The 115,343-nt window shown below is 54.6% G+C and carries 109 protein-coding genes and 1 tRNA gene (2 of these 110 only partly in view); 60 read left to right on the top strand and 50 right to left on the bottom strand.

The annotated features are described in order from the left end of the window. Nucleotides 1-220 carry the 3' portion of an arsenate reductase/protein-tyrosine-phosphatase family protein gene (locus TH25_RS08410; RefSeq protein WP_114087975.1) on the top strand. It extends 227 nt beyond the left edge of the window, so the window shows 220 of its 447 coding nt (coding positions 228-447); its start codon lies beyond the left edge, outside the window; the stop codon is at nt 218-220. A 6-nt stretch (nt 221-226) separates the two neighbouring features. On the opposite strand, the gene TH25_RS08405 is transcribed toward TH25_RS08410, so the two are convergent. Next, nucleotides 227-748, bottom strand: coding sequence for a GNAT family N-acetyltransferase (locus TH25_RS08405; RefSeq protein WP_114087974.1), 522 nt, complete (start codon nt 746-748; stop codon nt 227-229). Between the two features lie 194 nt (nt 749-942). Between TH25_RS08405 and infA the strand changes: the two genes are divergently transcribed. The 7 genes from infA (at nt 943) to TH25_RS25695 (ending at nt 6,758) form a co-directional block, all read left to right on the top strand. Beyond that, nucleotides 943-1,161: a translation initiation factor IF-1 gene (gene infA / locus TH25_RS08400; RefSeq protein WP_073955974.1), complete on the top strand. Its 219-nt coding sequence runs from the start codon at nt 943-945 to the stop codon at nt 1,159-1,161. A gap of 257 nt (nt 1,162-1,418) precedes the next feature. Continuing rightward, entirely contained in the window at nt 1,419-2,015 is a 597-nt protein-coding gene (locus TH25_RS08395; RefSeq protein WP_258549082.1) for a Maf family protein, read from the top strand. 2 nt (nt 2,016-2,017) lie between these two features. Beyond that, nucleotides 2,018-3,442 (top strand): ribonuclease E/G, encoded by a 1,425-nt coding sequence (locus tag TH25_RS08390; RefSeq protein WP_258549081.1) that lies wholly within the window; start codon nt 2,018-2,020, stop codon nt 3,440-3,442. Between the two features lie 3 nt (nt 3,443-3,445). Beyond that, on the top strand, nt 3,446-3,664 hold the full coding sequence (locus TH25_RS08385) for a DNA gyrase inhibitor YacG (RefSeq protein WP_114087972.1): 219 nt from the start codon (nt 3,446-3,448) through the stop codon (nt 3,662-3,664). A gap of 104 nt (nt 3,665-3,768) precedes the next feature. After that, a tRNA-Phe gene (locus tag TH25_RS08380) sits at nt 3,769-3,844 on the top strand. Between the two features lie 474 nt (nt 3,845-4,318). Next, on the top strand, nt 4,319-5,875 hold the full coding sequence (locus TH25_RS08375) for a CYTH and CHAD domain-containing protein (protein WP_114087971.1): 1,557 nt from the start codon (nt 4,319-4,321) through the stop codon (nt 5,873-5,875). A 547-nt stretch (nt 5,876-6,422) separates the two neighbouring features. Next, the gene (locus TH25_RS25695) at nt 6,423-6,758 is read left to right on the top strand and encodes a hypothetical protein (protein WP_404969419.1); all 336 of its coding nucleotides are present in this window, start codon (nt 6,423-6,425) and stop codon (nt 6,756-6,758) included. Between the two features lie 7 nt (nt 6,759-6,765). On the opposite strand, the gene TH25_RS08370 is transcribed toward TH25_RS25695, so the two are convergent. Together TH25_RS08370 and pdxR are read right to left on the bottom strand one after the other, a co-directional pair. Beyond that, on the bottom strand, nt 6,766-8,268 hold the full coding sequence (locus TH25_RS08370; protein ID WP_114087970.1) for a cryptochrome/photolyase family protein: 1,503 nt from the start codon (nt 8,266-8,268) through the stop codon (nt 6,766-6,768). Between the two features lie 116 nt (nt 8,269-8,384). Then, nucleotides 8,385-9,953 (bottom strand): MocR-like pyridoxine biosynthesis transcription factor PdxR, encoded by a 1,569-nt coding sequence (gene pdxR / locus TH25_RS08365; protein WP_114087969.1) that lies wholly within the window; start codon nt 9,951-9,953, stop codon nt 8,385-8,387. 114 nt (nt 9,954-10,067) lie between these two features. Here pdxR and TH25_RS08360 point away from each other — a divergent pair, with 114 nt between their 5' ends. After that, entirely contained in the window at nt 10,068-10,712 is a 645-nt protein-coding gene (locus TH25_RS08360; protein WP_114087968.1) for a pyridoxamine 5'-phosphate oxidase family protein, read from the top strand. Between the two features lie 135 nt (nt 10,713-10,847). Here TH25_RS08360 and TH25_RS08355 read toward each other — a convergent pair whose 3' ends face one another. Beyond that, nucleotides 10,848-11,756, bottom strand: a complete 909-nt coding sequence (locus TH25_RS08355) for a pseudouridine-5'-phosphate glycosidase (RefSeq protein WP_114087967.1) — start codon at nt 11,754-11,756, stop codon at nt 10,848-10,850. Between the two features lie 285 nt (nt 11,757-12,041). Here TH25_RS08355 and TH25_RS08350 point away from each other — a divergent pair, with 285 nt between their 5' ends. Continuing rightward, entirely contained in the window at nt 12,042-12,455 is a 414-nt protein-coding gene (locus tag TH25_RS08350) for an ASCH domain-containing protein (RefSeq protein ID WP_114087966.1), read from the top strand. 85 nt (nt 12,456-12,540) lie between these two features. Here TH25_RS08350 and ilvC read toward each other — a convergent pair whose 3' ends face one another. The 6 genes from ilvC to TH25_RS08320 form a co-directional block, all read right to left on the bottom strand. Next, a complete protein-coding gene (gene ilvC, locus TH25_RS08345) occupies nt 12,541-13,560 on the bottom strand; it encodes a ketol-acid reductoisomerase (RefSeq protein WP_114087965.1) in 1,020 nt (339 codons plus the stop codon). Nucleotides 13,561-13,675: 115 nt separating this feature from the next. Continuing rightward, the gene (gene ilvN / locus TH25_RS08340; protein WP_114087964.1) at nt 13,676-14,185 is read right to left on the bottom strand and encodes an acetolactate synthase small subunit; all 510 of its coding nucleotides are present in this window, start codon (nt 14,183-14,185) and stop codon (nt 13,676-13,678) included. A 114-nt stretch (nt 14,186-14,299) separates the two neighbouring features. After that, nucleotides 14,300-16,063 (bottom strand): acetolactate synthase 3 large subunit, encoded by a 1,764-nt coding sequence (locus tag TH25_RS08335; RefSeq protein WP_114087963.1) that lies wholly within the window; start codon nt 16,061-16,063, stop codon nt 14,300-14,302. Nucleotides 16,064-16,215: 152 nt separating this feature from the next. Next, on the bottom strand, nt 16,216-17,226 hold the full coding sequence (gene miaA, locus TH25_RS08330; protein ID WP_114087962.1) for a tRNA (adenosine(37)-N6)-dimethylallyltransferase MiaA: 1,011 nt from the start codon (nt 17,224-17,226) through the stop codon (nt 16,216-16,218). Nucleotides 17,227-17,433: 207 nt separating this feature from the next. Further along, a complete protein-coding gene (locus TH25_RS08325) occupies nt 17,434-17,883 on the bottom strand; it encodes a type II toxin-antitoxin system VapC family toxin (protein ID WP_114087961.1) in 450 nt (149 codons plus the stop codon). Then, entirely contained in the window at nt 17,883-18,137 is a 255-nt protein-coding gene (locus TH25_RS08320; RefSeq protein WP_114087960.1) for a type II toxin-antitoxin system Phd/YefM family antitoxin, read from the bottom strand. Before TH25_RS08320 ends, TH25_RS08325 begins: the two co-directional genes overlap by 1 nt. A gap of 189 nt (nt 18,138-18,326) precedes the next feature. Here TH25_RS08320 and serB point away from each other — a divergent pair, with 189 nt between their 5' ends. Next, nucleotides 18,327-19,223, top strand: coding sequence for a phosphoserine phosphatase SerB (serB, locus tag TH25_RS08315; RefSeq protein ID WP_114087959.1), 897 nt, complete (start codon nt 18,327-18,329; stop codon nt 19,221-19,223). Nucleotides 19,224-19,321: 98 nt separating this feature from the next. Here the strand turns inward: serB and TH25_RS08310 are convergent, their stop codons facing one another. The 4 genes from TH25_RS08310 to hflK all read right to left on the bottom strand — a co-directional run bounded on the left by TH25_RS08310 (nt 19,322) and on the right by hflK (nt 23,313). Continuing rightward, complete coding sequence (locus TH25_RS08310) at nt 19,322-20,821, bottom strand: DegQ family serine endoprotease (protein ID WP_114087958.1); 1,500 nt, start codon at nt 20,819-20,821, stop codon at nt 19,322-19,324. Between the two features lie 214 nt (nt 20,822-21,035). Continuing rightward, a complete protein-coding gene (locus TH25_RS08305; protein WP_114087957.1) occupies nt 21,036-21,230 on the bottom strand; it encodes a DUF2065 domain-containing protein in 195 nt (64 codons plus the stop codon). Nucleotides 21,231-21,307: 77 nt separating this feature from the next. Then, nucleotides 21,308-22,180: a protease modulator HflC gene (hflC, locus tag TH25_RS08300; RefSeq protein WP_114087956.1), complete on the bottom strand. Its 873-nt coding sequence runs from the start codon at nt 22,178-22,180 to the stop codon at nt 21,308-21,310. Then, nucleotides 22,180-23,313: an FtsH protease activity modulator HflK gene (hflK, locus tag TH25_RS08295; protein ID WP_114087955.1), complete on the bottom strand. Its 1,134-nt coding sequence runs from the start codon at nt 23,311-23,313 to the stop codon at nt 22,180-22,182. Before hflK ends, hflC begins: the two co-directional genes overlap by 1 nt. Nucleotides 23,314-23,461: 148 nt before the next feature. Between hflK and TH25_RS08290 the strand changes: the two genes are divergently transcribed. Beyond that, nucleotides 23,462-24,730, top strand: coding sequence for an Mrp/NBP35 family ATP-binding protein (locus TH25_RS08290; protein WP_114087954.1), 1,269 nt, complete (start codon nt 23,462-23,464; stop codon nt 24,728-24,730). Between the two features lie 169 nt (nt 24,731-24,899). On the opposite strand, the gene purL is transcribed toward TH25_RS08290, so the two are convergent. The 5 genes from purL to TH25_RS08265 all read right to left on the bottom strand — a co-directional run bounded on the left by purL (nt 24,900) and on the right by TH25_RS08265 (nt 29,940). Beyond that, nucleotides 24,900-27,092, bottom strand: a complete 2,193-nt coding sequence (gene purL, locus TH25_RS08285) for a phosphoribosylformylglycinamidine synthase subunit PurL (RefSeq protein ID WP_114087953.1) — start codon at nt 27,090-27,092, stop codon at nt 24,900-24,902. Continuing rightward, complete coding sequence (gene purQ / locus TH25_RS08280) at nt 27,089-27,778, bottom strand: phosphoribosylformylglycinamidine synthase subunit PurQ (RefSeq protein WP_114087952.1); 690 nt, start codon at nt 27,776-27,778, stop codon at nt 27,089-27,091. Before purQ ends, purL begins: the two co-directional genes overlap by 4 nt. Before the next feature lie 64 nt (nt 27,779-27,842). After that, complete coding sequence (purS, locus tag TH25_RS08275; protein ID WP_114087951.1) at nt 27,843-28,085, bottom strand: phosphoribosylformylglycinamidine synthase subunit PurS; 243 nt, start codon at nt 28,083-28,085, stop codon at nt 27,843-27,845. Nucleotides 28,086-28,208: 123 nt separating this feature from the next. Then, the gene (purC, locus tag TH25_RS08270; RefSeq protein ID WP_114087950.1) at nt 28,209-28,973 is read right to left on the bottom strand and encodes a phosphoribosylaminoimidazolesuccinocarboxamide synthase; all 765 of its coding nucleotides are present in this window, start codon (nt 28,971-28,973) and stop codon (nt 28,209-28,211) included. A 187-nt stretch (nt 28,974-29,160) separates the two neighbouring features. Beyond that, nucleotides 29,161-29,940, bottom strand: coding sequence for an NRDE family protein (locus TH25_RS08265; protein WP_114087949.1), 780 nt, complete (start codon nt 29,938-29,940; stop codon nt 29,161-29,163). A gap of 167 nt (nt 29,941-30,107) precedes the next feature. Between TH25_RS08265 and TH25_RS08260 the strand changes: the two genes are divergently transcribed. From TH25_RS08260 to TH25_RS08250, 3 genes are all read left to right on the top strand, one after another. After that, nucleotides 30,108-30,422 (top strand): DUF1476 domain-containing protein, encoded by a 315-nt coding sequence (locus TH25_RS08260; protein ID WP_114087948.1) that lies wholly within the window; start codon nt 30,108-30,110, stop codon nt 30,420-30,422. A 216-nt stretch (nt 30,423-30,638) separates the two neighbouring features. Continuing rightward, nucleotides 30,639-31,319: a response regulator gene (locus TH25_RS08255; RefSeq protein WP_114087947.1), complete on the top strand. Its 681-nt coding sequence runs from the start codon at nt 30,639-30,641 to the stop codon at nt 31,317-31,319. Nucleotides 31,320-31,450: 131 nt separating this feature from the next. Beyond that, nucleotides 31,451-32,176, top strand: a complete 726-nt coding sequence (locus TH25_RS08250) for a CTP synthase C-terminal region-related (seleno)protein (protein ID WP_114087946.1) — start codon at nt 31,451-31,453, stop codon at nt 32,174-32,176. A 172-nt stretch (nt 32,177-32,348) separates the two neighbouring features. On the opposite strand, the gene TH25_RS08245 is transcribed toward TH25_RS08250, so the two are convergent. Then, on the bottom strand, nt 32,349-33,326 hold the full coding sequence (locus TH25_RS08245; RefSeq protein WP_114087945.1) for a DMT family transporter: 978 nt from the start codon (nt 33,324-33,326) through the stop codon (nt 32,349-32,351). A gap of 106 nt (nt 33,327-33,432) precedes the next feature. Between TH25_RS08245 and TH25_RS08240 the strand changes: the two genes are divergently transcribed. Beyond that, nucleotides 33,433-34,329, top strand: coding sequence for a LysR substrate-binding domain-containing protein (locus tag TH25_RS08240; RefSeq protein WP_114087944.1), 897 nt, complete (start codon nt 33,433-33,435; stop codon nt 34,327-34,329). A gap of 64 nt (nt 34,330-34,393) precedes the next feature. Here the strand turns inward: TH25_RS08240 and purB are convergent, their stop codons facing one another. Beyond that, the gene (purB, locus tag TH25_RS08235) at nt 34,394-35,704 is read right to left on the bottom strand and encodes an adenylosuccinate lyase (protein WP_114087943.1); all 1,311 of its coding nucleotides are present in this window, start codon (nt 35,702-35,704) and stop codon (nt 34,394-34,396) included. 354 nt (nt 35,705-36,058) lie between these two features. On the opposite strand from purB, the gene TH25_RS08230 reads away from it, so the two are divergent. The 7 genes from TH25_RS08230 (at nt 36,059) to TH25_RS08200 (ending at nt 46,804) form a co-directional block, all read left to right on the top strand. Further along, complete coding sequence (locus TH25_RS08230) at nt 36,059-37,252, top strand: helix-turn-helix domain-containing protein (RefSeq protein WP_114087942.1); 1,194 nt, start codon at nt 36,059-36,061, stop codon at nt 37,250-37,252. A 143-nt stretch (nt 37,253-37,395) separates the two neighbouring features. After that, nucleotides 37,396-38,250 (top strand): MipA/OmpV family protein, encoded by an 855-nt coding sequence (locus tag TH25_RS08225; RefSeq protein ID WP_114087941.1) that lies wholly within the window; start codon nt 37,396-37,398, stop codon nt 38,248-38,250. A 207-nt stretch (nt 38,251-38,457) separates the two neighbouring features. Continuing rightward, the gene (locus TH25_RS08220; RefSeq protein ID WP_114087940.1) at nt 38,458-40,212 is read left to right on the top strand and encodes an HD family phosphohydrolase; all 1,755 of its coding nucleotides are present in this window, start codon (nt 38,458-38,460) and stop codon (nt 40,210-40,212) included. A 258-nt stretch (nt 40,213-40,470) separates the two neighbouring features. Continuing rightward, on the top strand, nt 40,471-41,001 hold the full coding sequence (locus TH25_RS08215; RefSeq protein ID WP_181847483.1) for an RNA polymerase sigma factor: 531 nt from the start codon (nt 40,471-40,473) through the stop codon (nt 40,999-41,001). After that, complete coding sequence (locus TH25_RS08210) at nt 40,994-42,067, top strand: FecR family protein (RefSeq protein ID WP_114087938.1); 1,074 nt, start codon at nt 40,994-40,996, stop codon at nt 42,065-42,067. The genes TH25_RS08215 and TH25_RS08210 overlap by 8 nt, the downstream gene beginning before the upstream one ends. A gap of 154 nt (nt 42,068-42,221) precedes the next feature. Beyond that, a complete protein-coding gene (locus TH25_RS08205; protein WP_181847482.1) occupies nt 42,222-45,155 on the top strand; it encodes a TonB-dependent receptor plug domain-containing protein in 2,934 nt (977 codons plus the stop codon). A gap of 68 nt (nt 45,156-45,223) precedes the next feature. Further along, a complete protein-coding gene (locus TH25_RS08200; protein WP_114087936.1) occupies nt 45,224-46,804 on the top strand; it encodes a S1C family serine protease in 1,581 nt (526 codons plus the stop codon). Between the two features lie 60 nt (nt 46,805-46,864). On the opposite strand, the gene TH25_RS08195 is transcribed toward TH25_RS08200, so the two are convergent. The 5 genes from TH25_RS08195 to TH25_RS08175 form a co-directional block, all read right to left on the bottom strand. Beyond that, on the bottom strand, nt 46,865-47,857 hold the full coding sequence (locus tag TH25_RS08195) for an ABC transporter ATP-binding protein (RefSeq protein ID WP_114087935.1): 993 nt from the start codon (nt 47,855-47,857) through the stop codon (nt 46,865-46,867). Beyond that, nucleotides 47,854-48,852 carry an ABC transporter ATP-binding protein gene (locus TH25_RS08190; protein ID WP_114087934.1) on the bottom strand — a complete coding sequence of 333 codons (999 nt, stop codon included), beginning with the start codon at nt 48,850-48,852 and terminating at the stop codon, nt 47,854-47,856. The genes TH25_RS08195 and TH25_RS08190 overlap by 4 nt, the downstream gene beginning before the upstream one ends. A 14-nt stretch (nt 48,853-48,866) precedes the next feature. Continuing rightward, nucleotides 48,867-49,784 carry an ABC transporter permease subunit gene (locus TH25_RS08185; RefSeq protein ID WP_114087933.1) on the bottom strand — a complete coding sequence of 306 codons (918 nt, stop codon included), beginning with the start codon at nt 49,782-49,784 and terminating at the stop codon, nt 48,867-48,869. Next, on the bottom strand, nt 49,784-50,704 hold the full coding sequence (oppB, locus tag TH25_RS08180) for an oligopeptide ABC transporter permease OppB (RefSeq protein WP_114087932.1): 921 nt from the start codon (nt 50,702-50,704) through the stop codon (nt 49,784-49,786). Before oppB ends, TH25_RS08185 begins: the two co-directional genes overlap by 1 nt. A 74-nt stretch (nt 50,705-50,778) precedes the next feature. Then, nucleotides 50,779-52,437, bottom strand: a complete 1,659-nt coding sequence (locus tag TH25_RS08175) for a peptide ABC transporter substrate-binding protein (RefSeq protein ID WP_114087931.1) — start codon at nt 52,435-52,437, stop codon at nt 50,779-50,781. 757 nt (nt 52,438-53,194) lie between these two features. Between TH25_RS08175 and TH25_RS08170 the strand changes: the two genes are divergently transcribed. From TH25_RS08170 to TH25_RS08135, 8 genes are all read left to right on the top strand, one after another. Continuing rightward, nucleotides 53,195-54,109 (top strand): class I SAM-dependent methyltransferase, encoded by a 915-nt coding sequence (locus tag TH25_RS08170; protein WP_114088016.1) that lies wholly within the window; start codon nt 53,195-53,197, stop codon nt 54,107-54,109. Nucleotides 54,110-54,213: 104 nt separating this feature from the next. Further along, a complete protein-coding gene (gene queC, locus TH25_RS08165) occupies nt 54,214-54,945 on the top strand; it encodes a 7-cyano-7-deazaguanine synthase QueC (protein ID WP_114087930.1) in 732 nt (243 codons plus the stop codon). Nucleotides 54,946-55,071: 126 nt separating this feature from the next. Next, on the top strand, nt 55,072-55,428 hold the full coding sequence (gene queD, locus TH25_RS08160; RefSeq protein ID WP_114087929.1) for a 6-carboxytetrahydropterin synthase QueD: 357 nt from the start codon (nt 55,072-55,074) through the stop codon (nt 55,426-55,428). Then, a complete protein-coding gene (gene queE, locus TH25_RS08155; RefSeq protein WP_258549080.1) occupies nt 55,425-56,258 on the top strand; it encodes a 7-carboxy-7-deazaguanine synthase QueE in 834 nt (277 codons plus the stop codon). The genes queD and queE overlap by 4 nt, the downstream gene beginning before the upstream one ends. Nucleotides 56,259-56,387: 129 nt before the next feature. Further along, nucleotides 56,388-56,900, top strand: a complete 513-nt coding sequence (locus TH25_RS08150; RefSeq protein WP_114087928.1) for a GNAT family N-acetyltransferase — start codon at nt 56,388-56,390, stop codon at nt 56,898-56,900. A gap of 224 nt (nt 56,901-57,124) precedes the next feature. Next, nucleotides 57,125-57,265 (top strand): entericidin A/B family lipoprotein, encoded by a 141-nt coding sequence (locus TH25_RS08145; RefSeq protein ID WP_114087927.1) that lies wholly within the window; start codon nt 57,125-57,127, stop codon nt 57,263-57,265. A gap of 119 nt (nt 57,266-57,384) precedes the next feature. Next, nucleotides 57,385-57,561, top strand: a complete 177-nt coding sequence (locus TH25_RS08140; RefSeq protein WP_085580828.1) for a DUF1328 domain-containing protein — start codon at nt 57,385-57,387, stop codon at nt 57,559-57,561. 331 nt (nt 57,562-57,892) lie between these two features. Then, a complete protein-coding gene (locus TH25_RS08135; RefSeq protein WP_114087926.1) occupies nt 57,893-58,504 on the top strand; it encodes a hypothetical protein in 612 nt (203 codons plus the stop codon). Nucleotides 58,505-58,612: 108 nt separating this feature from the next. Here TH25_RS08135 and TH25_RS24885 read toward each other — a convergent pair whose 3' ends face one another. After that, nucleotides 58,613-59,101, bottom strand: coding sequence for a hypothetical protein (locus tag TH25_RS24885; protein ID WP_181847497.1), 489 nt, complete (start codon nt 59,099-59,101; stop codon nt 58,613-58,615). Between TH25_RS24885 and TH25_RS08125 the strand changes: the two genes are divergently transcribed. Together TH25_RS08125 and alaS are read left to right on the top strand one after the other, a co-directional pair. After that, entirely contained in the window at nt 59,096-59,368 is a 273-nt protein-coding gene (locus TH25_RS08125) for an NIPSNAP family protein (RefSeq protein ID WP_258549079.1), read from the top strand. The genes TH25_RS24885 and TH25_RS08125 overlap by 6 nt on opposite strands. A 147-nt stretch (nt 59,369-59,515) precedes the next feature. Then, nucleotides 59,516-62,170 carry an alanine--tRNA ligase gene (alaS, locus tag TH25_RS08120; protein ID WP_114087924.1) on the top strand — a complete coding sequence of 885 codons (2,655 nt, stop codon included), beginning with the start codon at nt 59,516-59,518 and terminating at the stop codon, nt 62,168-62,170. A gap of 73 nt (nt 62,171-62,243) precedes the next feature. Here the strand turns inward: alaS and TH25_RS08115 are convergent, their stop codons facing one another. Next, nucleotides 62,244-63,158 (bottom strand): DMT family transporter, encoded by a 915-nt coding sequence (locus TH25_RS08115; RefSeq protein WP_114087923.1) that lies wholly within the window; start codon nt 63,156-63,158, stop codon nt 62,244-62,246. 144 nt (nt 63,159-63,302) lie between these two features. Between TH25_RS08115 and TH25_RS08110 the strand changes: the two genes are divergently transcribed. Beyond that, the gene (locus TH25_RS08110) at nt 63,303-63,743 is read left to right on the top strand and encodes an Lrp/AsnC family transcriptional regulator (protein ID WP_114087922.1); all 441 of its coding nucleotides are present in this window, start codon (nt 63,303-63,305) and stop codon (nt 63,741-63,743) included. Here the strand turns inward: TH25_RS08110 and TH25_RS08105 are convergent. From TH25_RS08105 to TH25_RS08095, 3 genes are all read right to left on the bottom strand, one after another. Further along, nucleotides 63,731-65,104, bottom strand: coding sequence for a DUF2254 domain-containing protein (locus TH25_RS08105; protein WP_114087921.1), 1,374 nt, complete (start codon nt 65,102-65,104; stop codon nt 63,731-63,733). The genes TH25_RS08110 and TH25_RS08105 overlap by 13 nt on opposite strands. Before the next feature lie 216 nt (nt 65,105-65,320). Next, nucleotides 65,321-65,860, bottom strand: a complete 540-nt coding sequence (locus TH25_RS08100) for an AraC family transcriptional regulator (RefSeq protein ID WP_147253002.1) — start codon at nt 65,858-65,860, stop codon at nt 65,321-65,323. A 110-nt stretch (nt 65,861-65,970) separates the two neighbouring features. Beyond that, a complete protein-coding gene (locus TH25_RS08095; RefSeq protein ID WP_114088013.1) occupies nt 65,971-66,228 on the bottom strand; it encodes an amidase family protein in 258 nt (85 codons plus the stop codon). Between the two features lie 4 nt (nt 66,229-66,232). Here TH25_RS08095 and TH25_RS25250 point away from each other — a divergent pair, with 4 nt between their 5' ends. The 3 genes from TH25_RS25250 (at nt 66,233) to TH25_RS08080 (ending at nt 68,665) form a co-directional block, all read left to right on the top strand. Further along, nucleotides 66,233-66,526, top strand: a complete 294-nt coding sequence (locus tag TH25_RS25250) for a hypothetical protein (protein ID WP_220151367.1) — start codon at nt 66,233-66,235, stop codon at nt 66,524-66,526. A 20-nt stretch (nt 66,527-66,546) separates the two neighbouring features. Then, entirely contained in the window at nt 66,547-67,254 is a 708-nt protein-coding gene (locus TH25_RS08085; RefSeq protein WP_114087918.1) for a TetR/AcrR family transcriptional regulator, read from the top strand. Nucleotides 67,255-67,342: 88 nt separating this feature from the next. Further along, complete coding sequence (locus TH25_RS08080; RefSeq protein ID WP_181847480.1) at nt 67,343-68,665, top strand: MFS transporter; 1,323 nt, start codon at nt 67,343-67,345, stop codon at nt 68,663-68,665. 58 nt (nt 68,666-68,723) lie between these two features. Here TH25_RS08080 and TH25_RS08075 read toward each other — a convergent pair whose 3' ends face one another. Together TH25_RS08075 and TH25_RS08070 are read right to left on the bottom strand one after the other, a co-directional pair. Next, a complete protein-coding gene (locus TH25_RS08075; RefSeq protein WP_114087916.1) occupies nt 68,724-69,584 on the bottom strand; it encodes a tetratricopeptide repeat protein in 861 nt (286 codons plus the stop codon). Nucleotides 69,585-69,626: 42 nt separating this feature from the next. After that, complete coding sequence (locus TH25_RS08070; RefSeq protein WP_114087915.1) at nt 69,627-70,283, bottom strand: helix-turn-helix transcriptional regulator; 657 nt, start codon at nt 70,281-70,283, stop codon at nt 69,627-69,629. 88 nt (nt 70,284-70,371) lie between these two features. On the opposite strand from TH25_RS08070, the gene TH25_RS08065 reads away from it, so the two are divergent. After that, nucleotides 70,372-71,982 carry a Rieske (2Fe-2S) protein gene (locus TH25_RS08065; RefSeq protein WP_114087914.1) on the top strand — a complete coding sequence of 537 codons (1,611 nt, stop codon included), beginning with the start codon at nt 70,372-70,374 and terminating at the stop codon, nt 71,980-71,982. Nucleotides 71,983-72,096: 114 nt separating this feature from the next. Here TH25_RS08065 and TH25_RS08060 read toward each other — a convergent pair whose 3' ends face one another. Then, on the bottom strand, nt 72,097-72,891 hold the full coding sequence (locus TH25_RS08060; RefSeq protein WP_114087913.1) for an SDR family NAD(P)-dependent oxidoreductase: 795 nt from the start codon (nt 72,889-72,891) through the stop codon (nt 72,097-72,099). Between the two features lie 178 nt (nt 72,892-73,069). Between TH25_RS08060 and TH25_RS08055 the strand changes: the two genes are divergently transcribed. Continuing rightward, nucleotides 73,070-73,915 carry an AAA family ATPase gene (locus tag TH25_RS08055; protein ID WP_114087912.1) on the top strand — a complete coding sequence of 282 codons (846 nt, stop codon included), beginning with the start codon at nt 73,070-73,072 and terminating at the stop codon, nt 73,913-73,915. A 5-nt stretch (nt 73,916-73,920) separates the two neighbouring features. On the opposite strand, the gene TH25_RS08050 is transcribed toward TH25_RS08055, so the two are convergent. Next, nucleotides 73,921-75,240 (bottom strand): type II toxin-antitoxin system HipA family toxin, encoded by a 1,320-nt coding sequence (locus TH25_RS08050; RefSeq protein WP_258549078.1) that lies wholly within the window; start codon nt 75,238-75,240, stop codon nt 73,921-73,923. Then, nucleotides 75,227-75,559 (bottom strand): helix-turn-helix transcriptional regulator, encoded by a 333-nt coding sequence (locus TH25_RS08045; RefSeq protein WP_114087910.1) that lies wholly within the window; start codon nt 75,557-75,559, stop codon nt 75,227-75,229. The genes TH25_RS08050 and TH25_RS08045 overlap by 14 nt, the downstream gene beginning before the upstream one ends. 280 nt (nt 75,560-75,839) lie before the next feature. Here TH25_RS08045 and TH25_RS08040 point away from each other — a divergent pair, with 280 nt between their 5' ends. The 9 genes from TH25_RS08040 (at nt 75,840) to TH25_RS24735 (ending at nt 85,414) form a co-directional block, all read left to right on the top strand. Continuing rightward, nucleotides 75,840-77,024, top strand: a complete 1,185-nt coding sequence (locus TH25_RS08040; protein WP_114087909.1) for a vWA domain-containing protein — start codon at nt 75,840-75,842, stop codon at nt 77,022-77,024. Nucleotides 77,025-77,358: 334 nt separating this feature from the next. Next, the gene (locus TH25_RS08035; RefSeq protein ID WP_114087908.1) at nt 77,359-79,032 is read left to right on the top strand and encodes a M20/M25/M40 family metallo-hydrolase; all 1,674 of its coding nucleotides are present in this window, start codon (nt 77,359-77,361) and stop codon (nt 79,030-79,032) included. Between the two features lie 151 nt (nt 79,033-79,183). Next, nucleotides 79,184-80,302: a glycerophosphodiester phosphodiesterase gene (gene glpQ / locus TH25_RS08030; protein WP_258549077.1), complete on the top strand. Its 1,119-nt coding sequence runs from the start codon at nt 79,184-79,186 to the stop codon at nt 80,300-80,302. A 202-nt stretch (nt 80,303-80,504) separates the two neighbouring features. Next, nucleotides 80,505-81,107: an NAD(P)H:quinone oxidoreductase gene (gene wrbA, locus TH25_RS08025; protein WP_114087907.1), complete on the top strand. Its 603-nt coding sequence runs from the start codon at nt 80,505-80,507 to the stop codon at nt 81,105-81,107. Nucleotides 81,108-81,321: 214 nt separating this feature from the next. Next, a complete protein-coding gene (sbmA, locus tag TH25_RS08020) occupies nt 81,322-82,539 on the top strand; it encodes a peptide antibiotic transporter SbmA (RefSeq protein WP_114087906.1) in 1,218 nt (405 codons plus the stop codon). 139 nt (nt 82,540-82,678) lie between these two features. Continuing rightward, nucleotides 82,679-83,551 carry a pirin family protein gene (locus TH25_RS08015; protein WP_114087905.1) on the top strand — a complete coding sequence of 291 codons (873 nt, stop codon included), beginning with the start codon at nt 82,679-82,681 and terminating at the stop codon, nt 83,549-83,551. Nucleotides 83,552-83,897: 346 nt separating this feature from the next. After that, nucleotides 83,898-84,266, top strand: a complete 369-nt coding sequence (locus TH25_RS08010; RefSeq protein WP_147253001.1) for a hypothetical protein — start codon at nt 83,898-83,900, stop codon at nt 84,264-84,266. Next, a complete protein-coding gene (locus TH25_RS08005) occupies nt 84,266-84,862 on the top strand; it encodes a hypothetical protein (RefSeq protein ID WP_114087903.1) in 597 nt (198 codons plus the stop codon). Before TH25_RS08010 ends, TH25_RS08005 begins: the two co-directional genes overlap by 1 nt. Nucleotides 84,863-84,865: 3 nt before the next feature. After that, nucleotides 84,866-85,414, top strand: a complete 549-nt coding sequence (locus TH25_RS24735) for a hypothetical protein (RefSeq protein ID WP_147253000.1) — start codon at nt 84,866-84,868, stop codon at nt 85,412-85,414. Here TH25_RS24735 and TH25_RS08000 read toward each other — a convergent pair. From TH25_RS08000 to TH25_RS07985, 4 genes are all read right to left on the bottom strand, one after another. Then, entirely contained in the window at nt 85,348-86,343 is a 996-nt protein-coding gene (locus TH25_RS08000) for a DUF4123 domain-containing protein (RefSeq protein WP_114087902.1), read from the bottom strand. The two genes, TH25_RS24735 and TH25_RS08000, sit on opposite strands and share 67 nt — an antisense overlap. A 228-nt stretch (nt 86,344-86,571) precedes the next feature. Beyond that, the gene (locus TH25_RS07995; protein ID WP_114087901.1) at nt 86,572-87,567 is read right to left on the bottom strand and encodes a hypothetical protein; all 996 of its coding nucleotides are present in this window, start codon (nt 87,565-87,567) and stop codon (nt 86,572-86,574) included. Continuing rightward, the gene (locus tag TH25_RS07990) at nt 87,564-88,100 is read right to left on the bottom strand and encodes an RNA polymerase sigma factor (RefSeq protein WP_114087900.1); all 537 of its coding nucleotides are present in this window, start codon (nt 88,098-88,100) and stop codon (nt 87,564-87,566) included. Before TH25_RS07990 ends, TH25_RS07995 begins: the two co-directional genes overlap by 4 nt. A 63-nt stretch (nt 88,101-88,163) precedes the next feature. Continuing rightward, on the bottom strand, nt 88,164-88,415 hold the full coding sequence (locus TH25_RS07985) for a hypothetical protein (RefSeq protein WP_114087899.1): 252 nt from the start codon (nt 88,413-88,415) through the stop codon (nt 88,164-88,166). A 130-nt stretch (nt 88,416-88,545) separates the two neighbouring features. On the opposite strand from TH25_RS07985, the gene TH25_RS07980 reads away from it, so the two are divergent. Next, nucleotides 88,546-88,908: a hypothetical protein gene (locus TH25_RS07980; RefSeq protein ID WP_114087898.1), complete on the top strand. Its 363-nt coding sequence runs from the start codon at nt 88,546-88,548 to the stop codon at nt 88,906-88,908. Between the two features lie 211 nt (nt 88,909-89,119). Here TH25_RS07980 and TH25_RS07975 read toward each other — a convergent pair whose 3' ends face one another. Both TH25_RS07975 and TH25_RS07970 read right to left on the bottom strand, forming a co-directional pair. Beyond that, nucleotides 89,120-90,337: an NADP-dependent isocitrate dehydrogenase gene (locus tag TH25_RS07975; RefSeq protein WP_114087897.1), complete on the bottom strand. Its 1,218-nt coding sequence runs from the start codon at nt 90,335-90,337 to the stop codon at nt 89,120-89,122. A 256-nt stretch (nt 90,338-90,593) separates the two neighbouring features. After that, the gene (locus TH25_RS07970; protein WP_114087896.1) at nt 90,594-91,247 is read right to left on the bottom strand and encodes a TetR/AcrR family transcriptional regulator; all 654 of its coding nucleotides are present in this window, start codon (nt 91,245-91,247) and stop codon (nt 90,594-90,596) included. Between the two features lie 106 nt (nt 91,248-91,353). Between TH25_RS07970 and TH25_RS07965 the strand changes: the two genes are divergently transcribed. Beyond that, nucleotides 91,354-92,457 (top strand): HlyD family secretion protein, encoded by a 1,104-nt coding sequence (locus tag TH25_RS07965; protein ID WP_114087895.1) that lies wholly within the window; start codon nt 91,354-91,356, stop codon nt 92,455-92,457. Then, a complete protein-coding gene (locus TH25_RS07960) occupies nt 92,457-94,094 on the top strand; it encodes a DHA2 family efflux MFS transporter permease subunit (protein ID WP_114087894.1) in 1,638 nt (545 codons plus the stop codon). Before TH25_RS07965 ends, TH25_RS07960 begins: the two co-directional genes overlap by 1 nt. 219 nt (nt 94,095-94,313) lie before the next feature. Here the strand turns inward: TH25_RS07960 and TH25_RS07955 are convergent, their stop codons facing one another. Next, the gene (locus tag TH25_RS07955) at nt 94,314-95,300 is read right to left on the bottom strand and encodes a DMT family transporter (protein WP_114087893.1); all 987 of its coding nucleotides are present in this window, start codon (nt 95,298-95,300) and stop codon (nt 94,314-94,316) included. 242 nt (nt 95,301-95,542) lie between these two features. Here TH25_RS07955 and TH25_RS07950 point away from each other — a divergent pair, with 242 nt between their 5' ends. Next, nucleotides 95,543-96,472, top strand: coding sequence for a LysR family transcriptional regulator (locus TH25_RS07950; protein ID WP_114087892.1), 930 nt, complete (start codon nt 95,543-95,545; stop codon nt 96,470-96,472). 101 nt (nt 96,473-96,573) lie between these two features. On the opposite strand, the gene TH25_RS07945 is transcribed toward TH25_RS07950, so the two are convergent. Then, on the bottom strand, nt 96,574-97,653 hold the full coding sequence (locus TH25_RS07945) for a cytochrome-c peroxidase (protein WP_114087891.1): 1,080 nt from the start codon (nt 97,651-97,653) through the stop codon (nt 96,574-96,576). 386 nt (nt 97,654-98,039) lie between these two features. On the opposite strand from TH25_RS07945, the gene TH25_RS07940 reads away from it, so the two are divergent. Beyond that, nucleotides 98,040-98,654, top strand: a complete 615-nt coding sequence (locus TH25_RS07940; RefSeq protein ID WP_114087890.1) for a TetR/AcrR family transcriptional regulator — start codon at nt 98,040-98,042, stop codon at nt 98,652-98,654. A gap of 13 nt (nt 98,655-98,667) precedes the next feature. Further along, nucleotides 98,668-100,080: an MFS transporter gene (locus TH25_RS07935; protein WP_114087889.1), complete on the top strand. Its 1,413-nt coding sequence runs from the start codon at nt 98,668-98,670 to the stop codon at nt 100,078-100,080. Here the strand turns inward: TH25_RS07935 and TH25_RS07930 are convergent. Both TH25_RS07930 and TH25_RS07925 read right to left on the bottom strand, forming a co-directional pair. After that, entirely contained in the window at nt 100,067-101,149 is a 1,083-nt protein-coding gene (locus TH25_RS07930) for an NAD(P)/FAD-dependent oxidoreductase (RefSeq protein ID WP_114087888.1), read from the bottom strand. The genes TH25_RS07935 and TH25_RS07930 overlap by 14 nt on opposite strands. A gap of 130 nt (nt 101,150-101,279) precedes the next feature. Further along, complete coding sequence (locus tag TH25_RS07925; protein WP_073956049.1) at nt 101,280-101,864, bottom strand: LOG family protein; 585 nt, start codon at nt 101,862-101,864, stop codon at nt 101,280-101,282. A 322-nt stretch (nt 101,865-102,186) separates the two neighbouring features. Here TH25_RS07925 and TH25_RS07920 point away from each other — a divergent pair, with 322 nt between their 5' ends. The 4 genes from TH25_RS07920 to pssA all read left to right on the top strand — a co-directional run bounded on the left by TH25_RS07920 (nt 102,187) and on the right by pssA (nt 106,636). Continuing rightward, on the top strand, nt 102,187-103,224 hold the full coding sequence (locus TH25_RS07920; protein WP_114087887.1) for a hypothetical protein: 1,038 nt from the start codon (nt 102,187-102,189) through the stop codon (nt 103,222-103,224). A 324-nt stretch (nt 103,225-103,548) separates the two neighbouring features. Next, nucleotides 103,549-104,745, top strand: a complete 1,197-nt coding sequence (locus tag TH25_RS07915; RefSeq protein WP_114087886.1) for an Ig-like domain-containing protein — start codon at nt 103,549-103,551, stop codon at nt 104,743-104,745. Nucleotides 104,746-105,068: 323 nt separating this feature from the next. Further along, nucleotides 105,069-105,779 (top strand): phosphatidylserine decarboxylase, encoded by a 711-nt coding sequence (locus TH25_RS07910; protein ID WP_114087885.1) that lies wholly within the window; start codon nt 105,069-105,071, stop codon nt 105,777-105,779. Further along, nucleotides 105,779-106,636, top strand: a complete 858-nt coding sequence (gene pssA, locus TH25_RS07905) for a CDP-diacylglycerol--serine O-phosphatidyltransferase (protein WP_114087884.1) — start codon at nt 105,779-105,781, stop codon at nt 106,634-106,636. Before TH25_RS07910 ends, pssA begins: the two co-directional genes overlap by 1 nt. A gap of 235 nt (nt 106,637-106,871) precedes the next feature. Here pssA and TH25_RS07900 read toward each other — a convergent pair whose 3' ends face one another. The 3 genes from TH25_RS07900 to TH25_RS07890 all read right to left on the bottom strand — a co-directional run bounded on the left by TH25_RS07900 (nt 106,872) and on the right by TH25_RS07890 (nt 111,948). Next, nucleotides 106,872-110,069: an efflux RND transporter permease subunit gene (locus TH25_RS07900; protein WP_114087883.1), complete on the bottom strand. Its 3,198-nt coding sequence runs from the start codon at nt 110,067-110,069 to the stop codon at nt 106,872-106,874. A gap of 24 nt (nt 110,070-110,093) precedes the next feature. Beyond that, nucleotides 110,094-111,293 (bottom strand): efflux RND transporter periplasmic adaptor subunit, encoded by a 1,200-nt coding sequence (locus TH25_RS07895; RefSeq protein WP_114087882.1) that lies wholly within the window; start codon nt 111,291-111,293, stop codon nt 110,094-110,096. Nucleotides 111,294-111,366: 73 nt separating this feature from the next. Next, the gene (locus tag TH25_RS07890; RefSeq protein ID WP_114087881.1) at nt 111,367-111,948 is read right to left on the bottom strand and encodes a PadR family transcriptional regulator; all 582 of its coding nucleotides are present in this window, start codon (nt 111,946-111,948) and stop codon (nt 111,367-111,369) included. Between the two features lie 326 nt (nt 111,949-112,274). On the opposite strand from TH25_RS07890, the gene TH25_RS07885 reads away from it, so the two are divergent. Further along, nucleotides 112,275-113,837 (top strand): helix-turn-helix domain-containing protein, encoded by a 1,563-nt coding sequence (locus TH25_RS07885; protein ID WP_258549076.1) that lies wholly within the window; start codon nt 112,275-112,277, stop codon nt 113,835-113,837. Nucleotides 113,838-114,112: 275 nt separating this feature from the next. Beyond that, nucleotides 114,113-114,844, top strand: a complete 732-nt coding sequence (locus TH25_RS07880; protein ID WP_181847478.1) for a MipA/OmpV family protein — start codon at nt 114,113-114,115, stop codon at nt 114,842-114,844. A 100-nt stretch (nt 114,845-114,944) separates the two neighbouring features. On the opposite strand, the gene TH25_RS07875 is transcribed toward TH25_RS07880, so the two are convergent. Next, nucleotides 114,945-115,343: the end of a beta-ketoacyl-ACP synthase gene (locus TH25_RS07875; protein WP_114087879.1), read on the bottom strand. Its footprint extends 855 nt past the window's final position; 399 of the gene's 1,254 nt are visible here — the last part of the coding sequence; its start codon lies beyond the right edge, outside the window; the stop codon is at nt 114,945-114,947.

The following is a 115,343-nucleotide window of genomic DNA, read 5'->3' as shown; positions in this document are numbered from 1 at the left end:
CTTTTTTGATTTGATCGTCACCCTCTCGCCCGAGGCCCAGCACCGTGCGGTGGAAATGACCCGTACGATGGCCTGTGATGTCGAGTTTTGGAATACCTTTGACGCCACCTTGATTGAGGGCACACGCGAAACCCGGCTGGAGGCCTACCGGCAGGTGCGCGACCAGTTGCAAAAACGCATTCTCGAACGGTTCCCGCTGGCACCAGCACCCAAATTTTAGGGTATTTTACGCCATCAATTCCGCTTCGTCGGCAAGGGTATTCAGGGCAGCGCCATCCAGAACGAAAATGCGTTCATTGACGGCGGCGCGCATCCCGATTTTGCGGTAAAATTTCTGTCCGGTCATGTTTTCGGCATCGACGGACAGGCGGATATAGTGGCGATTGGTGCGTTTGGCATGGGCGGCCACGTGTGAAAACAGGTATCGGGCAAAACCGCCGCCCCGCAGCGACGAATCCACATATAAATCCTGAATGTAAATGCCTGCCTTGCCGCGAAAGGTGGAATAGCTGTCAAAATACAGGCACATGGCAAGGGGTTGCCCTTCTTCGGTTTCGCCGATCAGGGCGTGAAACGCCGGATTGTCGCCAAATCCGTCGCGCAATATGTCTTCCTTGCTGCTGACAAATTTATCCAGGCTGTCTGTCACGCGGGCAATTTCGCGCAACATCGCCAGTATATGGCCGGTATCCTGGGCAATCGCGGGGCGAATTTTGGGGAACTGGTCCGGGGTGAGAACTTTTTTCATGGATGTTCCAGTCTGGGGTCTTGGCAATAGAGGTGGCACGATCACCTTATGTTACCTATATTAGGCGAAACATGCACGTACCGCATTGCCGGGGCGCACTGTGCGACACGTGAAAGGGCTTGACCTTTTCGCGCGATCGGCGCAGTTTGCGCCAACCGGTATTTGGTGTTGCAGCACAAAAGTTTAGGAGTCACATGGCTAAAGAAGACGTTATCGAGTTTCAGGGCACTGTTACGGAACTTCTGCCCAACGCGATGTTCCGCGTGAAGCTGGACAATGATCATGAAATTCTCGCCCATACTTCGGGCAAGATGCGGAAAAACCGTATTCGCGTTCTGGCAGGCGACCGCGTCAGCGTGGAAATGACGCCTTATGATTTGACCAAGGGTCGGATCACGTTCCGCTTTAAATAATCTGCACATGTTGTTCCGGTTTGAGGCCGCCTTTTATGCAAAGGCGGCTTTGGGTATGTAATATCCGGCAAACCGTGATTATTATGGCTGTGTAAATCGACGCAATGCCGCATGATCCCCGATCTGGCGGCATTTGTCTGTTTGGGGATATTTTTCGACAAGGCCTACCACTGCGATTGGGGCAATGGGCGTTTTGTCGTTGGACATGTCCTGTTAAGGTGCGCATCGCATCTGTTTTGCCAATCGGGAGCCGTTCCTTGTCGTCAAATGTTTCATCCAAGTTTGTTCTGGCATCGGCCTCGCCCCGGCGGGTGGAGCTGTTAACCCAGATCGGTATAATCCCGGATGCCATTGCACCAGCCGATATTGATGAAACACCGTTAAAAGACGAAAGCCCGCGTCGCCTGGCCCTGCGCCTTGCCGAAGAAAAGGCAAAGGCGGTGGTCAGCGCCCATGACGGGGCCTATGTGCTGGCGGCCGATACGGTGGTTGCCTGCGGAAGGCGAACCCTGGGCAAACCCGACGATGCGGCAGAAGCGCGCAAATTTCTTGGAATGCTATCGGGGCGGCGGCATCGTGTTTATGGCGGTGTGTGCGTGATTGCGCCCGATGGCATCCTGCGATCACGGGTGGTGGAAACCCAGGTGATTTTCCGCAACCTCAATGAAGGCGACATCAACCGGTATCTTGCCAGCGATGAATGGCAGGGCAAGGCGGGGGCTTATGCCATTCAGGGGCTGGCGGCGGTGTTTGTGCGCAAGATTTTGGGTTCTTACAGCAATGTTGTTGGCCTGTCGCTCTATGATGCCGATGCCCTGCTGCGCGGATTGGGATACACACCGGAGGCCGGATAACCATGCCGATGCCGGGCAATGTGGCGGATGACAGGCTTTTGCTGATTGATGCGGTGGCCGACGAACGCCGGGTTGCCCTGCTGGAAAATAACCGTATCAGCCGCATTTGGCTGGATCGCGGGGGGCCGCGCCGTTTTGATATTCATATCGGTCGCATATCGCGCGTCATGCCGGAAATGGGGGCGGCGATGGTGGTGCTGGCGGGCTGTGACGATGGCCTGTTGCCGCTGGACCGTATTGATGGCCCGGTCCATGAAGGGCAATGGGTGATTGTACAGATTTCGCGCCTTGGTTTTGAGGACAAGGGACCAAAACTGACCGGGCGTATTGCCATTGAGGGGCCGGGCATGATTATGCGCCCGACCGGCGGCATGATTGATATTCCCCGTAAAATTGCCGACCCGCAAACACGCGACCGCCTTGCCGCAACCCTGAAGGCGCTGGCGATAAAGGGCGAAAGCGTAACCCTGCGGACATCGGCGGCAAACTGGGACGAGGCTGCCCTGCATGGTGCCTTTTCCCGGCTTCGGGCGATTTGGGACAAGGCGGTTGGTGCCCAAAAAAATGCAACGCGTCCGGTTCGGGTTTTTCAGGCGCTTTCCGAGATTGATCAAGTGATCGAACATCACCTTATGGCAGGTGCCCCCTGCATTGTGGATGGGATGGCGGAATATATCCGCCTGCGCGGGATGTTGCGTGCGCATGGGGCCAGTGATGCCGCCCTCAGCGCACATAAGGGTGAAACCCTGCTGTTTGACAGCGACGGTGTTGAGGCGGCGCTGGAAGATGCGCTGGCAACGCGTATTGCCTTGCCCGGTGGTGGCTGGATTTCGATCGAGGCAACCACGGCCCTGTGCGCCATAGATGTGAATGCCGGTGGGGCGCAAACGGGGCAGAATGCTGCCCGTCGCAATCTGGATGTCAATTTGTCTGCTGCTGCCGAAATTGTGCATCAGGTGCGGTTGCGCAATTTGGGGGGGCTTGTGGTGATTGATCCGATCCGGATGCCGGGCCGGGCGGCACGTGATGCCTTTGATGCGGTGATAAAGCAGGGCTTTGCGGCCGAAACGGATGGGGCGGTACAGATTGGCGGTTTTACCCGTTTGGGCCTGTATGAATTCAGCCGCCAGCGCAGCGGGGCCGATTTGGCATCGCTGATGTTTGAGAGCGATTCGGCAGCTTCGCCAGGCCCCGGGCGCAAATTGTGCCGTGATACGGCGGCAAATAAGGTGTTGCGCTGCCTTGTCGCCGAAATGCGCCATCGGCCAATGGGTGGAGTGCGGTTGCGTCTGCATCCTGATATTTTGCAATGGAGCGCGGAACGGGAAAGTTTCCGTCGTATCCTTGGCGATATTTTTGGAGGGCTCCCGCCGTGCAATGCGGACCCGACACTGGCGCGCCATGAATATGTGATTGAAAGGGACTAGATAATGGTCGGTAAAATGACGGCATCGTCCAAGACGGCGAGCGGCAGCGGGGCAACGACATGCGCCATGTGCGACGCCCCTGTTGTGGAAAAATACAAGCCTTTCTGCTCCAAACGCTGTGCGGACCTGGATTTGGGCAAGTGGCTGAATGCCAGTTATGCCGTGCCTGCGACCGAGCCGCCAGAGTATCTTGAAGACCTTGAAGATGAAGACGAATTTTAAGTTCAAAAAAAATGTGAAAACAGGCTGGACAAGGGGGAAGCCAGCTTGTATAACCCCGCTCGTTCCGCAGGGAACACTTCCGGAAACGGAAACGCTTCAAGGATGCCCAGATAGCTCAGTTGGTAGAGCAGTGGACTGAAAATCCGCGTGTCGGTGGTTCGAATCCGCCTCTGGGCACCACTTGAACTTCAAAATGACCTGGCTTCGGCCGGGTTTTTTTGTGCCTGTTTCACAACAATCCCATATCTTTCAAAACAGACGCCTTTTTGATGTTGCGTGATTGTGGCTGACGGTGCGCTGCCGGTTGGGAATCCGCCTTCGGGGTGACGCCAGCGGAGTTGTAACGTGATGAAAATTCTCTCTTTATGGGGGAGGTGTCGCGCGAAATGGGCTGGATTCGTGATTATATGAACGTTCCGGGCAGTGTTTTCTCATTCAATTGAACATCGATTTTCCGACTTGCGGGCGATGGGGCAAAAATGCTTGCCACGGCAGTGTTTAGTTTGTTTTTTTACCACATTATTACAAATACATGACGTCGTTTTGAGCAACATCATTTCAAATTTCTGAAATATGTTTCACGATAGAACTGTCTACAGGTGACATTTTCCGGCACCTGCCAAAAGGGCAGAACAATATAGATAGGGAAACCGAATGACGGAGAAACAGATCGAGATCGAACTCAAGATGCGGATCGATCCGAAACATGTGAATCGTCTCAAGCAGGCTCCTGTTTTGCGCGAAGTGAAAGAAGGCCGCCGTCTCAATACCACGCAGCTTGTTTCCATCTATTACGATACGCCCAAACTGGCGCTGTCGCGCAAGGGGCTTGCGATTCGGGTACGCAAGAAAGGCAGCACCGGGTGGGAGCAAACCGTCAAGGCGTCCAACGGGTTGCGTGCAGCCTTGCCCGAACGCCAGGAATGGACGGTCGAGCTGGAAAATGGCGAACTTGATCTGTCAAAATTCACCGATGACGATGTGGTGGCCCTGCTCGACAAGCTGGCGAAAAACAAAAAGATCAATCGTATTTTTGAAACCGATCTTTCGCGCAGCAGCGTTGACCTTGGCTATCGCGATGCGGTGATGGAACTGGCAATTGACCAGGGTGTTGTGCGCGCCGGAGACCGCGAAACGCCGATTTCCGAGGTTGAGCTGGAATTAAAGGAAGGTCATCCGGCCACCTTGTTTGATCTTGCCCTGGAATTGCAGCGCACTGTGCCACTTTACCTGAGTTTGCGCTCAAAGGCCTCGCGCGGGCGGGCCCTGTATTTTAATGAACAGCCTACCTTTTACAAGGCGGTGCCGGTGGGGCTTCATGCCGGGATGAGTGCCGAAGAAGCCTTTCGTGCCGTACTTGCCCAAGGTTTGACGATGATTTTGGGCAATGAAGTGTGTGTTCGCCAGGATTTGCATCCGGAAGGCTGCCATCAGATGCGTATCGGCATGCGGCGTTTGCGGGTGGCGTTCAGCCTGTTTCGCCATAATCTTCCGGCAGGCGAGGCCGTGCTGATTCGCCGTTTGTTAAAAGCCTGCACCAAGGGCCTTGATGCCCTGCGTGACTGGGATGTGTTTTTGGATGAAACCCTGCCCGCCATTGAAATGCGTTTTCCCGATCATGATGAAAACGGCCCCAATGCCGAATTGCGCAAGGCAGCGGAGCAGCAGCGTGAACAGGCCCTGAAAACGGCACGGGCGATGCTGGAGTCTTCGGACTACCAGCAGCTTTGCCTGCTATTGGGGGCGTGGTCCAGCTATTCGCGCTGGGCATCGGGGGCAAGTGCGGCGCAAATGCGTGCCATGTCCGCCCCGATTGGCGAACTGGCCGAACCGCTGCTGGAAAAGGCGCGTAAACGCATGGGCAAGCGCGGCAGCAAGGTTACGGAACTCAGCATTGCCGGGCTGCATGCCTGGCGGCTGGATGTAAAACAGATGCGCTATGCCTGCGATTTCTTTTATGAAATTTACAGCGGCAAATCGGTGCGCAAGTTCCGTAATAATCTGGCCGAATTGCAGGATATTTTGGGCCAGCTTAACGATGCTGCCGTTGCCGAAAGCAGACTGGCGGTTTTGCAATCTACCCTCAGCAAGCAGGGCATGGCCGGGGTGGGGCGGATCGCGGGCTGGTATGGCGCGCGGGCCGATTATCGCCTGCAAGGCATTGCCAATGCCTGGAAGGCGTTCGACAAGCAAAAACCGTTTTGGCGCTAACACCCTTTCATTTTGAAAACCTGCCAAAACGGTGATCATTCGGGTGATTAAGACAGGCAAAAAAGGCTCATTTTTGCGAAAAACACCCGGTTTTTCGGATGAAAATATCGGTTTTTGACACGAAAAAATCCCGCAACATATTGAATATGCTGCGGGATTCAGGGTTCCTATTGTAGCAGGTTCGATTTTAGAGGGTAGCTACAACGGCTGCCAGGTGCTGATGCTGCACCTTTAAATTGTAGCAGGTTCGATTTTAGAGGGTAGCTACAACGGCTGCCAGGTGCTGATGCTGCACCTTTAAATTGTAGCAGGTTCGATTTTAGAGGGTAGCTACAACCGTCGTTTGTGTATTCACGAACAACCTGTTATTGTAGCAGGTTCGATTTTAGAGGGTAGCTACAACCGTCGTTTGTGTATTCACGAACAACCTGTTATTGTAGCAGGTTCGATTTTAGAGGGTAGCTACAACGGCTGCCAGGTGCTGATGCTGCACCTTTAAATTGTAGCAGGGTAGATTTTAGAGGGTAGCTACAACGAAACGCCAGGGATGGTGCCTGGCGCCCTAATTGTAGCAGGTTCGATTTTAGAGGGTAGCTACAACGAAACGCCAGGGATGGTGCCTGGCGCCCTAATTGTAGCAGGTTCGATTTTAGAGGGTAGCTACAACAAAATCGCCGAAGCCTTTATCAAGGCCAAGATTGTAGCAGGTTCGATTTTAGAGGGTAGCTACAACAAAATCGCCGAAGCCTTTATCAAGGCCAAGATTGTAGCAGGTTCGATTTTAGAGGGTAGCTACAACATTGGGGGCCTCAATGCAAAATACCGGTCGATTGTAGCAGGTTCGATTTTAGAGGGTAGCTACAACCTGTTCCGACAGTTGTAAAATCTGGCTATTGCTCCGTTTCGCTCTTTGCTTTCATCTGTTGATAGGCTTCCAGTGCGCGTTCGCGGCCACCCTTTAAATCGACAATCGGTTTTGGGTAGGTTTCGCCAAGGGTGATGCCCGCTCCCTTCAACACAAGGGCTGAGGCTTCCCACGGTTTATGGATGTGGGAATCGGGCAGGTTGTGCAGTTCGGGCACCCATTGGCGGACATAATCGCCTTTTTCGTCAAACTTTTCGCCCTGAAGCACCGGGTTGAAAATGCGGAAATAGGGGGCGGCATCTGCCCCGCAGCCGCCAATCCATTGCCAGGAAAACGGATCTGCTGCCGGGCAGGCATCCACCAGCGTATCGTCAAACCATTCAAGCCCGTGCTGCCAATGCAAAAGCAGATGTTTGACCAGCAAAGAGCCAACAATCATGCGCACCCGGTTGTGCATATAGCCGGTATGCCACAGTTCGCGCATTCCGGCATCGACGATGGGATAGCCGGTTTGGCCCTGCTGCCAGGCCTTCAGGGCCGTATCGTCCGTGCGCCAGGGGAAATGGTGAAACTGTTCTTGCAAGGGCTCGGTGCGCAGGTCATTGGCGTGAAATAAAATGTGATGGGCAAATTCGCGCCAGCCCAGTTCGGCAAGAAATTTGGCAGCCGTTTTTTGCAGTTTTGGCTCGGCCTCCGCCCGATGGCTGACGGCATGCCAGATCTCGCGCGGGCTGATTTCACCAAAGCGCAAATGCGGTGAAAGTTCCGACGTCACCCGCCGGTCGGGCCGGTCGCGCAGACTGGCATAATCCGCCAAATGGTCATCAATGAAATCGGCAAGCTGCTGACGGGCGGCATCCTCGCCCGGTGTAAAGCGTTCGGCAAAGCCCGTGGCCCAGTTAAATGGTTTTGGCGACAGGTCCAGATCGTTCAGAGAGACCGCCTGATCCGGGCTGACACCAGACAGGGGAATATCTTTTGGCGCCTTTTGCGGCGCCTCTGGCGCGGGCATTTTTAAACAGGCCCGCCAGAACGGAGAAAATACCTTAAATGATGTGCCCGCCCCGGTTTTGACCTGCCAGGGTTCAAATAACAGGTGGCTGTTAAAACTTTTGCATTCAAGGGTCAGCTCATCCCGGCAATGCTGTTTTAACGCCTTGTCGCGTGCCACCGATTGCGGGTCATAACAGCGGTTCCAGAATACCGCCCCAATGTCGTGATCGTCGCACAACCGGGCGAACACGGTTTTTGCATCGCCGCGAAACAGGCGCAGGCTGTTGCCCGGTTTATCGGTGGCACTGGTGCCGGTTTTATCGGTAATCGCCTTTTCAAGGGCCGTGAGGCTGTGTTGCAGCCACCAGCGGGTGGCACCGCCCAGTTGTTTTTCCGTGATGTCGTCAAGAATATAGATTGGCAGAACTGTGCCATGATTGTCCCGTGCCCAGGAAACGGCGCTTGCAAGGGCGGGGTTGTCTGTCAGGCGCAAATCATTGCGAAACCACATGATGGCAATAGGGGGACGGGGCATCCGGGCCTCTGGTTTGTCGGGTCTTTCAAAGGGATAAGATCAAATTGAGAAGAGCGCGCCTTTGTAACATGCCAGTGGGGGATTGGCGGCGCGCTCTGTCTCCGGCTCGGGGTACATTAAGTGTTACGGCGCAGAATTTGGATCAGATCAGCAAAACTTTTATCCAGTTGCGATTTTTCCCATCCGGCAAATCCCATGATCAATCCCTGCCGGGTGGTTTTGTTTTCCGCCATTTCATTGTCATGGAAATAGGTGGATAGAAAGCGGCAATCAATTTGCTTGTCCAACAGGGCAGATTGATACTGCACATCGCGCTGCCCGTTGATCAACCGGGTACAAATATGCAGCCCGCCATCATTGACCACAATATCCAGAAGGTCGCTGGCGTGAGTGCGGATCAGCGCCAAAAGGTGATTGCGCCGTTCGCCATATAGCAGGCGCATGCGCCGCACATGGCTGCCAAAATGCCCGTCGGCAAAAAAGGCGGCCAGGGCGGCCTGGGCCGTGGGGCCGGGTACACCATCGGCAAAGCCGCGCAAGCCGCGAAAAACCGGCACCAGATCATGTGGCAAAACCAGATAGCCCAGCCGGATACCGGGAAACAGCACCCGCGAAAACGTGCCGATATAAATGACCCGGTTTTCGCGATCCAACCCCTGAAGGGAGGAAAGAGGCGGGCCGTCATAGCGATATTCGCTGTCATAATCGTCTTCGATGATCCAGCCGTCATTGTCATGCGCCCATTGCAGCAGGGCCAGCCTGCGGGCCAGCGAAAGCGTGGTTCCCATCGGATAATTGCGCGACGGTGTTGTCACCACCATCCGCGGCGGGGCATCGTAAGAGGTTGTCAGGGCATTTACCTGAAGGCCCTCGGCATCCACCGGAATGGGTTGGATCACCGCGCCATTGGCGGCCAGCACGCCGCGTATGCCTTCATATCCCGGGTCTTCCAGGGCCACGACATCACCGGGGTCAATCAGGGCACGGCCGACAAGGTCCAGCGCTTGCTGGGCCCCGGAAACAATCATCACCTGATCGGCATGGCAATTCACCCCGCGCGATTGGCGCAACCAGCCCGCAATTTCAGTGCGCAAGTCGGCGAGGCCCATGCTGTCCTGCGGGGTGGCAATGGCAGGATGCGGCGCGCGCCAGGCACGGCGTAACAGGCGCGCCCAAATATCAAACGGAAAAGCCGACAGGTCCGGCATCGCCGGGTTAAAGGGCTGTGCGACGGGAAAAGACTGGTGAAAGCGCGTAAAAGCCAGGCTGCGCTGCGCACTTTTGCTGATCCGGCGCGGGCGGCATGCCGGGCTGTTTTGATCCGGGGATGGCGGCTTGGCGGATGGGCCGGGGGATTGGACTGCGGATTGGATAGGGGATTTTGCGGGGCTATTGCGATTATCTGCCTGAAAAAGCTGGTCGGGCAGGCTGGCGGCAACAAAACTTCCCGCACCGATCCGCCCTTCGAGATAGCCTTCTGACATCAGCAAATCAAAGGCATTGACGATGGTATTGCGCGACAGGCGCAATTGCCGGGCCAGATCGCGGGTGGCAGGCAGTTTTTCCCCCGGTTTTAAGCGCCCGTCCAGAATGGCCGCGCGAATGCCCAGATAAAGCCTGCGATAGGCGGGCAGGTGGGCGTCATTTGGCTGGCTTGCGAATATCCAGGAAAAAATCGTGCTCATACCCGGTGCTGCATTAAATTGGTTCCATCAAATTTAGTATATCGGTTCTTATGAAAAGTCCAATTCTGGTGATGATACGGGTATAACGTTAATGACCGACCCGGAGACACCGATATGAGTAACAGCACCTATGACATTTCCCCGCGGACAAAAATGGTGCGCGGGCACAAGCGCGCCAGCTATGACCGCGCAACGGTGCATCGCATTATCGATGAGGCGATCATTTGCCATGTCGGCACGGTGCTTGACGGGCGCCCGGTGATGATCCCGACGGCGCATTGGCGGGCGGGGGAACAGTTTTATATTCACGGGGCGACCAAAAACCGTGTGCTTGCGGCGATTGCCGATGGGGCGGAGGCCTGTATTTGTATCACCCATCTTGACGGGCTGGTGATGGCCCGGTCGGCCTTTCATCATTCTGCCAATTACCGGTCGGTGGTGATGTATGGCAAAGGCCGTGTACTGAATGACCCGGCGTTGAAAATGGAACAATCCGCGCTTTTTATCGAAAAGCTGGCAAAAGGCCGCTGGGATCAGATTCGCCAGCCCAACATACAGGAATTAAAGGCCACCCTGTTTCTTGAATTCGACATGGCAGAGGTTTCGGCCAAGATTCGGTCGGGTGATCCGGTGGATGATGAAGAAGATTACGCATTGCCGGTTTGGGCGGGTGTGTTGCCGTGCCGCACGGTTTGGGATGATCCTGTTGATGATCGTCGGCTTGATCGCAGCCTGTTGCCACATGCCACCCTGGCATAAGGCAGGCGATGGTGGCGTGGGGCGGCCTCTCAACCGGGTGGCTCCACGCCCTTTTTCAGGTTAAACAAAAATGCGGACCATGAAAGGCCCGCATTTTTGTGTTTATTGCCGTAATGAAAGGTGGCCTGATCGCGCTTATTTGGCGCGGGCCACGGCAATTTTGGCAGCCAGGCGGGCATTGTTGCGCACCAGGGCAATATTGGCTTCCAGGCTTTTGCCTTCGGTCAGTTCGGTTACACGTTTAAGCAGGAACGGTGTGACCTCGCGGCCCTGAATGTTTTGCTCTTTGGCTTCTATCAGGGCGGAGTCGATGAAATGTTCGATGGCCTCGCGCGGCAGGGCGGTTTCGGCAGGCGGCGGGTTGCCAATCACAACGCCCCCTTCCAGGCCGAAATCCCATTTTGCGGTCAGGAAATCGGCAATCTGTTCGGGGCTGTCCAGGCGCAAGGGGGCCTTTTGGCCGCTTTTGACGGTGTAAAATGCCGGGAAATCGTCGGTGTTATAGGCAATAACCGGCACACCCAGCGTTTCAAGATGTTCCAGCGTCATCGGAATATCCAAAATGGCCTTTGCCCCGGCGCACACCACGGCAACACTGGTTTGGCCCAGTTCGGTCAGATCGGCCGAAACATCATAATTGGCCGCAAGGTCGCGATGAACCCCGCCAATGCCGCCGGTGGCAAAAATGGAAATACCGGCCTTTTCAGCCAAAATCATGGTTGCCGAAACGGTGGTCGCCCCATCGCATTTTTTGGCAATGGCATAGGGAATATCGCGGCGCGACAGTTTTAAAATGCCACTGCCTTTGGCGAAATATTCCAGCTCTGCCGGGGCAAGCCCGACCTTGCAGCGCCCGCCAATGACGGCAATGGTGGCAGGCACCGCACCATTATCGCGAATATCCTGTTCGACAGCCTGTGCCGTCTCTAGATTTTGCGGGTAAGGCATACCGTGTGAAATGATGGTCGATTCCAGGGCCACCACGGGTGCACCACTGGCAAAGGCTTCGGCAACTTCTGGCGAAAGGTCTATGAATTCGGACATTCGTAAGCTCATATCTGAGTTAAAGTTTTAAAGGTCAGAATTAATTAAGTTGCCCGCCAGATACCAGTACTAATTCCGCAATGCCGCACTGCGACGGCTTTTGTCCGGAGGCATTTTTCTGCGGCATTCTTCTGCAACAAAAGGATTTCGTCGTTTGGTGAGGGCGTTTGGGGGCGTCTTGTCCTGCAAAGTTGTGTATATGTGTGATGTGCATAATATTGCGGGCATTGGTTCTATGAATATGTTCGATGCCTGTAACGAAAGCGATGACAAGGAATATTTGGGATGTCTGACGCATTGAAGGCCCTGAAACAACGGTATCCGGGCGCGGAAACCTTCAAGTTTGGTGATAGTGCGGCGCTGTGCGAGGAACTGGTTGCCCTGGTGCGATCGGGTAAAAAGGTGGCGACCTGCGGGGCCTTGCGGGATTACCAGGCGGGCGAGGCCATGCCGGAAATTGGCCGACAGGATATTGCCCTGAACTGGGACGATACACCCGCGCTTGTCATTGAAACGGCAGAGCTGGTTCAGTGCCGGTTTGACGAAATAACCGAAGCAATGGCCCTGGCCGAAGGCGAAGATGACAGCCTGGAGGAATGGCGGACCGGCCACAGTGCCTATTTCGAGCGTAATGGCGGCTTTTCCCCCGACATGCAAATTGTCTGGGAACGCTTTCGTTTGATCGAGGATCTGGGTTGACCGGGCCAAAGATTATTGTTGGGCAAAGAAAAACGACCGCCGGAAAAACCGACGGTCGTTTAAATATTCGGATCTTCAAAGAACCTTAGTTCTTTTCTTTGTCGACCAGCTTGTTGGCGGCAATCCACGGCATCATGGCGCGGAGTTTTTCACCAACTTCCTCGATCTGGTGTTCGGCGTTCAGGCGGCGGGTTGCCTTGAACATCGGCTGGCCGCAGTGCATTTCCTGAACGAAGTCACGCACGAATTTGCCTTCCTGAATGTCGGCCAGAACGCCTTTCATGCGTTCTTTGACAGACGGATCAATCACGCGCGGGCCGGTGACATAGTCGCCATATTCCGCAGTGTTCGAGATCGAATAACGCATGTTGGCCATGCCGCCTTCATACATCAGATCAACGATCAGCTTCACTTCGTGCAGGCACTCGAAATAGGCCATTTCCGGGGCATAGCCTGCTTCGGTCAGGGTTTCAAAGCCGTATTTGATCAGCTGGGTCAAACCACCGCACAGAACAGCCTGTTCGCCAAACAGGTCGGTTTCGCATTCTTCACGGAAGGTGGTTTCGATAACACCCGAACGACCGCCGCCAATGGCCGACGCATAGGACAGGGCCAGTTCAAGGGCATTGCCCGAGGCATTCTGTTCAACAGCGACCAGGCAGGGAACACCACCACCACGGACATATTCGGAACGCACGGTGTGGCCCGGGCCCTTCGGTGCGACCATCATCACGTCAAGGTCGGAACGCGGCTCGATCAGGCCGAAATGCACGTTCAGACCATGCGCAAACATCAGAGCGGCACCTTCCTTCAGGTTGGCACCGATTTCGTTGGCATAGATCGCAGCCTGGTGTTCGTCCGGCGTCAGGATCATGACAACGTCAGCCCAGGACGCGGCTTCGGCCGGGGTCATGGTTTTCAGACCGGCAGCTTCGGCTTTCTTGCGCGACGAAGAACCTTCACGCAGGCCAACAGCCACTTCGGCAACGCCGGAATCATGCAGGTTAAGGGCATGGGCATGGCCCTGGGAACCGTAACCGATAATAGCAACTTTTTTGGTCTTGATCAGGTTAACATCTGCATCGCGGTCGTAATAAACACGCATCTTTCGATACCTCTGGACGTTGGGCCACGCTTGTTTTGTGATTGGCGTGGTCGCTGGATTAAAAGGGTGAAATGTATTTGGCGTCCGCCCCGGCCCGTGCCGGGGCAGGGCAAATTCACATCATAATGGTGCCGCGCGAAATTGCGGCAACACCGGTACGGGAAATTTCCGAAAGGCCAAGCGGCTCCATCAATTTATTGAAGGCATCAATCTTTTCAGGGCTGCCGATGATTTCGAAAATAAAGGAAGTATTGGTCGCATCAACGGCGCGCGCCTTGAAAATATCGGCAATGCGCAGGGATTCGACACGTTTTTCACCGGTCGCAATGACCTTGACCAATGCCAGTTCGCGCTCAACGCTGGGGCCTGCCAGGGTCAAATCGCTGACCTTGTGAACCGGTACCAGACGGCCAAGCTGGGCCTTGATCTGTTCGATCACCATCGGTGTTCCCGAGGTGACAACCGTAATCCGCGACTGGCGCGAATTGGCGTCAACTTCGGCTACGGTCAGGCTTTCGATGTTATAGCCACGGCCGGAAAACAGGCCAATAACACGGGCGAGAACACCCGCTTCGTTGTCCACCAGAACAGAAATGGTGTGTTTGGAAATTTCGGTTTCTTTCACGGTCTTGCTCCGCTGCGGTCGGGGCGGGCGATGGGGTCATCGCGCCAGCCCCGCCTGTCATCATGAAAATATCGTATCGTCTGGTGCGCATATGCGCGTCAATAAAACGCCAGCTTAGACCAGCACCATCCCTTCGTCGGAATCGATGGCCTGGGCGTCACCTGTTTCATGGCCCAGCAACATTTCATTGTGCGGCTTGCCAGACGGAATCATCGGGAAGCAGTTTTCCTTGTCATCCACCGCCACATCCAGAATCACCGGCCCGTCAATATCGAGCATTTTCTGAAGCGCATCATCAAGATCATCAGGTTTGGTGCAGGTAAGACCGGTAAAGCCAAAGGCATCGGCCAGCTTGACGAAATCGGGCAGGGTTTCGCTATAGCTTTCGGAATAGCGCGACCCGTGCAAAAGCTGCTGCCACTGGCGCACCATGCCCATATAACGGTTATTCAGGATCACGGTTTTGACCGGCAGGCGATACTGGGTGAGTGTCGCGCATTCCTGGATATTCATCATGATCGAGGCATCACCGCTAAAGCAGATAACGGTGGCATCGGGATGGGCCACCTGAACGCCCATTGCGGCTGGCAGGCCATAGCCCATTGTGCCAAGGCCACCCGACGTCATCCATTCATTGGGATGTTCAAAGCCGAAATGCTGGGCAGCCCACATCTGATGCTGGCCGACATCGGTGGTGATGAAGGTTTTGCGATCACGCGTCAGCGCGTGCATGCGGCGAATAACATGCTGCGGTTTGATCACATCATTGGGCTGAATGTAGGACAGGCAACGTTTTTCACGCCAGCCTTCAATTTCACCCCACCAGGCATCCAGGGCAGCCTGATTGATGCTGTATTGTTTGGCCTTCCAGACCTTCATCATGTCTTCAATGACATGGCCAACATCGCCGACAATACCAACATCAACAGCAACGTTCTTGTTGATCGAGCTGGGGTCGATATCGATCTGGATTTTGGTGGAACCGGGCGAGAAGAAGTCGATATTCCCTGTCACACGGTCATCAAACCGGGCACCGATGGCAACCATCACGTCACAATCGTGCATCGCAAGGTTAGCTTCATAGGTGCCGTGCATGCCCAGCATGCCAAGATACTGTTTGTCCGACGCCGGATACGCCCCCAGGCCCATCAGGGTCAGGGTGATTGGCGCGCCGGTCAGGCGGGTAAATTCAGTCAGCAATTTGCAGGCCTGCGGGCCGGAATTGATGACGCCACCACCGCAATACAAAACCGGCTTTTTGGCCGAGGCCAGAATTTCAACCGCCTGTTCGATTTGCGAACGGTCGCCCTTGACCTGCGGGTTATAGGTGCGGTGCTGCACTTTGGCTGGTTCGATATAGGGGGCGGGGCTGACCAGAATATCCTTCGGCAGGTCAATCACCACCGGGCCGGGGCGGCCGGAGGTCGCAACATGAAAGGCCTCGTGCATGGTGCGCGCCAGGCGGTCGCTTTCCTTGACCAGATAATTGTGCTTGGTGCAGGGCCGCGTAATGCCGGTGGTGTCGGCCTCCTGAAAGGCGTCATTGCCAATCAGATGCGTGGGCACCTGCCCGGTCAGGCAGACAATGGGAATAGAATCGAGCAATGCGTCGGTCAGGCCGGTAACGGCATTTGTCGCACCGGGGCCGCTTGTGACCAGCACACAGCCAACCTTGCCGGTGGAGCGTGCATAACCTTCGGCGGCATGCACGGCAGCCTGTTCATGGCGCACTAGAACGTGACGAATGTGATTCTGTTTGAAAATCTCGTCATATAGCGGAAGCACAGCGCCGCCGGGATAGCCGAATACGACTTCCACACCCTGGTCTGCCAGGGCCTGCAACACTACTTCTGCACCATTCATAATACGTTCTGCCATGATTCTTCGAGCCTCTTACTTAGCGACAACAACGTGTCGCGTGATAACCGCGAGATTGCAACATGATCGATCTACCCTGTGATTGGGGTTGAAAAAGCCGCCGAAACGGCGGTTTTCCGCCATTTCATCGGCGGAAGGGCCAAACTATCGCCTCACTTTGGCGCGGTCAACAGAAATTGGTGAACAAGATTGCGCAATTTGCTTGTCAGAGTTTCCGAATATTGCGCGTCAATGGTTTCACGGTCCGGCATCTGGTGGCGAAACCACGTTAGCTGGCGTTTGGCATAGCGACGTGTTTCGCGCTGTGCCAGGGTTTTTGCTTCCTCAAGCGAAAGGGATCCGGCCAGGTAAGCGCCAAGTTCGCGCACACCAACGGCTTTCATTACCGGGGAGTCGGATGGCAGATTTTGCGCCAGCAGGGAACGCACTTCCTCAATTGCGCCCTGATCAATCATCAGGTCGAACCGGCGATTGCAGCGGTCGTATAAAATGTCGCGCGGCGGCATATAGCAGAATTTCAAAAACGCCATACCCTCGGGCGGGCGCAGCATCCCGGCCCCGTGCCAGTGGGCCAAACCGTGGCCGGTTGCGCGCAAAACCTCGGCAGCGCGAATCAGGCGCTGGCTGTTGGCCGGGTCCAGATTGGCGGCGGTGGCCGGGTCCTGTTCCCGAAGTTTGGCGAAAAATGCGGTATGGCCGAGGCTTTCCAGTTCGGCAGTTAGGGTGTCGCGCACGGATTTATCAATATCGGGAATCGGCGCAATGCCGTTGATCAGGGCATTGAGATACATGCCGGTACCACCGGTCACGATGGGAAGCTGGCCGTTTTGATGGCAGGCGGCAATTTCGGCCAGGGCCATTTCCCGCCACTTTCCGGCCGAACAGGCCTCCGCCCCCGACAGCACGCCATAAAGGCGGTGCGGGGCCTGTGCCGTTTCACTTTCGTCCGGCCGGGCGCTCAGCACGCGCAGCTCGCGATAAACCTGCATGCTGTCGGCGTTAATGATCACCCCGTCAAATTCCCGCGCAAGATCCAGCGCCAGTGCGGATTTGCCACTGGCTGTTGGTCCGGCGACGATGATGACGGGAAGAAAAGACCGGGCACCAGAACTTGCGCGCGTAGCTGCCAAAGGTGAAGAAGCAGGAATGTCTGTGGGTGTCATCAATGCAGTTCCGTTTTGCCGTTCAACCATGCGACATCGGAAAACATCGCATGTTAACGGCGGGTATAACAGGTGCCAGACTGTTATCCATAAACTGTTTGCATTGGAAATGTAAGAAAGGCCCGCCATCCGGGGACTGTCATGCTTGCGCGACAGCCAAAGCCGGTTAGTTGGGGTTTTAGTGTAACCGGGGCAGGGACATCCTGTTTAGTTGTCCGGGTTGCATGGCGCTTCTTCGGGCGCATCCCACGGGTTACACAGGGTAACACCGGTTTGTTTGAATTCGTCGGTATTGCGCGTTACCACGGTCAGGCCATGCACCAGGGCGGTGGCGGCAAGCAGGGTTGCCCCTTCGGAATGGCGGGTGCGGCTGTGAAACCGAGCAAAGGTGCGGGCGACCTTTTCATTGATCGGCAGCACCCGGCCATCGAAGGCGGGAATGACATTTTCGTCAAGCCACTGGCGCATCAATTCACCGCGTGCCTCATCCTGCCATTCCAGCTCCAGAATGGAAATTTCCAGTTCCAGAATCGTGATCGCGGACAGGAACGTTCCGGCAGTCGGAACGGATTGCGCCCATTTGACGACATTGTCGTTGGCTTTTTCGGTGCCAGCTTTTCTGAGTTCGACGATAACGTCGCTGTCTAGCAAATACATTATTTCAGATCCGTAATGTCGGACATGTTCTCGATACGTTGGGGAACAAGGTCAATATCGGCCGTTTCGGCCCTGGCCAGCAGATCGACGATCGATGGCGCAAGACCCAGAATTTTCTGATATTGCTCGATCGATAAAAGAACATGGGCGGGTTTTCCCCGGTCGGTAATAAATACCGGGCCTTTCAGACTGGCTTTTTTGGCCTTGCTGGTATCCTGGTTAAATTCGCGGGCGGTAAACGTACTGATTTCCATGACCGGCTTTCATTCTGCACAGCGGGCCGGGGTAAACCGGCCATGTTAAGAGTAAGTCTTATTGTATCAATGTTCCTACGCCGTTGATGTTCCGTTTTTGGCGAAACTTTTCTTGTCTTTGGGGGACGCAATCGGGATAAAGACAGCGATATTTCCCGCATATTCCTGCCAGCAAGGAGCCTTTGTGACATGGATCTGGTCCTGACCCTGATCGTGCCCCCCCAATCCGGTGCCCTGGATGATGAGATGATCGACAGTGCACGCGCCGCCCTGCGTGCCGGTGGCGCCAAAACAGCCGAAACCTGCTGGTTGGCCTCTGGCGAGGCATGTGATCTGATTTTTACCGGTATAACGCCCGAGCAGGCCGACAAGGCGCTGGAAAAGTGTGATGTGGCGGCTGATCTGGTGGTGCAACCGGTGCTGGGGCGCGCCAAAAAACTGCTGATCGCGGACATGGACAGCACGATTGTCACCGGCGAAACCCTGGATGAACTGGCTGATTTTGCCGGGGCCAAAGATCGGGTGGCCGCCATTACCGCGCGTGCGATGAATGGTGAACTCGATTTTGAAGCCGCCCTTGATGAACGGGTCAGTCTGCTGGCGGGTATGCCGGTTGCCATGCTTGATGAAGCCTGGAAGCGGGTGGAATATACCGGCGGGGCCCGCACACTTGTGGCAACCATGCGTGCCAATGGGGCCTATGCCGCTCTGGTTTCGGGCGGGTTTGACTTTTTTACCAATGCGGTGCGTCGGGAGCTGGGGTTTGATTTTGACCAGGCCAATGTCCTGTTGACCGATGATGGCAAAACCCTGACCGGCAAGGTGAAAAAACCGGTGCTGGACCGCCAGGCAAAGGTCGATGCTCTGCAAAAACTGTCGGCGCAAAACGGTATTACGCCTGCCGATGCCATTGCTGTTGGCGACGGGGCCAATGATTTGCAGATGATTTCACTGGCTGGCACCGGCGTTGCCTTTCATGCCAAACCATCAGTGCAGGCCCAGGCCCGCATTCGCATCAATCATGGGGATTTAACGGCGTTGCTTTATGTGCAGGGCTATACCCGTGACCAGTTTGTGGCCGTCTGAAACAGTTTGGCATCCATCCCGTAAACAGTCACAAAAAAGGGGCGGCCCGTTTTGGAGCCGCCCCTTCCTTTTCATCCAAGGCCGTTGGCCTTTAGAAGTTATTTGTCTTTTTTATCGAGCGTCAGGCCGAAATAGCGCGGACCGGCTGACGTTTCGATCAGCATCAGAATGGTGCGTTTGCCGTCATCCTGGGCGGCCTTCACCGCCTTTTCGACTTCGGCAACATCCTTGACCGACTGATGCGAGGCTTCGAGAATGATGTCGCCCGGGCGAACACCCTTTTCAGCCGAGTAGCTGGCGGTATCAACATCGGTGACGATAACGCCTTCGGTATCATCGGTCAGGTTGAAACGCTGACGCAGTTCATCGTCGATATTGGCAACCTTCAGGCCAAGGGCATCAATCGTGGTTTCGCCCGACGGTTTGGTCTGTTGCTGTTCGGGTTTGTCCTTGGTGGTGTTGTCGGCAGATGTATCTTCCTTCAACTCGCCAAGATCAACGGTGACGTCCTTTTTCTTGCCGTCGCGCCACAGTTCCACATCAACTGCTTTGCCAATTTTGGTTTCGGCAACGATGCGCGGCAGGCGACGCATGCTTTCGACTTTTTTGCCATCAAATTTCAGGATGATGTCACCCTGTTTGATGCCGGCTTTTGCTGCCGGGCCGTCTTTGGTGACATCGGCCACCATCGCGCCATAGGCTTCGTCCAGGCCAACGGAATCGGCAATGTCGTCGGTCACGGTCTGGATGTGAACACCCAGCCAGCCGCGCCGCGGACGGCCATATTCCTTGATCTGGTCAACAACCGACTCGGCAATGGCCGAGGGGATGGCAAAGCCAATGCCGACAGACCCGCCAGAAGGCGAATAAATGGCGCTGTTAATGCCAATCACGTCGCCGTCCATATTGAACAGCGGACCACCAGAGTTGCCACGGTTAATGGCGGCATCGGTCTGGATGAAGTCGTCATACGGGCCCTGGTTGATGTCGCGGTTGCGCGCTGAAATGATACCGGCTGTCACGGTGCCGCCCAGGCCAAACGGGTTGCCAATCGCCATTGCCCAGTCACCAACACGGGCCTTGTCCGAATCACCCCATTTGACAAAGGGCAGGTCTTTTTTTGGCTCCACTTTCAAAAGCGCGACGTCGGTTTTCGGGTCCCGGCCAATCAGCTTGGCGGGCAGGGTTTCGTTGTCATGCAACGTGACCGAAATTTCGTCTGCGCCATCAATCACATGGTTGTTGGTGACGATGTAGCCATCCGGGGAAATGATGAAACCCGAACCAAGGGCGGTCGCACGATGCTGGTGCGGGGCTTTGTCGCCATCCTTGCCCTGGCCATTGCGTTCCATAAAATCACGGAACAAATCTTCAAACGGCGAACCGGGAGGGAACTGGAAATCCGGTCCCTGGCGGTCGGCGACAAGCTGGCTGGTTGAAATATTGACAACGGCGGGAAGCAGCCGTTCTGCCATATCGGCAAAGCTGTCAGGTGCGCTGCGGGCATAGGCACTGCCAGCCATACCCGTCACACTGAATAACACAATCACGAGCGCCGCAGACAGCTTGCGGGCCGGATTGTAAAACGCTTTTCGCATGGTTATTGATCCTGTTTGTTGCCGCGTTCACGGAGATTTTTATGATTTGTGCAGCAGGCGATATGTGGGACCACATCGCACCCCTCCCAAATTAAGGGGGAGTTTGGCAAAAAAAGGGCAAGTCTGAGGTAGAAGTCTGTTTTCTGAGGTGAATTTTGTGTCACGGGGCCTTTTTGTGACATCAGGGACAGTAATCAGCACTTATCAATCGGGATTATTGCCAAAACTGGCGCATTGCCCAAATTGCCCCGACACAAATAACGGCCGCAATCAACCCGCCAATTCTAAGCTGGGTTTCGGAAATTTCCTGCATCAGTTCCATTACCCGCTTCGCCCCGCGCGGAAACAGTGAATAAAACATTCCCTCCAGCGCGATTGCCAGAAGAATGGCGGTGGCGAGCTCTTTCATGGGGTTGGACGTTCCGTTTTTTATTTATGAATCAAAAGGGCGACCGGCAGAGTATGCCGGTCGCCCTATCGATTTGTCTAGCGGCTTGCGCCTGGTTCTGACTGATTAAAGTACTTGAAGAATTCAGAATCCGGTGACAGCACCATCGTTGTGCCTTTATCCAGGGCTTCGCGATAGGCCTGCAGCGAACGATAAAATTCAAAAAACTGCGGGTCTTTGTTATAGGCCGCCCCCAGAATTTTGTTTCGTTCCGCATCCCCTTCACCGCGCAGGGTTTCGGCCTGGCGGCGGGCTTCGGCCAGGATCACGACTTTTTCGCGATCGGCATCTGCCTGGGTTTTGGATTTGATTTCTTCACCTTCGGCGCGCAGTTGCGATGCTTCGGCAATACGGGCCGAGCGCATACGGTTATATACCGCCTGCGAGGTTTCCTTGGGCAAATCGGTCCGGCCGATGCGCACATCAATCAACTGAACCCCGAAATCCTTGGCCGGTTCGACCAGGGCTGCCTGGATTTTTTCCATGATGCGGGCCCGGTTGTCCGACAAAAGCGAGATCAGCGGTGATTGTGCCAGTTCCCCCCGGATAACCGAGTTCAGACGCTGGCCAAAAATTTGCACGAACTGTGCCGAATTGACCGCACGTTTCCGGAATTGCAGCGGGTCAACAATTTTCCAGCGGGCAAAGCTGTCAATATTGACGCGCTTTTGGTCCGACAGAAGAACCTGCTGTACCGGCGGGTCCAAATCCAGGATCCGGCGTTCGTAATATTCCACATTCTGGATCGGCAGTTTGAAATGCAGCCCCGGATCGGAAATCGCCCGAACCGGATTACCGAATTGCAGCACCAGGGCCTGCTGGTCCTGACGGACGGTAAAGACCGACATGGAACCGACAATCGCGACAATGACCAGAATAACGGCAGCGGCAATAAGTTTAGGGCTTCCCATCAGTTATTGCCTCCTGAATTACGGGTGGCGGACTGCTTCTGGATTTCGGGAAGCGGCAGATAGGGCACAACACCATTGCCGTCTTTCTGGTCCAGAATGATCTTGTTTGAATCTTTGAGAACCTGTTGCAGGGTCTCAAGATACAGGCGGCGCTTGGTCACGTCTTTGGCGGTCAGATAGGAATTGTAAACCGAGTCAAAACGTGCCGCTTCACCCTGGGCATCTTTGACAACCTGATCCTTGTAAGCGCGTGCTTCCATGATCATGCGTTCGGCATTACCCTTGGCACGCGGGATGATGTCGTTGCGATAGGCCAGGGCCTCGTTACGCGAACGGTCACGGTCCTGACGGGCACGCTGCACATCGTTGAACGCATCAATCACTTCTTTGGGCGGGTCCACTTTCTGCATTTTGACTTCAGAAATGAAGATCCCCGATTTGTAGCTATCGAGAATGCTTTGCAGCAGGGTACGTGTCTGTTCTTCAACCTGGACACGGCCAACGGTCAGGGCTTCTTCAAGGTCGGTTTTACCCACAACCTCGCGAATCGCACTTTCGGATGCCAGCTTGATGGTGGTTTCGGGGTCGCGAATGTTAAACAGATAGGCGCCTGCATCGCGAATACGCCACTGCACCACATAGTCGATGTCGATGATGTTCTGATCACCGGTCAGCATCAGGCTTTCTTCGGGGACGTCACGGGTGCCATTGCTGCCCATGCCCGACCCGCGATAACCCACTTCGATCTGGTTGGTGCGTTCGACATTGGGGGTCATGACTTCCCCGATCGGGGCGGGCAGAAAATAGTTCAGACCCGGTCCCGTGGTGCCAACCCATTTGCCAAACAGCAGCGTTACGCCCTGTTCACCTGGCTGCACCCGGTAAAAACCGGTCAGAAGCCAGATGCCGATAATGGCGAGGCCAATCAGGACAATGCCTTTGACACCACCGCCACCGCCCGGAAACATCTTTTTCAGACGTTCCTGGCCTTTGCGAATCATTTCATCCAGATCGGGCGGCGTGCTGCCACCTCCGTTCCCGCCTGAAGGACGTTTTCCCCACGGGTTCTGGCCGCCATTATTGTTGCCGCCGCTACCCCAGGGGCCACCGCCCCCTTGCGAATTCCATGGCATCGAGTGTCTTCCCCTCCTTGCCGTTCGGTGTTTCTCTTTGATTACCCGGCTCTTCCGCCTTATATGACAGCTAGCCGCGCAAAACAACGATAGGCACCCATATGTCCCAACTGATCAAGGACATAAGCCAAAAATCGGAGACCGCAACATGAACTCGCTCACACGAGAGACAATCCTTGAGGCGCTCAAGGGCGTTACCGATCCCGCTGACGGCAAAGATATCGTCGAAAAGGGAATGGTTCAAGGTATTGATATTAATGGTGAAAATGTAACCGTCATGATTGGTGTCGATCCGGAACGCGGACCGGCACTGGAAGATTTGCGCCAGAATGCGGAGCGTGCGGTAAGGGGTGTGAACGGGGTCACAACTGCCCGGGTCGCGCTCACCGCCGAACGCCAGAGCAGCGGGGCTGCCGCAAAGTCGGCGGGGCGCGCCGCGTCGGGTGGTTCCGGGCACTCCCATTCGCATGGTCATTCGCATTCCCAGTCGCATGGTCACGCACCTGCCTCGGGCGGGCAGGGCGCGCGTCCGGCAGGTGCCGCTGGCGCATCTGGCGGACCTGGTGCACAAGGCGGCGGGCAGCGCCCGCTGGACCTTGGGGCCATTCGCTCTGTCGTTACGGTGGCATCGGGCAAGGGCGGTGTGGGTAAATCGACCACATCGGTCAATCTGGCCCTGTCGCTGGCCCGTCAGGGGTTAAATGTTGGTCTGCTGGATGCCGATATTTACGGGCCGTCTTTGCCGCGCATGATGGGTCTTCGCACCGCCAAGCCAACCCATTCGTCCAAAGAAGGCAAGATCACCCCGCCCAGTGCCTTTGGCATCAAGATCATGTCGATCGGTTTCATGATTGACGAGGAACAGCCGGTGATCTGGCGCGGGCCGATGGCGATGGGCGCACTGGAACAATTGTTGCGTGATACCGACTGGGGCGAACTGGACGTGCTGGTGGTCGATATGCCGCCGGGAACGGGCGACATTCAGCTTTCAATGGCGCAGCGCGTGCCGGTGACGGGCGCGATTATTGTTTCCACCCCTCAGGATGTCGCCCTGCTTGATGCACGCAAGGGCCTGAACATGTTCCGCAAGGTCAATGTGCCGATTTTCGGCCTGATCGAGAATATGAGCTATTATCAGTGTCCCAATTGCGGCCATGTTGATCATGTGTTTGATCACGGCGGAGCCCACAAGGCAGCCGACGAACTGGGGGTGCCGTTCCTGGGTGAAATTCCGCTGGACCTTAAAATCCGCCTGGGCGCGGATGAAGGCAAACCGATCATTGAAACCGACCCGGATGGGGCACATTCGCAGGCCTATGCCACGATCGCCCGCCAGATCGCGGCTTCGATCGATGAACAGGTCGGCCCCAGAACCAAACCAAAGAAAAGCCTGTTTCCGAAAATCAGCTTTCGTTGAAAACATTCGCCACGGTGGATATACGCTGTATCATGCCGACATCAGGCAAGGGCCGGTCAGAAAAACTGACCGGCCCTTTTCGTGGATTTTGCGTTCGGCAAGTCAAAGAAAACCCCGCCGGGCATAGCGCGGCGGGGTGATATATGGTCTGAACCGTCTGATCGAAGGATCAGTTGATGGTTGCTGACATGTAATTGGGCATCCAGCCTTCGTGAGCCTTGCGCAGATCGGCAAGTTCAAGCGGGTCTTCACCTTCGATGGTGATGGCGGTGCCACCGGCATGACCAACGATCACGGCATTGACATTGGCGCTGGCGGCGGCATTGAGCACGCTGTCGGGGTCGCGGGTGGCAACCACATAGCGGGCTTGGTCCTCGCCAAACAGCCAGGCAATTTCGCTGCCCTGTTCAGGCAAATGCACATCCGCGCCAACATTGCCAGCCAGGCACATTTCGGCAATTGCCACCAGCAGGCCCCCATCGGAAACGTCATGGCAGGTCCGTACCAGATTGCTTTCAATCAGGCCGCGCACCAGGGTGCCAACCCGCTTTTCCGCATCCAGATCCACCGGCGGCGGGCTGCCCGCTTCGCGGTTTTCGATGTTCTTCAGATACACCGACTGGCCCAGTTCGCCCGTGCTGGTACCAAGCATGATCAGTACCGCATCTTTCGCCTTAAGGCTGATGGTTGCCATGCGGCCGACATTGGCGAGCAAACCGACGCCACCAATGGCCGGGGTCGGCAAAATGCCTTCGCCATTGGTTTCGTTATATAGCGACACATTGCCTGAGACGACCGGGAAATCCAGTGCAATGCAGGCTTCGCCAATGCCCTTGCAGGCACCAACAAACTGGCCCATGATGCGCGGACGTTCCGGATTGCCGAAATTCATATTATCGGTAATCGCCAGCGGCTTTGCGCCCACAGCCGTCAGGTTGCGGTAGGCCTCGGCAACGGCCTGTTTGCCGCCTTCCACCGGGTCTGCCTTAACATAACGCGGTGTGCAATCCGTGGTCACAGCCAGGCCCTTGTGGGTATCGTGAACACGCACAACAGCGGCATCGCCACCCGGGCGCACAATGGTATCGCCCATGACCATATGGTCATACTGTTCCCAAATCCAGCGACGCGATGCCAGATCAGCCGACCCCATCAGGGTTTTCAGGGTTTCGCTATGCGGCATTTTCTGTTCGATGCTGGCCGGGTCAATACGGTCCTGTTTCGGGGTTTCTTCCCACGGACGGTCATATTCCGGCGAGGCTTCGGCCAGCGGGTCAATTGGCAGATCGCCGGCAACCTCGCCATGCCACATCAGGGTCATGCGTTTGCTGTCGGTCAGCTTGCCAATCACGGCAAAGTCCAGTTCCCATTTGTCGAAAATCGCCTTGGCGGCGTCTTCGCAACCGGGTTTCAGAACCATCAGCATGCGTTCCTGCGATTCTGACAGCATCAGCTCATAGGGCGTCATGCCTTCTTCGCGCATTGGGACTTTATCAAGCCACAGCTCAACGCCAACACCGCCTTTTGACGCCATTTCAAACGATGACGATGTCAGACCCGCCGCGCCCATATCCTGAATGGCGACAATCATGTCGGTTGCCATCAGTTCCAGGCAGGCTTCCAGCAGCAGTTTTTCGGTAAACGGGTCGCCAACCTGAACGGTGGGGCGTTTTTCCTCGGAGGCATCGTCAAATTCGGCCGAGGCCATTGTCGCCCCGTGAATGCCATCCCGCCCGGTTTTGGAACCGACATATACCACCGGGTTGCCGACACCAGCCGCTGCCGAATAGAAAATATTATTGGCGTCAGCAAGGCCAACCGTCATGGCGTTGACCAGAATGTTGCCATTGTAAGACGGGTGGAAATTGGTTTCGCCGCCCACGGTGGGCACACCCATGCAGTTGCCATAACCGCCAATACCCTCGACCACGCCCGAAAGCAGGTGGCGGGTTTTGGGATGTTCCGGCGCGCCAAAGCGCAGGGCATTCAGATTGGCAACCGGGCGCGCGCCCATTGTAAATACGTCGCGCATGATGCCGCCAACGCCGGTTGCTGCCCCCTGATAGGGTTCGATAAAGGACGGGTGGTTGTGGCTTTCCATTTTGAAAACGGCGGCCTGGCCGTGCCCGATGTCAATCACACCGGCATTCTCACCCGGGCCCTGGATCACCCAGGGGGCCTTGGTCGGGAGGGTTTTCAGCCATTTTTTCGATGATTTATACGAGCAATGCTCCGACCACATGACCGAAAAAATACCCAGTTCGGTCAGGTTCGGTTCGCGCCCCATAATGTCGAGAACCAGCTTGTATTCGTCGTCGGTCAGGCCGTGGCTTTTGATAACGTCGGGGGTGATCTCGCTCATGCCAGCGCCTCCAAAAGCGAATCAAACATATATGCGCCATGTGTACCGCGATGCAGCGGCTCGATCACGCGTTCGGGATGCGGCATCAGGCCAAAAATGCGGCGTTCTTCATCAACGATTCCGGCAATGTTATTGACCGACCCATTGATGTTGGCGTCGTCGGTGATATTGCCTTCGGCGTCGCTATAGCGCAGCACAACCCGGCCGTCGCCTTCCAGACGTTTTACCGTTTCATTATCGGCAAAATAATTGCCATCATGGTGGGCAACCGGAATGGTGATGACTTCGCCATTATTGTAGTGGCTGGTAAAGATGGTGTCGGTGGTTTCGACCCGCATGGTCACATCTTTGCAGATGAATTTAAGGTCGCGGTTGCGCATCAGGGCACCCGGCAGAAGGCCGGATTCGATCAAAATCTGAAAGCCATTGCAAATTCCAAGAACCGGCGTACCTGCCTTGGCCGCGGCCACAACGGCGCGCATGATCGGGCTGTTGGCGGCCATTGCCCCGCAGCGCAAATAGTCGCCATAGGAAAAACCGCCCGGCAGAACGATCAGGTCGGTTTTTGGAAGGTCGGTTTCCCGATGCCATACCATGTGCGGTGCGGTGCCCATACGTTTTTGCAGGGCCACCTGGACATCCCGGTCGCAATTGGAACCGGGGAATACGATTACGGCAGCTTTCACTGGCCAATCTCCCTTTTTGGCGGGTTGGGGGTGCCGTTCTGGCATCCGGCCCGTCGTTTCCGGCTCAGGCGACGATGTCGATGTCGTAATTTTCGATCACCGTATTGGCGAGCAGCTTTTCACACATTTCCTTAACGTCGCTGCGGGCTTTTTCCACGTCGGTTCCTTCAAGTTCAATTTCGATGAACTTGCCCTGGCGGACATCTTCGACGCCGGCAAATCCCAGGCCCTGAAGGGCATGATGAACTGCCTTGCCCTGCGGATCGAGGACACCGTTCTTCAGGGTGACATGAACGCGTGCTTTCACGAGAAGCTCCTTGCTTGGTTCGTATTCGCCAAAGGCGATCGTCAATTGTTTATCGGACTGTGCCGGTCGTACCACCGAGCCGGCGCAAAAAGATCAGGGCCGCGCAAGCGCGGCCCCGGGCAATCAGGTGGTCGCGTCTTTGTTTAGCGACTCTATTTCGGCGGATTCAGGCAGCACACCCAGACGGCGCGCCACTTCCTGATAGGCCTCTTCAACACCGCCAAGGTCGCGGCGGAAGCGGTCCTTGTCCATTTTTTCGTTGGTAATGGCATCCCACAGGCGGCAATTATCGGGGCTGAATTCATCGGCCAGCACAAGCTGCGAGAATTCATTGTCAAACAGGCGGCCAAATTCCAGTTTGAAATCAACCAGTTTCAGGCCAATGCCGCGCATCAGGCCACACAGATAATCATTGATGCGCAGGGAATAACCAACAATTTCCTCAAGCTCCTCGGGGGTGGCCCAGCCGAGAGCGAAAATATGTTCGTCAGAGACCAGCGGATCGCCAAGATCGTCGTCTTTGTAATAGAACTCAACGATCGGACGGGGCAGTTTCATGCCTTCTTCCAGCCCCAGGCGCTTTGCCATCGAACCGGCGCAAATATTGCGTACCACGACTTCGATCGGCACAATTTCAACCTTGCGCACAAGCTGTTCGCGCATATTGAGACGGCGGATGAAGTGGGTGGGGATACCGATCTCGTCCAGACGGTGCATCACGAATTCGGTGATCATATTGTTCAGAACACCCTTGCCGGCGATCGTGCCGCGCTTCTGGGCGTTGAATGCGGTGGCGTCATCCTTGAAATACTGGATGATCGTGCCCGGTTCGGTACCTTCGTACAAAACCTTGGCTTTGCCCTCGTAAATCGGCCGTTTTCTCGACATCTGGCGGGATCTTTCACATTTTGGCAGTTAGGCCAGCACCTGGCACCCGGAAACGCCCTTCCTATAGCAGTGCTGGCGCGGAAACTCAATTGTCGCGTAAACACTATTTACGCAGGTTTGATAATCAAATTCTGCAATGATCATCCAATGATGATTTTCCCGGAAATCCGGACCAATTCAAGCTGTTTTACAATGCAACCGGCTGGAACGGTACGCGGTCGGGCTGGCCATTGGCAAACAGCCAGACCGGGCGGCGGGGCAGTTCATTTTCGCTGGTCGGGATGCCGGGCAGGCCAATGAGCGAGGAACAGACCGTTTCAAAGCCGATATTGCTGCGCACCAGCATGGCATCGGCGCGAATATCGTGATGGTCAAGGTCGAGGGGCAGAATGCCGGTATCGGCCATCAGGGCCTGCCAGGCAAACCAGTCATCGGCTTCCGGGTTGGGAATGGGGGCACTGATAAACCGGGGCAGGTTGCGTGCCGTGCGTTCGCTGTTTTTGGTGTCATTGATGTCATGGGCCGTCAGGATGGAAAAGCCTTCCGGGATTTCGTGGATTTCAATTTTGCCATCGCCGCGATGGGCCAGCCAGTAGGCATCGCGATTATCGGCAACCACCATGTTGAACGGACGATAGGCATCACCATCCAGCCGGGCCAGGGCCTGGGCGGCATCAATGGCATCGGCGTGATCCAGGGCCTCCAACGGCAATTCCCCGCGCGAACGTTTGTCGTCGGCTGGCCCCAGCGTGCCATAGCGGTTGAGCACGGCCGCAACAACGCCATCCTCGTTCATGCCAAGCCAGGTGCCACCGCCAAGTTCGTCCAGCCCGGCGATCACGTCGGGGCGGTCATCCCAGTGGCGGGCAGGGGGCAGCCAGGGGCGGGTTTTCATCTCGTCGCGGTTGGCACCGATCAGGACCGGCCATTCGTGATCGGGGCGTCGCAAAATAATGACTGTACACATGTTCCAAATCAAAGCCGTTGCGGATAGTATTTGTCAAACTGAAAAGAAAAAGCCGTTTAAGAGTCTGCGCCCGGAGGGCGCAGGCCAGTTTTGCGCATCGTAGTATATCGCCTGCTATATAGCCGGTGTTTTCTATATTGCCAGGCACAGCGGAAAGGGAAGCGACCATGACCGGAATATCCGACCGCGAACGCGGATTTGAAGCCAAATACAGTTTTGACCTGGAGCAGAATTTCCGGGTGGAAACCCATCTTTACAAATTGCTGGCGCAGTGGGCCGCTACCGAGATGGGGATGGATGATGAAGGTGCCGCCCATTACGCCAATGAGATTGTCGGGGCGGTGGTTGCCAATCCGCGCGATAAAGGTGTGGTTGTCACGATTTTGGCCGATTTTGCCCGCCACAATATTGATATGACAGTTTCGCAGTTAACAGCCAAACTTGAAGAATTGCGCCCCAAGGCGCGTGCGGACGTGCTTTGAAACGATTTTGCGAGTTGTCGGGGTTGTGGGAATTTATCGATAAAATTGCACAAATCGGGTTCGGTCAATCAGTTGTTATTTGCAAACTTTAGAGGGCTCGCATATTCTGTCTGTATGGTCAGTTTTGTTGGAATTGTTACAAAAAAAGTAACTATGTGTGAACATTATACGGTTTGGGGCAAGATGCCTCGCATCCGCTAAAGAAAGGCGAGAATTTTGCGTATCCTTCTTGCAGATGATCACGATCTGGTCCGTGAAGCATTATCCCTGCTGTTTCAGCAATATTTTGACACGTGTGAAGTTGTTGAGGCCGGTGCGCTTGAACCGGCACTTGAACATATTGACTCTGAAAAAAAGTTCGATCTTATTCTGCTTGATTTGCGAATGCCGGGCATGAATGGCCTTGAGGGCCTGAAACGCACGATTGAAAAAGCCGGAACGGATGTGCCTGTGGTTCTGCTTTCCGGGGCCTATAATGGCGAGGATGTGCGTCACGCCATTGAAAGCGGGGCGCATGGCTTTATTCCCAAAACGTTGCGCGGCGAGGCCCTGGCAAATGCCATTCGGCTGGTGCTGGCCGGGGAAAAATACCTGCCGTCAAGCATCCTGACCAATTTTGCCGAGGGTTTTGGCAATAGTGGCGATGGGGGATCGGGCCGTCATGCCGGGCAGTTTGGCAGTGATGGTGATTTTGCCAGCCTGACCCCGCGTGAACGCGAAGTGCTGGCTTTGCTGTCGGAAGGACGTCCCAACAAGGATATTGCCCGCCATCTGGATTTGCGCGAAATCACGGTAAAATACCATCTCAAGAACGTTTACCGGAAGCTGCATGTGTCAAATCGGGCGCAGGCGGTAAAAATTGCGCTGGAAGATATGGCGCGATCAGGATCTTTGTAGTATGTCTGAAAAAGGCAGCGGTGTTTAAACACGTTGCGAACCGGTCCGTCGTCGCGGACCGGTTTTTTCTTTTTTGCTGCTGTTTCCCTCGAGTCATCACGGGATGATGTTCCCGCATAACGAGGTTTAAAATGACAGATATCCGATTTGCCCTGGTGGGTGATTACAAAGAAGCAGCAACCGCCCACCAAGCCATTCCCGTAGCCTTGCAAATTGCCACCGAAGCCGTCGGGCTTGATGCAGAGATTGAGTGGATTCACACATCCCGGCTTGCCAGCGATACAGCCGAAACCGTGCTTGCCGGTTTTGATGCCATTTGGTGTGTGCCTGCCAGCCCCTATGCCAGCATGGATGGCGCATTGGCCGCCATCCGCCATGCGCGCGAGGCGGAAATCCCGTTTTTGGGCACGTGCGGTGGGTATCAGCACGCAGTGCTGGAATTTGCCCGCAATGTTTTGGGCCTGCATGAGGCCGATAATGCGGAGGTCAACCCCGATGCCAGCCTGCCGCTGGTCGCACCGCTGACCTGTGCCTTGATTGATCAGGCAGGGGACATCAGCTTTGCCCCCGATAGCCTGATCGCCAAACATTACGGCGCGGATCACGCGAACGAAACCTATCGGTGCAGCTATGGCTTTGCACGCCAATATGTGCCGTTATTTGCGGGCAGCGACCTGCATGTCAGCGCCTGGGACGATGATGGCGATCCCCGCGCTATTGAAATTCGCAGGCATCCGTTTTTCATTGGTACCGCTTTTCAGCCGGAACGATCTGCCCTGAAGGGCGTGCAACACAATCTGATTTCCGCCTTCGTCCGTGCTGCACATAACCGTAAATTAAACGGTGTGCCGTCTTAAACCATCGTTTTACGTCCTTAAAAAAGAAGCCCTCTGTCCGTAAACAGTCCCGCTTTTGCGGGTGTTCATCGGGCAGGGGGCTTTGATGTTCTGACGCGGGAATGGGATGTCCCGCTTCAGAACCCGCCCGCCGGGTTGAGAGGCGGGCTTAGTAAAAGGTGGTTTGGACTGCTTAGTTACAGGGTGAGGGGGTGGAATTTGGTGATGTTGGACGGGACGGGCACGATATCCGTTTTGTGGTGACTGAGGCATGTTTCGAGGGAGATGCAGATACCTGTCGCCCGGTTTGCATGATGAAAACGCCCAGGAGAATGGCCGAAATTGCCACCAGATCGGCCCCGTGAAGCGGTTCACCGGCCAGGGTGCAGCCAATAAACAGGGCCACGACCGGCGGAATGTAGGTGACACTGGCAGTACGGATGGCACCGAGTTTTGCCACCAGCAGATAATACAGAATATAAGCGATCCCGGTGCCGATGGTGCCAAGACCCAAAATCAGCCCCAGTGTTGCGTATGTGTCCTGAAAGATCGCTGTGACGTTGGTGGCATCTACGGTTAACAGCAGAACAATTGCACTCAGGCCCATTTGATAGGTGCAAAGGGCCGCTGGCGCGATGCCAAGCGGGCTGATGAATTTGCGGGCATAGACAAATGAACAGCCCAGGCTCAGGGAACCAAGGACAATATAAAGAATTCCCAGCGGGTTAACCGCATCAAGGCCGGTCTGCCAGGGCCGCGCAATCACGACAATGCCGAAAAAACCCAGGATCAAGCCACCAAGCAACCGGCGATTAAGCGGTTCATCTCGCAAAAACAGCAGGGCACACAGGCCGGAAAACAGGGGAATAGCCCCGCTTAACATGCCAGCGACACTGGACAGCAAAAGGATGGTCCCTTTGGCAAAGGCAAGGTAGTAAAGGACGGTGGCAAGGGCTGCCATCGCCACAAAATGATGGGCATGGCGCAGATGCCACCATTTCAGGCTGCGGGTTGCCAGGGCAAACAAAAGCACCGGTACAAAACCGGAAATGACCCGGATCAACACGATTTGTGCCGGTGTGACATAGGCCGCGGCCCAATGGGTAAAGATAAAGGGCGTGCCCCAGATCAGGCCGAGTGCCATATAGGCAATATAGGCGGAGTTTCTCATGGCATTTCCAATGCGCCAGAATAACGGAATTTGTCAGGGATTGTAGGTTTGCCAAGGCTGCGCTACAAATCATGTTATCTGTGCAATAAAAGAGAAAAACTACATCATGTCAGATATACCTCCCCTCAAAGCTCTGCATGCCTTCGAGGCGGCGATAAGATTGAATAGTTTTTCTCTTGCTGCCAGGGAGTTGAATGTTACCCCCGGTGCCATCGGGCAGCAAATTCGCAAACTTGAAGACTGGCTGGGTGTTACCCTGTTTACCCGCCATATTCGCAAGGTTGAACCGACGGCCGATGGCCTGGCCTATGCCGCGCGCATTGCGCCGGCCCTGGCGCAAATCACCGATGCCAGCCGTGCCCTTCGCCATCGGCATGTTCATATGGTCCGTGTGGTTATGCCGCCCAGTTTTGCCGCCAAATGGTTTTCACGGCGTATGTCGCGGTTTTTAATCGCCCATCCGGGGACGGAACTTCAGGTGGGGTCCTCCTCTGAAATTGCCGATTTTGCCCGCGATCCGGTTGATATCGCCGTTCGGTATTTTTCCGGTGATGACAGCCACCTTGAATGTCGTCTTTTGCATCGCGGGCAGGCCGCCCTTTTTTGTTCGCCGCACTATCGTGATGACATCGGTATTCAAACTCCGGCCGATTTAACGCGGGCAACGCTTTTGAATGACACATTGCATGCCTGGTGGCCGGAATGGCTGGCGAAATTTGCCCATATGGACAAGGCGACCATCGGTGCGCTGCGCAAGATTGATGTTGATCTGACATCGGTGGCCATTGAATCGGCCATTCACGGGCAGGGTGTTGTGTTGGCCGTGCCGATGCTGGCCGAGGAAGATGTTTTGGAAGGCAAACTGGTGCCGCTGTTTCCGGAATCGGTACTGACGTTATCGTCAGGTTATTTTCTGGTGCATCCCAAAAATGTGGAACTGCGCGGCCATGTTAAAATGTTTCGCGACTGGCTGATGAACGAAGCCCGCGATATCGCGATTTAAAAAAGAACACCCCGGCAGCAGATATGTCCGTGCCGGGGTGTCGGGATGATCGCGGGTTTATTGCTTAGTCGGCAAAAACGCGGGCAAAAATCGTATCGACATGCTTGGTGTGGTAGCCGAGGTCAAACAGGGCTTCAAGCTTGTCATTGGGGATGCGTGCGGTCACGTCTTCGTCGGTTTTCAAAAGCGACAGCAGGTCGCCTTCGCGGTTCCAGACCTTCATCGCGTTACGCTGAACAATGCGATAGGAATCTTCGCGCGACACGCCATATTGCGTCAGGGTCAGCAACACGCGCTGCGAAAAGACCAGTCCGCCCATCTGATTAAGGATTTCGTCCATCCGTTCCGGATAGATGACCAGGTTTTCAACCACATTGGTCAGGCGCATCAGGGCGAAATCAAGGGTGACGGTCGCATCGGGGCCGATATTGCGTTCAACCGAGCTGTGCGAAATATCGCGTTCATGCCACAGGGCAACGTTTTCCATTGCCGGGATCGCCATCGAACGGACCAGACGGGCAAGGCCGGTCAGGTTTTCGGTCAGAACCGGGTTGCGTTTGTGCGGCATGGCCGACGAACCCTTCTGACCCTTCGAGAAGAATTCTTCGACTTCGCGCACTTCGGTACGCTGCAAATGGCGGATTTCGGTTGCCAGATGTTCGATCGAGGATGCAATTACGCCAAGGGCGGCAAAGTATGCTGCATGGCGGTCACGCGGGATCACCTGGGTTGAGACCGGCTCGGCCTGCAGGCCCAGCTTGGCGGCAACATGTTCTTCCACACTGGGATCAATATTGGCAAAGGTGCCAACAGCACCCGAAATGGCGCAGGTGGCGATTTCTTCACGGGCGGCTAGCAGGCGCTTTTTGTTGCGGGCAAATTCGGCATAGAAGGTTGCCAGTTTCAGGCCAAATGTTACCGGTTCGGCATGGATGCCATGCGAACGGCCCATGCAGGGTACGTCTTTGGTTTCATAGGCGCGCTTTTTAAGGGCGGCCAGAAGCTTGTCCATATCTTCAAGCAGGATGTCGGTGGCCTGAACCAACTGCACGTTAAAGCAGGTATCAAGAACGTCCGAACTGGTCATGCCCTGATGAACGAACCGGGCTTCTTCGCCCACCTGTTCGGCAAGTTCGGTCAAAAAGGCGATCACGTCATGTTTGACTTCGGCTTCGATGCCGTCAATGCGGTCAATACGGTCCTGGGTGTAGGGCTTGTTGCCTTTTTCCCAAACCAGCTTGGCGGATTCTGCCGGGATCACACCGAGTTCGGCCAGTTTGCCGGCAGCGTGGGCCTCGATTTCAAACCAGATGCGAAACTTGTTCGCCGGTTCCCAGATGGCGGTCATCTGTTGGCGGGAATAACGGGGGATCATGCAGGGTCTCCGGACAAGGGGGTTCTGGTGCGGGGCCCTCGCGGCACATCATCCGCACGCTTTGTGGGTCGGATAGAGGATTTCGCGACGTTTATCAAGTCCGACGAGGGCAAAGGCGCGTTTTTGTCGTGGCACCGGGCTTTGGCGGGCGGTCGGGACGGGCGGTTATGATGCTGTGCCTGAAAATGGCCCTTTTGTAACCGTTACAGGTCATTTTGTGCTTTTCTGTTTATTCTGAACTCGTTACCAATTGGCTGAATTACCCAGAAAACATTTTACCTGTTCTGCCCTGCGTCGTGCAGGGAACGGAACCCCTGAACGGATGAAGAAAATGTCTATCGCAAAGGTCCGGACGTGGCATCGATTGATACGCTAGATATTGGCTGGCTGCTTGTTTCTTCTGCCGGTTTGGCGCAGGCCGTGTCCTTGCTGGTTTTGCTGGCAGGGGAAGGACGGCGTGCCTTTCGTGCTAATCGCTGGTTGTGCGCTTTTATCTGTGCGGCGGCACTCAGTTTTAGTCAGAACGTGGTCGATGTTCTGGCATCGGCCGACTGGCGGCTTTATCTGTTTCCGCTGTTTGGCATAATTCCGTATTTTTATTTGCCTTCGGTTTATCTGTATTTTCGCGAATTATGCGGTTTGCCCGTGCGTCGTACATACCGCCATTATCTGCTGCCGGTGCTGATGAGCGCGGTGCTGGTGGTAATGGTGATGATGGTCTTTGACCGGTTTGGGACGCAGGTGGCCGCGGGGCAGACCGAATTTGCCCTTAATCCGTTCAGTGATCCGACGGTGATCAATCTGTCCATTCTGACAATTGTTTTTGCCGTTGCCCTGTATGTTCAGCTTGTTGTTTACATGGTGTGGCTGTGGCGCATGTCGTTACATTACATGCGCAAACTGGGCGAGCAGATGGATGGCGAACAGCCGGGCCTCAAACGGTGGCTGGTCGAGTTTCTGAGCGGTATTACGCTGATTTTCTTTATTTACACCATCAGTGTGGTGATTGACATCCTCGATCAGGACAGCGAATGGATTTCGATTGTGATCGAAGCGGGCTTTGTCATCGTACTGTTTCGCCTGGGGCATTTGCTGGCGGTTAATCCGGCATTGTTTGTTGCCAGCGAACCGGACGCCTCGGCGGATGCTTCCGGACAAAAAACCGATAATGCCAGTGACCCGGAGCGGACACGCCTGATCCTGGAAGATGACGATGCGCGCCGTATTCGCCAGGATTTGGAAAAGCTGACCTCGGAAACCGACATGATGTTTGACCCGCTGCTGACCATGCCGAAAATGGCCAGCGCGGTTGGCGTAAAGCCCAATCAGCTATCGTTTGTGTTAAACCGTCACATCGGCAAAAGTTTTTTTGACTATGTGAATGAATATCGCATTCAGGCAGCCACACAGCGGCTGATTGAGTCGCCTGATCGAACCATTCTTGATATTGCGATCGAGGTTGGTTTCAATTCCAAATCAACCTTCAATCTGGCTTTCAAAAAAATTACCGGGTTAACCCCCAGCGCCTATCGCCAGCAAAAAACATGATTTTTCCGCCCTTTCACCAGTCCGAATGACCATTCGTTCGTCTGGGCTTTGATCCAAACGTCCGGCGATATAGCGACGGACGCCTTTGGCGACGGACCAATGCAGTATCTGCTCACCAACTGACTTAGGGGTGAGTGAAAAAAATGTTTTTTAAATATACATCACGATTTCTGGCCTTTGTTGCCATTGCCGTGGGGGCCGGATTTTGCACCTTTGCCATTATGATGGCGCTGGCACAGGCCGAAACGCTTGGCACCCTATCGAGGCCGGTGGAACGAACCGAAAGTGTCCTGAAGGCACCGGATGACGCCGACCCGTGGCTGGGCGGTGATTTTCAGCTTGGTGTGGTGGGCGGTGTTGCCACCAGTATCTACCGTGATGACGACGGGACGGACGGTTTTGTTCTGCCTTATATTGCCTATGACGCAGCGCGTTTGCATATCGGCCTTGATGAATTACGTGTCACCGCCTGGCAAAATGACCGGTTCAGTGTCTCGGCCATCGGGTCCGTGCGCTTTAAGCCCTTTGATGCCGATGACGGGCCTTACCTTGCCGGAATGAAAGATCGTGACACGGCCTTTGAGGCGGGCCTGGCCCTTGCGGCACAGGTGGGCCCGGGCGAAATTCAGCTTTCATCCCTGTTTGATGTCAGTGGTGTGCATCATGGTCAGCAGGTGGATGTCAGCTATCATCAGACATCCGCCATTCGGAGCGTTAACTTGGAATGGAGCGGGGGTGTAACCTGGCAAAGTCGCGATTTGGCCGATTATATGGTCGGTGTGCGCCGCAACGAGGTACGGGTCAACCGGGCCTTTTATGAACCGGATGATGCCTTTATCCCTTATCTGGATCTTGTTGCCAGTTATCCGTTGTCAGAAAGCGTGACCCTGTTGGGGCAAACCGGTGTGCAATATTTGCCAGACGCTTATACCGATAGCCCGATTGTCGATAAGGATTACGTGTTCAGTCTGGGTGTTGGCATGATTTACGCATTCTGACTTTACCTGGAACAGGACGTTTTATCGGGCGTTAAGGGTCAGGTGCACGGTCGCCTGGCCCTTAAAAGTTTAAATGGTTTTTGTCGGCCCCGTGTGACGGTTGTCGTTGCGTATACCAAAGAAGGGGAGGTACCCTGTATTACGGAAAGGAACAAAGCCGTAAGGGTGATGACGCATATACCCCTTCGGTACAGGAACGGGTCTTGGATGAAGCTGGCTGAACACACACTTCGCGATCAGGACAGCACAGTCCGGTCGGCACAAAGCATCGAGGCGGGCCATCTGGCCAAACTGGTCGATCTGGGCATTGCCCTCTCAGCCGAACAGGACGCCAATGCCCTCAATCAGCGCATTCTTCAGGCGGCGCGTGATTTGACCAATGCCGATGGCGGGACGCTGTATCTGCTTGATGAAGAAGAACGCGAACTTCAGTTTCGCATTATGGCAAACGATACACTGGGGCGTTATGTCGATGCGGGCGACCCGCAGCAATATCCGCTTCCGCCGGTGCCGCTCTATCTGGCCGATGGCAGCCCAAATCATCAAAATGTTGCCAGCTATGTGGCCCTGACCGGCGAAACGATCAATATCATTGATGCCTATGCCGCCGATGGATTTGATTTTTCGGGAACGCGCCGTTTTGATGCGGCAACCGGCTATCGCTCGCAATCCTTTTTGGCGGTACCTCTCAAAAGCGCGCGGGGGCGCGTGCTGGGTGTGTTGCAACTGATCAATGCCCGCCAAATTGACGGTGGGGTTATTCCGTTTGATCCGCAGATCGAACCCCTGATCACCGCCTTGACCAGCCAGTCGGCCGTGGCGCTGGAAAACCGGCGTTTGATGCAGTCCCAGCGCGATCTGATCGACAGTTTTGTGCGCATTCTTGCCCAGGGAATTGATGCCAAATCGCCCCATACTGGCGCGCATTGCGAAAGGGTGCCAGTGCTGGCAAAAATGCTGGCCCAGGCGGCGGTGGACCAGCAAAACGGCCCGTTTGCGACCTTTAGCCTGTCGGACCAGGAATGGTATGAACTGGAACTGGCGGCGTGGTTGCATGACATAGGCAAAATTGTCACGCCCGAACATGTGGTGGAAAAGGCCACCAAACTGGAAACCATCCACAACCGCATTCACGAAATCCGCACCCGGTTCGAGGTTTTGCTGCGCGATGCGGAAATAGACATGTTGCGTCGCCAGCTTGCCGGGGAAGACGAGGCAATTTGCAAGGCGGATTTTGAAGCCCGGCGCAACGAATTGCGCGAACAGTTTGATCTGGTTGCCCAAAGCAATATTGGCAGCGAAAATCAGGATCTTGCGACCATTGCCCGCATTCATGATATTGCGGGGCAAATCTGGCAGCGCAATTTTGACCGCACAATTGGCCTTTCCTGGGCTGAAAGTAACCGGATTGATGATGACGAAGCGGCCATTTTATCGCAGCCGGGTCCGGAAACACTGCTGTCGGACCGGCAGGACCATGTTTATGATCAGCTCAATAATGGCGAAGTTTATAATCTGTCGGTGCCGCGTGGGACCCTGACACCCGAAGAACGTACCATTATTAACGACCATGTGGTTTTAACCCAGAATATGCTCGAACAATTGCCGTTTCCCTCCGGTTTGCGCAATGTTCCGGCCATTGCCGGGAATCATCACGAAAAGCTGGATGGGTCGGGTTATCCGCGTGGTTTGTTGGGGACAGCGATGGGTACGCTGGAAAAAATCATGGTGATTGCCGATATTTTCGAGGCCCTGACCGCGATTGATCGCCCCTATAAGAAACCCAAAAAGCTGTCGGAATGTATCGCGATTCTGGGAAAGATGCGCGATGAGGGCAAAATTGACAGTGACCTGTTTGACCTGTTTTTAAACAGCGGTGCGTATCGCCAGTATGGCGAGACCTATCTTCGCCCCGACTTGTGTGACGTGGTGGATCTTGGCCGGTATGTTGGCCGGGGCTGATGTGATCTTGCCCCGATTGGGGCACCAATAGCGGCATGAATAGAGACCGCATTGCGCCTTTTTATTTTTCTGCATCGTTTTTTGTATGCTCTCCAGTGTGCTGGGGGAACAAGCGCGCTATTTTGCGCCAGGATTGATGGCCTGGTGCGTAAAAGTTATTAATAACTATTTGCAATTTGTGCGGGCTCGTGTATGTCGGTTGGGCGTGATCTTGTTGATCATATTTTGATTCCAACCACTTATAAATATTCTGGCAGAATGTCACTTTCCGTTTCCGGGCACATATCGGCGAATTTGCGGCGCGTTTTTGAAAAAGAACACGATGCCTTGCTGCGTCTGGCCGGGCGCAAGCTGGGCAATAGCGAAGAGGCAAAGGATATTGTCCAGGAGGCCTTTGTGCGCGTTGCCACGGTGCGTGACCAGTCGATTGCCGATCCCCCGGCGTTTTTGCGCACGATTGTGATTAATCTGGTACGTGATCATCAACGCCGCCGCCGCACAGGCGATGCCGAACTTGACCTTCATGCCGGGCAGGACCCGGTTGAATGGGTGCGCGAGCATAGCCCCTCTGTCGAACACGTGATTTATCAGCGCCAACGGTTGCAGGCCTTTGAGCAGGCGGTGAAATCGCTTCCCGCGCGGTCGCGCGAGGTCTTTATATTGCGAAAATTGCATGGTAACACACATGACCAAATCGCCGCGCGCACCGGCTTGTCCAAGGCGGCAATCGAAAAACACTTATATCGCGCCATGATGGCCTGCCGGGATCTGATGAAAGACTATGACTGATACCGGGCGTAACATATCGGACAGCAACAAAGCCCCGGCCCCCGCTGATGAGGCGGATTTCCTGCTGGATCAGGCGATGGCGTGGCTATCGCGTGAGGGTGTTGATGTGCCTGGTCATCACAATCATGACGCCTTTTGCACCTGGTGCGCGCAAAGCCCGGCGCATGCGCTTGCTGCACAAAAGGTACAAGCATTTTTGGGCGATGCTGCCTTTAACGATGTTTTGCGAAAACTTGAACATGACGTGCCCGAAACGGATGTTGCGCATCCCGACAATAAAGCCCGCCTTGGCCTGTTTCGCCTGAAGCCGGGTTTGGCGCGTGGCCGCCATGCGCGGTCATTTGTTGCGCCCCTGATTGGGGCGGGGCTGGTGGTCTGCCTTGCAATGATTGCGATTTTTGCGGTTTTGCCGGTGGAACGGGCCGGGGCACCGGTTGAAATTGCTGCCGGGGTGGAAGCCGCGATTACCCGTACCTTACCCGATGGCAGTGTGGTTTCTCTGTCGCGCGGGGCACGGTTATCCTGGCATTTTTCGGCGGCGGAGCGGGCAATCACCCTGGATGCCGGGGCGGTAATTATTGATGCGGCCCACGACGTTGCCCGGCCAATGGTTGTGAGCACGCGGCAAAGCCTTGTTACCGTGGTCGGCACACGGTTTGTGGTGATCCATGACGACGATGCAAGCGAAGTTGCGGTTGCAGAGGGACTGGTGCGTGTTGCGCAACGCCAGCAAGGCCAGGGGCAGGAGGTGCTGCTTCATCCGGGGGAAGGGGTCAGCATTTCCGATAATGGTACCCTGCGCCGTCGCGAGATTGATGGATCAAACCTTGATCAGGTTTTGCAGGGCTGGCGTGTATTTTCCCCGGCCCGGTTGCGTGATGTGATTGCCGCCGTGGAACGCCAGGCAGGAAGGTCGATTTGGCTGGACCCGCGCATTGCCAATATGGAAATTCGCGGCAGGTTCAATGTTGCCAATGCCGATGCGACCCTGGCACTGATTGCCAAAACAGCGGGTCTTTCCCTGCTTGATTTACCCTTTGGGCAACTGGTTCTTTATCGTTCCTGATGGCCTAGGCGACGGCTGACCGGGCTGCCCGGCCGCATTTTGGGGCGAATTTCCCTGGCTTTTATAAAAATGTGAAAAAAATATGTCCGGTTTGATGGCTCTGTTGCGTCCTTAAATGCGAGTGATACGCAATAACGCAATTGGGCCGTACAGAATGACTGTTTTAAAATCGCCAAAATCGCTGCAATCGCGAGCAGAGTTGCAAACTCGCGAAAGTGTCCGGGCTCTGTTATGTCGTGCGGTCGCAACCTCGGCGCTGTTATGTGCCGCAGCGGCCACGGCCCCGGTTGGTGTCGCCTTTGCCCAGAATATGGCGGAAAAACCGGGCAATAGCGCGCAGGGTTCCTCTGCATCACAGCCGGTTTATGCGTTTGATATTGCGGCACAGCCCCTGATGCAGGCATTGGAGCTGCTGTCACGGCAGTCCGGCGTGCCCTATTCGGTGCAAAGTGGCACAAACATTGCGGTCAGCGGCAAGGCGGTACGTGGATCATTCACATTGTCCGATGCCTTGCGGCAAATGCTGGCGGGGACGGATGTATCATTTTTACTTTCGGGTGATACCGTAATTGTTCTGCCCCAACAACAAAGCACGGTGGGGCAGGATGGCAGCATTGTCACCACGCCGGTAACGGTAACGGCCAATCGTGTGCCCACCATCACATTGGGGGCCGGGGCCGATAGTGGCCTGACGGTGCTGAGTGAAGAGCAAATTCACGCGCGGGTTCAGGGGGATAATGACCCTGGCAAAATTTTTCGCGCCAATCCGAATGTTCAGTTCCAGGCCGGTTTTGACAACCCGAATTACCAGAACCGCCTGGAAGAACGCGGGGCAACCGCCGTCGCCGAACAGGATTTGCGTCCTGCCGGGATCAGTATTTCGGGCGGAAAAATTGATCAGAACAACATCATGCTCGATGGGGTTAGCATCAACACCTATGCCGGGGTTGAAAATCAGGGCAATAATTTAAACAACATGCCTGATGATGATGACAACCTGATCAATGCGGATTCGATTTATGGTGCCCATCCGCAATCGGTTTATGTTGATGCCAGTATTCTGGAACAAGCTGAAATTACCGATAGCAACGTTTCGGCCAAATATGGCGGATTTCAGGGCGGGATTGTTAATTACAAGGTCAAAAATCCGTCGGATGAACCAACCTTTAGCGCCAATATCGGCCGCGGTGGTTCTAATTGGACGGATTATCACATTCGGTCCAGTGATGCGCCCGATGCCGATGCCAAACCGCCAAAATTTGAAAAACTCAGCTATGGTGGCTCCGCCAGTACGCCGTTAAATGAAAATTGGGGCATTCTGGTTTCGGCCGGTCGGCGCACGGCAGAAACCACCCGTGCCGCGGATGCGGATTATTACCTGATGGATGACATAACAACCAAAACGGTTGCCGATAATGTGCTGGGTAAAGTCCGTTACGAGAATGACGCTGGCCTCGGTCTGACCCTTCAAATGGTTTATACGCCCTATGCGCAGGAGTGGGAATCCACCCGTCGCTATGACAGTGCGATGGATATTGTCGGCAATGGTCTCAATGGCTATGTCGGGCTTGACACGCCGCTGGACTGGAACGGTTTGGGGTTTTCCCATTTTGCCTTTGAGACCAAACTGTCGATCAACAGCTCAAAGGTTGGTCGCGATGCTGAAACCAATATTGCCCGTCAGGTGCGGTCAAATGCCGGAGGTACCTATAGCGGTATTTGTAACAGTACCAATTGTAATATCGGCACCCTGGGCGACCTTTATCAATCCCAGCAGGAGCTGTCCTATCAGGCGGATTTTACCGCCGCGCACGGACAAAACGATATCGCCTTCGGGGCTGACATTCGCCGTCTTCATGCCGAGGCCGAGCGCCCGGAAACCGCCTATTATGCCCGCAGCCCATCGGCCAATGCGGCGATTACCTGCCTGGTTGCCAATGATCCGTTTTGTGAAAATGGGGCGCAGGCAAGCCGTTTCATGACGGAATATGGTGCATATGACGGCGAAGTCAGTTTTTATACCGGCGCGCTTTACGGTCAGTACGGCCTGAATTTTAAGGATGTACCGTTTGGCGAGGTCAAGGTTCAGCCCGGTCTGCGGCTGGAGCGTGATACGTTTTTGGGAAATACCAATCTCGCCCCGCGTTTTAACACCACCTATGAAACCGATTTTGGCATCAATTTTAATGTGGGCTGGAACCGGTATTATGCTTCCAACCTGCTTGCCTATGCCCTGCGCGATTTGTCGCCCGGTACAGTGAATTATGGCCGGACCATCGCGACCAGCGGGGCATCGGCCTATCAGGTGGGGGCATTTTCGCAGCGCAGTTCGTCCAGAACCAATTATGGTGGCAGCGATTTAAGAACACCCTTCACCGACGAAAAAACCGCCTCGGTTTCCTTCCCGTTACCGCTATTGGGCGGTGATACCCGCCTGAAGGTTATTGACCGCAAAGGGCGGGACCAGTTTTCCCGGGTTGCCAGCGAAGGTGGCTCCACCAGCTATACGCTGAGCAATGAAGGCAGCAGCGCCTACACGTTCTATTCGGTGGAATGGATCAGGGACTTTGAAGAACCTGTTTTGGGCGGGCAACATACCTTCAGCATCAATGGCCAATATGGCAAACGCTCGGTCTCGAATAATTCCTATTTTGGCAGCAACGAGGAAGACGAGGATATTATCTATAATGGCCAGGTTGTTTCGCCAAATGCCCTAAGCATGATCACAGGCAATCTGGATGAACCCTGGCTGGTCAATATCGCCCTTTATTCGCAGTTTTATGATAGCCGCCTGCGCACAGGGCTGACCGGGCGTTACACCTTCCCCTATACGATTATTGCCGATAGCGGTTCCAACCGGAATATCGGGGGCACTGTTTACGATGTGTATGAAGAACGCCAGGAAAAGGCCCGCTTTGACCTGGATCTGACGCTGGATTACGACCTGATCGCAGCTGGTAAAAACGTTCTGACCATGAATGTTTCCATCGACAATGTGCTTAATCGTGCAGGGGCGCACACGCTGGTGTCCGAGGCCCCATACCGCAAGGGCCGCACCTTTTGGCTGGGCCTGACTTATTCCTACTGACATTTCCCATCACCGATAACGCCAGAATGCGTTGATGCGTTCTGGCACCTCCCTATTGAGAGAGCGATATGATGAAAAAAATGCTTCGCCATTCACTGGTTGCAACCATGCTGGTTTCGACAGCCCTGATCACCCCAGCCCTGTCTTATGCCGGCACCCCAAAACCGCATACCGAAACCCAAAGCCAAATCACAAGGGATATGGGTGATCAAAGCCTGGCATCGGTTTACCAGCAGGTGTCGCCAGGTGTTGTGCGGATTAACGTGCTGAAAAAAAGCTATGCCGAGATTGTGGATGAAGAACGCGAGAAAAAGGAAGAAGGCAAAGATTTTTACCTGCCGCCTGACGAACGCGACGATGATACCCCCGACAAGGATCGCAACCGCGATGACAAGGCCGAAAAAAAGAACGAGGAACCCAAATATGACTGGCAAAAGCGCAAGCGCAATGGCTCGACCGGAACCGGTTTCTTTATCAGCAGCAAGGGCCTGATTGTCACCAACGAGCATGTGGTGCGAGACGGCATTCAGTTCATTGTTGTTTTGAAAGATGGTCGTCGTATGCGCGCCAAATTGCTGGGTAAAGATTACCTGACCGACCTTGCCGTATTGCAGGTTGCCATGCCCGAAGGTGTCACGCCGCTTGCCTGGGGCAGTTCTGATGCGCTTTTGGTTGGTGACCCTGTTTTCGCCCTTGGCTATCCCTATGGTTTTGACCAAAGCCTGACAACAGGCGTTATTTCGGGCAAGCAGCGCCAGCTTTCCAAGGGGGAATATAACCCCTATCTGCAAACGGATGCGGCGGTAAACAAGGGAAATTCGGGCGGGCCACTTTTGGCAATGGATGGCCGTGTGGTTGGTGTTAATTCGGCGCTTTATACCCGCTCGGGCGGCAACGAGGGGCTGGCATTTTCCATTCCATCCGAACATGCCCAGGGCATTGTTGATCTTTTGATCCGTGATGGTGAAATCAAACGCGGCTGGTTTGGTATTGCCTATTCCGAGGTCAAGCCCGGCCTTGGTCCTCTTTTGGGAATGGAACGGGACGAAGGCATGTTGATCCATCGTGCCCCAAAGGACGAACCGGCCTATCAGGCGGGTATCCGTGCCGGGGATGTGATTGTGGCGGTGAATGGTGCAACCGTGACATCGCGGTTGCATTTCCGCATGCAGGCAGCCGAGGCAACAGGCAAAACAACCGTAACCGTCTGGCGCGATGGCGGTTACAAAAGTTTCAGCCTGATACCTGACGACATGGACGAAGCGAAAAGCCGTCGCCGCCAGGCAGAGCGCGACCGAATTTTAGGCAAAACCCCTGAGGATGATGGCCGTAAAAAGGTGATGGGGCTGGAACTTGTCCCTGCCAATGAAAAAGCCTGGGAAAAGCTTGAACTGCCCAAAGGTACACAGGGACTTGTGGTGGACCGTATGGAAAAGATGGGGCAGGGTGATCAGGCCGGTTTCATGAAGGGGGATTTCATTACCCGCATCAATGAAACCAAAACGGCAACCCCCGATGATTTTGAAAGTGTGATGAAAAAGGCCATTGAGAATGGCGATCCTTATGCACTGGTTTATTACAAACGCGGTGGCGAGGACCGGACAAAAATTGTCGATACTTTGGGGATGGTTGATCTGGCCGATTACTGATTAAAAAAGGGGGCCTCATGTCGATATCATGACGCCCCCTTTTATTATGTCGGTTTGATCTTACATTTCCTCGTGGAAATGGCAGGCGACCTGGTGCTTTGCCCCCAGATTCTGAATTTCGGGCACGTCTGTTGTGCATTTTTCCCGGGCAAACGGGCAGCGTGTACGAAATACACATCCCGATGGCGGGCTGATCGGGCTGGGAAGTTCGCCGGTCAGAACAATGCGTTCCTTTTTGCGTTCCAGCACCGGGTCGGGAATGGGCACGGCCGAAATCAGCGCCTTGGTATAGGGGTGCTTGGGCGCGTTATAGATGGTATCGCGATCCGCAACCTCCATTACATTGCCCAGATACAGCACCAGAATACGATGGCTGATATGACGCACGACCGACAGGTCATGGCTGATAAACAGCAAGGCCAGGCCAAATTCGCGCTGCAATTCCTGCAACAGATTGACGATCTGTGCCTGAATGGAAACGTCAAGGGCCGAAACCGCCTCGTCACAGACAATCAGTTTTGGCCGCAGCACCATTGCCCGGGCAATGCCGATACGCTGGCACTGCCCGCCGGAAAATTCATGGGCATACCGGTTGATCATTTCCGGCATCAGGCCCACCCGGGCCATGATTTCGCGCACTTCATCGCGCACCTGGGCCTTGGAAAGTTCCGGGCGGTGCGTGATCAGCGGTTCGGAAATGATCTGGCCGATGGTCATGCGCGGATCAAGCGATGCCAGCGGGTCCTGAAAGATGATTTGCAGGTCCGATCGCAGCGCCTGCATCTGTTTGTGGTTGATCGAGGCCAGATCACGCCCCAGCCATACGGCCTCGCCCGCGGTGGGTTCGATCAGGCGTAAAATGGCGCGGCCGAGCGTGGATTTGCCGCAGCCCGATTCACCAACCACACCCAGCGTTTCACCAGCCTTGATCTGAAAGCTGACATCATCGACGGCCTTAAGCGGCACGGTCTTTTTAAACAGGAAACCGCCCGCAGGCACATCAAAATGCACCTTCAGGTTTTTGACATCCAGAAGAACGGGTTCAACAGTCATGCGGCAAGTCCCTTGTGATCTTCCAAATGGCAGGCTTTGACATGGGTGTCCTCGGCGGTGCCATCTTCGGTTTTGCGCAAAAGCGGCAATTCGGCCCGGCAGCGATCAAAGGCGTGCGGGCAGCGCGGGGCAAAGCTGCATCCGGCTGGCAAACGTTGCAGGTTGGGTGGCTGACCGGCGATGGTGACAAGTTTCTCATCCCCGTTGACCACATCAAGGCGCGGGGACGATGCCAGCAGCCCGGCGGTATAGGGATGCTGCGGGTTGCCAAACAGGTCGTTGACGGGCGCACTTTCAATAATGCGTCCGGCATACATTACCTGTACATGGTCACAAATACCGGCCACCACGCCCAGATCATGGGTAATCATGACGATCGCGGTATTCATTTCGCGTTTCAGATCGCCCAACAGGTCCAGAATTTGTGCCTGAACGGTCACATCAAGGGCGGTGGTCGGTTCATCGGCAATCAGCAGTTCCGGTTCGCACAGAAGGGCCATTGCGATCATCACGCGCTGGCGCATCCCGCCGGAAAATTCATGCGGATACATATCGAACCGTTTGCGCGCCTCGGGAATGCGCACAAGGTCGAGCATATCCAGCGCCTTGGCGCGGGCTTCCTTTTCGCTCATGCCCTTGTGCTGCACCAGCACTTCGGAAAGCTGTTTGGAAATGCGCATATAGGGGTTGAGCGATGTCATCGGATCCTGAAAGATCATCGACATTTTCAAACCGCGCACTTTGTTCAGCTCGCGGGTGGAAAGGCCAATCAGTTCCTGGCCTTTCAGTTTGGCCGACCCGGTGGAATAGCCGTTGGAAGCCAGAAGCCCCATAATGGCAAGGAATGTCTGGCTTTTGCCCGACCCGGATTCGCCCACAACCCCAAGGGCTTCGCCCGCCCTGATCGAAAAGCTGAGGTCATTGACGGCTTTGACATCGCCATCATGGGTTTTAAAGACCGTTGTCAGGCCCTGAACGTCAAGAATGGTACTCATGGCGTCATGCTCCGTTAGCGGTCACGCGGGTCAAGGGCATCGCGCAGCCCGTCGCCGATGAAGTTAAAGCAGAAAAGAATGGCCGCCAGGATCGTTGCCGGGAACAGCAGTGTCCAGGGCGCACTCTCCATTTGCTGGGCACCTTCGGAAATCAGCACACCCAGGCTGGTCATCGGTTCCTGAACGCCCAGCCCGAGGAAGGACAGGAAACTTTCAATCAGGATCACCTGCGGGATGGTCAGCGTGACATACACAATCACCGGTCCCAGTGCATTGGGCACAATATGGCGGCGAATGATGTTGAAATTCGACACACCCGATGCCCGTGCCGCCTCGACAAATTCGCGGTTTTTGATCGACAGCGCCTGGCCGCGCACAATGCGCGCCATCGTCAGCCATTCAACCGCGCCAAGGGCGGCAAAAATCAGGTAAATATGGCGGCCAAAAACCACCATCAGCATGATGACGAAAAACATGAAGGGCATCGAATACATAATATCGACAATGCGCATCATGATGTTGTCGGTACGTCCACCGATATAGCCCGAAATCGCGCCATAGGTCACACCAATCAGAAGCGACACCGATGTGGCGACAATGCCCACCATCAATGAAACCCGAATGCCATACAGGGACCGGACAAAAAGGTCGCGGCCATTGGTGTCGGTACCAAACAGGAAACCGGCCTCAATATCAGGCGGGGCCTGAATATAATCCCAGTAGATTTCGTCAAACGGATGGGGGTGAAACATCGGAATGATAATGGCCGACAGGGTGATCAGCACCAGCAGGGTGACGCTGACCATTGCGGCCTTGTTGGCGCGCAGGCGACGAAAGGCATCTTCCCACAGCGAACGGCCTTTGACATTTTGCCCGGCCAGTGCCAGATCGGCGGCCTCGGTCGCGGAGGCCGGATTGGTTTTTGCAAACATTACTGCATCCTCACCTTCGGATCGAGCAGGCCGTACACAAGATCGACCAGCAGATTGAACAGAATGATCAGCGAGCCATAGAAAATGACGACGCCCATCACCAGCGTATAGTCGCGGTTAAGCGCGCCCTGGACGAAGTAGCGCCCGATGCCGGGAATGGAAAAAATCTGTTCAATCACCACAGACCCGGTAATGACGGCGGCACTTGCCGGGCCCAGATAGGACACCACCGGCAGGATACCGGCCTTAAGGGCATGGCGGGTGATCATGATGCGTTCGGGAATGCCCTTTGCCCGGGCGGTGCGCACAAAGTTGGAGCGCAAAACCTCGATCATGGAGCCACGGGTTAACCGGGCGATATAGGCAATTTGCGGCAGGGCGAGTGCAATAACGGGCAACACAACCTGGTCCCACCCCTGTTCCCAGCCGCCGACAGGCAGCCAGCGCAAATAAACCCCGAAAACAAGCGTCAGCAGCGGGGCCATGACAAAGTTTGGAATGGTAATGCCGGTCATGGCTGTTGCCATTACGGCGTAATCAAGTTTTGAATTTTGTTTTAAGGCGGCCAGGGTGCCCAGTGTTGTTCCAATGATCAGGGCCAGGAAAATGGCCGATCCGCCAAGCGTCAACGACACCGGAAAACCGCGAAAAATAAGTTCGGTCACGGTAAAGTCGCGATACTGGAAGGACGGACCGAAATCACCCTGGATCACATCACCCAGATAGCGGCCATATTGCATCCATAACGGTTCATCCAGGTGATAAACGGCGTTCAGGTTGGCCGCCACCTCTGGCGGGACGGAACGTTCCTTGTCAAACGGTCCGCCCGGTGCGGTCCGGATCAGAAAGAATGACAGGGTGACAATGATAAAAAGCGTCGGGATCGCCCCGAGCAATCGTTTGAGTGTAAAGCCAAGCATATGGTTATCCCCAAAGCCTGCCCGCCGCGCATGGGGGCGCGGCGGACAGCATGTTCAGACTGTCAATCGAAGGATTATTTTTCGATATACAGATACTGCGAACGAACATGGTCCAGCACGTTGACATGGCCTTTGCCATCGGCATCCCAGCCTTTGACATACGGTTTGATCATGTGCTTGGTCACATAGTGATAAATCGGGGCAACCGCGTTGGCATCAAGGAAGATGCGCTCGGCACTTTCAAGCAGTTTCATCCGCTTTGCGGAATCCTGCTCCTTGGAGGCTTCGTCCATCAGCTTGTCATATTCCGGGTCGGCAAAACCGGTGTCGTTCAGGCCGGAATCGGATTTCCACAGTTCCAGGAAGGTGTTGGGGTCGTTGTAATCGCCAATCCAGCCCGCACGGAAGACCTGGGTTTTTTCCTTGGCTTTACGGGTTTCCAGGAAGACCTTGAATTCTTCATTGACCAGATTGACATTCGCACCCAGCACGCTTTTCCACATCGAGGCAATCGCAATGGCGATTTTCTTGTGGTTGTCATTGGTGTTGTAACGAATTTCAACCGTCAGGGGGTTATCCTTGGAATAGCCGGCTTCCTGATACAGCTTATAGGCTTTTTCGTTGCGTTCCTTCTGGGTCATGTCCTTGAAATTGACATAAACCGGATCATAACCGTTCATGCCCGGCACGACATAGGAATAGGCCGGAACTTCGCCTGCGGTGACAATCTTGTCCATCAGGATGTCGCGATTGATCGCCAGGGAAAAGGCTTCGCGCAGCTTGGCATTGTCAAAGGGCGGCTTGGTCATGTTAAAGCCGTAATAATAAACGCCCAGATAGTTCGACACGACGAATTCGTCATTCATATTGTCGCGGATCCATTTGATCTGGTCGTTCGGCACCTCATAGGTCCAGTCCAGTTCCCCGGCGCGGTAACGCTTCAGCTCGGCCGTGGTGCTTTCGGTCGGATAATAAATGACCTTGTCGAGCTTTACACTGTCGGCATTCCAGTACTGGTCGTTTTTGGCCAGGACGATGCGTGACTGCGGGTTCCATTCAATCAGCTTGAAGGCACCGTTGGTGACGGAATTGTCCGGGCGGGTCCACTGGTCGCCAAATTTCTCAACAGCCGGTTTGTAAACCGGATAGCTGACCGAATGGGTCAGCAAGCCCAGGAAATAGGGGGTCGGGCCGGCAAGGTCCACTTCTAGGGTTTTGTCGTCAATGGCCTTTGCACCCAGTTCGGACGGGTCCTTTTTGCCTGCGGTAATGTCTTCGGCATTTTTGATCGGCGCCAGCAGGAACGAATATTCCGACCCGGTTTTCGGGTCCACGGCGCGCTGCCAGGCATAAACGAAGTCACCGGCGGTCACGGGCTCGCCATTGGTCCATTTGGCATCATCGCGGATTTTGAAGGTATAGGTCAGGCCGTCTTCGCTGACGGTCCAGCTTTCGGCATCGCCGGGAACGATGTCACCGCTTGGTGCTTCGCCAACCAGGCCTTCATAAAGGTCGCGCAAAATGTGCGATGCCGGAACATCTTCGGATATTTGCGGGTCAAGGCTGCCCGGTTCCGAACCATTGCCCCGGTTCAACACCATTTCGGCCTGGGCCGAAACCGGTGCCAGTGCAGCCATGCTGCTTGCGAGAAGGCCAGTGCCAATAAGAAAAGCTCGTGACGAATTCAAGAAGCCGTGCACGAGACCATCTTTGGTCTTCGTGATAAATGACATTTAATATGTCTCCCTATTTTTGTTGTTCGCCCTGGAGCGGGAAGCATCCCCACTAATGCGTACGTGGAAATACTGATAATAAAGCCCGTAACCTGCAAGTGACAAATCCACAAAACGGAAACAATTGAAAAAAAATTACCGAAATCAGGTTCAATATTTTATATTTTTGCGCAAAATGCCATTCTGACAGTGGCTTAATTGCCTATCTGTATCGGGTCGATACAGATATTTTGCGATGCGGCATCTCTCGCCTGTCAGTGCTTCGTGCCATGTCAGGATGAAGTTGCTTGTGTTTGCATATCCTTGATCAAGCTATGTATTTTCCGATGGGCAGCATTGCATATGGGGTGTTCCCGAAAGCCGGATTTTTGGCAAAATGGCTCCCAACGGGGTGTCCTTTTTCAAGGGATTTCATGTTAAGTTTTTGATTTTTAATGATAAAAATTCTTTTTCCTGCGGTGCCGCATGAGCGTTCGTTTGGGGGCGCGGGGGCGACTCGAAAATGCGCATTTTCTTTTTTTGCAGTGAAATTTCTCACAGTCGCCTTTTGGGACTGCCGGAGATATGGCGAGAATGCTGAATTTGTGGGCATCTTTGTAAAAAACGGCGATCGGATCGCGGGGAACTGGTATAAATGTTGGAAAAGTCGCGCAGATCACGTTGAACGGGATGTGTGTTACAAAAACAGGGCTGGCAATTCGTCGGCTCGTGGGTGATGACCCGAAAAAACGTCAAGGCGGGCGACAGCACAGGGGGGATGATGAATCAGGACGCGGGGAATCCGATATGGCAGGATCTGTCATCTGACTGGCTGAACTGGGCAGATCGTCTGGCCCCCCAAGCCGACAAAATCAATCGTCACCTGATTGATGCTCTCGAACTGCATGGTATGGCTGATCGTGTCGCCCAGCGCTGCCACAATGGTTTGTGCGTGCTTGATCTGGCTTCGGGCGTTGGCGAACCGGCATTTGGTCTTGCGGCTTTGTTGTCGTCTGCCTTTTCTGACATGCCCGAAAGTGCCAAAGGAAAACCATTCCCTTCGGGGCGGGTAATTGCCAGCGATATTGCCCCATCAATGTGCGCCGGGCTGGCCGGGCGGGCCGCGCGGGCGGAAATTGCCAATCTTGATGTTGTGGCGGCCAATATGCAGTCCCTGCCATTTGCCGATGCCATGTTTCACGGGGTATCGTGCCGGTTTGGCATCATGTTTTGTCAAAACCCGGACCAGGCCCTGCGCGAAACCCGGCGGGTTTTGGCCCCTGGCGGCCGGGCGGCTTTCATGGTTTGGGGGCCAATGGCGGAAAACCCGTTATTTGGTGCGATGGATGCGATTTTTAAACAGGTCCTGGGCACCGGGTTCGAGGCGGCGGGGCTGGATCTGTTTGGGTTTTCGTCCGCCGAAAATTCGGTTGCCCGGCTGATCAATGCCGGTTTTGACGATGTTTCGCTGGTTACACATACACCGTGCGGGCGGATTCCCGCCGCCGCCCCGTTCTGGCGGCCGCAAATGCAGATGCTTTTTGGCGCTGCGCTGCGAAATGCCACATCCGGGCAGGGTCGCGAAATTGACGATCTGATGCGGGCCAGCCTGTCGCAACATATTGAAGACACATATTTCCGGGTGCCCATGTGCTTTCATGTGCTTTCCGGACGTCGGGAAATGGCAGTATAGAAAGCCCTTGCCTTTTTTTGCCGCATGTGGGAAATGCGCGGCTTGGTGATCTTTAAGGGTCCCCCTGTCGTAGCACCAGGTAAAAAACACGCAAAGGTTATACCATGAAAACCATCGTCGTCTGTTCGGGCGGCCTGGATTCTGTGACGCTGGCGCATAAGGTTGCGCGCGAACACAGTTTGCAGGGACTGATTTCCTTTGATTATGGCCAGCGCCATAAAAAGGAACTTGATTATGCTGCCGAAACCGCCCGTGATTTGGGCGTTCCCCACAATATTGTTGATTTAAAACCGGTTGGCAGGCTTTTGACCGGTTCGTCATTGACCAGCGATGATGTGGCCGTGCCCGATGGGCATTATGCCGAAGAAACCATGCGCATCACGGTGGTGCCCAACCGCAATGCCATCATGATGACAGTGGCATTTGGCGCGGCCGCCAGTGCCGGGGCCGATGCGGTGGCCGCTGCCATGCATGGCGGGGATCACTTTATCTATCCCGATTGTCGCCCCGATTTCGTTCATGCGTTTCAGGCCATGCAGGATCATGCCCTGGAGGGTGTGGCGCACATCCGGCTTTATACGCCCTTTATTCATGCCTCCAAGGCCGATATTGCCGCAGAGGCCGGTCGTCTTGGCGTGCCGGTTGATCGCACATGGTCCTGTTACAAGGGCGGCGATGTGCATTGCGGACGCTGCGGCACCTGTGTGGAACGGCGCGAGGCGCTGGAGCTGGCCCGTGTGCTCGACCCGACCGTTTATACCGACCGGGAATATTGGAAACAGGCCCGGGCCGAACATGCGAAGCGCAAATTCGCGGAACGCAGCACGCACGGCTAAATCATTCCCACTGGCGCGGTATCGAGCAACCATCAAACGGCTTTTGTCTGCGGGCGTCGTGCGTTCGCATGCAAGCGTCGGTGCGATGTGCTGCAGGTCAAGCCGCGGCCTGAAACGAGATTGAAAATGTTCAGAATTACCAAACAATTTGCCTTTTCGGCCTCCCATGTGCTGGGCGGGCTGGAAGCCGATCATCCCTGCGCCCGTCTGCATGGTCACAATTATATTGTCGAGATCGAATTGCAGTCTTCCAGCCTGGATCATCGTGGTTTTGTGCGCGATTACCGCGAACTAGGCCCGCTTAAACGTCTGATCGACGATGAATTTGACCATCGTCATCTTAATGATGTGCTGGGTCATGACCATGTCACGGCGGAAAATCTGGCAAAATTCTTCTGCGACTGGGCCAGGGATCGTTGGCCGGAGGTCTCGGCGGTGCGTGTATCGGAAACGCCTAAAACCTGGGCGGAATATCGGCCATGAACCCGCAGATGAAAACCGGTACCGGTACCGGTACGGAAACGTCTTCTGTCGCGGCCGGTTTTTCGGTTGAGGACAGCGAAGGTGTGCGTCGTCACGGTAAAATTCGCATTTCGGAAATTTTCGGCCCGACCGTGCAGGGCGAAGGGGCGCTGTTGGGCCTGCCAACGGTTTTTGTCCGCACCGGCGGCTGTGATTTTCGTTGTTCGTGGTGTGATACGCTCTATGCCGTAGACCCTTCCTTTCGGGCAGACTGGCTGCCGATGACGGCTCACGATATACTTGATCAGGTGAAAAAACTGTCTGGCGGGCGTCCGGTCCTGGTGACACTCTCGGGCGGCAATCCCGCCATTCAGCCGCTGGAACCGCTCATTGATTTGGGGCAGGCCCAGGGATTTACCTTTGCCATTGAAACACAGGGCAGCATCGCCCGGCGCTGGTTTGCCAAACTCGATCATTTGACGCTGAGCCCCAAGCCGCCTTCAAGCCACACCACATTCAATGCCGGTGATCTGGCTGCCTGCATTGCCGCTGCGCGCAATGGCATGGGGAACGGTCCGGCCATAACCCTGAAATTTCCGGTGGCGGACGAGGCCGATTTGGCCTTTGCCAACCATGTGCGCTCGCGTCACCCTGATATTCCCTGTTATCTGCAGCCGGTCAATGCCACCCCGGCGGCACCGCATCCCGACGGGGTGGACGGCGTTGATCTTGATGCCCTGACCGAACGCTATCGCTGGCTGGTGACGCGTGTGGCGGAAAACGGCTGGTTTGATGTGCGCGTCATGCCGCAATGGCATGTGCATGTCTGGGGGAATTTGCGCGGGGTTTGATCGCTGCGATCAACAGGGTTTGTGTCACTCAGTTGCTGAATTATTTCCAGGGCCTTCGCCCCGACCCTCGGCAAGGCGTGGGTTCCGCTGTTCTGATTTTCTGTTTCCCTGTTTTACAAGGATTACCCTATGTTTGTTATTCATCCCGAAACGCCAGACCAGCCTGTGGTTACATCCCTGTTTGACCAGGCCGATACCAGGACGGCGCGGCTTTATCCGGGGCAGGACCGGGCAGGGTTAAGTGCAGGGCAGCTTATTGCCGAGGATGTACGGTTTTTTGTTGTTCGACGAAAAGTGGACGGTCGGGCTGTTGCCTGCGGCGGCTATATCCCGCTACCCCCCGGTAAGTGTCCTTCAATATCAGCAAGGCATGATACCCCTGTTCCGTTTGTTGAAATAAAGAGATTGTTTGTTAATCGCGACATGCGTCGGCAGAGGCTTGCACGCATGCTTATGGTCCATATGGAACAGGACGCGCTTGAACATGGTTTTGGTGGCCTATGCCTTGAAACCGGTATTCAGTCCGATGCAGCCATCACGCTTTATGCGTCGCTGGGATATGAGCGATGTGCACCCTTTGGACCGTACCAGAGCGATGTGAACAGTGTTTTCATGGTGAAGATGCCGGTTTGTTCGTGTTAAGGGCGGTCTTTCCCCTGTGGTAGGGTAATAAGGCAGTTGCCCCAAAATGATCACGATTTGTCTTAATCGCAGAAATCAGCAGGCTTGATGCCCGTTTTAAGACCATTAAGCGCCGATTTGAACGGGATCGAGCACCAAATGCGGAACAAGTAACGATACCTGACGTTTGAAGTCGTGTGTAACGAATACAAAACAATCACAAGTTCAAGGATCAGGAGTTCATCATGTCCAATTTCTTGAAACGCTTTTTTGCTCTGGCGATGATTGCCGGTTTTGGTATGGGTTTGGCCGCCTGTGAAACCGCCGAAGGCTTTGGCCAGGACGTTGAAAAGCTTGGTGACAACATTCAGGAAGGTGCCAACTGATCTGAAGGGCATGTGCCCGCAACGGATCGGATATGGCTGACGACTGGCAAATAGTGAAACAAAAGACACGAGCAAACTGCGCCGGTCGCCTGAAAATAAAATAACAACAGGAGAATAACATGCTTGGTTGGGCAATATTCTGTCTTGTCCTGGCTTTGCTGGCAGCCGTACTTGGTTTTGGCGGGCTTGCCGGTACCTTTGTCGGGATTGCAAAAATTCTGTTCTTCGTCTTTATCGTTCTGTTTTTGGTGTCGTTGCTGGTCAACGCCCTGCGCGGGCGCCGCCCACCGGTTTAAGGCGATAAGCGAAGGCGAGACATTCATCCGGACCAGCAATGACGATACAACCAACGACTGTAAGCGTAATTGCACATCAGCCCGGATCAGAGAAGAAAAGCAGGGTGCGTCCAATGGGCGCACCTTAAATAGTATTTACGCCAATTTACGGGATAGAGGTAACGTAAAAAGACATTTATGAAGGCGGAGCTTTTGTTGCTGATAGTATCACGAGCTTCTTTGAAGACGATGGGGCAGACTGCAAATTTTGATATCAGAAAAATAAAGAATCGCACTGCGTGTTGATTTGGAAATTAAAAGTTAAAAATGCTGATTCCTTGGAGGGTGTTTAATGTTTTTGGAGTTGTTCAAAGATACTCCCGGTTATCCGTTTGAGGAATATTTCAGGAGCACGGAGCAATTTTTTGCCGCGCAGCAGTATTGGCTTCATTTGTTAAGACAGTTGAAGAGTTTTGTCGAAAGTGATTGGGGTGGGGTAATTCGTCCGGTCAACTTGAAGGAAGATATGTTAACCGGGAAAGTTATCTGGATCAGAAATCAGAGTGATAAGAAAGAAATAGTGCTGCAAACGTTGAGTTTTGAGGGCTCTATTAATGAACTTTTAGATTCAAATGATGCAATGGAACCTGAGTTTATAGAGAAATTTGAGAATATTGGAACTGAATTGGATGATAGACAAAAAAGAGAGATGACATATGACGAAGCGATGGAGATAGAGAAATCTGAATATTCGGGGTTCTCTGCCTGGGTCGAGACGAGTGATTATTTTCATGCAGACCCAAGTACATCGGGAGGTGGCTATGACGTGCCAATCGAACGCCTGATCTTGACATCGGAGATTTCCGAAACCGCAGAACAAAAAGCAATCCAGGCCTTGGACCTATTTTTACAGCCCGGGCCTGCTATGGTTCGTGTGAACAGCGTATTCTCTCCTGACGACTAATAATTATTTATATGATAAGCCGCGTTGCGTTAGCAATCTCTTGTTGTCGTCGGCTGGAACCCAAAGGTCGCACATATCGCGTTCGGCTCTCGGCCCTATTTTACTGTATCACATAATGGCGCGATACCTCTTTACGGGCAACGGATGATCTGTATGCACGTCTGTATTGTTTATGAACGTGTCGCAGTGTTGTCCTGCACAAATTTTAGTAGGGGACGCCATGATTTCGTTATATTTTGCGCGTTGTTTTGCAGGAACATTGAAATGCCGTCTGCTTGATGCGGAGGCTTCGGATGTTGCCACTGGTAAAAGCTGACGGGCATTTGCCCAGGTTGGAGAATAGCGAAGATGGAAAAACGGGTCCGTAAGGTTATGGCTGTTCTGTTGATGGTTGCGTTTGGGGCGGCGCTGGCGGGGTGTGAAACCGCCGATGGTTTTGGCAAGGATCTGGAAAAGCTCGGCCAGAATATTCAGAAAAAAGCGAATTAAGGTGCAGGCAGCCGTCCTGATGCGCTGTTCTTTGGTTTGCTTGTTTTTGACGTGATTGGCGAAGGTTCCATGATCACCTGCTATCTTAAATACGTTATCGATATGCACAAAATCCCCGAATTCGAGGAGTATGCCCGGCGCTGGATTCCCATTGTTAACCGTATGGGCGGCACGCATCACGGCTATTTTCTGCCCCATGAAGGGGCTAGCAACATTGCTTACGCGCTGTTTAGTTTTCCAAGCTTGGCCGCCTATGAAACCTATCGCAACCAGATGGCCGATGACGCCGAATGCGTGGCGACACTGGAACTTGAACAAAAAAACCGTTCCATCATCAGCTATGAACGCAGTTTCATGCGCCCGGTTCTGGACTAATTCCGTCGGCGATAATACTTGAAACGCAGCTTTTAACCGTTTAGCCCTTTTCCCCGACTGGACAGGGCAAAGGCGAGCCGCTAAACAGTGCAGTCAACCCGCAGTCCAGGTGGGTGTTTTGTTCCGCGTTTTCCGGGTTGGAGAGAGATGCAGACCGTTAACGATATTCGCACCACGTTTTTGGAATTTTTCCGCAAGAACGGCCACGAGGTTGTATCTTCCAGCCCGCTGGTGCCGCGCAATGACCCCACCCTGATGTTTACCAATGCCGGGATGGTCCAGTTTAAAAACGTTTTCACCGGCCAGGAGCAGCGCGATTATTCCCGTGCGGTTACGTCGCAGAAATGCGTGCGGGCCGGGGGCAAGCATAATGACCTGGAAAATGTCGGTCATACTGCGCGACATCACACCTTTTTTGAAATGCTCGGCAATTTTTCGTTTGGCGACTATTTCAAGGAAAACGCGATTGAGTTCGCCTGGAATCTGATCACCAAGGAATACGGTCTTCCGGCGGAAAAACTGCTGGTGACGGTCTATCATACCGATGATGAAGCTCACGGTTTGTGGAAGAAAATCGCCGGGCTGAGTGATGATCGCATCATTCGCATTCCCACCTCGGACAATTTCTGGTCGATGGGCGATACCGGCCCGTGTGGTCCGTGTTCGGAAATCTTCTTTGATCATGGCGATCATATCTGGGGTGGCCCTCCGGGCAGTGCGGAAGAAGACGGCGACCGTTTCATTGAAATCTGGAACCTGGTTTTCATGCAGTATGAACAGATGGCGGACGGCCGCCGTCTGGACCTGCCAAAGCCCTCCATCGATACCGGCATGGGTCTGGAACGTGTGGCTGCCGTGTTGCAGGGCAAGCACGATAACTATGATATCGATTTGATGCGCGCCCTGATCGAGGCCTCGGCCGATATCACCAATACCGACCCGGATGGGCCGCATAACGTGTCCCATCGTGTGGTGGCGGACCATTTGCGTTCCACCAGCTTCCTGATTGCCGATGGTGTTTTGCCGTCCAATGCTGGTCGCGGGAACGTTCTGCGCCGTATCATGCGCCGTGCCATGCGCCATTTGCACATGGTCGGCACCAAGGACCCGCTGATGTATAAGCTGGTCCCGGCGCTTGTGCGCAAAATGGGCGCTGCCTACCCGGAACTGGTGCGTGCCCAGGCCTTGATCGAAGAAACTCTGAAGCTGGAAGAGCATGGCTTTAAAACCATGCTCGATCGCGGCCTCAAGATGCTTGACGAAGCCACGGTTGAAATGGGCGAAGGCGCGGTTCTGCCGGGCGATGTGGCCTTCAAGCTGTATGATACCTATGGTTTCCCGCTTGATCTGACTGCCGATGCGCTTAAACCCCGCAAAATCGGGATTGACGAAGACGGTTTTTCCTCGGCCATGGCCGAACAGAAGGCCAAGGCCCGTGCGGCATGGTCTGGTTCGGGCGAAGCGGCAACCGAAGAAGTCTGGTTTGATCTGAATGACCGTTTCGGGGCGACCGAATTCCTGGGTTATGAAACCGAAACCGCCGAAGGTGTTTTGACCGCCATCATCGTGGATGGCAAGGAAGTCGAAACCGCCAAGGCAGGCGACCAGGTTGCCATTTTGGCCAACCAGACGCCGTTTTTTGGCGAATCCGGTGGTCAGCAGGGGGATGCCGGCGTGATCCGCACCGAAAATGGTGCGGTCATTGAAATTGCCGATACCCAGAAAAAACTTGGTGCGCTGCATGTGCATTTGGGCAAGGTGGTGTCGGGCGAGATCAAAACCGGCAATGCCGCCGAATTCCGCGTGGATCACGATCGCCGCTCAAAACTGCGGGCCAATCACTCGGCAACGCATCTTCTCCATGCCGTGATGCGCAAACATCTGGGCGACCATGTGACGCAGAAGGGCTCGCTGGTGGCACCCGAGCGCCTGCGTTTTGACGTATCCCATCCGAAACCGGTGACGGCGGAAGAAATTGCCGTGATCGAAGCCGATGTGAACCGCCTGGTTCGCGAAAACACCGAAGTCGTCACCCGTTTGATGACGCCTGACGAGGCGATTGAACTGGGGGCGATGGCGCTGTTTGGTGAAAAATACGGCGATGAAGTCCGTGTTGTTTCCATGGGCTTGCCGGAAGAAAAGGAATTTGCCTATTCGCTGGAACTGTGTGGGGGCACCCATGTCAAACGCACCGGCGATATCGGCCTGTTCAAAATCGTTTCCGAGGGTGCCGTTTCCAGCGGTGTGCGCCGTATCGAGGCACTCAGCGGTGCCGATGCTGCAAACTATATGGCAAACCGCGATCGCCTGTTGCAGTCTGTTGCCGGTGATTTGAAGGCTGTGCCCGAAGATGTGCCTGCCCGTGTGCAGGCCCTGCAGGAAGAACGCCGCCGTCTGGAGCGTGAAGTTTCCGATCTGCGTAAAAAGCTGGCAACCGGCGGGGTCGGGGGTGCGGGCGGCGATGCTGGCTTCAAGGAAATTAACGGCGTTAAAACCGCGTTTCGGGTTCTTGAAGGCATCCCGGCCAAGGAACTGAAGGGCATGGTTGACGAATTGCGCAGCCAGATGGGATCGGGCATTGCCGCCCTGATCGCCATTGATGGCGGCAAGGCCTCCATCGTTGTCGGCCTGACCCAGGATCTGGTTGCCAGCCATAATGCGGTTGACCTGCTGCGTATTGGTGTTGCCGAACTGGGCGGCAAAGGCGGCGGTGGCCGCCCGGACATGGCCCAGGGTGGTGGCCCCGATGGCGACAAGGCCGCACAGGCCCTTGCTGCAATTGAGGCGGCATTGGCGGGCTGATTAGTCCTGCAATGATGCAAATATCCAAAACCCCGTTGCCAGCCCGGCAGCGGGGTTTTGTTTTGGCCTGTCATCAGGCTGTTTTGGTGTTGTGGGCCTGTCGGGTTTTTCGGCCAAATACGCGCCAGCCCAAATTCATCCCCGCCGCGCCGATCAGGATTGCCGCCGCCCCCAGGATTTGCCCGGTGCCAAGGCGATGGTGAAAGGCGATGACGTCAATCAGGATGGCAACTACCGGGTACAGGAATGTCAGCGACCCTTGCAAATGGGTGGGCAGTTTTTGAACGGCCCCATACATCAGCACATAGATCAGCCCGGTATGCACCGCCCCGATAATCACCAGCGACAGCCACGAAAAGCCGGTCGCGGGCAGGTTGGTGAAATCGGCAAAGGGCGCGAGCATCAGGATGCCAACCGTTACCTGCACAAGGGCGATCAGATGCGGCGGCGTCCCCTTCAGCTTTTTGGTGATGATAACCGCAACCGCCCAGAAAAAGGCCGCCCCCAGCGCCATCACAATGCCTGGCAGGCTGGTGCCAACAGTACCTTGTGCGTCATGTCCGGCATCATTGCCTGTTATAATGAATAACAGGCCAATAAACGCCAGCGCCAGCCAGAACAGCTTGTTGGCCGTTATTTTCTCGCCCGCGAAAAGCGCACCAAAGCCAAGCAGTATGAAGGGTTGTGTATTGTAAAGTGCGGTCGAGATGGAAATGGATGCTTCCCTGAAGGACGCAAATAACAGGAACCAGTTAATCACAATGGCGGCACCACCAAGGGCGGACCATACCACGGTGCGCAGGTTTAAAAGCCCGGGCAACAGGCCAAGGGCCGCACATATGGCAAACAGGGCTGCCGCCCCGAAAACGCACCGCCAGAAAACAACATTGATTGCAGGCTGTTCGGACACGATCACGAACCAGCCAATGGTGCCCAGAATGGACATGGCCGTTGCCATTTCCAGGGTGCCACGTGTTTTTTCATTCATCGGAATGCTCCGTTTGTCTGAATAAATTTATGGCACCATTTTCGCGGAAAAAGCGGCTGTGGAATATGGTTTGAAGTTGATGTTATTCCCGTTTCGCCTTTTTATTAAAGGCAGGAATGGAAAAGAGTTGATGAAAGTAAAGTCATGGATGCAACTGACCAGAAAATTCTGAATACGCTGATGGCTGATTCCCGCATTTCGCAAAAGGAACTGGCCGCGCGCGTGGGCCTGTCGGCCCCGGCAGTGGCCGAACGGGTACGCCGTCTTGAAGAAGGCGGGATCATTCGGGGATTTACCATCGATATTAACCCCGAAGCCCTAGGGTATCCGCTTCAGGCGATTGTGCGTGTTCGCCCGCTGCCGGGTAAATTGCATATCGTCGAACAGATCATTCAGGAAATTCCCGAATTTGGCGAATGCGACAAGGTGACAGGGGAGGACTGCTTTGTTGCCCGTCTTTATGTGCGCAGCGTTTCGGATTTGGATAATTTGCTGGAACGCATCGTTGATAAGGCCGAAACCAACACATCCATCGTCAAGGCCAAACCGGTTGAACGGCGGATGCCGCCATTTCAGCTTTCCTGAGCGGGGTTTTGCTCAAGCGTGTTTTCTTGCCATTCGGCACTGCGGCGCAAAACGCGGCGGGCGGCAGTTTCAACATCCTGGCGGTCATCGGGTGCGTCAATATTGCGTTGGGCGGTGCGGATGATGATTTTTGCCTGACGGCGGATTTCATCGCGCTGGTTGACGTTGTTGATAAACGGGATCAGCCCTTCGAGGGTTTGGGCAATCGGAATCAGCACATCGGGTTTTTGCACGGCTGCCTGCCGGATCTGGTCGATCGCAGCACTGAGCATGCCGCAAAAATCGGCAACCGGGCCGCTCAGGCGGGTGATGTTTTTATCATCCGTCCATAACCCGGCCGGATAGGCAAAAGCCAGGGTGCGGCGCAAGGCCCGGCCCAGGCGATAGACCGATGCAATGGCGGTGAACGGGTCGTTAATGCCCGGTGACAGTGCGCGCACGGCAACTTCGACAATCTGGCGCAGCGAAAATTCCACATCGAGGGCCGCTGTGCGGAAATTGCCAATCATGACGGTTTGGGCCACATCCCGGGTGATGCGCGGGCATAGCGTTTCAAGCTGATCCCTGTCACACAAAATACGCCCAAGAACCTGCCCTTTGATCACATGTTCGCCGGGTTGGCGGATCAGTTCGACACAGGCATGGCGGGCGGCAATACGCTTGCACAGGCCGTCATAATCAATGCCCTGAATATAGCCCGATCGCGTTGCCTGAATGGCGGTTTGCGGATCAATTTCAACCGTTTCGGGCAGGGGTGTTTGCGCGTTGCGGGCCGCAATGATGGCCGGGCCAATGCGGGCCTGTATGTCGGATATGGTTTTTTCCAGCCGGTCGCCGGTTTCGATAATCACCTGATCAGCCACAATCGACCGGCCAAGATGATGCACAAACACAATAAGCGAAAACAGGCTGGTGACAAAAATCACCGCCCCGACCAGTCCGGTTACTTGTGCAACCTGATTATCCGCCGTAAGGCCGCCCATCATCAGCAGGGCTGTGACAAAAAAGGTAATATTGGCAACAAAAATGCCAATCATGGATTGGGTGACGCGGTCGCCCATAAAATTGCGGATCAGGCGCGGGCCCAGATTTTGCGCCGCCAGGGTCAGCACCACCATCGTGATCGACAGCGCCAGGGTAAACATGGTGACAAGGGCGGGCAGCAACATGCCGATCATGCTTTTAACATCATTGATGTTGGAAAAGATCGGCCAGATCGGGGCGAAGAGCCGCTCAAAATCCAGATCCGCCAATTGCATGATACCTGCCGCCAGCAGCGCCCCGGCCAGGCCAAACAGCAATGGCACGATCCACAGGCTGTGGCGCAGGCGTTCCCAAGTGCGGATCAGGCGTTCAAACATATGGCTGTCCGGTTATGCTGGCGGGGATAATGACGATAATGATCGTAACCTCACTGGCATCGGATGTGAAAGTCAAAGCCTGCCCGTTTTGTACGGTCGGCAGTTTGTCTTAGAAAAGCATGTTTAATAAACGAAAAAACGTTTGCCACGGTCAAGGGTTCCCGGCATCTGGCCTAGGCCGGTTTTCACTTTGGTGCTGGTTTTCGGTGCGTTGTCTTATGTCGCCAGTGGAATGTAAATGTCGGTGATCGCCTGGCTGGTGGGGACTTCTTTGGCAAAGGAAATGCGCTGTAAAAACAGTGGATAATTGCCGGGGGCTTCGCCCGCCTGCGGCATCCATTCGGCGTAAAGTGGGGCCACGGCCTGTTTTAACGTGTGATCCGGGCCGATATGGCGCAGCCGCGCACATCGGTTTGCAGGAATGACATGCTCGAATATGCCATAGGGGTTGTCGGGAATGGCCAGTGTCGTGGCTCTACACAAATCAATGATCAGACCTGTCTTTTGCGGGGGTCTTGGGGGGGCATGGACAATGGTGAAGGTTGTATTTTTATGGGGCGGCAAATGGTTGCGCTGGCACCAGTCAATCAATCGGCAAATGGAATTGCCAATATGGGCCGGGTGGTCCCAATGGCGTAGGGCCGCGACACGGGTTGGCGCGAAATTGATAATTTCAACATCTGATAGCGGGTCAAAATCAGGTTTAAGCATGGTTTTGTTTTGCACATCCACAAAAGCAGCACAGGTTTCGGGCATGGCGGTCACATCGAATTTTGCAGAAATTGATGGTTTTTGATCACGCGGCTTTTTCGACGCAATTTGCCACAGGAAAGGGGCCGGTTGCCCCCTGTCTGTGGCAATAAATTTTACATTGCTTCCCAGTTTCCCGATGCCTCGAACGCGCTGGCAGCCTGATAAATGGTGCTTTCACCATAATGACGGCCAATCAGCATCATGCCGACAGGAAGGCCATCGACCAACCCGCATGGCACTGACATGGCCGGGTGGCCGGTAATATCAAGTGGGGCGGTATTGGCGATCATTTCAAAGGCGCGACCGATATAGTCGCCCAGCGGTGTATTAGCATCGGGCAGGGGCTGGGCCGTAATGGGGAGGGTTGGCATCAATGTGGTCGATGACACGGGTAAAGCGTGTCATGTGCGGATGCCTGTGTCGGGCGGGCCCTGTTTTTGTGTCGTCCTGCATGGTGTTTCCCTGCTGTTGTTAAAACATCATGCCATGCGGCGCGATTCAATACCTGTCCAGGATTGCGGTTTTGTCATCTTGGCCTGTTTGGATCTGATGATCTCACAAAATTCCTTTGTTAATTTATTGAAATACATAAATTTTATCAAATTTCAGGGTGGGATTGCAAAAAATTTTATTGCCGCGAACGAAAAAATGAACCAAATTCGATTTTAAATCATTTTGAGGTAGCGGACATGAAGCAGGAAAAGCGGCAGCAGCGTGAAAAGGTCATTCTGGACCGCGCGCAGGAATTGATCGGCGAATATGGCTTCTTTGATCTGAAAATGTCGGACCTTGCCCGGGCGGCCGAAATTTCGGTGGGGACGCTTTATGTCCATTTCGCCAGCAAGGAAGACCTTTTGTTGGGCCTTGCTGTACGGGCTGGCATCATTCGCAAGGAATTTCTGGCAACGGCGCGAAACCATGATGGTCCGGCGCTGGAAAAATTCATTGTCGCAAGCCTGCTCGACATTCTGTTTTCCATCGAAAACCCGCAGCTTTTTGAAATGGAATATCTGGCAATGTCGCCCGCTATCTGGCGACGGGCAACTGTGGGCCGCCATCAGGAACTGTTGCGCAAGGTGGACGATATTACCGGGATGTTTCAGGGGTTTCTGGATGATGCAGCGCCCATGTTGCGGGTTGATCCGGTGCGGGACCGCGGCAGGATGCTTAACCTTGCCAGTTGGGCGCTGTCTTTTGGCATGAACGCGCTGGCACTTTCGGAAATGACCGATGCTCATTATGGCAGTTTGCTGCGCGAAAATGCCTTTGAAACCTATTGCGATGGTTTGACGGCCATTTTGACCGGCGCTGGCTGGCAGGCCGAACAGGCGTCAAGCCTTGTCCATGATTTGGGCCGACAGTATGTGCCGGACCATTTTGGACAATCCAATCCCTAAGCAAATCTACCGTCGATGTCCGCCACCACGACATCCAATAATTTTTCAGGACAGAGCTTAATATCCCATGCCCCAGGAACGTAAATTAATGATCGCGGTCTTTATGACCGTTCTGTTTGGTTTTGCCGGTTTCAGCCTGCCGTTTCCGGTTTTTGGGCCAATGTTCCTAAAACCGGAACTTGGTTTTCTGGACCCGTCGATACCGGTGGAATATCGCCCGTTACTTCTCGGCGTTGCCATCGCACTTTATCCGATAGGGCAGTTTATAGGGTCGCCCTGGCTGGGCCGCTGGTCGGACCGGATCGGACGGCGACCGGTTTTGCTGGGCTCGCTGGCCGGTGCGGCGGGCGGTTATCTCGTCACGGCAAGTGGTGTTGCGTTATCCAGCCTGCCGTTATTGCTGGCAGGAAGGTTTGTTTCGGGCCTGTGCGAAGGCAACATGGCCATTGCCCAGTCCATTACATCGGACATCAGCACGCCGCAAAACAAGGTGCGCAATTTTGGCCTGATCACGGTGGCGATCAATGTCGGCTGGATTATTGGCCCGCTTTTGGGCGGTTTTTTATCCGATTCCTCGATTTACGAAGGCTTTAACGTTTCCTGGCCGTTCTTTTTTGCCGCCGGTATGTTTGGCGTCAATTTGCTGGTGGTGTTTTTTGCCTTGCGCATTCCGGGTTATGCGCGTCGCCGGGGCAAGGCAAAACCGCAAGTTCCTGCCGCACAGGATTTGAACGGGGCGCTGGCCGTCGAGCTTTCGGCAACCTCCGACCCCGTGAGCGACAATGCGCCGGGGCTTCCCGTGCGCTCCGTCTGGCAAACCGTGCGGGACAAACGGCTGTTGCCCGGCTTTGTCATTTCGTTTTTCAGTTATGTCGCGGTTTATGTCTTTTTTGCCTTTTTCGGCGTCTATCTGGTGCAAAACCACGATGTCAGCAGTTCGTTTCTCGGGATGTATGCCGCCATTATTTCCATTCCGCTGATTGCGGCGGGCCTGTTGGTGGAACCTGCGCGCAAGCGCATCGGTTTGGCCGGGGTCAGCGCGGTGGCACATCTGTTTTTGGGTGTGGGTATTATTACCTTTTTGCTGCCCGACGACGTAACCTGGATACTTGCCCCCATGTGCCTGGCGGCCTTTGGTATCGCCTGGTGCGAAGTCACCACCAGCCTGTTTATTTCCGATGCCGCCGGGGCCCACGAACAGGGCCAGGCCCTGGGGATTTATCGTTCCGTCCATGTCATGGCCGAGGCCTTTGCCGTGCTGGTCGGTGGATTTTTATCCGGGCAGTCGTCGCAATTGCCATTTTTTATGGGGGCGATCGCCGCGCTGATATGTGTGGCGGGCATTATGGCCTGGAAACGTGCCATGCCCGATTTGGGGCGCAACGTTGAAAGCAGTGCGCCATCTCATTAGGGGTCAAGGACGGAGGGCCGTATTCATGCAGCCCTCCGTTCTATTTGCACGTTACGGGTCATACGATGGTTGACATGGTAAGCGCCCCATTGGCGAGATATTGGCGTTGCCCGGCGGTATCCGCATTGGCCTCTGCGTTAAACAGGTCCTGTGCCAGACCATGAAGCTGGGCGATGGCCGCTGTACGCACCCCGTCCGGTGGGGCGATTTCATCGGCGGCAAGGGCCTTTTCCCACGCATCCGGTGCGGTTTCATCATCCAGCACCGTCAGGGCAATCGCACGGTTGGCAAGGGCGGTGGGTGATGTCGGGGCGACTTGCAGGGCACGGCCAAAATAATCCCGTGCGGCATGATAATCGCCATCAAGCATATCCAGACGGCCCAGATCATTCAGACAGGCCAGCGAATGGGGGGTAATGCGCAAAAGCTGTTCCAGCGCGCGGCGTTCGCCTTCGCTGTCTTTTTCCGCCCGGTAACACAATGCAATCATATGGTGGATCATGCCATTGCCCGGGCGCAGGCGCGATGCGCTGTGAAAATCTGCCAGGGCCGTATGATGGCGGCCCAGTTCAAGCAGCGCCATGCCATGCGCGATCAGAAGGTCGGGATCACCGGGAGTGGCACGCAGGGCAATATCCAGATTATTCAGGGCCTGGCGCGGCTTGCCCGACAGCAAATAAACCTCGGCCAGTTGCGGCAGGGCTTTTGGGTGGTCCGGCTCGATGCGCAAAACGGTCTGATATTCATAGATGGCCTCGGTCAGATTGCCCCGGCGATGCAGGGCCTCGGCCAGTCCGAAGCGGGCAGGCAGGTCGTTCTGATCATTGCCCAGTGCATGGCGCAACATATTGATCGCGGCGTCATATTGCCCGTGTGACAGGGCATCCAGCCCCATTTTGGTAAATTCGGCCGTGCTCATCCGTGTTTCCTGTTCTGCGTTTATCAGACGGCGCAACAGTGTTTAAGGCCGCGCCGAAATGCGATAGGCACAGCGCCGTGCGCCTGCCAGAATATGGTCTGTCCGCTCAACAGATATATCCGGTCCCAGAACGGATTGAAACACTTCGAGTTCCCGCGCACACAGCGACCGGCATGCCGATGCCGCCGAGCAGATCGGACAATGATTTTCCACCAAGAGCAGATTGCCCTCCGCATCCTGCTGGAGTTCGGCCATATATCCCTCTGCCTCGCGCGCCGCGGCCAGAGCGGCCACCTGTGATTTCAGGTCATCCCCGGCACTTTGCAGGCGGGTTTTATAAATCATTTTCTGTTGTTCGGCCCGGGCATCAATAATGCGCGCCAGCCCGTCCGGGCCAAAGGTATCGCGCATGCAGTCAATCAGCGATACCGCCAGTTCCTGGTGCCCGTCGGGGAAGGCCTTGTTCGATTGTTCGGTTAACGCCCACAGTTTGGCCGGTCGTCCCTTGGTCGATGCCATTTGCTGTTCGCTGACCATGCCCTGGTCGGCCAGGGTTTTTAAATGCTGGCGCACGGCCATTGCCGAGATACCCAGGCTTTCGGCCATTGTATCGGCACGGGCAGGGCCGCCTTTTTTAAGCATATCCAGGATGGCGCGGCGGGTTTCGCCATCGGCTGCTTTGGGGTTACGTTTTGTCATGTTCTATTTATAAAGAAATTTCTATTGAAAAGGCAAGGGGGATGGCGTAGCGTAATTTTTAAAGAATAATCTTTTAAAAGAGGCCGCCATGACATCGACGAATGACAACTGGGTTGCTGCCACCACACTGGCGGAATTATCGGAAACCGGGCGCAAACTGGTGCGTCTTGACGGCCATCAGGTCGCCATTTTCCAGACCGAAACCGGTCTTTATGCCTGCAATAACCGCTGCCCGCATGAAGGCTTTCCGCTGATGGAAGGCACGGTTAGTGATGGCTGCGTGTTAACCTGCAACTGGCATAACTGGAAGTTTGATCTGGAAAACGGCGATACACTGGTGGGCGGCGACAAACTGCGCCGTTACCCGGTGCGGGTCACTGACGATGGTATCGTGGAGCTTGATATGACTGAACCCCCTCAGCATCAGCAGCGTGACGAAATTCTGTCCAATCTGGACGAGGCGCTGCATAAAAATGACTATAACCGGCTGAGCCGCGAGCTCGCCCGCCTGGATATGATCGGGTTTGATCCGCTGGTGGCGGTAAAAAAGGCCTTTGCCTTGCGCATGGACCGGTTTGAATTTGGCACCACCCATGCCATGCCCGGTGCGGCGGACTGGCTGACCTACCGGCAGGAACTGACCGACCCTTATGAACGTCTTGCCTGCCTGTCGGAAATTTTGGGCCATATCGCCTGGGACAGTGCCTATCGCCCGGTTTATCCATTTACCACCGACGTTGCGGCATGGTCCGAGGCCGACTTTTCCCGCGCCATCGAAGCCGAGGATGAAAATACGGCTGTATCCCTGGTGCGTGGTGCTCTGGCCGATGGCATGACATGGAATGATCTGCGCCCGGCCTTTGCCCGCTGTGCCATGCGCCATTATGGCGGTTTTGGGCATTCGGTGATTTATGTCTCCAAGGTATCCCCCTTGATCGACTTTTTGGGTGATGATGCCTTGGAAAGCCTGATTTTGCCGTTAACCCGCCATTTATGCACCGTCACCCGCGAGGATTTGATCCCCGAATTTCGTGCCTTTCATGTCGTGCGCAAGGATTGGGACGACCATGTGGATCGCGAACCGGCACACCGGGAGGATTTTTTGGGGTTGCCGGTGGCACGGGTATTGTCACGGGTGCGCAAGTCCGCCGGAAACCCGCTGACCTGTTATCACGCCCTGATGGAAGCCGCCGTCTGGCAGGTGCGCCATTTTGATGAAAGCGTGATGTATCGCACCAACATGCCGATTGGCACCAATGTCAACTGGCTGGATGTGACCCATGCCATGACAACCGCCCAGGCCGTGCGCGAACTGGCTAGCGAACTGCCGGAGCTTTGGGGTGATGGCCTGTTACAAATTGGCTGTTTCATCGGCCGTAATGCCAAATATGTTCATAAGGATGGCGATCCGGCGGATTATGCTGGTCGCTCCGGTATTGACTGGGAAGGCGATAGCGAAACCATTCTGGGTGATTTGCTGCGGGACCATACGCTCTATCACGGATGCACCGATTTTATTGAGCCGGTCCATCGTTTGAAAACCATTTCGATGGTGCGTTCCGAACTGGCCCTGTTCCCCGATGCGCCGTGGCGCAAGGACATGCTGGTGGCGGTGCATCGTTACGTCAGCAGCGCATTTCCCCGCCGCCGTGCGGTGCGGGTTGCCTATCAGTCCACAACTTTTGTCGGTCGGGGATAGGCGATTTTCGCTGCGCTCCCTCGCGTCCCGAGTTCCCGGGCGACAAATGCCCCCGTTGTGCTGTCACCGCGCAACGGGGGCGATTATTTTGGGCTGGAAAAATAGACCCGCGTGTCAGGCGATGCTGTCCACAACACCGCCATCCACCCGCAGGGCCGCCCCCGTGGTGGCCGATGACAGCGGCGACGCCACATACACCACCATATTGGCAACTTCATCAACATGGGCGGCACGCTGAATGATCGATGTGGGACGCGCCTGCATGACAAATTCTTTTGCTGCGTCCTCGATGCTTTTGCCGCTTTCTTTAACCTGGTCGGCCAGCATGGTTTCCACCCCTTCTGACAGGGTGGGGCCAGGCAGTACGGCATTAACCGTCACGCCCGTGCCTGCCATGCGCTTGGCAAGGCCGCGTGACAGCGCCAGATAGGCAGTTTTGGTCACGCCATAATGGATCATGTCGGCGGGGATATTAAGGGCGGATTCCGATGACAGGAACACAACCCTTCCCCAGCCCTGTTTTTCCATGCCAGGCAAATAGGCGCGTGACAGCCGCACACCGGACATCACATTGACATCCATAAAATTCTGCCAGTCGCTGTCGGGGGTGTCAAAAAAGTCCTGCGGGCCGAAAATGCCCACATTATTGACCAGAATATCAAGATGCGGCACCGCCTTGATCAACTTGTCGCATCCTTCCGCCGTGCCCAGATCGGCGGCAACCCCGTGAAGGGTGGCATCGGGCAGTTGGGATTTCAGTTTTTCAACCGCTTTTGCTGTTTTGTCATCCTTGCGGCCATTGATAATCACTTCGGCGCCCGCCTTGGCAAGCCCCGTTGCAATGGCAAAGCCAATACCCTCGGTGGAACCTGTGACCAGGGCCTTTTTACCGCTTAAATCAATCTTCATAACCCGATCCTTTCTATAATAATGTGTTGTATCTACATAATTTGTTGAAGGCCTGGGGCAAGGGCACGGACGACAGAAGGGGCCGTTGGTGCCGTTGGCGTCAATTGCCTTCTTGCCCAAAAGCGGCGAACACCTTAGGTTAACGTAAACGTCAACTTGTGGTGCAGGGCAGAACGATATGAAGTTTCAGGGTACGGAAAATTACGTTGCGACCGAGGATCTGATGGTTGCGGTCAATGCTGCCATCACCTTGCAGCGTCCGCTTTTGGTCAAGGGCGAACCGGGTACGGGCAAAACCGTGCTGGCCGAGGAAATCGCCAAATCGCTGGGCAAAAAGCTGATCACCTGGTCGATCAAATCCACCACCCGCGCCCAGCAGGGTCTGTATGAATATGATGCCGTTTCCCGCCTGCGCGACAGTCAGTTGGGGGATGAGCGGGTGCATGACATTGCCAATTACATCGTCAAAGGCAAATTGTGGGAAGCATTCGAGGCCGATGACGCCCCGGTATTGCTGATTGACGAGATCGACAAGGCCGATATCGAGTTTCCCAACGATTTGTTGCAGGAACTCGACCGCATGGAGTTTTACGTTTACGAAACACAAAAGATGGTCACGGCGGCCAACCGGCCCATTGTGATTATTACGTCAAACAACGAAAAGGAACTGCCCGACGCCTTTTTGCGCCGCTGTTTCTTTCATTACATCCGCTTTCCCGATGCCGAAACGATGGCGCAAATCGTTGATGTGCATTTCCCCAATATTCAAAAACGGCTGGTCAGCGAGGCGCTCAACCTGTTTTACGACATGCGCGATGTGGCCGGGCTCAAGAAAAAGCCCTCAACCTCCGAATTGCTGGACTGGCTTAAACTGCTGATGGCTGAAGACCTGTCCCCCGAAGCCCTGCGCGCCAAAGACGCCAAAACCGCCGTCCCGCCCCTTCACGGTGCGCTGTTGAAAAACGAACAGGATGTGCATCTGTTTGAGCGTTTGGCCTTCATGGCGCGACGTGAAGGCCGGTAAGCGCATTATTTCATTATCTGGGCGCGGGCTTGTCGAAAGGTATCTTGCAGACCCTTGTGATCCGTGCCGAGGCCGTCGATACAATAGGGATTCAGAAATTGCCGCCCTGCAAACAGGGTGCGATCAACTGGCGAGAGTTGTGCGGTTTTACAGATATGGTCCCATTGATCGGCGATGGTGGTCATTTGCTGCTCAATGATTGATATGGCTTCATCTTCACGCAGGTGATAATCAGCCGCAGCGGCAAGGCAGCTTGCTATTGTGCTGGCCCGTTTGTCGCCTTTGATCAGCATGGCCTGTGTGGCCTCGTTGCCGGTGCGCCCCTGGGGGCAAATGTCATAGGCGGGGGTGAGGTGCAGCATCCTGCCATCCCAGAATGCGGCATGGTTGCGGGCATGATCATCCGTATTGCCGCACAGGATGTTAAAACTTATTCGGCCATAAAGCTCTTTGAGGGTTTCTTTGGGCGCTGCGAAACGATGACGGATGATTTCGGTCAGATCTTCATAGGACGCATATCGCGCCATCATTTCATCCAGACCCAACAGGGTCAGGGCGGAAACCATCGCTTTGCGTGTCCAGCCTCCTTGGCTTTGAAGGCGATCAAACCGTTCGATCAGTAAGGCATCCTTGTTGGCTGCCTGCGTCAGGGATACTGGCGCAACATTCAATCCGCACAGTTTTGCCAGGCGCATGGCGATAAATTCGGCTTTTACAACGCTATACAGGTCTGAGCTGGACGAGAATTTGGCAACAAATTTCTTCTGCCCGTCTTCGATCAGGGCTTTGGGGCGGGCACCGCCAATCGATGTGCCGTGATTGATTGCCAGATCGAGGGCGGGGGGGAGGGGCAGACCCTTTTCCACATGATCCGCTGCATTTTGTAAATCTTCAAGTGTTGCTTCTGCCGCCAGTCTGGGCTGGTAGTGTGTGGCCGATGTTTGAAAATCAAGTGCGCCGATCCGGTCTGATCCGGATTGCAAAAGAAAGGTCAGTTCATTGAAAGACGGGACATGGGCAGCATTTGGTTTGTTGCCTGTCAATCTGTTGATGATCACCCGTCTTCCCCAGGCATCGGGGGACGCATCGCGCAGGCTGCTTGCCATTGTCAAACCTGCAAGGGGGGCGATGGTTCCCTGGCGCAGGGGGAGTTCCGGGCTGTAAATTGCGATGGTATTTTCGCGGCTGCGATAGCTTGCCCCATAGGTAAAAACCAGCCGGTCGCCGTCTTGTGTGATGCGTCCGGCAACGACAGGCTCCGTCTCGCCGGGCAACCATATCCACACATAGGCTTCCCGCGCTTCGGTAACATCAGAAGTCATCATCCACCTCCTGTGTCACTGGCCGTACTGCTTGCGGCATAAGTGTCAGCTTCTCGCGAAGGCGGGCCTCCTGCAGGGCCACAACCCGGTCATCGGCGTCAAATAACGGCACGCCAACAAGATGGGCGACTTCAAATACCGTGCCAATTTCGGGGCCGGGGGCGCCCTTTTCAATATTGTGCAGGGTGGTGCGGCTAATACCCGCCCGATCCGCCAGCTCCTGCGCTGTCATGTTGCGTTCCGTCCGGCCAATACGGATCATGCTGCCTAAAATAGACAGGGCATGACGGGTGGTGCGCGAATAGCTTCTTTTGCGTTTCATGACAGATGTTTTGTTCAATAAAACAGATATGTGAGGTTTAATGTTCAATTTACTGAACATTATGAGGTGTTTTACTGTAGTTGGTCAAGGGTGTGTTCATTAAACTGTACGGTAAGATTTATATGTCTAATTAATTAGACATTCTATATGAACTACGCATTTTCCAGTTCAATATCTTTGGGGTGTGCTCTGATGTCGGTTATTCTGTGTTGTAACCTCGAATTCTCCGACCGCATTTGGTATCTTTGCGGTCCTTTTCTTTGATTGGGATGGAAATAGTATGTTCACCGGCTTTTTCTACAAGCTCAAGGAGGCCCGCGTTCCGGTCAGTTTGCGGGAATATCTGACGCTGCTTGAGGCGGTGGAAAAGGGTGTGGCTGGTTATTCGGTCGAGGATTTTTATTACCTTTCCCGGGCGTCGCTGGTGAAGGACGAGCGTAACCTCGATAAGTTTGATCAGGTGTTTGGGGCGCATTTCAAGGGACTTGCCAGTCTGGCCGATGCGGGGGACGAAATTGCGGCGGAAATCCCCGAAGAATGGTTGCGCAAACTGGCCGAGAAATATTTAAGTGACGAAGAAAAGGCACAAATTCAGTCCCTTGGCGGTTGGGACAAGCTGATGGAGACCTTAAAGCAGCGTCTGGAAGAACAGAAAGAGCGCCACCAGGGCGGCAATAAATGGATTGGCACGGCGGGCACATCACCTTTTGGCGCCTATGGCTATAACCCGGAAGGGGTACGCATCGGCCAGGATAAATCCCGCCATCGCCGGGCGGTGAAGGTGTGGGACAAACGCGAATTTAAAAACCTGGATGACAGCGTTGAAATCGGCACCCGCAACATCAAGGTCGCCTTGCGCAAGTTGCGCAAATGGGCACGCACCGGGGCTGCGGATGAGCTCGATTTGGCGGGCACCATTCGCTCAACCGCCCGGCAGGGCTGGCTGGATGTGCAAATGCGGCCCGAACGGCACAATGCGGTAAAGGTTTTGATGCTGTTTGATATTGGCGGCTCGATGGATGATTATATCCGCGTGTGTGAAGAACTGTTTTCGGCGGTGAAAACCGAATTCAAGCATCTGGAATATTATTATTTCCACAACTGCCCCTATGAAGGGCTGTGGAAGGACAATGCGCGCCGCCGCAGCGAACAGGTTTCAACGCTGGATGTGATCAATACCTATTCCAGTGATTACAAACTGGTCTTTGTCGGCGATGCCACCATGAGCCCCTATGAAATTACCTATCCCGGTGGCTCTGTCGAACATTGGAACGAGGAAGCAGGCCAAGTCTGGATGCAACGCCTGCTGGATCATTTTCAACACGCCGCCTGGATTAACCCCCAGCCGGAAAAATGGTGGCACTACACCCCGTCGATCCAGATTTTGCACAAGATGATGGCCGGGCGGATGTATCCGCTGACCCTGGAGGGGCTGGACCGGATGACGGGTGAGTTAAACCGGTAATCGTGTCTGACACGGGATCAGGCAGACGCCAAAATGGTGCTGTCGCTGGTATCTTAGCGTAGCCGGACCGTATAACCGGCAATCACCCCGCTTTCTTCCAGCTTGCCCATCCGTGCCCGGTGCCCGCCCTAAAAGGTCGGCAAGTTTGGGCACTGAGGCACGGGCATGAATGCCCAATTCGGCAATCCAGGCGGCGGTCAAGGTTATCTATTGCCTCTATCTATTGCTGTTTTCGTCAGTGTAGGGCGCATTAATTGCATTGATTCTGCATTTTCATTGGCCGGTCATCGCGCTAATTTGGCGCTTTGATGCAATGTCAGGCAGGAAAATAATCATGAGCGCAGAAACAGGCCACTGGGCACCCGAAGCCCGCACCCGCGACATTGCCGAACGCCTGACCCGTTGGCCCAGTGTGACCGGCAGCCGGGACGAGGCCGATTTTGCCGAAAAGCTGGTCGGATTGCTGCGTGAAATTCCCTATTTTCAGGAAAACCCCGATGACATTGCCGTTATTGACAGCCACCTGGTGGCCAATGGCACGGCAATGGCGAAAAATATGGTGGCGCTGGTGCGCGGAGCCGGACGCAAAACCCTGGCACTGGCCGGGCATTATGATGTTGTCTCGATTGAAAATTTCCACGATCTGCAACATCTGGCCTTTTCGCCCGATGAACTCTGCGCTGCTTTGATTGCCAATCTTTCCAGCCGGTCCGATTTGACTGCCAAGGAAGAACTCGCCCTGCGTGATTTGCAAAGTGGTGATTTTATTCCCGGTCGCGGACTTTTGGATATGAAAGGCGGCGATGCGGCGGGTATTGCCTTTCTGGAGCATTTCTCCCGTCAGGTAGACCGCACTGGCAATGTGGTGCTGTTTCTGACCCCCGATGAAGAACGCAACAGTTGTGGTATGCGCAGCCTGCGCAATGCCTTGCCTACACTGGTGCGCCGCTGGGGCATTGATATTGTCGGCGGCATCAACCTTGATGCCAGCAGTGATTATGAGAATGGCGACATTGGCCGGGCGATTTTTCATGGCTCGATTGGCAAGATCATGCCTTTTGCCATGATTGTCGGTCAGCCGACCCATGTGGGCTATCCGTTTGATGGGATCAGCGCCCATGTCATGAGTGCTGAAATCATGCAGGCGATTGAGGGCAATAATGACCTGTCGGATCATGCCCGCAACGTAACCGCACCGCCGCCGGTATGTCTGGAATGCCGGGATTTGCGCGAAAATTACGAAGTCACCACGCCCGAGCATGTCTGGATGGCGTTTAACTGGCTGATACAAAGCAAATCGGCCAGCGATGCCTTGGATGAATTTGCTGATATTGTTAAAACAGCTGCCAACCGGGCGCTGGATCGTTTGTTTGACCGCGCCACCCGGCACGCCGAAGCCAATGGCGAGCCCGCGCCAATGGCCTATCGCCCGCTGGAGGTTATTTCCTATGCGCAATTAATCGGGATGGCGCAAAAGGTTGGCGGGGAAGGGGCGCTGGCCCGTATTGCGGCGGTCGAAAATGAATATCGCCACAGTAATAATCCGCTTTTACGCTCCCGCATGCTGGTATTGGCGGCAATGACAGAGGCCCGGTTGCAGGCCCCCGCCATTATTACCGGCAATGCCAGCCTGCATTATCCGGCGGTTCATCTCGATACAGATAGAAAACTGGATCGTGATTTTATCGAAGCCATCCATGCCGCCCGGCAGATAATTGAGGCGCGCCATAACACCAAAATCATTGATCGCGGTTATTTTGGCGGCATTTCCGATATGTCGTTTTTCGGAAAATGTCCAGAAAGTGACGAATCGAAAGTGATCGCTGAAAACACCCCGGTGGGCGAACTGGTGGACCAGCCCGTGGCCGATGCGCTGGAATATCCGGTGGTCAATATCGGCCCGTGGGGGCGGGAATATCACCAGCGTCTGGAACGGCTTTATGCGCCGTATTGTTATCAGGTGCTGCCCGATTTTCTGGCTGAAATTGCCAAAAAACTGCTGGCTTGAGGCGGGTCTTGCGGCAGGGGGACAAAGACCATTCTGTGAAATAGGCCACCCCCGGATCATAAAGGGGCAACTATGTGACGGGACTGCCTTGATCCTGCCGCTTGAGCGGGGCACTATCGCGAAAATTCGTTTCGGAATGAAGGAGTTGCAGATGGTCCGGGCAATGCTGGCAAATAGGGCGGCACAGGCAAAAATCGGGATCAACGGATACGGGAAAAAACGTCGTGGCTTTGTATCCCCGCTGATGCTGTGGGCAGCAGGCGTGATATGTGCCGCGATGATGACGTTCTCTCCGGCAATGGCGCAGGCCGTAACCGATGACCATGTGGTGATTGCCCATCGCGGCGCATCGGGCTATCTGCCGGAACATACCCTCCCGGCGGTTGCGCTGGCCTATGGCATGGACCCGGATTTTATCGAACAGGATGTGGTGATGTCCAAGGATGGCGTGCCGGTTGTCCTGCACGATATTCACCTTGATACCACCACCGATGTGGCAAAAAAGTTCCCCAAACGCCACCGCAAGGATGGCCGTTTTTACGCGATTGATTTTACCCTGGCAGAGCTTAAAACGCTGAATGTTCACGAGCGGACGGATGCCAAAACCGGTAAGCAGGTTTATCCCGACCGCTTTCCGCTGGAATATGGCATTTTCAAAATTCCCACCTTTGAAGAAGAGATCAAACTGATTCAGGGTCTGAACAAATCCACCAATCGCGATATTGGTGTTTATGCCGAAATCAAGGACCCTGCCTGGCACCGGGCCCAGGGCCAGGATATTTCCAAGGCCGTGATCAAGGTGATGGAAAAATGGGGCTATGGCACGCGGGAATCCAATGGTTACATCCAGTGTTTTGACTGGAGCGAAACCAAACGCATCCGCAATGATCTGAATTATCAGGGCCGTCTGGTGCAGCTTTTGGGGGAAAATAGCTGGAAAATCGCCCCGGATGTTGATTTTGATTTTCTTAAAACCGACGAGGGTGTCGAGGCAATGTCAAAGGTGGTTGATGCCATTGGCCCGTCGCTGGATCAGGTGATTGAAGGTCTTAGCGAGGATGGACATGCCATCATGTCACCCACCCTGATTGCCGCCCAGCGCCGCCATTTGCCGGTTCATGTTTATACCCTGCGCGCCGACCAGTTGCCCAAATGGGCCGGGGATTTTCGCATTGTCATGACGGCGGTTTTTGATGATGCGGGCATTGACGGCGCCTTTACCGATTTCCCTGACCAGGTCGTGGATTATCTGGCGGCAACGCCGGAGTAGGTTTCAGTCCCTGCTGATTGCCTGCAGGTCGCAGGAGAAGACGAACGGGCCGGGATCAAAAATGTTCCGGTCCGTTTGCCATTTTGGGGTGAAATACACTGTTTCCAATCGCGGCCTTTTCGTTGAGGTGGAAAGGGCGCATGATGCGGACGATGTTTTGGCCGCAAGGCGGCCAGCGATCTTGTCAAACAGGAGGCATGGAATGGCGAAAGTACTGGTGCTGTATTATTCGATGTATGGTCATATCGAAACAATGGCAAAGGCCGTTGCCGAAGGCGCAAGTGGTGTTGCAGGCACGACGGTTGATATCAAGCGCGTACCCGAAACAATGCCCGAAGATGTTGCCAAGGGGGCCGGGGCGAAGCTCGATCAGGATGCGCCGGTGGCCTCGGTTGATGATCTTGTCAATTATGATGCCATCATTTTTGGCGTTCCCACCCGGTTTGGCAATATGTGCGGCCAGATGCGCACCTTCCTTGATCAGACCGGCGGTCTGTGGGCGCAGGGCAAGCTGATTGGCAAAATCGGGTCGGTTTTTGCCTCGACGGGTACCCAGCATGGCGGTCAGGAAACCACCATCACCTCGACCCATACGACCCTGTTGCATCAGGGTATGGTGCTGGTCGGTGTGCCCTATAGCTGCGAAGGGCTGACCAAAATGGACCAGATCACCGGTGGTTCGCCTTATGGGGCGACGACGCTGGCAGGCGCCGATGGTTCGCGCCAGCCTTCGGAAAACGAGCTCGATATTGCCCGCTTCCAGGGTAAGCATGTGGCCGAACTTGCCGCCAAGCTGGCGGGCTGAAACAATCAGCCTTAAAACGGGGAATGCCGCACCGGTTGTGTATCCGGTGCGGCATTTCCTGTTTTAAGGGTTGAAATTGAAGAATTTTTTGCTGTTTTGGAATTATTTTGAAATTAGGGCAATTTTGGGTGCAATTACCATAATCACGTCGTGGAATTGCCTTGGTTCGGGAGCATTTCGTTTTTCAAAGACTCTATAAAAAACGGAGCTTCCCGTGTTTCAGTCATTTTTTCCCCGTCCCAGACTGTTTTTCTCGAGTGCCCTGATCTGGACTGTCATTGCCGCCACCGTCTGGTATGGCGGGGGACAGCAATGGGGGCAGTATTTGGGGCTTGGTGTTGCATCACCCGCCGATGGTCAGGTGGTTGGCATTGCGTATTTTGCCACCCCGACCTTTTTATGGTTCAGCGCCTATTATTTTATTGCCGTTGGCCTGTTTGGCCTGGCCTGGCGTTTCTGTTCCGATAATCCGTGGCAATTATGGTCGGTCTTCGGGTCGGCGATCATTATTTTCACCACCTTTTTTGATGTCGAAGTCTCGGTTGCCATTAATAACTGGCGCCGGCCTTTTTTTGATGATGTGCAAAATGCTCTGTCGGGCAACGCGGTGGTACATGCCGTTGATTTGTATTTGCTAATCGGGCAATTCGCCGAAATTGCCCTGTGCGCCATGTTCCTGTTTGTCGTGACGCGTTTTTTGGTCAGTCACTGGATCTTTCGCTGGCGCACGGCGATGAACAGCTATTACATGTCGCATTGGCAAAAATTGCGCCATACCGAAGGTGCCGCCCAGCGCGTGCAGGAAGATACCATGCGCTTTGCCAGCGTGATCGAGGGGCTGGGTATTTCGCTGGTCAGCGCCATCATGACGCTGATTGCGTTTTTACCGGTGTTATGGGGCCTGTCAAAATATGTCACCACCCTGCCACTGGTGGGCGAAATTCCCGCGCCCCTGGTGAGTGCCGCCATCGTCTGGTCGGTTTTTGGCACATTGCTGCTGGCCCTTGTCGGGATCAAGCTGCCGGGGCTGGAATTTCACAATCAGCGGGTCGAGGCGGCCTATCGCAAGGAACTGGTTTATGGCGAAGATCACGAACATCGCGCCGACCCCGTGACCGTGCGCGAACTGTTTGGCTTTGTCCGCCACAATTATTTCCGGCTTTATTGGCACTACACCTATTTTAACGTGTTTCGCGGCTTGTACATGCAGGCTGACGGCATTTTTGCCATCGCTATTCTTATTCCCACGATTGCGGCGGGGGCGACCATCGGTTTTACCTTTGGGGTGCTTCAGCAGGTGCTGACGGCCTTTGGCCAGGTCTCGGGATCGTTTCAATATCTGGTCGATGCCTGGACCACGATTATCGAATTGCTCTCGATTTATAAACGTCTGCGGGCCTTTGAATCCTCTGTTTCGTTGATAACGGACTGATTTTTGGCTGATTGTCCCGTTTGGGGAAACAATAAGGTGCCCGAATAGTGGTTGTTCGGGCGCTTTTTTGTGCCAGATTCAAAGTAACTGTTCACCACCACGCGGTGGTGCCCGATTTTGAAGAAAGGGAGCTTTCCCGATGAAAAATGACGATGTTAACCTGCGCAAGGTCGCCCGGACAATCCGTGCAATGGATACCTCGGATGGGGCTGGCGTGCGCCTGAAGCGGTCCGTTGGTTCGCCCGCTTTGCCAATGCTCGATCCGTTTCTGATGCTGGATTCGATCTCCAGCGACAAGGCGGACGATTATATCGCCGGTTTCCCCGAACATCCCCATCGTGGTTTTGAAACCGTGACCTATATGGTCGAAGGGGCGATGCGCCATAATGACAGCATCGGGTCAGAGGGCGTTTTGCGCTCTGGCGGGGTGCAGTGGATGACGGCGGGAAGCGGCATCATCCATTCCGAAACCCCCGAACAGGAAGATGGCCTGTTGCAGGGTTTTCAGCTTTGGATCAACCTGCCTGCCAAAGACAAAATGCAACGTCCGCGTTACCAGAATCTGGAGGCTCATGAGGTCGCCGAAGTCAGTCCGGCAGCAGGCGTGGATATTCGCCTGGTCGCCGGTTCCGCCTTTGGCAAAACCGGGCCGGTATCGGGTATTTCGACCGAACCGGTGTTCATGGATGTCAAGCTGGCACCTAATGCCGAGGCCACCCTGCCAGTGCCAGAGGGGCACGCCGCCCTTGTCTACATGTTCATTGGCGATGGCGAGGTTGCCGGTCGTTCCCTGCCCACCCATCATCTGGCGGTGCTCAAGGATGGCAATGCGGTGTTGCTGAAGAGCGGCAGCGAAGGCGGACGATTATTGCTGATTGCGGCCGCACCGATTGACGAACCCATTGCCCGTCACGGTCCGTTTGTGATGAACACCCGCGAAGAACTGATGCAGGCCTTTGAAGATTACCAGCGCGGCCGCTTCGTGCGTGAAAAGGCCGTCGGGCAGGGTTGACGGCCCGTCATTTCGGCAGAATAAATAAACTTTAAAAGCAACGGGCGAGGGAGGTTACTCCTTCGCCCGTTGTGTTTTGTGTCAGAGTTAAAGTTTCATACTTTATTATAAAAGTGGCCTGAGGCAGAAATCCGAAGAATCTTGAGCATATATCTGATTCCTATTTTCCATGATCTCATCTTCATTTTGAAATAAATTGTTTTGAATATTGTTATATTTTGAGCACTTCACGAGTGCAAAATTGATTTTAAATCATGTGAGTGCAATAAGATCGTTGATGATTCAGCGTGAAATTGTTATAAATAAATCAGGTAAAATAGTATAATTATAATGGTGGGTGTGTGCCTTGACGTGGACACTTGAAGATCATGAGCGGGAAGCGATTGCAAACTCTGCAACGCGCGCGTTTCGTTCCGATGTTGTGGATCACGCACTTTCGAAATTACGCTTCAATGATGCTGAAATATCGCAAGACGATCTTCAGAAGATTGGTGAGATGCTTTTTGATCATGCCCATGAGTTGTTGGGGAAATATCCGGAAGCAAATTACAAGAGTTATGTCTTGATGGTGATGCTGTATTTTATTCAGGGTATCGAGGAAATTAACAAGCCTCATATGCAGGAAGCCTTGACCAATGACCGCATCGGCATCAACACGCGTGTGCAATGCGCTTATGGTATCGTAAGATATTTCATGAATGAAAGGTCCGGTTAATGCCGATATTGGCACCAGTTGCAGAAGGTGGGGCAATCGCTTTAGGGGGACTTAGTGCAGCCGAAGTTGCTGTGGCTGGTGTGGCAGCAACAGCGGTCGTTGTTTCGGGGTTGGCGGTTGTTGATGTCATTGACGATTATCTCGATACGCCAGCTTCGGAAAGTGAAATTGATTCCGTTTTGTCACAGGCAGGTGATCGTTCAAAAGCCGAACAGCGACGTCTTCGTGATTGTGCTGATTGTGTGTGGTGTATGATTAACATCCAAGCTCAGGGTGATTATCTTCCTCTTCGCAATAGAACCGACCCTCAAGGCGTAGGTCCATATTTAGTTAATGGCCGCACGGTTTACGTTAGAGAAGGAATAATTGTTGCAGGTGCAACACATGAGTTCGCGAAAGATTTGGCAAATCGTAGTAATTTCAAACAAATTGAGAGGTGGGACGTTCTTGCTAAGACAATCGCTTATATTCAGTCTCAACCTCCTTACGGTATTCCACCTAGTCGGGATAATCGGCCAGGAGCATTAGATAAATATTCTCGGAAAGTCAGGTATGATATAAATGTATTTGGCACCGTTAACGCATTTATGGCTTGAGAGATGACACCAGAAACTTACATAGATACGCTTTTAAAAAAATACAAAAAAGCACCGGGCTTCCCTTTTAAGGATTGGGTTGTTAACCCTGTTTCATTTTATGCGTTAATAAATATATGGGATGAGTTGTTTTCTGTTGCAGCAGGGAGGGAGAAACAAGGTTACAAAGCTTTAGGTGAAGCGAAGCAACAAAAAGATTCATATGTATATCAAGTATATGATCCTGTTTCGAAAAAGAAGTTTCGGGTAACGTATAGTGAAAATGGTGGTACTTTCCATGTTCTAACAAGCGTTGTTGATCCAGGGCGGGAAGATCTGGATGAATATGAGCTGGGATTTGTTGTGGATTTAGAGCGAGATAGACTGGTCTGTTGTTTTAAGATGATCCAGTATTATGTCTCGCACTCGATAAAAAATGAAAATGATCGAAAAGATATGGATCAATTTTTTGTTGATCACTATGGCAAATATTTTGGTTTTGAAGATTATAATCCATTCAATTCACCGCTCTTCCCCATCACTGAAGCAGAAGACGATGAGGAGGAAGACTGATTTCTAATTGCCAAATATGTTGCTTTTTTTCGCGTAATGACAAATGAGTGACAGTCTCCAACTATGATTTTCTGTTTGTCTGGCTGTAATGACAAAACGTAATCAATAAAAAATTTAGCTTCCCAGAATCTGAAATAGAACCATTTTCCATCTTTATCCTGCACACGGGTGAATTTACGAAAATGCCGTCGAATATCATCAAAGTTGGTGCGGGACCGAATAAAGATACCGAGTTCTTTTTCCCACAACCCGTTAACGCCTTTGAGACCCGTGAAAAGCTGTTTTGTGAAGCCACTTTCCGGTTTGAGTTCCACCAGATAGGGAGCATGCTCTTCGAGCTCTTCCTGTGTTTTGCCCTGGAACAGTGACTGATAGCGTAAATCAGAGCTTTCGAGCAGACTTGTCAGGATGTAAGGTATTTTGGCTGAATCTAGGATGGCGTAAGTCTTAAGCGAAGGGACGGTTTTTGTACCGGCGTACTGCGCGTTTTCAGCCTCGGTGGGTTCTGGTTGGCCAAAGATTGGCTCCATGAGCGCATCCGGCACGGTCTTGCCTGGATGAATGCCAAATTGTAGGTCCAGTGGTTCGACACCTTTAATTTCTTCGACCGTCAGATGGTCTTCCAGCGCGTCGGTGTTGCCTGCCTCGATACCTTGCATTGGTCCCAATTCGACGGTATGTCCCGGATGAACGGCCCGCGCCAGAGAGCCAATCTGTCGGTGTTGCCTTCTGTGAAGAGAGAGGTATTGCGGGGCTGGAAGCACTTCTTCAAGCCAGACGATTGAGTAGCCCAGATGCGAGAGGTCGGCTGAGAGTGCCGCATGGAAGCCTTCATGGTCCTGTGCCCAGACTGCCGCCTGACAACGATAATCCTCGCCATCAGTCTTGCGTAAATGGCATTCACCTATCCATGCTTCAAAGTCATTCATGCCGAATTGTCCGCTCACTAATTGTTTTTTAACAAAATTCCTATAAGGCGCGTGGAGAGCGCGATTAACTTTTCATAGACAAAGACAAGTCATTTATATGAACGCACAGGTCGTCCCAAGTATAACAACGATGCTGGCAATATTAGTATCTTTGGAGGTTTTAAATTTCGAGCTTTCTATTTGTCAAATTTACCAAATATTCTGGCAAGCATTTCCCCAAATGCACACCTAAAGATTCTGATGCGCAGCCAGCGGTTCCGCCCCCAGATCCGCCGCAGAGCCGGGGAACAGGCGGTAAACGGTTTGCCAGCCATCCTTGGGGTCGCGGCAGGCGCGGCCAAAGAAGGTGATTGGTTTTTCCTGGCCCATGTCAATATCGGCGCGGTATTCGCGGCAGAAGCGTCCGTTAAGCTGGAAGGTTCTAAGGGGTTCGATGGATGTTTTGCCGATTTTTTCCGAATCCGTGGCAAGAGCAGCCCTTTTGACCTGTCCGCTTTGGGTGGTTTCGAGCGTTTCATTGATCAGCATATCCAGCCCGGCACTATCGAGCTTGGTGCTGTCTTTGCCATTGGTGGCAATAACAGGCTGTTGTGTGACCGTTGTTGCGCGCTGGTAAATGCTGCCGGCGAAAAAGGCGAAGGCAAGGGCCGCTGCCATGCCAGCCCCGGCCCACCAGCGGGCAAAGGTTTTTCCCGTACCGCGAGGTTGCGGGCGGTGTTCGACGGTGGTGTCCTGATCATACCCGTTATATTTGCCATACATCGCGGTCGTTGTATTGGCCGTTTCGCTCTGGCTGTTTTGCGCCTGCCGGGTCAGGGCGCGTGTCGCGGGTACAGGGTTTTGCTGCTGACAGGTGGCAAGCGTGAGCAGATCGTCACTATTTTGCGGGTTCCTGGTATCCGGGCCATTTTTACCTGTGGCCGGGAACAGGAATTTTTCGTCGGTCAGAAAGGTATGGATGCTTTGATTTTTGTCGGAGCCATACAGGCCAAAACCGGCATCGAGAATGGCATCAATGCGGTTCTGAAGGATCGGGGGAACCTCTTCACCACATGATCCGTCAGCAAGCTGGTCGGCCTGAAATGCCATTATCTCCAGGCGTTCGCGCAGGGCGGCATCATGCGCCAGCCGGTGTTCCAGTTTTTCGCGCGCCGGGGCGTCCAGTTCATCATCCAGATAAGCCGAAATCAGCAAATCGTCATTGGGTGTAATGATCGCGGTCATGGAATCCCCCGTTTAATCTCGTGCGGTGGTACAGAATGGTCGGCGTCATGTAAATCAATCAGCGCACGGCGGGCGCGGGCAACGCGGCTCATTACTGTGCCATCGGGCACCTTTAATATCTCGGCAGCTTCGCGGTAGCTGTATCCTTCAATCAAAACCAGTGTCAGTGCGGATCGCTGGTCCGCAGGCAGTTGGGCCAGGGCAGCACGTAAAAAAACGCGGTCACTGCCCCCGTGGCCCTGTATTGGCATTCCGGCGTCGCGGGCATCCTGCAACGATATGACATTGCCGTTGCGTTGTGCGCGCCGCTTTTCGTCAATCCAGGTGTTTTGCACAATTTTGAACATCCAGCTATCCAGGCGCGTGCCAGGTGTAAATTGTGCCAGGCTTTCAACAGCCTTGATATAGGCGTTTTGCACCAGGTCTTCTGCCGCCGCGCTATCGCGGGTCAGGGACCGGGCAAAACGAAGTATGCGGGGCAGCAAACGGGACATTTCGTCGCGAAGGGCCGGGTCGAACCTATGTGTCTGCATGGCATCCAGATAAGTCGTGTGAAGGGACAACGTGTAGGGGCGAATTTTTATTCCGCATATTTTTTAAAAAGTTTTTGGAAGAAATAGGGCAACGTAAACGTTGTTCCCCTGAAAGCAGACAAAAACGGGGTTTCGCATCGGGAGAACGCGGATGTCCCAGGGACAGATGGTGCTGCTTCGATGGTTGTTGCCTGCCGCGATTGGCGGTGTCGCAATAATTGTTTTGGCGGTTACGCCTTTGTCGGCCCATACGGCGCGGGATGGCTTCTGGCCTTTTTTCAGCGCGACGGACAGATCGGCAAAGATTTTGGACATAACTCTACCATCCGGTGCCGCGGGGGCTGTATCGGGGCAGGGTAAAACGTATTGGCCTGCTGCGGGAATACCCGTATCCGGCCCGTCTCCTCATGGGGACGACACGGTTGGTGCGCCAGACAAGGGCTCATTGCCGAAAAATAACACGGTGGCAAAAGGGCTGGCCGGAAGTGCAACTCGGGATCAGGGCGCACGCGCAACGCGCGATCTGCCGCCCGGTATTCGCGATATTCCGGACATGGCGGGGGATTTGCCCGGTGTTATCAGGCACATGTTTGGCGCACCGGCCGGGTCGTATATCGGACTGGAACAGGAACGGAAGTTTATTAAGGAAGGCTGGCCTTCATCGCCGGAAAAAACCGGTCAAAACCGCAATATTGCGGCGAATGAAGCAGCAACGGAATTATGTGCTGGCGGGAATTGCCCCGACAGTACCGCGCCGAAAGGCGCACAAGGTGTCACGGGAAGCACGACCGGGACCAGCGGCACCTGATGGCTCGAAACGTTTGATTCTGTCGTTTCTGAGCCCTGCCGCTCGTTGGGACACGTGCAAACTAACACCCCGCCAGTCTTTGCTGGCGGGGTTCTTTTTTGTTCGGTCCTTGCCGCGGATGCTGTCTCGCGATCCGATGTCGGCAAAACAAAACCCCGCCAGAACAAAATCTGGCGGGGTTCGTATTTTTAAAGGCAAAACTGCCGGGCGATTACATGCCCATTGCGGTTTTCAGGCCTTCGTCAAGTTTGTCGAGGAACTGGTTGGTGGTCAGCCATTTCTGGTTCGGGCCGATCAGCAATGCCAGGTCCTTGGTCATGAAGCCGGCTTCGACAGTGTCAACGCAGACTTTTTCAAGAGTTTCAGCAAATTTCACCACTTCCGGGGTGCCGTCGAATTCGCCACGATATTTCAACCCTTGCGTCCAGGCAAAGATCGACGCAATCGGGTTGGTCGAGGTTTCTTTGCCCTGCTGGTGCTGACGGTAGTGGCGGGTGACGGTGCCGTGTGCGGCTTCGGCTTCAACGGTCTGCCCGTCCGGCGTCATCAGAACCGAGGTCATCAGACCCAGCGAGCCAAAGCCCTGTGCCACGGTGTCAGACTGAACGTCGCCGTCATAGTTTTTGCAGGCCCAAACGAAACCACCATTCCACTTCATGGCACAGGCGACCATGTCGTCGATCAGGCGGTGTTCATAGGTGATGCCGGCTTCTTTGAACTTGTCGGCGAATTCTTCGTCGAAAACTTCCTGGAACAGGTCTTTGAAACGGCCATCATAGGCTTTCATGATGGTGTTTTTGGTCGACAGGTAAACCGGCCAGCCCAGCGACAGTCCATAGTTCATGCAGGCGCGCGCAAAGCCCTTGATGCTGTCATCAAGGTTGTACATCGACATGGCGACACCCGAAGACGGGAAATCGAACACTTCATGTTCGATCGGCTCGCCACCGTCGGCCGGCTGGAATTTGATGGTCAGCTTGCCTGCACCGGGAACCTTGAAATCGGTCGCACGGTACTGGTCACCAAAGGCATGACGGCCAATCACGATCGGCTGGGTCCAGCCCGGAACCAGGCGCGGCACGTTCGAGCAAATGATCGGCTGACGGAAAACGGTACCGCCAATGATGTTGCGGATGGTGCCGTTCGGCGACTTCCACATTTTTTTCAGGCTGAATTCCTCAACGCGCTGTTCATCGGGGGTGATGGTGGCGCATTTGACACCAACGCGATGTTCCTTGATGGCATTTGCGGCATCAATGGTGATCTGGTCGTTGGTTTCGTCACGTTTTTGAACCGACAGATCATAATATTTCAGATCAATGTCGAGATAGGGCAGGATCAGTTTGTTTTTGATGAAGTCCCAGATGATGCGGGTCATTTCGTCGCCGTCAAGTTCGACGACCGGGTTCTTCACTTGAATCTTGCTCATAAAATACTCCCTTTCTGGCCGCTGCCAGATATCAGCGCGGCTGCCATTTGACAAGGTGGGTCAAACTATCCGGCGCGCGAGGGAGCGCCCTGGCCGCGTCGGGAGATCGCAACATACAGGATGCGACCGCAAAATCAAATAGGCTCGCGCAACTTCGTGCGCAAGATAATTCATCAAATAGTCTACAGCCTCAAAAATCGCCGTTATTGCCACCGATCGGGCGGTTGCGAAATCTTGGAAAGCCAGTCCGGGCAGGTTAAGCCGGGGCGTCACGTTCGGTAATCGGTTTGCCCAGGCCGTAACCGGCCAGAAACATATCGACGGCAAGGGTGACATGTTCGCTTAAATCGCCGGTGCGTGGTTCCCAACCCACCAGGGAAAGCTGGCGGATGTCGTAATCGGACTTGATCAGACAGACCAGAAAACGGGCGGCCTGTTCCGGGTCCTGATCGGGGAAATGACCAAGTTTGATCTGTTGCTCGAAATATTCTTTCAGCAGGCGGCGCCCGGTCATCAGGCCGCTTTCATAAAAAACACGTCCCAAATGCGGAAAGCGCGAAACCTCGGCCAGAAACATGCGCATGTAACGCAGCGTGTCGGTTTGGGTCAGAACGGTCATCAGCTTCTCGCCAAACTCGATCAGCGTGTCGCGTAGCGGCTTTTCCGACAAGGGCAAATCCCGCATCACGCCGGTCACGCGCCCGGTACAATTGCGAATCACGGCTTCAAACACGCCGTCCTTGTTGCCAAAAAGTTCATAGATGGTGCGTCGCGATCCCCCTGCTTCGGCGGTGATCATTTCCAGTGTCGTGCCAGACAGGCCATGTTCGCAAAAAAGCTCGCGGGCGGCTTCTATGATCGCTTCGCGCCGTTTTTCGGTACGGGGATCAATTTTCTTTGTTTGGGACAAGGTGCAATTCCATTTCTGGGTCAATTTAGAACTTGACCAAAGGTACTGGCTGGTACCATATTGCACGAAATGGTACTGATCAATACCAAAAGGAATGAAGCCACAAATGAGTGTGAAAAAAATTCTGCTGCCGGTGATTGCTCTGGCGGCAATTGCAGGTGGTGCGTATTACGGTTTCTACTGGGTAACAGAAGGCCGTTTTCACGAAGAAACCGACAACGCCTATCTCCATGCTGACCAGGTGGCGCTTTCGCCAAAGGTGTCGGGCTATATTGATCGCCTGCTGGTCGAAGATAACCAGCCTGTCAAGAAAGGCGATCTTCTGATGGTGATCAATGATGCCGATTACCAGGCCAAATATGACCAGGCCAAAGCGGCACTGGAATCCCGTGTTGCGGCAGTGGATACGGTCGACAAGCAGATCGATCTGCAACAGGCCTCGATTGATCAGGCACAGGCCAATGTTGCCATTGCCGAGGTTGACCTGAGCAGAACCACCGAGGATTTCGAGCGGTATAAGGATCTGGTCAAAAAGGGGGCTGCCAGCCGCCAGAAATATGATTACGCCGTGGCCGACCGCAACAAGGCCATCGCCCAGGTTAATGCCGCAAAGGCAACCCTTGCGGTTCAAAAAGGCCAGCTTGAAGTGCTAAAGGCACAGAAGGTCGAAACCGAACGCAGTGTCTCGGAAGCCCGGGCTGATCTCGACCTTGCCCAGCAGTCGCTGGATGATACCAAACTTTATGCGCCCTTTGATGGTGTGATTGGCAATCGGTCGGTTCAGCTTGGTGCGTTGGTGCAGCCCGGTCAGCAACTGGCTGTTCTGGTACCGTTGCCCGGGGTTTATGCGGTGGCCAATTTCAAGGAAACGCAAATTGGCCACATGGCACCGGGGCAGAAGGTGACGCTGGAGGTGGATGCCTTTCCCGATAGTGAAATTACCGGCGTGATCGACAGTTTTGCACCCGGAACAGGCGCGCAATTCAGCCTGCTGCCGCCGGAAAACGCCACCGGGAATTTCACTAAAATCACCCAGCGTGTGCCGGTTCGTATCAAGCTGGATCCCAGCCCGGTTGCCAATGCCCTGCGCCCTGGCCTGTCGGTGGTGGTGGATGTGGATGTGCGCGATGCGTCGGGTGACATGCACGCCGCCGGTACCGGTCTTGCCCCGGATCAAGCCCGGATCCGCGATGTATCGGAGCTGCAATAATGGCAAGTGGCAGCCAGAATTCGCGCAAGGACGGTGCTGAAAACGGTTCGGCCGCCACGGCAACCGCCAAGGCCGCCGCAAACCCGGTAAATGGCCCTGATCACGTTGATCCGCTGCACTTTATCGGCTGGATCGCGATGGTGATCGGCATGTTTATGGCGATCCTTGATATTCAGATCGTTGCCAGCTCGCTGGAGGATATTCAGGCCGGTCTTTCCGCCAGCCCCGATGAAATTGGCTGGGTACAGACCTCCTATCTGATTGCTGAAGTCGTGATGATCCCGCTCTCGGGCTTTCTCTCGCGTCTGATCTCGACGCGCTGGCTGTTTGTGCTCTCGGCGGCCGGTTTCACGATCATGAGCGTCTTTAGCGCGATGGCCTGGTCGATCAACAGCATGATCCTGTTTCGTGCCCTTCAGGGATTCCTGGGCGGGGCGATGATCCCCACGGTTTTTGCCACCACTTATATTATCTTCCCTAAATCGCGGCAAAACGGGGCCAGTGTCATGATCGGCCTGATTGCGACAATGGCACCTACTGTCGGGCCGACACTGGGCGGCTATCTGACCCAGTCGCTGTCCTGGCACTGGCTGTTTTTAATCAATGTGGTGCCCGGTTTTATTGTCGGCGCGATTGTTGCCATGACCCTGCATATCGACAAGGGCGACCGGTCGCTCCTGAAGGGATTTGACTTTGAAGGTCTGGTGGCGATGGCGGTGTTTCTGGGCAGTCTGGAATATGTGCTTGATGAAGGGCCGCGCAATGACTGGTTCGATGATCAGGCGATTGCCTACGGCGCGGTGATTTGCGCGCTGTCTGGGTTCTATTTTTTATGGCGGATGTTTACCTATGAAAAGCCTATTGTCGATCTGACATCTTTTTCCGATCGCAACTTTTCGATGGGCTGCATCTTCAGCTTCACGCTCGGCATCGGGCTTTATGGCAGTGTCTATATTTTGCCGCTTGAACTGGCCCGGGTGCGCGGGTTCGATAGTTTGCAAATTGGCACCATCATGGCCGTTACCGGGATATGTCAGTTTCTTTCCGCACCGATAGCCGGGCGTTTGATGAAGGTTTTGCCGCCGCGTGTGTTGCTGGGGTTCGGTTTGGCACTGTTTGCGGTGGGGGTCGGGTTGAACGGTTTTCAAAACAGCCAGCTTGGCTTTGACGAATTGCTTGTTCCCCAGGCGTTACGTGGTTTTGCCCTGATGTTTTGCATGTTGCCCATTACCAACCTTGCCCTTGGGACGCTGCCGCATGACAAAATCAAAAATGCCTCGGGTCTGTTTAACCTCACACGTAACCTTGGTGGGGCGATTGGTTTGGCCTGTATCAATACGCTGCTTGATAACCGCTCTGACCTGCACTGGGCTCATCTGGCGGAATATATCAACCCGGCCAATCCGATGTATCAGAAATACTTGCATACCTTAACCGCACGCTATGATGCGATGGGGATCGCCGAACCGGCCACGGCGGCCATGAAGTCGATTGGCAATATTATCATGCGGGAATCGACCATGATCGCCTTTAACGATGTGCATCTGGTAATGGCGGCAGCCTTTGTGATTGCCCTGATTTTGCTGCCCCTGGCAAAGAAACCCGAAACACCGGGGGCCGCAGCCCCCGCCCATTAACCCGAACCGGGCAGGTCGAATTTCTTTTTTGATGTGCCCCTGTGAAAACCGCGCATGTTCCCCGTCCCCCGACCCCGCCTGCGCGGTTTGCCGCCCCCGAATGGCCCTGTGCCGTTCGGGGGTTTTGGTTTTATGGACTCCGAACCCGTCCAAAACGAACAAACGACGCCAGCATAAACTGGCGCCGTCTGTCCGGTGGGGCGGGGGAGGGCGAAAAGTCTATTTTTGTGCCGCGCAGGCCGCAGCGGGTGTTAGCTTTTGTGACGACGTGCTGGCGGCACGTTTTTGGTGGGCGTAACGGCGGCTTAGGGTAATGGTGATAATTCCACCCGTCATAAAGGCCGCGCAGATCCAGAAAATTCCGTCGGGTTCCGGTGTCGGCACGGTGGTGAAGCGCGCGGTAATAAATTCGATCCCCATCAGGATAAAGGTCAGCGAACTTGCCGCGAGAAAATAGGTTTCAACCCCGGCCAGCTTGATCGAGCGCAGGGTCAGCACCATTGCCGGACCCCGAAACAGAACGCCAACAAGAAAGCCCGAAATCAGGGTGGGCCAGCCAAAGAAGTTTTCCAGTGACAAAAAGGGCATCTCGAACGGCAGGACAAGGCCGATCAGCGGCGGGAAAACCAGGAAAATGGCCGATGTGATCAGCAATAAAACGCCGGTAAAGCGCAAATGCGCCCAACTGTCACGCACCTGATTATAGGGATGCTTTTCCGCCACGATGGAGGATGAAATGGATGTAATCTTGCTTGCCAGCATCAGCCACACCGCCGGGTTGGAAAACCCGCCCGGCAAGTGCCAGGACATCAGCAAGACACTGGTCAGCAAAAGGGCATGGCCGATCCATTCGGTTTTATGGGGCGGACGCCCCAGGAAAAACACGGCAGCCAGGGCAGCCAGCGGCATGCCACTTTGCGACATGATGCCGCTTTGCGGCGACGAGATATAAAGCAGGGCCGCTGTCCAGCTAACCCCGGTCAATACCCGCAAAAAGCCATAAAGCCAGTTCAGGGGCAGGTAAAATTGCCCCCACGGAATTTTGCGTCCCGGCGACAAAACAATCAGTGCCAGCCCGCCAAAAGCCAACTGCCAGCAGGTCATGGCATAGGCATCGGCATGGAATTGCAGCAGGGCAAGACGGTTTGCCACCAGCAATAAGGCCCATGTGAGCATGTTGACCACAAGCAGTATGAAAACAGGCATATGAAGAATCTCAAATTTGTATGAACATCTGCAGTGTTGCAGGTTTAAAAATGAATATCTATGCTTCAATTTTATGCAGGGTTATTCATATTTGTATCGCCATTCGGGAAGGCCGCAACACAAAGCGGGCTATGACAGATGTTTCGTATTTCGGGGTATAGACGGGTTTTGCCCGGCGATGTGGTGTGGCTGGCCGGGCAGGGGTGAGGATGATCGTTCGATAAGGGATCGGAACAGGGTAAATGCTGACAGCCAAAATGCCGGATTGGGACCATATTCGCATGTTTCTGGGCATTGCCCGTGCGGGTAGCCTGCGGGCGGCCTCGCTTGCAATGGGCATGAGCCAGCCAACCATGGGGCGGCACCTTTCCGCGCTCGAGGAAAGCCTGGCCGTTACATTGTTTGACCGCCTGCCCGAAGGGCTGCGCCTGACCGAAGCCGGGCGCGATTTGATGCCCCGTGCCGAAGCAATGGAAACGGCGGCATTGGCGTTTCACCGACATGGCGATGCCCTTTCCGGGATGCGCGACCGCCAGGTCCGGCTAACGGCAAGTCCTTGGTCAGCCCTGTTTTTATCGGGCGAAATCGGCACCCGGCCTCAGGGGTTGTTTGCCGAAATTCGCCAGTCGGATGATACCCAGCTTCTCACCAAGCGCGAGGCGGATGTGGCCGTGCGCCACGGCCTGCCCCTGACGGGGGATTTTATCACCCGCAAGCTGGGATCGATTGCCTGCGCGGTGTATGCCGCACCGGCCCTGGCCGCCAGCATGCTGGCAATGACACGGGACCGTCTTTTTCTCGATGCCCCCTGGGCCTGCTTTGCCGAGGAATTTGACCTCTATGACAGCCAGCGTTGGGTTTTGGGCCATCTGGGCGATGCCAAACCGGTGTTTCGCGCCGGAACAACCCCCATGTTGCAACAGGCCCTGTGCAGTGGCATCGGGGCGGGCATTCTGCCGTGTTTTTTGGGCGATGATGACCCCCGCCTGACCCGGGTTTCCCAACCGATTCCGGCATTGGAATCCGACATCTGGCTGATTGTCCATCGCGATTTGCGCAAGGCCGAGGGGGTGGTCCTGGCAAGTGACTGGGTGGTGGATTGTTTCAAAAGCCGGCACCTGCGGCTGATCGGCGCTGTCGGTCATGCCGCGCATCAATGTAATTTGGCGTGAGGTTTGAATGTCGTGATCTTTTTACAAGCCACAAATAGCGCGAAAAGATAAAGCCCGCCCCGGTTCAAGGGCGGGCTTGCACGATACAATCGTTTATCGGTTTATTTTGCGATCATTTCCTTGGGCCGCGGCGTTGCATGGGTGCTGACGGGCAGGATTGGATACACGATTTGTGGTTCTTGCCCGGTCAGGGTGCGCAAGAAGGCAGCAATTGCGGCAATTGATTTGTCGTCAAGTTCGGTGCCAAGCTGGCTGGTTGCCATGATGCCAACCGCCTGTTCCAGGTCCCAGACCTTGCCAGTGTGGAAATAGGGCGCGGTCAGTTCGATATTGCGCAAGGGGCCCGCGCGAAAGACATAATCGTCATCGGCGGTATGGGTGACGGCAAAACGGCCCTTGTCATTGGCTGGCAAAATATCCGCCCCCGGTTTTTCAACCACGCCAAACGGGTAATAACCGTTTCCGCCGATATTCACGCCATTATGGCACGATGCACAGCCGCTATCCATAAACAGGGCCAGGCCTTCTTTTTCCTGTTTGGTCAGGATGGCGTCATTGCCTTCAAGGAACTGGTCAAACCGGGAGGCCGGGGTGATCAGGGTGGCTTCAAACGCCTCGATGGCTTTGGCCATATTATCGAAGGTTACAGGGTCTTTTTCACCGGGAAAGGCCCTGGTGAAATGTTCAACATATTCCGGCATGCTTTTTAAGGTGGTTACAACCCGTTCCGGCGTGCTGGCCATTTCCACCCCGGCCTGAACCGGGCCTTTGGCCTGTGCCTTCAGGTCGGCAGCGCGCCCGTCCCAGAACTGGGCGATATTAAAAACGGCGTTAAAGACTGTCGGGGCATTGCGCGGGCCTTTTTGCCAGCCATGACCAATGGATGTTTCAAGGTTGTCATCTCCCCCCATGCCCAGATTGTGGCAGGTATTGCAGGAAATGAGTGCACTTGACGACAGGCGCGGTTCAAAAAACAGCATTTTGCCCAGTTCAACTTTCTCATGCGTCACCGGGTTTCCCTTGACGGCGGGAACGGCAGAGGGAATGACCTCGAAATAGTCGTTTGCCGCTTTGCGCAGGGCCGCATCATTTGCCGTGTCAGCGGCAAGAGCATTGGCTGCGAAACCGATACAAAGGGCAGATGCCCCCAGTAACCGGATGAAAATACGGGTGGTTTTCATGATGGCTCTCTCTCTTGTGCAGGAGCCATCACTTCATCACTCTTCTCTTTTTTCGGCCATGATTTACATCAGAGAAGTCTAATTTAAATATCGTGTTGGGAAAACCATTTGGCATTTTAACTGCAATGCGCTCCGTGTGTCAGGCGGTTTTCAAGTGCACTTTTGTGCGCGTGCGGGTGAATGTTGGGCACCTCGTTGCAGCGTGGAGCGAGAATCCTGAAAGTAAAATTCCTTTTATACTGAGATTGTTATTCATCTTCCAATGCTGTGAAGGACACGCCTTTCATATGGAATGTTGCTGGCTGCGAAGGTCTGTGGCGGTGGGTTGTCGCCCGGCATGACTAAAGGAGATTGTCTTTTCCATAAATCAATCATATGATTGATTTATGGAAAAGACAGATAAAACCCATCCCTATATTCGCAAACATGAACGTCGCGAGATGATTGCGCAGGCTGCCCGCCAGTTGATCGCGGAACAGGGCCTGGCTGCTTTGCGGACCCGTGCCGTGGCCGATCGCGTTGGCATCAATATTTCGACGTTGCATTTTCATATTTCGGGCAAGGCCGCCTTGCTGGATTTTGTCGCGACCACAACCCGCGATGCTTTTCTTGCATTGTTACCGCCCGAACCAGACCCGAAATATAATGCGAGGGATCAGTTGCACAGGGAAGTGCAGGCCTATCACGACAGTTTGCGCGACCAGCCCGAATTGGCCGTTTGTTTTGCCCAGCTTTCCCAGGCGGCGGCAAGCAACCCTGAACTGGCCCAAACCCTGGCCGATTTCACTAAAAACTGGTGCGGACGGTATTGTAAAATTATGACCTTTGGTCGGGACCAAGGGGTATTTCGGCCCAACCTGGATCCCTTTGCCGCCGCCTTGATGGTGACAGGGGCCTTAACCGCATTTGCACAGCACGGACCGGGCGGTCTCGCGCATTTTTGGCCGGTCTATTCCGAAATCGAACGTTCCCTGCTTGCTTGCCGGCCTGTTTCTGCCTGATAAGGAAAAATCCATGTCCTTCGATCATGACGGCCGTCGTTTGGTACTTTTCTTGCTGGCGGGGGTCAATTTTCTCATCACGCTTGATATCACGATCATCAATGTGGCATTGCCCGCAATTGATGCGACTTTTCAGGCAGGTGGGGTGGCTTTGCAGTGGCTCGTGTCGGGATATATTCTGACATATGCGATATGCCTGTTGTCGGGGGGCCGTGTGGGGGACCGTTTTGGTGCTGATCGCGTGCTGATTTACGGGCTGGTGGTTTTTGCGGTCGGGTCCGCCCTGTGTGGATTTGCACTAACAATGCCTGTTCTGCAGGCTGGTCGTGTTGTTCAGGGGGTGGGGGCGGCATTGGTTTCGCCCCAGGCAATGGCCCTGGCACATCGAATATTTCAGGGCAGGGCACGGGCAACAGCCTTTGCTGTTTTCGGGCTGGTGGCCGGGCTTGCCTCGGTCCTGGGGCCGCTTGTAGGGGGATGGCTGGTTGATCAAAACCTGGCCGGGTTGGGGTGGCGCCCGATTTTTTTGATTAATCCGCCACTGGCACTGCTTCTGATGGTTTTGCTGTGGCGTTCAATGCCGCCGGTTGTGGCGATGCCGTCTGTCCATTTTGATCCGGTCGCCGTCATTTTGGCGGCCATTGGTGTGTTCCTGTGTCTTTTCCCCTTGATCGAGGGGCGCGTATATGGCTGGCCCTTTTGGATATGGGGCATGCTGGTCATTGCTGTGCCCGTATTTGCCGCCTTGATCGGCTGGGAGCACCGCCAGATGACACAGAACAAAGCGCAATTGGTGCCGGTAATTCTGATTTCTGCCAAGGGGTTTTGGGTGTTCTGCTTGGCAATTGGCCTGTTTTTTGCCGGTTTGCCGGGTTTTTTCATGATGCTATCGATCTTCTTGCAAACCGGTTTCGGGTTCACGCCCTTGCAATCGGGGCTGACATCTTTTCCGCTGTCACTTGGAATTATCATTGCCTCAATTTTGGCCCCCATGATGCAGCAGGTTTCTCCCCGGTTACGAATTGTGGCCGGTGCGCTCATAACCCTGGTCGGGCTTGGGGCATTGCGGGTTTTTGTTCCGGCATTTGCAGGGCTTACTGATCAAGGCTGTGTCATGGCGCTGTTATTGGTGGCAGGTTTGGGGTTTGGTACCGTGATCGGGCCGCTTTTCCATCTTGCCCTTGATGGCATTGGTCAGGAACAGGCGGGCATCGCATCGGCCCTTTTGCAGACATTTCAGCAATTGGGCGGGGTGTTGGGTGTGGCCCTTACCGGAAGCGTCTTTTTTGCCAGATTAACGCACATAACGGACAATAACTGGCGTATGTCACTCGCCAGCGGGCTGTCAGTCACGTTGGGTTTTTTTACGGTTTTTCTGCTTTTCTTTGTGCTGTGGAGCACCCGGCAGAAAGTCATATCTCAATAGATCTCGTTGGAATTTCATACAGGCTTTCGCGCTCAAAAATCTGGTCGGTCAGGCTTTGCGCAATGACCGGGGCCAAAATGAAACCGGGATGGGCCACTGCAAGAAACAGATTGTCGATATTCTTTACGCGGCCAACCCGTGCCAGACCATCGGTGCTATCGGGGCGCTCGCCAATCTGGACGGATAGAATGCGCGCCGAGGTGACATTGTGAAAAAGCCTGCAGACGGATGCCAGCGTTTGATCGGCCAAATCCTGCAAGGCGGTTTGGGTCGGGTTTTTGGGCATGTTTTCGGCAATGATGAAACGGTTCTTTTCAAGTTGGCGTATTTCAAGCTCCGGTCCGCATAAAATGCCGTGAAATCCGGGAATTTCCGCCTCTATGGTGATCAGAATCGCCGGTGAAGAGATTATGCCGTGTTGATCCCCAAAGGGGGCAAGCAGCGGGATGCTGCCCGTTGCCGACGCAACAATAACCCGGTCGGTTGCCAGCTCCGTGCCATCAATGACAAGGGCAGCCGCCCGGTTGTTTCGCACAACGATCCCCTCCACGCTGTGGCCAAACATCATTTCGGTCCCCAGCTTTTTAAGCGCCTGGTGGTAAAGTGCCATCACCTTGCGCGGATGCAGGGCAAAATCATGGGCGCAATAGGCCGTACACTCGGGCGGATTAACCACAAAGGGGGCCAGTTTGGCGAATTCCGCACGGTTGAGCGCACGGGGTGCAGCGCCGTGTTGCTGGTGACGATGGACCAGATCAAGGGTTTGTCGGGCATCCTCTGTCCACAGCAGGGAACCTGTTGCCGGTGAAAAAAGCCTGCCGTCAAAATCTCTGTTCAGGGCATGGTAACGGTCAAATGCGGCATGGCAGTAATGATGTGCGGCAGGGTCTTTGGCAGGGTCGCGGGTGATGTAGTTGATCCAGCCAAAGGATCGGTCGGTAACACCCTGTCCCGGTGTTTCATGGCGGTCTATCAGCCGGACGGACACGCCGGTGCGGGCCAGAAAATAGGCCGCTGTCATGCCGACAATGCCTGCACCAATGATCGTCACATGGGGGGAAGTCATCATTGTTGCGTTCCTGATGTTTTTAAGGCGGCTGCCGTGCCAACAGGAACAAAAGATGCGCCAAAAATGCAAAGGGTGCAACGTGGCACCCTTTGCGGTTAACGGTTTTATCAACCGGCGAAGATAGGGACTGTTAGAGCAGCTTTTCCTTGGGATCAAATTTCGGTCCCGGTTCGGCGGAAAGCTTTTCAAACACGCCTTCGAGCGTATCGGCCACCGAATAAAGCTGGCGGTTGCTGGGGCGGGCAAAGCCTTCCTCGATGATGCCATCGATCATATCCAGGCATTTATCCCAGTAACCAAGCGCGTTTAAAAAGACCAGCGGCTTGTCGTGAATGCCAAGCTGGCGCAATGTCAGGGCCTCGAAGGCTTCATCAAGGCTGCCCAGTCCGCCAGCCAGCGTAACAAACGCGTCAGACCGGCGAAACATTTCCACCTTGCGTTCATACATGGACTTACAAACGATCAGTTCCGAAAGCCCGGCATGGCCGACTTCGATATCGTCAAGATGGGCGGGAATAATGCCGACAACATTGCCGCCATTTTCCATCACCGCATCGGCAACGGCCCCCATCAGGCCAATGCGTCCGCCGCCGTAAATCAGGGTCATGCCGCGTTCGGCCATCATTTTGCCAAAGGCGATGGCGTTTTCCTTGTGCTGGGGGTTCACACCGTTTGATGCACCGCAAAATACACAAATCGAGTTTATTTTCGTCATGGCGGCCTGCCTTTCTTGTTATCTTGTTGCAGGAAAGAAACCTTAAGAAGTCTCAATGTCTCTTTCATCGCCAGCTTAGCGTATGATATGCCTGCGCCGTCAATAATATCTTGATGTCAAAAAAGTGATTTTCCAAAAGGGCTTTGCCCGGTGCGGGCATGTTGGGCAGGGTTGTGCGACACAAGTGCAGCCCGATTTGTGCCGTAATATGCCGTATTGTGTCGGTCCCGTCATGTGCAGATGCGTAAAGGCATGGTGTGGACCATGTCACAATCGGGCACGAAAACAGAAACTGAAAGTTAGTAAGGCAGGTTAAGTCAGCGTGTTTGTCGACAGTCCCTTCTGGTTTGCCATTCTTGTTTCCGGTGTGATTGCCGGGGTTTTGATGCTTGCGCTTTGGCTGGGGCTGGATCGGCCTGTGGCACGGCGTATTGTGCTGTCGGCCATCATTCCCGCCATTCTGGTGGCGGTTCCCGCGGCGGTGGGCCTGCCCGAAGGCATGCGCGGCGGGGCCGGGGCGGTGCTGGCGGTTATTCTGATTGGCGGGCTGGCCGGGATCATGATTGATGTGGCGCGGTTTTCGGCGCGTATTTCATCGGTCCTTGCGGCCACTGTCATTGTTGGCGGGGGCTGGCTGGTGCTGGGCGATGAAGCCGCTGGCACGGCGGCACTGTTATCGCGCGTGGCCCGGCCTGAAACGGCGCATTCGGTTTCGGTGCTGGCATGGGCGGTTTATCTGGTGGTTGCCCTGGTGCTGGCTTATGTGACCCTGCCGGATTTCGCGGCCGATAGCGACGATGAAAAATCACCTCGCGGCAAGGGAAAGGCCAAAGGAAAATCCGCCAAAGTCACCACGTCGCGCAAAGGCAAAACCACAACGAATGATGCCCCCGTTCCCGATCGCGGACCAGGCGCGCTGTCGGTGTTTCTGGCGCTGGTGTTGGGCATGGGGATTATTGCCGTCCAGTTTGGGCTGCGCGATTTGAAAATTCTCTATGGGGCAATGGCGGTGGCGTTACTGATCGCGCTGATTTCCGAAAAGGCAGCCCCGCAATATCGCGCCGCCGTGTGGCTGTCGATGGTGGCGGCCATTATGGTGGCGGGTGCCACGGCCATTTTGCGTGCCCCGGCCAGTCTGGTTGCCCATGCGGTGTTGTTGCTGGTGTTGTTTGCCGGGGCAGGGGCGACAATATTGCAACGGGCCTTTCGTCTGGATCGGGTGGTGACAGGCGATGGAACCGGGGCAGAAGCCGGCATTGCCTGGGCGGGGATGGCTTTGGTACGGGCGCTGGCCCTGGCATTGCCGGTATTTATGGCGGCCCTGGTGGCCTATATCGGCGCGTCAATGTCCCAGCCGTAAGGAAGGGCGATGCCGGGCACGGCTGATGGGTGGTTGTGGGGCGGTTGTGGCGGGTTATCGGTTAATCTGCCGGGAAACGGGTTGAAGCCGGGAATATGAACGTCCAAACAGGATTTTCGCGGGTAAATTTGCATATTTGCAACGATATGATGAAATTCCGGCTTTGTTACGGTATGGAAACTGTGCGATGAAAGTAGTACAAGTTTCCGATTACCGTGTCGGGGGTGGGGCGGAATTCCGGTTTTTATGGTGACTGCCGCGTGCGGACGTGATTCTCAACCTTCGGCGACTAAAAGATAACCACCGTTCAAGGATATTTTTCCGGTGAAGCGACCTTATATCCTCGTCATTATCGGCGTTTTGCTGATCATTGCCGCCATCATCCTGAACTATACGCTTACGGGCTCAGTCGATGATGATGTCGATGCGGTATCGTCGTCCCCCTCCGCCCCGTCGGACGGCAGCGGGAATGCGGCGGATACCGGGCAAAGCACGGTGTCGAAATCCGATGATGCGGCCAAGACGCCCGATGATGACAAGGCACCGGACGTTTCCGATCCCAGCTTTGACGTTGTGCGGGTCAGTCCGGATGGCAATTCGGTGATTGCCGGTCGCGCCGAACCCAACAGCAAGGTCCGTGTGCGCGAAGGCAAGGATGTGATTGGCGAAGCCACCGCCGATGACCGGGGCGAATGGGTGATTTTGCCGGAAAAACCGCTGCAACCGGGCGATCGCGAGCTTTCGGTGGAAAGCGAAACCAAGGATGGCAAGGTTAAGACCGGCAACGAGGATGTTGTGGTCCTGATCCCCGAAAATCCGTCCGGGGAAACCACGGCCCCGATGGTGGCGCAGAAAAAGGGTGATGCCGCCACCGAAGGCGAAGAAGGCAAAAAACCGATTATTGCCTTGCGTGTCCCCTCGGAAGGAAAGGGTCCGGCGACGGTATTGCAGGGCCCCGGGGCGGTGAGAGAAAATACCGACATCGCCAAAACGGCCAACAAGGCCGCCCGTGAGGCAGGGCAGCCTGAAATTGCGTCCTCCCGTCCGCGTCTGAGTGTCGGCGTCATTGATTATGATGAAAAAGGCCAGGTTTCCATGTCTGGCGATGCCGACCCGGACCATGATATTCGCGTTTATCTGGATAACAAATTTGTTGGCAATGCCCTGTCAAACGACAAGGGTGACTGGGGCGTAACCCTTGAGACCGATATTGACCCCGGCCAGTATAAATTGCGCGCCGACGAGGTGGATAAACAGGGCAAGGTGGTTGCCCGGATCGAACTGCCCTTTGAACGGGCTGATGCCAAAAAGGCGATGGAACCGGGCTCGCGCTATGTTGTGCAACCGGGCAACAGCCTGTGGCGGATTGCCCGGCGCGCCTATGGCGATGGTATTCAGTATTGGGTGATTTATCATCGCAACGAAGACCAGATCCGCGATCCCGACCTGATCTATCCTGGCCAGATTTTTGCCCTGCCCGAACAGGAAAAGGCGACCTATCCCAATGTGAAGTGGCGCTAGGCTCTCCTCTATCAAAAGGAAAGTGAGGCTGGGCAAGGTCGTTATTGCTGTTGTGCCATCGACATTGTTTTTCTCCGGCTTATATCTTTGCCCGGAACGGCGCGGTGGATCATCTGAAACCAGGGCCTTTTCCAGTGCCGGGCGCGTTTGACTGGTGCGAAACGTGATGGTTTTCACAGAAACGCGCGCTTGCGACAGGCACGATGAGGGATCACAAGGGATCGGGTCGTGAAAAAAGTGCGCTTGGGTGATCCCCCTTGTTGATGGACATGGATTGCCAGTGATAAGAACATGCCAGACGTGCCGCTGACCGGCGCGTTGCATTGCAACCAGGGAAGACAGTTTTGAAATCCGTTCTTGTGCCGATCAATTCCGAAGGCTGGAAATTTATTGCAATTTTCGCCGCCGTGACCGTGATCCTGTTTCTGATTGCCGAGCCGCTGGGCTGGATTGGTGTGATTCTGACGTTGTGGTGCGCCTATTTCTTCCGCGACCCCGACCGTGTCACGCCAACCAGTGACAATCTGGTCATTGCGCCTGCCGATGGCCGTATTTGCATGATTTCGCAAGCCCCGTTGCCCAAGGAACTGGAACTGGAAGACCAGTCACCGCGCACCCGTATATCCATTTTCATGAATGTGTTTAACGTTCATGTTAACCGTTCGCCCATTAATGGCGAAGTGGTGGGCGAGGCCTATGTACCTGGCAAGTTTGTGAATGCCGAACTGGACAAGGCATCGGATAATAACGAACGCCAGATTTTGCTGGTGCGCGATAATGCCGGACGTGATTTTGGCGTCGTGCAGATCGCCGGTCTGGTCGCCCGCCGTATTCTGTGTGATGTCGGTCGCGGCTCGATCCTGAAAGCGGGCGAACGTTTTGGCCTGATCCGTTTTGGATCCCGCGTGGATGTGTATCTGCCTGCCGGTGTGGAACCCAAGGTGTGTGTCGGTCAGCTTACCGTTGCGGGTGAAACGGTGCTGGCAGACGTTTCCGAAACCGAAGCAACACCCGTAACCGGGGAGATCCGTTAATGCCCTATGGTCCCAATCGCAAGCGGCCGCGGCGGTTCAAGGCCCTGTCCCTGTCCCGTCTGGCCCCGAATGTCGCGACCCTGATGGGGATGTGTGCGGGTTTGACCTCGATCCGGTTTGCCATGCAGGACCATTGGGAAGCCGCCGTTACCGCCATTCTGATTGCCGGGATCATTGATGGTCTGGACGGTCGCCTGGCACGGATGCTTAATGCTTCCAGCCGGTTCGGGGCCGAACTGGATTCTCTTTCGGACTTTGTCTGTTTTGGTGTTGCGCCAGCCCTGTTGATGTATTTCTGGTCGCTTCATCAGTTGGGGCCAATTGGCTGGGCGCTTTGTCTGTTATTTGCCGTGTGCATGTCATTGCGTCTGGCCCGGTTCAATACCCAGATGCTGGGGGAACCGGAAATGCCGACCTGGGCCTATCGCTTTTTTACCGGGGTTCCTGCCCCGGCGGCAGCCGCCCTGTCGATGTGGCCGATTGTGCTGAGCTTTCAGTTTGGCGAAGGCATTTTTGATACCCCTTTCATCACCGCACCCTACATCGTTCTGATCGCGGTGCTGATGGTCTCGCGGATGCCGACCTTCAGCTTCAAAAAGGTCAAAGTCCCGCGGGCCTGGGTTTTGCCGCTGATGTTGGCATTCGGGGCGTCGGTGGCGTTTCTGGTTTCCTCGCCGTGGCTGACCCTGTCGGTCATTGCCGGGGTTTATTTTGCCACTTTCTTTTTCAGCTATCGTTCCTATCGCCGCATGGGCGTTGAACAACAGCAGCGCGAAGATGAAGCCGAGGAAGAGGATGATCTGGGCCAGTCCGATGACGACCCGGAAGATGGCCTGAACCGCGTACACCAGAATTAGCATTTCAGGAACCGGGCGTATCCACGACCCTGCAAGACGATATTTCCTTAAAAAGGGCCAGTCGGTATTCCCGGCTGGCCCTTTGTTTTGGTCTGTTTGCGGTCTGTTATGGCTTTATCATTTTACAGAACGGAAGTGTATCTGCCGCTTTCCAGCCGGGCTTGGTTCGTACAAGCAAAAGCTGCCCGTATCACGGGGCAGCCTTTGCCAGGAGTGTTCGGGGCCTGTTACTCATTCAGGAATGGGCTGGAGCTTTGGGCCCGCTTTGATCATCGTGGCGGGTTTTTCCTTTATTACGCCAATGCCGCCAGCGCTTGCCAATCCGGCCGACCATCAACAGGGCACAGGGGGTAAAAACCAGTGTCAGTACGGTGGCAAAGGTCAGGCCAAAGGCAATCGAGGTTGCCAGTTGCACCCACCATTGGGTGGAAGGTGCGCCAATGGAAAACTCGCGGGTGACAAAATCGATATTGATTTGCAGCACCATGGGCACCAAGCCCAAAATGGTGGTCACGGTCGTTAACATCACCGGGCGCAAACGCTGGGCACAGGTTTGCAGGATGGCATCCTCGATGCTGTTCGCCGTTAGTTTGAGCCGGTCATAGGTGTCGATCAGCACGATATTGTTATTCACCACGATCCCGGCCAGCGCGACAATGCCGATCCCGTTCATGACAATCGAAAACGGCTGGCCTGTTAACAGCAACCCGCCCAATACCCCGGCGGTGGACATGATAATGGCGATCATGATCAGAAGCGAACTGGTGATCGAGTTAAACTGCGTTACCAGAATAATGAACATGATGAACAGCGCGGCGGAAAAGGCATTCTTGAGGAAGTTTGCCGATTTTTGCTGTTCTTCATCCTGGCCCTTGAACTCGACATTGACACGGGGGTCAATATCAAGGGTTTTCAGCCATTCCTTGACTTCCTGCACCTTGGTATCAACCAAAATGCCTTCGGTGACATCGGCCTTGACCGTAAGCGCACGGCGGCTGTCCACCCGGTGCAGGGTGCCGGTTTTGTGCTCTGCGGTGCGGGTAACGAAATTTGAAACCGGCACCAGCCCCTTGTCGGTGACGATATTCAGGCGTTGCAATTCCTCCAGGGTGCGGCGGTTTTCGGGGAAGCGACCCACAATGTCAATTTCCTCGGTCGAATCATCGGGCCGGTAGGTGGAAAACAAAATACCGTTTGTCACCAGCTTGACCGTATTGCCGATGGTGGCAATATCCGCGCCAAATTTTAACGCCTGGGCGCGGTCTACCTTGTATTCCCAGTCAATGCCGGGCGGTGATTTGCCGTCTTCAAAATTGTAAAGACCCCCCATTTTTTGGAGCCCGGCCATGATTTCGGCCGATGTTTTATCGAGAAGATCGGGATAAAGCGAACGCAACTGAATCTGGACATCCTTGCCCTGGGGCGGGCCTGCTTCGGCAGCCTGGATTTCAACCTGAATACCCGCCAGGTCACGGGTTGCCTCCAGGATTTTATGTTCGATTTCGCTGGCCTTGGGGCGTAGCTGCCAGTTGGCATATTCCAGTTGGATCACGCCAATCACATCTTCCGGGCTGTTATCGCCGCCCTGGGCGGATGCGCCAGCCCGGCTGTAAACCGTGTCAAACCAGTGATGGCCGCTTTCGGAATGGTCATCAAGGGCAAGAATGCGGTCTTCGACCTGATGGACCAGAGCGTCCTGCTCGTAATAGGACATGTTGCCCCGCGCGCGAATTTGTACGGCGGCATTCTCCGGCTCGACAGAGGGGAAAAATTCAAATCCCTTGCCAAACATGCCAAAGGCCCACCACACGGCAATCAGGATCACGAAGGCCGCCGGAATGATCAGCCAGTAAACCCGCAGCGACTTTTGCAACAAGCGAATATAAAAGCCGGTCCCACCGGTCAGTTTTTTAAGTTGATCGGTCTCGCCTGCGGCCACGGCATCCAGGGCTTCGTTGGAACTGGTGCCGGGTTTGCCAAACCATGCGCCCACGGTTGGCACAAAAATAAGCGCCATCGCCAGCGAGGCCGACAGGGTAAACAGCACCGTAATGGGCAGGAATTTCATGAAATCGCCCACCACATCGGGCCAGAAGGCCAGAGGCAAAAACGCTGCCAGTGTGGTGGCCGTCGAGGCAATAATCGGCATTGCCATGCGTTTGGCCGCCAGCGGATAGGCCTGTTTGCGGTGCATTCCATCGAGCATTTTACGGTCGGCATATTCGGTGACAACGATGGCACCATCAACCAGCATGCCAACCGCCAGGATCAGTGAAAACAGCACAACGATATTCACCGTCATGCCCAAGGCCCACAAAATCAGGATCGCTGTCAAGAACGAGCCGGGAATGGCAAGCCCCACCAGCAGGCCCGACCGCCAGCCCAGTGACCAGATCACCACCACCATCACCAGTAGAATTGCCAGAATGACGCTGTTTTGCAGGTCATTAAGCATGGTGCGAATGTCGGAGGATTTATCCTGTGAATAGGTGACCTGAACGGTTTCGGGGTAGGCGGTGGCATCTTCGGCCGTGACAGCCTTGACCGCATCAATCACATCAATGATGTTTTCGCCCACCCGTTTGGAAACTTCAATCGCAATGGCGGGGCGGCCATTAAGCCGCGCAAAGCTGGTGGCATCCTTGAAGGTGCGGCGTACCTCGCCAATATCGCGAAAGCGAATCACCGAATCCCCGTCCACCAGCAGCGGCATGTTCAAAATATCATCGACATCTTCAAACAGGCCGGGAACCTTGATGTTAAAGCGCCCGGCACCCGTATCCAGTGCGCCTGCCGCCACCAGCGAGTTGGAATTGCGCACCAGCGAGACAATATCAACTCCCTTGAGCCGGTAGCTTTCAATCTTCATCGGATCGATGACAAATTCCACCAGCTCCTCGCGGTTCCCGGCAAGGTTGGCCTCCAATACCGCCGGGATGCCTTCAATATCGTCTTTCAGGTTGCGTGCCAGGCGCAAAAGGGTCCGTTCGGGTACCTCGCCCGACAGCGTGACAACCAGAACCGGAAACAGCGACAGATTCACTTCATGCACTTCGGGGTCGTCGGTATCATCGGGCAGGTCGGATTTGGCAATATCCACCCGTTCGCGCACATCGGCCAGCGCATCGTTGATATTGACGTCGCTGTAAAATTCCAGCGTGACCGATGCCCCGCCCTGATAAGCCTGCGAGCGCATTTCCTTCACACCTTCGATGGTGCGCAATTGCTGCTCCATCGGGCGTAACAGCAGGCGTTCGGCATCTTCGGGGGAAATCCCCTCGTGATGGATCAAAACATACAGGATCGGAATTTGCACATCCGGGTCGGCTTCCTTGGGGATGGCATTATAGCCCACCCAGCCCGCCACCAGCAGCAGGATCAGCGTCATGATGACGGTGCGCGAACGGTTCAGCGCAAGATCAATAAGGGACATGGTTGAATTTCCTTTGCGCGCCGCTCAGTTGCCGGAAACGCTGGTGCTGGTGTCGCTGGTCGCATCGGGTCCGCGGGCCTGTGCGGTATCACTGCCGGTCGCGGGTGTGGCACTGGTCGGAATATGGTCAATCCGGTCAAGCGTCACTTCCGTGCCTTCCTTGACCCAGTCCTGTCCAACGACAATCAGGTCGATCTTCTCGGGCAGGCCACTGATCCAGACCTTTTCCCGGTCGCCGCCCTCCAGGCTGACGGGGTAAAACACCACCTTGCCCTGTTCAACACCGCGCACGCCCAGTTCGCCCTGATCGTTCAGCGTCAGGGACGAGGACGCGATTTGGTGGGCCTTGTCCGTGCCAACGGGAATAACCACCTCTGCTGTCATGCCATCGGGAATGGAATGGTCGGCATTGTCCATTTCCACCTCGATGCGATAGGTTCGGGTGTCGTTATTGCTGGCAATGGCAGTGTAGCGCACAACAGCTTGTCGGGTGCGACCATCAAACAGGCGCACATGGGCCATTTGCCCGACATGCAGTGCCCCGATGGAATGTTCGGGCACATGGGCAACCACCAGCATCGGGTCGGGTTGAACAATGGTGGCGATGATGTCACCAACCGATACCAGATCGCCCATTTCAGCCGGGCGGGTTTCAATAACACCGTCAAATGGGGCGCGGATCGTGGTTTGGTTCAGCTCAACCTCGATCGCCTTTAAATCGGCGCGGGCCTCTTCCAGGGCGGCTTTGGATTCTGCAACGCCGGTTTTTGACCGGTAATCTTTCTTTGCCAGGCTTTTGGCAGCGTCATATTCCAGTTCGCGCTGATCCACCAGGGCCCGGGCCTTTTCCAGCCGGGCCGGGCGGTCATCGGCGGCAAGGCGCACGATCATGTCGCCCTTCCTGACCGTTGCGCCCTTTTCGACACCAATTTCAACAACGCGCGATGATGTTTGCGCCCGAATATCGGATTTGGTTGCCGCCTCGGTATTGCCGGTTTGGACAAGGTGCCGGACATGGTCCTGTGCGCTTGATGCCATCACCCGGACAGAGGGCAAAGGAGCCGCTATTTGGGATGAACCGCCCTTGTCGGTTGCGCCTGTGGCGGGAGTGGCGGCGTCGGTTTCCTGTGCCGGGGCGGGTTCCGCGCCGGGGATCATGCTGGAACCGATCCACAGGGCCGCGCCAACAACCAGCGCGATGGCGATCAAACGTGAAGCATTCATTGGTTTCGCGTTCCTAAAAGGTCTGTGCCTGTTTTTTTATAATTGCCGCCGGGGCGACGTGCGCTTTCTGCGATCAGGGCCTGCCAGCGCGACGGTTGCGTAGCTCGGTTAAAAACGATTCTTTGTTTTTGTCGATAAAATCCAGGGTGGCCTTGCACACGGCTTCTCCCAGTCCGCCAATAAAGTCAGGACCGGCCATCTGGCAGGGATTTTCGGTATTTTCCGGCCCGGGGCCGGATTTTGTCGGACATTTGGCCTCGCGGATATGTTCAAGCATGACTTCCTGGCGGCTGCTATATTCGTCGATCAGGGCTTCACACAGTTCAACCGGAAGCTCGTGGGCAAAGGACAGCAAAAACAGAATGTCAGACCGGTAGCGGTCCTCGCCGGGGCGGGTTTGGAAAAGGGTGCGCAAAAATGTTCGGCGGCCTTCCGGGGTCAGGCTGTATACCTTTTTGTCGGGGCGGTTTTCCTGTTCCTGGGCGGTGAATGTCACCAACCCTTCCTGGCCCAGCTTTGTCAGGGCCGGGTAAATCGAACCGAGGGACGCCATCTGGAAATAGCTGAAAATACCCTCTTCAAACATTTTGCGGATCTCGTAACCGCTGGCGTCACCCGCCATCAGCGCGCCGAGACATAGGGACCGGATATCCATTGCCGTTTGTGATGCCTTTATTCATGAATTCAATATATCGGTTCGATATAGTCTTAATTGTTATATATCGAACCGATATAGTCAATTTCAGTTTTGTTATGGAAGAGAATTTTTATCAACAGTTGAGTCTGTGATATTCTGTCGTTGTTCATTGGCAAAAACTGGCTGAAAAAAACGAATATGGCGTCCGTTCGTGCAGGATCGGACGCACGAAATTTTATTCGGACATATAGAATGGATACAGACGGGCCTGCATATGGGACCGGAAATACCGGACAGGTCAACCGCAAGGTATGGCCTGTATGGTTGTGCAGGGTGGAAGAATTTTGAAGACAGTTAGTTTCTATGAAGGTGTGGAGCTGTTCATCTCGGTTTTGGGATTGATGCAGGCGGGCTTTTTTTGTGTCTTGTTGCTGTCGGAGGGAAAGCGGGCGCTGCGGGCCAATCGCTGGATGATGCTGTTTATTGCCGCAGTCTGCGCGAACCTGATTGAGGATGTCGTGGATGTTTTTGGCGGACCCGCACTCAATTTCTATGACAGCCTCATATTTTTGCCCTTCAACTTCGTGATTACGCCGGCAATTTATCTGTATTTTTGCGAGGCTGCAGGCCGGACAAAACTGAATTACAGGCTGCATTTCGCGGTTGTGCCAATTGTTGCCAATCTGACATTCTGGTTGCTGATTGGCATCGGACCAATGCCCGTTAATGGCGAACTGAGCTATGAACTGGCCGAAAGAAGCAGTCCGCTTATGGTTGCTTTGCTCAATATTCTTCATTTCGGACTGTATGTTCAGGCGGTGATTTATGTTGTTTTGCTTTGGCGGGTGGCGGTGCGCTATTTCCGGCAGGTGCAAAAGCAGCTTGGTGCCCAGCGCCAGGACATGGTGCGCTGGTTACGGAATGTTTTAGGCAGCGTTTCGTTTATTTTCCTGGTTTTTGTGGTGCAGGAAGTGGCATCCGATTTTCGCTGGGATGCCTTTTTGTGGTCCTTTCAGTTTTTGAATGTGGCCTTCCTGCTGGTGTTTTTCTGGTTAAGTTACACCCTGGCAACACACCAGGTGGTGTTCGTGTTGCCCGATTGGGATGACACTGAGGGTCATGACATGGAAGACGGGGCCGACCCGACCGAGCCTGGCCGTTCGGTAAAGGATATCGGGCAAATGGGCAGAACGTCGGATGAAATTCCGTCAGATGCCGCATTCATCAGTTTATATGATAAAGGTGCCGGTGAAAAAACAAGTGGCGGAATTTCAGGGGATGGAGAGTCACCGATTCGTCACTTTCTGGACAAAACCGAGTCTGGCCTGGTTGTGGTTGACGCGGCGAAACCTGTAACGGGTTTAAATGATCTGGTCGGGAACCCCGGTCTTGCGCATACGGCATCTGGCATGCGCCAGCATCCCGGTTCCGTCGGTTCCGGAAGTTTTGCGGGCAATGGTGAAGCACGGGCCATACCCGATGATGATGCAGCAGCGGCAAAGGAGCCGGGCCTGTCGCTGCCGATAGACGTAACCACGCCGCGGCCCGTTTTGGATGAAGAGGATGCCGCGCGCGCCAAACGTCGCCTGATGATCATTCACGGCCAGGGCGATTTGCTGCATGACCCGATGATTTCGCTGCCCAAACTGGCGCGTGCGGTGGGTCTGTCGCCCAACCAGCTTTCCTATGTTCTGAACCATCATATCGGGCAGAACTTTTTTGACTTTGTAAACAGTGCCCGCATTGCCGAAGCCCGCCGGATTTTGCTGGGCGAACCGGACCGACCCATTCTTGATGTTGCTCTGGCGGTGGGGTTCAATTCAAAATCGACCTTTAATCTGGCGTTTAAAAAAATCACCGGCGAAACACCCAGCAGCCTGAGAAGAAAGGAAAATGGCACGTCCTGATGCGCATTCGGACGCTTTGTGCGTTTGAACGTATCTGTACGGACGCCGGACTGCCTTAAAACCGGCAAATTGGTTTGAAGATTTGGGACACGAGCAATGTCTGGGCCCGGGCCCTTAAAAAATCGATCATTTCAAATCAATGGCGGAGATTTCTTCAGGACATGAGACTGCATCATTTAAGTTATTGCGTGTTGCCGATAAGCATGGCTGCTGTGACATTCCCTGTCGTTGCAAAGGCCGATGACGCAGCCGCACCCAGGACGGTCAACACGACCATGTCAGCAAATGATGACAATAGCGCACAAACCACGTCCTATCGCGATCAGTGGCTGCAGGGGCATTTTCAGCTTGGTGCCGTGGGTACTGTCGATACGTCGCCCTATCGTGGGGCGGATAATGCCGATTTTGGCGGCTTGCCGTGGCTGGCTTTTGACAGTGAACGCCTGCATGTTGGCATTGATGGCATCCGGGCGAAAATCGTACAGGGTAACTGGGGCAGCGTTTCCATTTTGGGAAATGTGCGGATGAAACCGTTTGATGACGATGACAGCCGCTATCTGCGTGGCCTGCATGAAAGGGACTGGGCCTTTGAAACCGGTGTGGCCTATGACCGCCAGTTTGGCCCGGGCGAAGCCCATATCGAATTTCTGCATGATGTGAGTGGCGAGCACGAAGGCAAGCAGGCCGATGCCACCTACAAAGTACCGTTTCAGAGCGGACGTTTCCATTATGAAGTGGGCGGTGGCGTGATGTGGCGCGATTCCGACCTGAATAATTATTATGTCGAGGTTCGCCCCAACGAGGCCCGTGCCGACCGCGCGGCCTATTCGGCCGATAGCGCCTTTTTGCCGCATCTTGATGCGTCGGTGGCGTATCAATTGACGGCACAGATGATGGTGCGTGCCAACGCCAGTGCCACCTTCCTGCCAGACGAATATACCGACAGTTCAATCATCGAGGATGACGTGATCTACGGTGTTGGCCTGGGGCTGGTTTACCAGTTTTAATCCCCGTTGCCAGGCTGGCAAAGCAGGCAGTGCAACCAGATCCGTCCCCCACCTGGTGCACTGCCTGCCTGTGCCACATCAAAAGGGAATGAATGTGCCATCAGGCAATGGCGTTGGCGTTACGCAAAATCAGCGATGTGTTGATGCCGCCAAAGGCAAAGTTGTTTGACATGATATGGGTGGCGTCCATATGTCGGGCGCTGCCTGTGATATAGTCCAGCTTGCCACATTGCGGGTCCACCTGTTCCAGGTTGGCGGTGGCAACAAAGCGGCCTTCGCGCATCATTTCAATCCCCAGCCAGGCCTCAATGGCCCCGCACGCGCCCAGCGAATGGCCAAAATGCCCCTTCAGGGTATGGAGTGGCACCTTGCGATTAAATACCGCCTGTGTGGCAAGGGTTTCGGCAAGGTCGCCATGATCGGTCGCGGTGCCATGTCCGTTAACCAGGTCAATATCACGGGCAGTCAGCCCGGCATCATCTAACGCGCCCTGCAAGGC

It is taken from the genome of Thalassospira profundimaris (genome assembly GCF_003326755.1).
GTDB lineage: Bacteria > Pseudomonadota > Alphaproteobacteria > Rhodospirillales > Thalassospiraceae > Thalassospira > Thalassospira profundimaris_B.
This window is presented reverse-complemented; position numbering and strand designations above follow the sequence as displayed.

Coding starts and splice junctions, on each gene's coding strand:
- TH25_RS08405 (WP_114087974.1), bottom strand. CDS start 748: ATGAAAAAAGTTCTCACCCCGGACCAGTTCCCCAAAATTCGCCCCGCG.
- infA (WP_073955974.1), top strand. CDS start 943: ATGGCTAAAGAAGACGTTATCGAGTTTCAGGGCACTGTTACGGAACTT.
- TH25_RS08390 (WP_258549081.1), top strand. CDS start 2,018: ATGCCGATGCCGGGCAATGTGGCGGATGACAGGCTTTTGCTGATTGAT.
- TH25_RS08385 (WP_114087972.1), top strand. CDS start 3,446: ATGGTCGGTAAAATGACGGCATCGTCCAAGACGGCGAGCGGCAGCGGG.
- TH25_RS08375 (WP_114087971.1), top strand. CDS start 4,319: ATGACGGAGAAACAGATCGAGATCGAACTCAAGATGCGGATCGATCCG.
- TH25_RS25695 (WP_404969419.1), top strand. CDS start 6,423: ATGGTGCCTGGCGCCCTAATTGTAGCAGGTTCGATTTTAGAGGGTAGC.
- TH25_RS08370 (WP_114087970.1), bottom strand. CDS start 8,268: ATGCCCCGTCCCCCTATTGCCATCATGTGGTTTCGCAATGATTTGCGC.
- pdxR (WP_114087969.1), bottom strand. CDS start 9,953: ATGAGCACGATTTTTTCCTGGATATTCGCAAGCCAGCCAAATGACGCC.
- TH25_RS08360 (WP_114087968.1), top strand. CDS start 10,068: ATGAGTAACAGCACCTATGACATTTCCCCGCGGACAAAAATGGTGCGC.
- TH25_RS08355 (WP_114087967.1), bottom strand. CDS start 11,756: ATGTCCGAATTCATAGACCTTTCGCCAGAAGTTGCCGAAGCCTTTGCC.
- TH25_RS08350 (WP_114087966.1), top strand. CDS start 12,042: ATGTCTGACGCATTGAAGGCCCTGAAACAACGGTATCCGGGCGCGGAA.
- ilvC (WP_114087965.1), bottom strand. CDS start 13,560: ATGCGTGTTTATTACGACCGCGATGCAGATGTTAACCTGATCAAGACC.
- TH25_RS08335 (WP_114087963.1), bottom strand. CDS start 16,063: ATGGCAGAACGTATTATGAATGGTGCAGAAGTAGTGTTGCAGGCCCTG.
- miaA (WP_114087962.1), bottom strand. CDS start 17,226: ATGACACCCACAGACATTCCTGCTTCTTCACCTTTGGCAGCTACGCGC.
- TH25_RS08325 (WP_114087961.1), bottom strand. CDS start 17,883: ATGTATTTGCTAGACAGCGACGTTATCGTCGAACTCAGAAAAGCTGGC.
- TH25_RS08320 (WP_114087960.1), bottom strand. CDS start 18,137: ATGGAAATCAGTACGTTTACCGCCCGCGAATTTAACCAGGATACCAGC.
- serB (WP_114087959.1), top strand. CDS start 18,327: ATGGATCTGGTCCTGACCCTGATCGTGCCCCCCCAATCCGGTGCCCTG.
- TH25_RS08310 (WP_114087958.1), bottom strand. CDS start 20,821: ATGCGAAAAGCGTTTTACAATCCGGCCCGCAAGCTGTCTGCGGCGCTC.
- TH25_RS08305 (WP_114087957.1), bottom strand. CDS start 21,230: ATGAAAGAGCTCGCCACCGCCATTCTTCTGGCAATCGCGCTGGAGGGA.
- hflC (WP_114087956.1), bottom strand. CDS start 22,180: ATGGGAAGCCCTAAACTTATTGCCGCTGCCGTTATTCTGGTCATTGTC.
- hflK (WP_114087955.1), bottom strand. CDS start 23,313: ATGCCATGGAATTCGCAAGGGGGCGGTGGCCCCTGGGGTAGCGGCGGC.
- TH25_RS08290 (WP_114087954.1), top strand. CDS start 23,462: ATGAACTCGCTCACACGAGAGACAATCCTTGAGGCGCTCAAGGGCGTT.
- purL (WP_114087953.1), bottom strand. CDS start 27,092: ATGAGCGAGATCACCCCCGACGTTATCAAAAGCCACGGCCTGACCGAC.
- purC (WP_114087950.1), bottom strand. CDS start 28,973: ATGTCGAGAAAACGGCCGATTTACGAGGGCAAAGCCAAGGTTTTGTAC.
- TH25_RS08265 (WP_114087949.1), bottom strand. CDS start 29,940: ATGTGTACAGTCATTATTTTGCGACGCCCCGATCACGAATGGCCGGTC.
- TH25_RS08260 (WP_114087948.1), top strand. CDS start 30,108: ATGACCGGAATATCCGACCGCGAACGCGGATTTGAAGCCAAATACAGT.
- TH25_RS08250 (WP_114087946.1), top strand. CDS start 31,451: ATGACAGATATCCGATTTGCCCTGGTGGGTGATTACAAAGAAGCAGCA.
- TH25_RS08245 (WP_114087945.1), bottom strand. CDS start 33,326: ATGAGAAACTCCGCCTATATTGCCTATATGGCACTCGGCCTGATCTGG.
- TH25_RS08240 (WP_114087944.1), top strand. CDS start 33,433: ATGTCAGATATACCTCCCCTCAAAGCTCTGCATGCCTTCGAGGCGGCG.
- purB (WP_114087943.1), bottom strand. CDS start 35,704: ATGATCCCCCGTTATTCCCGCCAACAGATGACCGCCATCTGGGAACCG.
- TH25_RS08225 (WP_114087941.1), top strand. CDS start 37,396: ATGTTTTTTAAATATACATCACGATTTCTGGCCTTTGTTGCCATTGCC.
- TH25_RS08220 (WP_114087940.1), top strand. CDS start 38,458: ATGAAGCTGGCTGAACACACACTTCGCGATCAGGACAGCACAGTCCGG.
- TH25_RS08215 (WP_181847483.1), top strand. CDS start 40,471: ATGTCACTTTCCGTTTCCGGGCACATATCGGCGAATTTGCGGCGCGTT.
- TH25_RS08210 (WP_114087938.1), top strand. CDS start 40,994: ATGACTGATACCGGGCGTAACATATCGGACAGCAACAAAGCCCCGGCC.
- TH25_RS08205 (WP_181847482.1), top strand. CDS start 42,222: ATGACTGTTTTAAAATCGCCAAAATCGCTGCAATCGCGAGCAGAGTTG.
- TH25_RS08200 (WP_114087936.1), top strand. CDS start 45,224: ATGATGAAAAAAATGCTTCGCCATTCACTGGTTGCAACCATGCTGGTT.
- TH25_RS08195 (WP_114087935.1), bottom strand. CDS start 47,857: ATGACTGTTGAACCCGTTCTTCTGGATGTCAAAAACCTGAAGGTGCAT.
- TH25_RS08190 (WP_114087934.1), bottom strand. CDS start 48,852: ATGAGTACCATTCTTGACGTTCAGGGCCTGACAACGGTCTTTAAAACC.
- TH25_RS08185 (WP_114087933.1), bottom strand. CDS start 49,784: ATGTTTGCAAAAACCAATCCGGCCTCCGCGACCGAGGCCGCCGATCTG.
- oppB (WP_114087932.1), bottom strand. CDS start 50,704: ATGCTTGGCTTTACACTCAAACGATTGCTCGGGGCGATCCCGACGCTT.
- TH25_RS08175 (WP_114087931.1), bottom strand. CDS start 52,437: ATGTCATTTATCACGAAGACCAAAGATGGTCTCGTGCACGGCTTCTTG.
- TH25_RS08170 (WP_114088016.1), top strand. CDS start 53,195: ATGATGAATCAGGACGCGGGGAATCCGATATGGCAGGATCTGTCATCT.
- queC (WP_114087930.1), top strand. CDS start 54,214: ATGAAAACCATCGTCGTCTGTTCGGGCGGCCTGGATTCTGTGACGCTG.
- queD (WP_114087929.1), top strand. CDS start 55,072: ATGTTCAGAATTACCAAACAATTTGCCTTTTCGGCCTCCCATGTGCTG.
- queE (WP_258549080.1), top strand. CDS start 55,425: ATGAACCCGCAGATGAAAACCGGTACCGGTACCGGTACGGAAACGTCT.
- TH25_RS08150 (WP_114087928.1), top strand. CDS start 56,388: ATGTTTGTTATTCATCCCGAAACGCCAGACCAGCCTGTGGTTACATCC.
- TH25_RS08145 (WP_114087927.1), top strand. CDS start 57,125: ATGTCCAATTTCTTGAAACGCTTTTTTGCTCTGGCGATGATTGCCGGT.
- TH25_RS08140 (WP_085580828.1), top strand. CDS start 57,385: ATGCTTGGTTGGGCAATATTCTGTCTTGTCCTGGCTTTGCTGGCAGCC.
- TH25_RS08135 (WP_114087926.1), top strand. CDS start 57,893: ATGTTTTTGGAGTTGTTCAAAGATACTCCCGGTTATCCGTTTGAGGAA.
- TH25_RS08125 (WP_258549079.1), top strand. CDS start 59,096: ATGCACAAAATCCCCGAATTCGAGGAGTATGCCCGGCGCTGGATTCCC.
- alaS (WP_114087924.1), top strand. CDS start 59,516: ATGCAGACCGTTAACGATATTCGCACCACGTTTTTGGAATTTTTCCGC.
- TH25_RS08115 (WP_114087923.1), bottom strand. CDS start 63,158: ATGAATGAAAAAACACGTGGCACCCTGGAAATGGCAACGGCCATGTCC.
- TH25_RS08110 (WP_114087922.1), top strand. CDS start 63,303: ATGGATGCAACTGACCAGAAAATTCTGAATACGCTGATGGCTGATTCC.
- TH25_RS08105 (WP_114087921.1), bottom strand. CDS start 65,104: ATGTTTGAACGCCTGATCCGCACTTGGGAACGCCTGCGCCACAGCCTG.
- TH25_RS08100 (WP_147253002.1), bottom strand. CDS start 65,860: ATGCCCGAAACCTGTGCTGCTTTTGTGGATGTGCAAAACAAAACCATG.
- TH25_RS08095 (WP_114088013.1), bottom strand. CDS start 66,228: ATGCCAACCCTCCCCATTACGGCCCAGCCCCTGCCCGATGCTAATACA.
- TH25_RS08085 (WP_114087918.1), top strand. CDS start 66,547: ATGAAGCAGGAAAAGCGGCAGCAGCGTGAAAAGGTCATTCTGGACCGC.
- TH25_RS08080 (WP_181847480.1), top strand. CDS start 67,343: ATGATCGCGGTCTTTATGACCGTTCTGTTTGGTTTTGCCGGTTTCAGC.
- TH25_RS08075 (WP_114087916.1), bottom strand. CDS start 69,584: ATGAGCACGGCCGAATTTACCAAAATGGGGCTGGATGCCCTGTCACAC.
- TH25_RS08070 (WP_114087915.1), bottom strand. CDS start 70,283: ATGACAAAACGTAACCCCAAAGCAGCCGATGGCGAAACCCGCCGCGCC.
- TH25_RS08065 (WP_114087914.1), top strand. CDS start 70,372: ATGACATCGACGAATGACAACTGGGTTGCTGCCACCACACTGGCGGAA.
- TH25_RS08060 (WP_114087913.1), bottom strand. CDS start 72,891: ATGAAGATTGATTTAAGCGGTAAAAAGGCCCTGGTCACAGGTTCCACC.
- TH25_RS08055 (WP_114087912.1), top strand. CDS start 73,070: ATGAAGTTTCAGGGTACGGAAAATTACGTTGCGACCGAGGATCTGATG.
- TH25_RS08050 (WP_258549078.1), bottom strand. CDS start 75,240: ATGATGACTTCTGATGTTACCGAAGCGCGGGAAGCCTATGTGTGGATA.
- TH25_RS08045 (WP_114087910.1), bottom strand. CDS start 75,559: ATGAAACGCAAAAGAAGCTATTCGCGCACCACCCGTCATGCCCTGTCT.
- TH25_RS08040 (WP_114087909.1), top strand. CDS start 75,840: ATGTTCACCGGCTTTTTCTACAAGCTCAAGGAGGCCCGCGTTCCGGTC.
- TH25_RS08035 (WP_114087908.1), top strand. CDS start 77,359: ATGAGCGCAGAAACAGGCCACTGGGCACCCGAAGCCCGCACCCGCGAC.
- glpQ (WP_258549077.1), top strand. CDS start 79,184: ATGGTCCGGGCAATGCTGGCAAATAGGGCGGCACAGGCAAAAATCGGG.
- wrbA (WP_114087907.1), top strand. CDS start 80,505: ATGGCGAAAGTACTGGTGCTGTATTATTCGATGTATGGTCATATCGAA.
- TH25_RS08015 (WP_114087905.1), top strand. CDS start 82,679: ATGAAAAATGACGATGTTAACCTGCGCAAGGTCGCCCGGACAATCCGT.
- TH25_RS08005 (WP_114087903.1), top strand. CDS start 84,266: ATGCCGATATTGGCACCAGTTGCAGAAGGTGGGGCAATCGCTTTAGGG.
- TH25_RS24735 (WP_147253000.1), top strand. CDS start 84,866: ATGACACCAGAAACTTACATAGATACGCTTTTAAAAAAATACAAAAAA.
- TH25_RS08000 (WP_114087902.1), bottom strand. CDS start 86,343: ATGAATGACTTTGAAGCATGGATAGGTGAATGCCATTTACGCAAGACT.
- TH25_RS07995 (WP_114087901.1), bottom strand. CDS start 87,567: ATGACCGCGATCATTACACCCAATGACGATTTGCTGATTTCGGCTTAT.
- TH25_RS07990 (WP_114087900.1), bottom strand. CDS start 88,100: ATGCAGACACATAGGTTCGACCCGGCCCTTCGCGACGAAATGTCCCGT.
- TH25_RS07985 (WP_114087899.1), bottom strand. CDS start 88,415: ATGTCCAAAATCTTTGCCGATCTGTCCGTCGCGCTGAAAAAAGGCCAG.
- TH25_RS07975 (WP_114087897.1), bottom strand. CDS start 90,337: ATGAGCAAGATTCAAGTGAAGAACCCGGTCGTCGAACTTGACGGCGAC.
- TH25_RS07965 (WP_114087895.1), top strand. CDS start 91,354: ATGAGTGTGAAAAAAATTCTGCTGCCGGTGATTGCTCTGGCGGCAATT.
- TH25_RS07960 (WP_114087894.1), top strand. CDS start 92,457: ATGGCAAGTGGCAGCCAGAATTCGCGCAAGGACGGTGCTGAAAACGGT.
- TH25_RS07955 (WP_114087893.1), bottom strand. CDS start 95,300: ATGCCTGTTTTCATACTGCTTGTGGTCAACATGCTCACATGGGCCTTA.
- TH25_RS07950 (WP_114087892.1), top strand. CDS start 95,543: ATGCTGACAGCCAAAATGCCGGATTGGGACCATATTCGCATGTTTCTG.
- TH25_RS07945 (WP_114087891.1), bottom strand. CDS start 97,653: ATGAAAACCACCCGTATTTTCATCCGGTTACTGGGGGCATCTGCCCTT.
- TH25_RS07940 (WP_114087890.1), top strand. CDS start 98,040: ATGGAAAAGACAGATAAAACCCATCCCTATATTCGCAAACATGAACGT.
- TH25_RS07935 (WP_114087889.1), top strand. CDS start 98,668: ATGTCCTTCGATCATGACGGCCGTCGTTTGGTACTTTTCTTGCTGGCG.
- TH25_RS07930 (WP_114087888.1), bottom strand. CDS start 101,149: ATGATGACTTCCCCCCATGTGACGATCATTGGTGCAGGCATTGTCGGC.
- TH25_RS07925 (WP_073956049.1), bottom strand. CDS start 101,864: ATGACGAAAATAAACTCGATTTGTGTATTTTGCGGTGCATCAAACGGT.
- pssA (WP_114087884.1), top strand. CDS start 105,779: ATGCCCTATGGTCCCAATCGCAAGCGGCCGCGGCGGTTCAAGGCCCTG.
- TH25_RS07900 (WP_114087883.1), bottom strand. CDS start 110,069: ATGTCCCTTATTGATCTTGCGCTGAACCGTTCGCGCACCGTCATCATG.
- TH25_RS07895 (WP_114087882.1), bottom strand. CDS start 111,293: ATGAATGCTTCACGTTTGATCGCCATCGCGCTGGTTGTTGGCGCGGCC.
- TH25_RS07890 (WP_114087881.1), bottom strand. CDS start 111,948: ATGGATATCCGGTCCCTATGTCTCGGCGCGCTGATGGCGGGTGACGCC.
- TH25_RS07880 (WP_181847478.1), top strand. CDS start 114,113: ATGTCAGCAAATGATGACAATAGCGCACAAACCACGTCCTATCGCGAT.